This is a genomic window from Dethiobacter alkaliphilus AHT 1, assembly GCF_000174415.1.
In the GTDB taxonomy this organism is placed as follows: domain Bacteria; phylum Bacillota; class Dethiobacteria; order Dethiobacterales; family Dethiobacteraceae; genus Dethiobacter; species Dethiobacter alkaliphilus.
Map to the genome: position 1 here is coordinate 57,672 of NZ_ACJM01000005.1, position 114,915 is coordinate 172,586.

The following is a 114,915-nucleotide window of genomic DNA, read 5'->3' on the forward strand; positions in this document are numbered from 1 at the left end:
CCGATGAGCCGCTGGTTTCTGTGGATTACAAAGGGGATCCACGCTCCAGCGTAGTTGATGCTCTGTCCACCATGGTTATCCAGGATAATATGGTTAAAGTTGTTTCCTGGTATGATAACGAATGGGCTTATGCCTACCGCGTCATTGACCTTGCCGCATATCTGAGCCAAAAAGGCTTATAGACATTGCCGTCTACCTTAGTGGAGGTGTGCTTTCTTGACAAAAAAATCAATAAAAGATATCAAATTATCAGGAATGCGGGCTTTTACCCGTGTGGATTTTAATGTGCCCAGAAAAGAAGACGGGACAATTACAGATGATACCAAAATCCGCGCAGCGCTGCCTACCATCCGCTACCTTTTGGAGCAGGGAGCGGCGGTGATTCTGGCCAGCCATCTGGGACGCCCCAAGGGTAAAGTAAATGAGGCTCTGCGCTTGGACAGCGTGGCGCAAAAGCTCAGTGACCTTTTGGAGATGGAAGTGACCAAAACATCTGAAGTGGTGGGGGAGGAAGTAACACGCGCCGCCGGTGAACTGAAGCCGGGCAGCGTCCTGCTATTAGAAAATGTTCGTTTCCATCCCGGCGAAGAAAAAAATGATTCAGAATTGGCCAAAGCTTATGCAGAGTTGGCCGATGTTTTTGTGTCCGATGCCTTCGGCACGGCCCACCGGGCCCATGCTTCCAATTCCGGGGTAGCTCAATATATCCCCGCAGTAGCCGGCCTTTTGATGATTACTGAGATTGAAAACCTGACAAAAAGCCTGCATAGCCCCACGCGTCCCGTGGTGGCCATCGTAGGGGGCAGTAAAATTGCCGATAAAATCGGTGTGCTCAACACCTTTTTGAAAACGGCTGATTCTCTTCTTTTAGGGGGCGGTATGGCCAACACCTTTTTGCGGGCCAAAGACCATAACATGGGCCGGTCCCTGTTGGAAGAAGATAAATTAGCAGATGCCGCAGAAATTATGCGGGAGGCCGCAAACCACGATGTTAACCTTTGTTTGCCGGTGGACTTTATTGTGGCGGATAAAGTGGATGAGGCGGCGCAGGCAGAGACGGTAACGGTGGAATCTGTTCCCGCAGATAAAATGGCGCTGGATATCGGACCGCAGACAAGGAAAATATATAAAGACCTGATAAGTAAGGCCGGCACAGTAATCTGGAACGGGCCAATCGGTGTTTTTGAAATTGATAAGTTTGCCGAAGGGACCATAGATGTAGCCCGGGCCATAGCCGAGTCCGAAGCTTTCTCCATCATCGGCGGAGGAGATGTGGTGGCAGCGGTGGAAAAAGCCGGTGTGGCCCAGGATATTTCCCATCTTTCCACCGGCGGCGGAGCTACTCTGGAATTCTGGGAAGGCAAAGAACTGCCAGGGATTGCAGTGTTGCAGGATAAGTAGAATCAGGAAGGGGTTTGGTATGCGGATACCCATTATCGCAGCAAACTGGAAAATGCACAAAGACAGCCAAGAGGCAGTGGATTTTGTGGAAAGTTTGGGCGAACAGCTCAGAGCGGATTCAGTGGAGGCGGTGGTTTGCCCTCCGCACCCCCTGTTGGGCATTATTGCAGAACCATGCCGTACATACGGGCTAAAACTCGGTGCACAGAACATGTACTGGGAAGAAGCCGGCGCGTTTACCGGGGAGGTATCTCCCCTGCTTTTAAAAGATATTGGTGTGCATTATGTAATTGTGGGACACTCGGAGCGACGCCAGCTTTTTGGCGAGACCGACCAGCACGTGGCCCGGAAGGCAAAGGCGGCCTTTGCCCATGATCTTACCCCCATCATCTGCGTGGGTGAGACCCAGCAAGAGCGTCAGAGCGGCCAGACCATGTCGGTGATTAGCGAACAGGTAACCGTGGCTCTCACCGGTCTGGACCCGTCCCAGGCACGCAAAGCTGTCATTGCCTATGAACCGGTCTGGGCCATTGGTAGCGGACAGGCTGCCACCGGCACCGATGCGGCCCAGGTAGCTCAGCACATTCGTAAAGTTCTGGGAGAAATGTTTAGCCTGAAGCTGGCCCGTGATGTTCGCATTCAATACGGTGGCAGTGTCAAGCCGGATAATATCCAGGAATTTATGCGGGAGCCTGAAATCGACGGCGCCCTGGTAGGCGGTGCCAGCCTTGATGCGGATTTATTTGCCGGAATTGTTCACAACGCCCTGGGAGCGGCTGTATCATGAGCCGCCCCAGGCCTTTGGTTTTAATTGTTCTCGATGGTTGGGGCCTGGGACGCAAGCGCATCGGTAACGCCATTTATCAGGCTAAAACGCCTTTTTTCCATAGCCTGCAGGAGGACTATTCCGTAGCCCGCCTGAAAGCCAGCGGCGAAGCCGTGGGCCTGCCGGAAGGACAGATGGGCAACTCGGAGGTAGGCCATTTAAATATCGGAGCAGGCCGTATCGTCTATCAGGAGCTGACCCGCATCAGCAAATCCATCGAAGACGGCGATTTTTTTGAAAATAAGGAACTGCTGGCAGCCATCCGGCACGTAAAGAACAAAGGGTCTGCGCTGCACCTTTTAGGCCTGCTTTCCGACGGCGGTGTACACAGTCACAATACACACCTGTATGCCCTGCTGGAGCTGGCCAAAAGCCAGAATGTGGACAAGGTCTATGTTCACGCGGTGCTGGACGGCCGCGACGTAGGTCCCACCAGTGCCGAGGAATATCTGTCTGCACTGGAAGATAAAATAAGTGACATCGGTGTGGGTAAAGTGGCCACCGTATCAGGCCGCTATTTTACCATGGACAGAGATAAGCGGTGGGAACGGGTGGAGCGTGCCTACCGCTCCATGGTTTACGGCACTGGGGAAGCGGCAGCAACTTCGCTGCATGCCCTGGAAAATGCTTATGAACATGGGGAAACAGATGAATTTGTGGCACCCACGGTTATTCTCGAGGATGATGGCCAACCCGTGGCCACCATCGGTGACGACGATGCGGTGATTTTTTTTAACTTTCGCCCGGACCGGGCCAGGCAAATTACCCGCACTTTTACCGATTCAGACTTTGCAGGCTTTGAGCGTGGTGAATCTGCGCCTTATCCCTATTTTGTCTGCATGACCCAATACGATGAGCGCATTGATGCCCCGGTGGCCTTTCCGCCCGACCATCCCACAGACACCCTGGGTGAGGTCTTGGCCGCAGCGGGCCTGAAACAGCTGCGTATTGCAGAGACGGAAAAATACGCCCACGTCACTTTCTTTTTCAGCGGAGGGGAAGAAAAGTGCTTTGACGGGGAAGAGCGGATTCTTATTCCTTCACCCAAGGTACCTACATACAACCTGCAGCCGGAGATGAGTGCCCCGGAGGTTACCGACCGTCTGCTGGAGGAAATCGCCGCCGACAAGTTCGACGTGGTGATTATTAATTATGCCAATCCCGATATGGTAGGCCATACCGGTGTGTTGGAAGCGGCGGTTAAAGCGGTGGAAACGGTGGACAGCTGTCTGAGCAGAGTTGTTCCCGCCGTTTTGGAGAAAGGCGGAGTGGCCATTGTGACCGCAGACCACGGTAATGCGGAACAGATGACTTCAGGCCGCAATAACCGGACCTTTACTGCCCACACACCAAATCCGGTTCCCTTTATCCTGGCGGCAAAAGATTATCGCCTGAAGAAACAGGGAATTCTGGCTGATGTGGCTCCCACCGTTTTGGATATACTAAATCTGGAAACGCCAGCGGAAATGACCGGTTCTTCATTATTGATCCGGGCAGATAACAGGAAAAAGAAATAGGAGGCCAGTGAAGTGACCAATATTGTAGAGATTTTTGCACGTGAAATCCTGGATTCACGGGGAAACCCCACTGTGGAAGTGGACGTACTTTTAGCCGGCGGAGCCTTTGGCCGGGCGGCTGTACCCTCCGGTGCATCCACCGGAGCGTTTGAAGCGGTGGAACTGCGCGATAACGATGGCCACCGTTATATGGGCAAAGGTGTAAAGCAGGCCGTTACCAATGTTAACGAAATCATTGCCCCTAACCTGGGTGATATGGATGCCCTGGATCAAACCGCCATCGATAAAGCACTAATTGAGCTGGACGGCACACCCAATAAAGGGAAGCTGGGAGCAAATGCAATCCTGGGCGTTTCCATGGCGGTGGCCAATGCGGCGGCCAATGCACTTGGCCTTCCTTTATACCGCTACCTGGGCGGCGCCAATGCCAAAATGCTGCCGGTACCCATGATGAATATTTTAAACGGCGGCATGCATGCCGACAATAATGTGGATATTCAGGAATTTATGGTTATGCCTGTGGGCGCTCCCAACTTCGGTGAAGCGCTGCGCATGGGCACTGAGGTGTTTCATCACCTGAAAAAAGTACTGCAGAAACAGGGGCTGAATACTGCGGTGGGCGATGAAGGCGGCTTTGCCCCAAACCTGTCCTCCAATGAAGCAGCTCTGGAAGTCATCATGACTGCCATCGAAGCAGCGGGCTATGACCCCGGCACCGATATTGTGCTGGCGCTGGATGTGGCGGCAACGGAAATGTATCAGGACGGTATGTATCATCTGGCGGGAGAAGGTTTGCAGAAAACTGCGGATGAAATGGTGGACTTTTATCAAAAGCTGGTTAGCACCTATCCCATCGTATCTATTGAGGACGGCCTGTCTGAAGATGACTGGGAAGGCTGGAAGCTGCTTACCGACCGTCTCGGCGGGAACGTGCAGTTGGTGGGAGACGACCTGTTTGTCACCAATATGGAACGTCTGCAAAGGGGAATTGATACAGCCACCGGAAACGCCATCCTGATTAAACTAAACCAGATCGGCACTGTAACCGAAACGCTGGACTGCATTGCATTGGCTCAGAAAAATGGATATAATGCCGTTATATCCCATCGTTCCGGTGAGACCGACGACACTACCATTGCCGATCTGTCTGTGGCAACTTCTGCCGGACAAATTAAAACCGGCGCCCCTTCCCGTGTGGACCGGGTTGCCAAGTATAACCAACTACTGCGTATTCAGGAGCAGGTTGGCGAAAGCATGGGATTTGCAGGCAACCCGTTTGCCAAAAGAAAGGCATAAACGTTTGTTGTCTTTTCCAAATCGGTGTGTTAAAATATCTTTATGACTTGACCCCTTGTGGGTCAGGAATAATTATTTCCTTAATATTTTGACAATTTGTTTTGTAAAGCTCCATTAAAAGGAGGTGTCGTCGCATGGAAGTAGTATTGAATCTGGTTTATTTAGTAGCCGCCATCGGTATGATTGCATCTGTACTTATGCAATCCGGCAAGTCTGCAGGAATGTCAGGTGCTTTTGGTGGTGGAGGAGCACAGTCCGCATTTGGCAAGAAAAAGGGCGTTGATGATTTTCTGTCCAAACTAACCATTGTTTTTGCGGTCCTGTTTATGGTACTGGCCATCGTGCTGACATCATTGAGTGCTTAGCCCGGCTGCCGGGATAAGAGACACATATATTTTTAAACAGAAGGAGGAGTAAAAAGAATGGACAATCTGTTGTACTTAGCCCCTGTCGCTGGGATAGTGGGCCTGCTGTTCGCCTTTTACCTGACATCCAGAGTAAACAGTGCGGACCCCGGTAATGACCGGATGAAGGAAATCTCCGAAGCTATCCATGAAGGTGCCATGGCTTTCCTAAGCCGCGAATACCGCGCACTCTTCATCTTCGTCATTATCCTTTTCTTCGTTATCACATTTGCTATTGACCTTAGCACAGCCATCGCTTATGTGGTTGGTTCCGTAGCTTCAGGTCTGGCCGGCTTTATCGGCATGAGTATTGCCACCAGAGCCAACGTGCGCACAACTAATGCGGCGCAGACAGGTACCAACGAAGCACTGACCGTGGCTTTCTCCGGTGGTGCGGTTATGGGTCTTTCCGTAGTAGGCTTGGGTCTGCTGGGGTTAGGCGTTCTGTACATCATCTTTGGAGACGCTCAGGTTCTTACCGGTTACGCTCTGGGCGCCAGCTCCATTGCGCTGTTCGCCCGTGTTGGCGGCGGTATCTACACCAAAGCTGCCGACGTAGGTGCCGACCTGGTTGGTAAGGTTGAAGCGGGTATCCCGGAAGATGATCCCCGTAACCCCGCCGTTATCGCCGACAACGTAGGCGACAACGTAGGTGACGTGGCCGGTATGGGTGCCGACCTGTTCGAATCTTATGTGGGTTCCATCATTGCTGCCATGACCATCGGTATCGTGGCCTTTGGTATTGACGGTGTACTGTTACCCATGTTGGTAGCATCCACCGGTATTGTTGCCGCTATCATCGGTACGTTTTTTGTTAAGGCCAAGGAAGGCGCCAACCTTTCCGCAGCTCTGGAGCGCGGCACCTGGGTCGCAGGCGGCCTGGTTGTTATTGCAGCTTACTTCCTGACAGCCAGCTTGAGAGATTCCTTTGCCGGTCTTGAAGGTGTAATGTTTAACGGCATGGGGCCGTTTGCCGCTGTTATTTCCGGTCTGATTGCCGGCCTTTTGATCGCCCGTATTACCGAATACTATACTTCCGATCATTACGGACCAGTTAAAGGGATTGCCGAAGCTTCCAATACCGGCCCGGCCACCAACATCATCTCCGGCCTGGCTGTGGGTATGCGTTCTACCTTGCTGCCCATTCTGGTTATCGCCATAGCAATTCTCATTGCTTACACCACTTCCGGTCTGTACGGCATTGCCATCTCCGCTGTAGGTATGTTGGCCACCGCCGGTATGACCATTGCCGTTGACGCTTACGGTCCCATCGCCGATAACGCCGGTGGTATCGCGGAAATGGCTGAGTTGGACAAGTCCGTCCGTAAAATTACCGACGAACTGGATGCCATGGGTAACACCACTGCCGCCATCGGTAAAGGTTTTGCTATCGGCTCCGCCGCACTTACCGCGCTGGCCCTGTTCTCTGCCTACACTCAGGAAGCAGGTATTCCCAGCATCGACATCACCGACGCAACTGTTATCGCCGGTCTCTTGATCGGTGCTATGCTGCCCTTCTTCTTTGCCGCTTTGACCATGGAAGCGGTGGGTCGTGCAGCATTCGATATGATTGAAGAAGTACGCAGGCAGTTTAAAGAAATCCCCGGCCTGATGGAAGGTAAAGCCAAGCCTGACCATGCCCGCTGTGTAGACATTTCCACAGCAGCAGCACTGCGTCAGATGGTTCTCCCTGGTCTCCTGGCCGTAGTTGTCCCGCTGTTAACCGGCTTTATCCTCGGACCCGAAGCATTAGGCGGCCTGTTGGCCGGCGCTTTGGCAGCCGGTGTATTGATGGCTATTTTCATGGCCAACGCCGGCGGTGCATGGGATAACGCCAAAAAGTACATCGAAACCGGTGCACACGGCGGTAAAGGCTCCGAGCCTCATAAGGCTGCTGTTGTAGGTGACACCGTAGGTGACCCCTTCAAAGACACCTCCGGTCCTTCCCTCAACATCCTCATCAAGCTGATGAGCATCGTGGCTCTGGTTTTCGCCCCGGTATTCACACAGATCGTACCCCTTATCGAACGTCTCTTCTAAAACAAAACAATAACGCAACGTCAAAGAGCGGCCTTCACGGCCGCTCTTTTTTTCCTGCAAATCAGGGACGGACCTTTTTTCGCACAAAGTGTGCAAATTTGTGCAGACAACCTCATTTTCCTACACAAATCTTAAAAATCTCTAACGATTTGACAATCATTATCATCTGGCAGGTAAATTGCACCATTGCCAAGAATAAGTAAAATAATGATGCTAAACTCATGCAAATGACTAAATTTGACCATACTACTTTAGCAGAGGTGATTTTACAGTGGAGAGAACAGAAGCACTTACCCTGGTTAAAAAACATGTAAAAAACAAAAACTTAATTAAGCACATGATTGCAACGGAAGCGGTAATGGGTGCACTGGCACGACATTTCGGTAAAGATGAAACAACCTGGCGTTTAGCAGGGCTGATTCACGATCTGGACTATGATAAAACCTGCGACAGCCCTGAGCAGCATGGTCTGCTCACAGTACAGATGTTGCAGGAAATGGATTTTCCCCAGGAGATAATCCAGGCTGTTCGTGCCCATAATGAGGCATTAGGTTTTCCCCGGGAAAGCGAAATGGACAAGGCTTTGTACGCCGCCGATCCGGTCACCGGCCTGATTGTGGCCGCAGCCCTCATCCACCCGGATAAAAAATTGGCGTCCATTGATGCACAGTTTGTTTTAAACCGCTTTGGTGAGAAGCAGTTTGCCCGGGGCGCAAACCGTGAGCAAATTCAGGCCTGCAGTGAACTGGGAATGGACCTGGAGCAGTTTATCACGCTATCCCTGGAAGCTATGCAGCAAAATGCTAAGGAATTAGGACTTTAAAAGAAAAGAGGCCCGCTATGAGTTTTGAAGAAAAAGTATTAAACTATATGCGCGAAGGAGCATATAAACCGTTAAAAATCGAAGAGTTGACACAACAGTTAGGTGTGGAGGACAAGCGGGACATTAAGCGTTTCCATAAGCTCCTGGAAGAGATGGAGCAGGAAGGAAAGATTATCAAAACCCGCTATGCCCGCTATGGTGTTCCGGAAAAAATGAATCTGATGGTAGGCACCCTGCAGGGGAATCAGGCCGGTTTTGGCTTCATTATTCCCAACAACCGGGATTTTTCCGATGTCTTTGTCCCTGCCAACCAGATGAACGGTGCCATGCATGGTGACCATGTGGTAGCCCGTTTAATTAAAGGCGGCAGCGGCAGAAACACAGAGGGAGAAATTATCCGTATTCTCAAGCGGCGTTCCAATCTGATAGTAGGCCGCTATGAATCCGGCCGGCAGTATGGATTTGTTATTCCTGACGATCAGCGGATTTCCCAGGATATCTTTATCCCCAAAAGTGAAGCTAAACAGTTAAAAAACGGCATGAAGGTGCAGGTGGAGATAACTCGCTGGCCGGAAAAACGCCGTAATCCCGAAGGAATTGTGGTAGATGTCCTTGGCTACCCCGGCGATAAAGGGGTGGACACACTATCCATTATTAAAAAATACGAACTGCCTGAAGACTTTCCTTCCCAGGTAATGAAAGAAATTAAAGCCTTTAGACGTGATTTAGCCCCCGAAGACCTGGAAGGTCGTATGGATTTGCGCGATTTGCCCATGGTGACCATTGACGGCGCCGACGCCAAAGACCTGGACGATGCCGTTTCTCTCCACCAAAAAGACAACGGCAACTGGGAACTGGGTGTGCACATCGCCGATGTGGGCCATTATGTCAAAGAAGGAACCGCGCTGGATAAGGAAGCTTTCCACCGCGGCACCAGCATCTATCTGGTGGACCGGGTAATTCCCATGCTCCCGCCGGAACTGTCCAATGACCTCTGCAGCCTAAACCCCCAGGTAGACCGTCTGGCCATGAGTGTCTTCATGGAGTTAAACCATCAGGGAAAAGTGGTCTCCCATGATTTTGGTCCCAGCGTCATCCGTACCCAGGAGCGCATGACCTATGATGACGTACGCGATATCCTGGTAGATAAAGACGAAAACTTACGCAAGCGCTACCAGCCGCTGGTGCCTATGTTTGAAAAGATGGAAGAAATGGCCATGATCCTGCGTAAAAACCGTTTTGACCGCGGCGCTTTGGATTTTGCCGTGCCGGAGGTAAAGGTCAAACTGGATGAACAGGGTAAACCAATAGACATTGTACCGCGACCCCGCTCAATTGCGGAAATGATCATCGAAGAATTTATGCTGATCTGCAATGAAACGGTGGCAGAACACTTCTCCCGCATGGAAGTGCCTTTTGTCTATCGCGTCCATGAACAGCCCAGCGAAGCCAAGATGCAAAACTTCCGTGAATTTGTCCATAACCTGGGCCTGTCGCTAAAAGGTTCCCCGGATAAAATCCATTCCCGTGCTCTGCAAGCGCTGCTGGACGAGGTGGAAGGTAAACCGGAAGAACGGGTAGTTAACACACTACTGCTCCGTACCATGCAGCAGGCCCGCTACTCCGCACATCGCTCACCCCACTACGGTCTGGCTGCCGAATACTACTCTCACTTTACCTCACCCATCCGCCGCTATCCGGATCTGATGATTCACCGCCTGATGCGAGAGTACCTACAGGGCATGCCGCCCCAAAAGCGTCTGGGCAAAATCACCAAAAACAACGAAGCCGGCGCAGACCGGGCTTCCATGAGGGAACGGCTGGCCATGGAAGCGGAGCGGGAAAGCGTTGATATGAAGAAAGTAGAATTCATGGAAGGTAAAGAAGGTCAGGAATTCGACGCCGTTATTTCCGGAGTCACCTCCTTTGGACTCTTTGCCGAGCTGGAAAACCTGGTGGAAGGTCTCGTCCATGTCTCCAGTATGGACGACGATTACTACCATTTCCACGAAGACAAGCTGGCCCTGGTAGGCGAGCGCACCGGTAAAACCTACCGCATCGGCAAACCGGTCCGTGTTATCCTCAAACGCGCCAGCAAAGAAGACCGGCAAATTGACTTCGTCCTCACCGAAATAGAAAACGACTAAATCAAGTGCGGTTGACGAAAAATCCGACAAATGTTATAATGTGATAGACGGTGTAAAGAAAGAATGGTCGTAGCCCTATTTGTCTTTGGCAAATAGGGTTATTTATCGGAAGAGGTTGGTTATGGATGGATAAGGTTTTTGCTAAAAACCGCAAAGCGTTTCATGATTATCACATTGACGAGAAATACGAGGCAGGCATGGTCCTGACCGGTACCGAGGTTAAATCCATCCGGGCCGGCAAGGTAAACCTGAAAGACAGCTACGCCCGTATTGAAAACAATGAGATCTTCATCCATAATTTGCACATCAGCCCCTATGAACAGGGAAACCGCTTTAACCATGAACCTCTTCGCAAGCGAAAGCTTCTTATGCACCGCCGACAAATCAGCCGCCTTATCGGGCTGACCAAGGAAAAAGGTTACACCTTAATCCCACTCCAAATGTACGCAAGCAAAGGCTTCATTAAAATCGAGATTGCCTTGGCCCGAGGGAAAAAGCAGTACGATAAACGTCAGGCCCTGGCAGCCAAAGAAGCCAAGCGTGAAGTTGAGAGAGCCTTCAAGGAAAAACAGCAATACTAAACCTGGGGGCGTTTTGGATTCGACGGGGGTTGGATAGGTGAGAGTTGCGAGTCCGGGCCCATGCACCCGGTCAACAACGTGGAACGGCTATAAATGCCAACGATAATTACGCTCTCGCTGCTTAATTAAAGCAGCGTGTCCGCTGGATCCGAGCCTGTAGGAACCAGTCCGGGCATCAATTAATCAGGCTACCGACCCCACGGTAGGCACTGCCAAAGGGGAAGGGAATAACAACAGTGCTAGTGCAGTAGCATCCTGTCTCAGGGAGGCCGCTGCATGAAATTAAATCTGAGGCTACACTCGTAGACGCTTTCGCTAGTCTGCCTGCGGACAGGGGTTCGACTCCCCTCGCCTCCACCAAAATGGAGACAAAGTCAAGTCTTAGGACTTGGCTTTTTGTATTTTCCAGGTTCAGGTCCGATCTATAAAGAATGACAAATTAAGAAAAAAGAGTAAGGAATGGAGGTTACCCGTAGATGGGTCGATTATTTTAAAAACATATCCGAACCAGATATGATACTGAACGGTACGTCCGGTGGTGTGAGAGGACCTGGCATCACCGATAGCTTTGGATAAGCGCCTGTTTTTCATCATTCCCTTAGGGCTTAGCGTTTCCATGCATATCAATTGCTTTCATGAATCAGCCTGGTTGAGAGCTTATGCAGCAGGAAGTCTTTGCGGATATTAGTTGCTTTTTCATGCTGAATAGCCAGCTTAATTTTGGCTTTGTTCCTAAAAAAGAATCCAGGTCGGCCTGTGGCTTCCTAGATTCTTTTTAAGTATCTTTTGTATTTTGTTTTAACCATTCAGTCAGTTCTTCCTTTGTAAGATTGCCGGATGCCAATTTAATAATAATTTCATAGGCTTCTTTTTCTGATGCGCAGATTTCGTAACCATTTTTCTGCAGGAAGGTGTCCATGGCAACTAACGCAATTCGCTTATTTCCATCAATAAAAGGATGATTGTTGCACAGGTGAAAACCATACGCTGCAGCCATTTTGAATAATGAATCATGTAAATAAGAACCACCAAACATGGCCTTGGGTTGTTCAAGCGCGGAATCGAGCAATCCCTCATCGCGAATTCCAGAACTGCCCCCGTACAGATTAATTAATTGCTCATGAAAAAATATAATTATGTGTTTGGGAATAAAGATAATGGCTTTCATTTTGATAATTCCTTTAAAGCATTCTTATACTTTTTATTGGTTTTATCAAATGAAGTCGCCCATTCTTCAAAGTCAGGATCGTAAGGGGTTATGGTAAATCCATGGTTATTTTCTACCACATAAAGTTCTTCACCTTCTTTAAGGTTATACTTTTCAAGTAACTCCTTAGGAAGAGTAAGCCCATAGCTGTTTCCCACTTTTCTTAATTTTAGTTTTTTCAAAAATATCACCTCATTAATATTATAACATTTGTATTACATGGTATGCAATATGTGGACAATTTTATAAGCAAGCCCGGTCAACAACGTGGAACGACTATGCCAACGATAATTACGCTCTCGCTGCTTAATTAAAGCAGCGTGTCCGCTGGATCCGAGCCTGTAGGAACCAGTCCGGGCATCAACTAATCAGGCTACCGACCCCAAGGTAGGCACTGCCAAAGGGGAAGGGAATAACAACAGTACTAGTGCAGTAGCATCCTGTCTCAGGGAGGCCGCTGCATGAAACCAAATCTGAGGCTACACTCGTAGACGCTTTCGCTAGTCTGCCTGCTGACAGGGGTTCGACTCGCTCGCCTCCACCAAAATGGTGGCAACAGTCAAGTCTTAGGACTTGGCTTTTTTTATTATGTGGGTCAGACCTCGCAATTTCGTAAACATTTGGAGTCCGCGGGCTCTCAGAAAGAGATATGTGGAAAAAGGATTCTCGAGGCGTCAGGGCAGGCATAACTACCTAAATATAAAAGAGCAACCCGGTTAATATGCCAGGATTGCTCATAGGAGAGTTTATATAGTGACTATTGTTCATTCATGCAATGCTGTACAATTGCAGCGATAAACTTATCACAATCGGTTAGGTGATTCTGGATTATTTTATAAATCTCCTCTTCAGCAATTTCATCATATAAATGTACAGCTCTGTTACGGAATTTAACCATGTTAATAAATGTTGGTAGATGTTCTTTATCGATGATGCCATTCTGTTCCAGCAATTCTAATGTTTCACGATATGTTTTTGGCGTTCCCAAATGCTTTCTAGAGACTATATGATGGGAGATGTCTAACATGGCTTAGATAGATACTTGCAACATTCGTATAGAAGCGTCCGGCATTAAGGGGTTTTCAAGAAATTCATCTATATTATTTTCCCTGATTGCTTCGAGCTTACGGACATTATTCTTTATTATCTGGATTTTATCGCGAACTTTATCCCGATTGACCACTGAGGTACACCTCCCGCAGGGCTGAATCGTAATCTGCGTTAAATTGGTCCAAATCTATTTTGAAATCGGCATAACGTTTGCAGACATATTCATGGAAGTCTTCAAGATACAGCTCTTTTTTTACAAGAATCTTTCCTGTTTTCAACACTTCAAACTGAACCGTTAAGGGGGCTTTGTTCAGGACAACTACGTTAATATCTTCTTCCCCGGTGATGTCGGCCAAATCGCTCATTATTTCCAATTGGTTCTTTATATCTACTGGTGTGCCTGGAATATACAAAATAGCAATATCTACATCACTGAGTGGGGTTTGGTATTGAGTACCGTATGAACCAAACAGAAAAGCTGCAGCTATTTCAGCTCGGTTACTAAAATAGTTTTGAATGTCTTTAATGTGAGAATTTATATTGATTTTTTCAGGTATTCTACTTAAACGTACCATCAATAACCACCACCTAAAACTATTGTATTTCAATTTAAAGCTTAAAGTCAACTTTTCCCAATAGCGGAAGGTCGTGTGCCCAATTGGATCCGAGCCGGCTTTTCGTTTTGTATGTATTGAGAAAAAAGGATATGTGTAATATAATGTGTATAAGGAGGTGTATTGATGTGCGTACGAATATTGTAATCGATGACAAACTTTTGGAACAGGCGATGCATGTTTCTGGATTAACTACGAAAAAGGACGTAGTTAACAAAGCTTTGTCTGAGTTTGTGCAGCGTCATACACGTAAGGACTTGAGGGAACTGCAAGGTAAAATTCAATTCACGGATGATTATGATTACAAAATAATGAGAAAGAGGTGCTAACTAATGGTACTAGTTGACACCTCTGTGCTTATTAGTTTTTTAAAAGGACAAGCAGATGAAAAAGTAGAGCTTTTTAAAGATGTTCTTTCCCGAGATATCCCTTTTGGAATATCGTCCTACACCTATCAAGAAGTTTTACAAGGGGCGAGAAATGAGGCAGAGTTTAATACTTTAAAAGAATATCTTGCAACTCAACAAATCTATTATTTAAAGCCAGAAGTCTCTACTTATGAGAAGGCTGCCAGAATTTACTTTGATTTGAGACGTAAGGAAGTGACCACGCGAAGTACTATTGATATACTTATTGCCCTAACCGCTATTGAAAACAAGTTAGCACTGCTTCATAATGATAATGATTTTATGTCAGATTACATTCCGGACCTCATGGTGCTGAATTCGTTATGATTAATTGTGTTTGTTTTTCCTCACTTTACTCTAATAATCTCTGGAGAATGAGGAGTTCCGAGGCCGGGGCCATGCACACCCGAACAACAGGGGTTATCATGTGCGAGCAGGTTAAGGCGCTAGATGTTGTGGCCAGAGGTATTGCTTTTCGTGAAAAAGCACGATATTGTTGAAGAAGTAGTAGATATCATTATTTCTTTTGTAGAGATTGAAAGTGTTTAAGCTACTGACCCCACGGTAGGTACTGCCAAAGGGGAAGGGAATAACAACAGTGCTAGTGCAGTAGCATCCTGTCTCAGGGAGTTTTGATGACGCCTATTTTATTTATAATTTATTACCGCTTAGCACTGAAAGAAGAAAAGGTTTTGTTGTAAAAGTTTGGTTCAGAGTATGAAGAGTATATGAAGAAAACAAGTAGATTTAGACCCTAAGTTTTTTAATGGAGAGTGATACTTTGAATGAAAATAAAAGAGCTAGAACAAAGAATTTTTATAATATAATTGCCCGTTTATACGATCCTTTTAAAAATCTATGGAACAAAGTATTTTCACAAAAAGCAGAACAAAAATTCAGTAATTTTTTATTATCTAACGTTGATAAAAATAAAACAATACTGGAGTTAGGATGTGGAACAGCTGTTAACTTGGAAAAAATTCATGAACTAAACCTGTCTTTTAAAAGTTATGTAGGAGTTGATCTTACACCAAATATGCTAGAGGCAGCTAAAAATAAATTCCCTTCTGATTCTGCTATTGAGTTTCTACAAGAAGATTTATATGATTTTGTAAATAATGAAATTAAAAATAATAGAACTTATGATATTATTCTATGCACCTGGGTCTTATCTCATCTTGAACATCAAGGACAGTTAATTAATGAAATACAAAAACTCCTTAACGATAACGGTAAATTGTTTTTAATATTTACCACCAAACCCAAGTGGTATGTAAGTTTTTGGATGACTCCTTTATTTAAATGGATTTTTTCAGGTAATTATGTCCCTGAAACCGAGATAAAACAATTTAATAATGTTTTAAATTTTCAGCAGTTTTCTGCTAATATGGTCTCAGTGGTAGAAATTGGGGAGTAGGTGCTGCCACCAAGGGACAATTAACAGCCATGTGCCGGCAGCAATTTAAATATGGTATACTCGTTCTTAAGAGGAGTAGAGTTTCTCCTGTTTTCAGCGTCAAAAGGAGGAGGTGTAGTAAATGAAAAAGATAAAGAGCACTTGGCTCAAAAGGATTTCACCCTGAATGCTAATGTACATCCTACTGGCAGTGGGATTTGGGTTATATGCTATAATTCAATATTTTGTATAAGGACAGAACACCTCCGACAGCCAGGTAATCCTGGCTGTCGGAGGTGTTCTATTTTCAGACCCTACCCCCTAAAAATGGCTTGCCCCTTGCTTCTAAGGGATGGGTAGGAATAACAAGGATGATGAATAGTTCTGTTATATTAGATTTCTATTCCACTTATAAGCTGCAGAGATCTGAGCATTAAGGCCTTCCTGCCTCAAGTTGCTAAATCTGAGCATGCCGTTATCCGGACATCGCAAAGATGCTTGAAGTTAGTGGAAGATAAGAGGAGTTTTTTCTTCTACGGTTTTTATTTTATTGTCCGGAAACAGGGAGTCATCTCCCAATTTCCCCGCAATCATTCCAATGGTAGCCCCCGCTATTAGGTGGTCAGTGAAACCTAAGATAGAGGAGAGCGGCTTCTTGCTCTTTGGCAACAACCCCAGGCCTGTAGTCAGGCCATAAAGCGTAAACCAATACAGTGCCCCGACACCTGCTCCTTTTAGCGCTGCAAAATCACGTCCGGAAGCCGACAATGCATAGGCAATCATAACACCTATTGACGTATTTAGAGTTTCATTCGCTACAGGACCGAGAATAGTTCTTTCCTTAGGAGTGAAAAATCTTGCAGCCATATGGGCGTATTTTCTATCAGTAAGACCCATTCGATATTGAGCAGAGTTTAGTGCATCAACTGGTATGGTACCAAATAAGCCGGATATTACACCAAGAAGAAATCGGTCTTTTATTTTGATTTGTAACACCCCCTTTTCTATAGTTTATTATCAGTATCTTTTCTTTAAAAAATAGCTTTCATACTTGTATCATTGTAAATTCCAATGTTAAAAAGAGACAGTTTTTGCGGGCGCTTTTTGAATTGCGCACAGGCGCTCACTGCTAATTCTCCTACCCCAACACAGGGCAGATGCTGCCTGTAGCTTTTCTTAAGAAGAGCTATTTATAATGGGAGAAAACAAGGGTTTCGAGAGAAGCGGTATCGTTGAAAGATAGTCCAGGGAGTGTGCATTGTATCATTTTATAGTGATTTAACCAAGCCTAAAGCGAAAGAAGCTATCTTTGAGGAGGAGTACTCATTAAGTATGATTATACTTGACAAATCTTGTAGCAAAGGCTAAAATATCTACAAGTCCTATAGGAATACTGGATTATGGGCGGCGTAGTTTTTTTACATAGGAGGGTGGGAGCCCTGGTGACTAAAATATTGAAGTATGTTTATATTCCTGCCAATCTGGATTCTGTGGTTTCAGAAGAGATACAGGGTTGGGTTATGTCGTGAGTGCGTTAATAGCAGAGGAAATTTTGTTTGCTATTACATGGCTTGGAATCTAAATTAAGGAGGCAACAATAATGGTTCAATCAGTGCCGTTTGAGTTAACACACTTAGATCAGTTGGAAGCTGAAGCTATCTATATAATAAGAGAAGTTGTAGCAGAATGCGAAAATCCCGTCATGCTTTATTCCATAGGCAAAGATAGCTCGGTTATGCTGCATTTGGCAATGAAGGCTTTTTACCCCGACAAGCCTCCTTTTCCTTTCATGCATATAGACACTACCTGGAAGTTTAAAGAAATGATAGAGTTTCGGGAGAGAAAAGCCAAAGAGTTGGGTATTGAAATGCTTGTATATACCAATGAAGAGGCTGCAAAACAAGGGATTAATCCCTTTGACCATGGGGCGGCCTACACCGATATCATGAAAACCCAGGCTTTGAAGGATGCTCTTGACAAGTATGGGTTTACGGCAGCCTTTGGTGGTGGCAGACGGGATGAAGAAAAATCCCGCGCCAAAGAGAGAATTTTTTCTTTCCGTAATTCTTCCCATGCCTGGGATCCCAAAAATCAGCGTCCGGAAATGTGGAAGCTGTACAACACCAGGATAAATAAAGGTGAAAGCATCAGAGTTTTTCCTCTCTCAAACTGGACGGAAAAAGACATCTGGCAGTATATCAGCAGAGAAAGAATAGATATTGTGCCTTTGTATTTAGCCAAAGAAAGGCCTGTTGTTTATCGGGATGGTAATATCATTATGGTGGATGATGACAGAATAAAGCTTTTGCCTGGAGAAGAAGTGGTCAACAAAAAAGTACGCTTCAGAACGCTGGGTTGCTATCCCCTTACCGGCGGCTACGAATCTGATGCTGATACTCTGGATAAGGTTATTGAAGAAACGTTAGGTGCTATTTCCTCAGAGAGAACCAGCAGAGTTATAGACCACGAAGCTACCGGCAGCATGGAAAGGCGTAAGAGGGAGGGGTACTTTTAGATGAAAAGCTTACTTAAGTTTATCACCTGTGGTTCTGTCGATGATGGCAAATCTACTCTGATAGGGCACATGCTCTATGATGCCAAACTGCTTTTTGCCGACCAGGAAAAAGCCCTGGAGTTGGATAGCAGAATTGGCTGCCGTGATGGAAAAATCGACTACTCCCTTTTATTAGACGGTTTGATGGCGGAAAGAGAACAGGGAATCACTATAGATGTAGCTTATCGCTATTTTACCACCGAGAGTAGATCATTTATTGTGGCTGATTGTCCCGGACATGAGCAGTATACCAGAAATATGGCGGTGGGGGCATCTTTTGCCGACTTGGCAGTAATTCTGGTCGATGCTACCCAAGGTATCCTCGCTCAGACAAAAAGGCATACCAGGATTTGTGCTCTGATGGGGATCAAGCATATTGTTTTGGCAGTCAACAAAATGGACTTAATCAATTTCGACAGAAACAGATTTTTAGAAATTAAAGATGATTTTATCACTCTTGCAGCTAACTTGAATCTGGAAACAATCAAGGTTATCCCCGTTTCTGCAACAGAGGGGGACAATGTGACCAATGCTTCCAATCATACCCCCTGGTACGATGGCTTACCCCTGTTGTCATATTTAGAGGAAGTAGATGTGGCGACCGAAGCCGACAAAGATGGATTTATTATGCCTGTGCAAAGAGTTTCCAGACCAAACCACACCTTTAGAGGCTTTCAGGGGCAAATAGAATCCGGCAAAGTTAGTGTCGGTGATGAGATTGCCACCTTGCCCAGCAAAGAAAAAGCCAAAGTAAAAAGCATTCATATCACAGACAAGGAAAGTGATGTTGCTTTTTTGGGGCAACCTGTAACTATTCAACTGGACAGAGAAGTAGATGTTTCCAGAGGTTGTGTCCTGGTTAAAGACAAAACCCTGGAGCTTGCCGACATGTTTACGGCCAAAATCCTCTGGATGGACGATGAAGAATTGGTGCCCGGCAGGAATTATCTGCTCAAAAACGGGACAAAAACGCTGCCTGCCAATATAATGACCATTAAGTATAAAATTGATATTAATACAGGCGAGCAGATTGCTGCCGAAAGAATATTCAAAAATGAAATCGCGGTTTGTGATATTGCTTTATCGGAAAAAATGGTTTTTGACAAATTTGAAAACAATAATACCCTGGGAGAATTAATTCTGATAGATCGGGTAACCAACATGACCTCCGCATGTGGTGTTATAGAACATTCTCTGAGCAGATCAACCAACGTTGTTTGGCAAAATACCGATGTCACCCGGGAAATTCGTGCAGAGCAAAAAGGTCAAAAACCTTTAACTCTTTGGTTTACCGGATTGTCAGGCTCCGGCAAATCAACTCTTGCTAACGAGTTAGAAAAGAGATTGGTGGCCATGGGCAAGCATACCATGCTCCTTGACGGTGACAATGTGAGACATGGCCTAAATAAAGACTTGGGCTTTACAGAAGAGGGCAGAATTGAAAATATTCGCCGGATTGCCGAAGTGTCCAGGCTGATGAATGATGCCGGACTAATCACCATCACCTCATTTATCTCACCCTACAAAAAAGACAGGGAGAAGGCCAAAGAAATCATTGGTGAGGCCTTCATTGAGATATTTGTCAGCACATCACTTGAAGAATGTGAAAAAAGAGATGTAAAAGGTCTTTACAAAAAGGCCAGGGCGGGGGAAATCCCTGAGTTTACCGGGATCTCAAGCCCTTATGAACAGCCGGATAATCCCGATATCCAAATTGACAGTGAAAAATATTCAATAGAAGAAGCTACAGATTTTCTGATGAAACAATTGCAACAGCATATTGATTAATAAAAGAAGCTCTTCTTATAGATGATTTCGCTCATCTAACAAAGGTCTTCTCCACAAATGATAACACCTGGTCTAATTTGGCCAGGTGTTTTGTCTTATAATTATTGACCAGCCGGTCATTACATGCAACCCGACGATAAGAAGGGTTTGCTCTAGGAGAGTTTGGTTTTCCATAGGGGAAGACGTTCAACAAATTAAGAAAAACGGATGGTAGACATCGTAGAGGGAAAGAGTTTGAAAAAAACCGGTGTTTAGAAATTGTTCTATTATTGTACAGAAGGGTTAAATATACTAGAAATAGAATTGAAACAGTGTTGATTCACAGGCTAACAGGACGAGATGTCAATAGTAAGTTGCCTGGAAACTTTCAGGCTTGAAAAAGGAGGGAGAAGTTATGGAAAGGATGAAGGTTTTATTCTTTGGAGCCGGAGTTTTAGGAAGTTTATATGCTGCGAAATTACATGAGGCAGGTATTGACGTTACAATAGTAGCTCGGGGTTCAAGGCTTGCGGATATCAAAAAGCACGGTATCGTACTTGAAGAGTTTAAGTCCGGGAAGCGGACTTCAACACCAGTAAAAGTTCTTGACCATATGCCAAAAGAAGAGCATTTTGATGTCTGTATAGTATTGATTCAAAAGAATCAACTTGAATCTGCCTTGCCTACTTTAGCTACCAACCTCCATATCCCTACCTTCCTATTTATGAACAATACTGCTCAAGGCCCTAAGGCAATGATAGATGCTCTAGGAGAGGATCGGGTTATTATGGGCCATGTTAATGCAGGGGGAGAGCGTAGTGGCCATGTGGTTCACTATATGGTTGCTGAAAAAATGACACTGGGGGAACTTGATGGTAGAATGAGCCCCCGATTGGCGAAAATAGCCGATACCTTTAAAAAAGCAGGCTTTCCAGTAGCTATAAGCAAAAACATTGACTCCTGGAAGCGCTACCACGTTGCTATAGCGGTAGCAATGGCTGGTGCCATATATATGGCCGGTTCCTGTAACTATCAGTTAGCTAAAAATAAAGTGATGGTAAAGACATGCTGGCACGGTATGAAAGAAGGCTTTAAGGCCCTAAATGATCTGGGTTTTCCTATGGACCCTCCTAAGCTGCGCTGGGCAATACTAATACCTGACTTTATTATAGTCCCTTTGCTTCAGAAGGTCTTAGGTTCAGATCTTTTTGACATCGGCGGTGCCCGGCACTGTAGAAATGCCAGGGAAGAGATGACGGAGCTTAGCGAGGAGCTTTTTGCCCTTATAGAAAAGTCAGCAGTTAGTACCCCTGCGCTAATGGAGCTAAAGCGTTACTTTGATCCTTCTGTCCCTCCAGCTATTAAAGGACCTTGATTTATTATGTTCTATGGTACTCGGCCAAAGGGAACAACAGTGTTAGTGCAGTAGCATCCTGTCTCAGGGAGGCGCTGCATGAAGCACTATTTTGGGGAAACGGAGTGCCGGGGCACTTATAAGGGAGGAGTAATTCATACAAAAGAAGGAAAAAAAATTGATGAGAAGGGGGAAGGGAATAACAGAGCCAAATAGTTTAAGGGGCGGCAATTGCCGCCCCTTAAGGTTTCTATGGTTTGTGAATTTACATTAATTTACCTATTTATAGTGTTAGTGCCAAGGTCACCCTTTACGCAAGGTCGAAACGATCTGCGTTCATGACCTTGTTCCAGGCTGAAACGAAGTCACGTACGAATTTTTCTTGCGAGTCTTCACACGCATAAACTTCCGCAATGGCGCGAAGCTGGGAGTTTGAACCGAAGATGAGATCAGCACGGGTACCGGTCCACTTCAGTTCACCAGTGTCACGATCAAAACCCTCGAATACATCTCCATCTTGCTTAGTGGGTTTCCAGGTGGTGCCCATATCAAGCAGATTCACAAAGAAGTCATTGGTAAGAGACTCCGGCCTCTTCGTGAAGACGCCGTGCTGAGAATCACCGTAATTGGTACCCAGAACGCGCATGCCACCAAGCAGAACAGTCATTTCCGGAGCAGTCAGTGTCAGCAGTTGAGCGCGGTCAACTAAAAGTTCCTCTGCCGAGACAGCAAATTTGGCTTTCTGGTAGTTGCGGAACCCGTCTGCCTTTGGTTCAAGTGCCGAGAATGCCGTTACGTCGGTCTGCTCCTGTGTTGCATCTGTGCGGCCCGGGTAGAAGGGGACGGACACTTCGTGACCTGCGTTTTTTGCAGCCTGCTCTATCCCCGCGCAGCCGCCAAGTACGATCAGGTCGGCAAGGGAAACCTTTTTTGAACCTGTCTGTTCACTGTTGAATTCCTTCTGAATATTTTCCAGGGTCTGCAAAATTGTATGCAGCTGCTTTGGCTGGTTAACTTCCCAGTCTTTCTGTGGCATAAGACGGATGCGTGCCCCGTTTGCGCCGCCGCGTTTATCGGAGCCACGGAAGGTGGACGCCGACGCCCACGCTGTTGAAACCAGTTCTGAAACGGATAGGCCGGAGGATAGGATTTTATTTTTAAGATCGGCAATATCCTGTTCTTCAATCAATTCATGATCCACTGCCGGCACCGGATCCTGCCAGATCAGTTCCTCCTCAGGAACATCAGGGCCAAGATAGCGTGGCCGCGGCCCCATATCGCGGTGGGTCAGCTTGAACCAGGCACGGGCGAAAGCGTCCGCAAATTCCTCGGGATTTTCCAGGTAGCGGCGCGCAATGGTTTCATAGTTTGGGTCAAAGCGAAGGGACAGGTCTGCGGTGGTCATCATGGGCCGGTGTTTCTTAGACGGGTCATGTGCATCAACCACCATGTCCTCTTCATCCACATCTATAGCCAGCCACTGATGAGCGCCGGCCGGACTCTTTGTGAGCTCCCACTCGTATTTGAACAGCACCTTCAGATAGCCCATGTCCCATTTTGTCGGGTTCGGTTTCCAGGCGCCTTCGATACCGTTGCTAATCGTATCGCCACCTTTACCGCTGCCGAAACTACTTTTCCAGCCCAGTCCCTGTTCCTCAAGGCCGGCAGCCTCAGGTTCCGGGCCTACATGGGTTGCGGGACCGGCACCGTGGCTTTTTCCAAAGGTGTGCCCCCCTGCAACGAGAGCCACAGTCTCTTCATCGTTCATAGCCATACGGCTGAAAGTCTCCCGAACATCATGACCAGCGGCAACAGGGTCCGGGTTACCGTTTGGACCTTCCGGATTCACGTAAATCAGACCCATCTGTACGGCTGCCAGTGGGTTCTCAAGCTCTCGGTCACCGGAGTAACGATCGTCGCCAAGCCACTCGTCCTCAGATCCCCAATAAATATCTTCTTCCGGTTCCCAGAGGTCTTCCCGGCCACCGGCAAACCCAAATGGTTGTAACCCCATCGACTCAATGGCGCAGTTGCCGGCAAGTATCATCAGATCTGCCCAGGAAATTTTTCGCCCATATTTCTGCTTAATCGGCCAGAGCAGCCGGCGTGCTTTGTCCAGGTTAATGTTGTCGGGCCAACTGTTGAGGGGCGCCAGGCGTTGGGTGCCCGTTCCTGCACCACCACGGCCGTCACCCATGCGGTAGGTCCCTGCACTATGCCATGCCATCCGAATCATAAATGGCCCATAGTGCCCCCAATCGGCGGGCCACCAATCCTGTGAATCGGTCATCAATGCAAACAGGTCCTTTTTTACTTCTGCCAAGTCAAGCGTTTTAAATTCTTCCGCGTAGTTGAAATCGCGATCCATGGGGTTGCTTAAATCTGAGTGCTGATGAAGAATATTGAGGTTCAACTGGTTTGGCCACCAGTCCCGGTTGGACGTGCCACCACCAGAAACAGCTTTGCCTTTTTTGCCTGTTACCGGGCATTTCGATTCTCCCATGATTAATTGAAAACCTCCTTATGAATCATTTTTATTAAAAAGGCATTTTTGACAAATACCTTTAAAATACAGATTTCTGTCCCTAATCTTAAACCCTGACAATTCTTCTGACGTAAAGGATGTAAAGTCTACATCGAAATTAAATATTTTTCCACATACTTCACATTTGAAGTGCCCGTGATCTTCGGTAATAATGTCATAGCGGGTTTCATTGTCCTCTATATTTATGATTCTGACCAAACCCAAATCAATCAGAGTGTGAAGGGTATTATAGATTGTGGTTTTCGAAAGAGTGGGAATGTCCTTATGAAGATTGTTATAAATCTGGTCAACTGTGGGATGGTTCAGGTTGTTGCACAGATATTCCAGGACTTTCAGCCTGCGATGCGAAAGCCGAATATTATGCTTTTTTAGCTGGCTGATAATGAAGTCATACCTTGGGTTCATTGAATCACTGCCCGTCTAAAGAAATGAGAATTCATTTATGACTATATTGTAATGGTTACAATTTTTATTGTATCTCCCCGGTTGAGGGGTGACAATGAATGAATTATTAATACTTCTTCAATTCACTAAAATTGCTATTGTATGGTGTTTCTGTTCTGTATCTAAAGCCAGATGTAAAGGGAAACGTCTTGTGGTATTGGTACAGGGGTTATTATGTGCGAGCAGGTTAAGGCACCAGATCTTGCCGCGATAACGACTTCTAAAATATCTTCATTACCAAAAAAAAGAATCCAGGCGGCTTGAGGCTACCTAAATTCATTTTTAAATTTCTTTATGTTTTTGTTTTAACCATTCAGTCAGTTCTTCCCCTGCAAAATCGCCGGATACCAATTTAATAACTTCATAGGCTCCGTTTCTGTGCTCCACAGTTTTAAAACAATTTGTTTATGACATTGAACATCATATATCTGAGGCCTTTGCTTTGGTAGGACACATCATTAAAGCATCCTATCAAGTAAGCATCCTTCTCGGGATGGTAAAACATAAAAGCTCCTGTTACGCCATATACTCCCCAGGAATTCAGTTTCTTTGGCATCATTAAAGGTACTGTAGTAATCTGCCAAATCCCATAGCCATATTCTATCCCCATTTGAAACTTCGCACTGTCATTTTTCATTATTTCAAGGGTATCTTTTAATACCACCTGATATGAGGTCAAAGCTTTCATAAATTTCAGCAAATCCTCTGTTGGGGCTACTACCCCGCCACCGGCATAATCAAGGCCGGCGTAACCTATATGGTCATTCATTCTGATTCCATTGAACGTAAAGTCTGCAATTGGGTAAGGACTTTTTTCCATGGGCTCAGAATAATGAAGCATATATGAGTGTTTCATGCCCAAAGGCTTAAAGATATATTTACTTAAAGCAGCATGAAAGGGCTCTCCAGTAATATTTTCAACGATTAAGCCTAACAAATGATAGTTAGTGTCTGTATATTTATAGCCTTTTCCAGGAGGAAAGTGAGGTTTTAAATTATTTTTCCCCCATATTACAGCTTCCCTTGGGCTTATAGTAAAGTTTGGATCTTCAAGGACTTTTTCTAGTAAAGCCCAAAAGTAATCCGCTAATCCGGAGGTTTGGTTTAGAAGATGCCTGACTTTAATTTCTTTGGTATAATCCGTACCCTTATAAACATGAAGGTTATGCGATAGTTCTTTATCTAAATACTTAGTAATACTGTCATCAAAATCTATTTTCCCTTCTTCAAACAAAATGCCAACAATAGTTGCTGTAAATAATTTACCTACACTGGCCATATAAATAGGCTGCCTGGGGTTAGCAGGGGTATCCCCGGTTCTGCCCTCCGCAATATTTAAGTCAATACCCTCTTTTTCACTGTGAACTAGTAAGTAAGCGTTATTTACCTTTTTATCTTTTTGTACTTGCTTCCGAAATAAGCTTTCAATTTTTTTTGCCTTTTCGTTTTTCATTTTTCAACACTTCCTTTTATAAATTGTAATTAATTCTCATCCGGTTTCTTCGCTGACCTTAAATCATTCTTCCACCTCAAGTAACAGTACTTCTGTGCCTTTGTTGTCCAGCCAATCAGGCCACCATCACCGAGACTCCGGTTAAAAAAAACGCATCTTTTAGGGGACATCCTACCCTATATAACATATGTTATCTAACGTTAGTTATATAATATATAAAAAATAATTGCCTGTCAAGTCATTAGGCAAAAAAATATAACGCGTGTTATTTAAGCAACGGTTTGCATTCTGTGTCCCACTCACCGAAACATAGTCTGTACAATTTCATTATGAATATGGATAATAATTACAGAATATAGGTGAGGAAAAGGCAGATATTATAGAAAGAAGCTCTTCTAATAAAAGGAGTATTTATTTAAATGAAAATCAAGGATCGTCTATTATTAGGAGCGATAAGTGGCTCAGCAGCTTCATTTGCTGCGAGATTATTAAATAGATATAATTATGCAAAGGGTTATACTGACATTCGTTACAATCCCCTGGCCGCTCGTTTATTCCTCAAGGAGGGTGAAATTAAGAGTACGCCGGGCATTATCCTTGGAGAAATTGTAAACAGTGCAAATACCTCTGCTACAGGTGTATTGCTGACCTATCTTTTGTCTGCAACAGGTAAGGACAAAGCAGTTTTTAAAGGGATGGCGGTAGGAACATTCTTTTGGATTATAGTTGATGGCGTTATGTCCGGTTATGTGTTTAATGTAAAGAGTAAAAAACCGATTGGACCCTTGGCCCACTTAGCTGAACATCTGCTATATGGAGTATTGTGTTCAACATTTATTACACAGCTAGGTGATGAAAGCCTGTTCCCGTCAGATACCACAAAGCAAACTCCCTTGATTCATACCGGGGTTCGTTCAAGAAGAAGGAATGCGGCACGTCCAGCCCCGACATCACAAAGACATAGGCCTCATTCGAAGAGCAATAAGCATAGCCGTGGTTTCCAAAACCACAGTTCGCCTCCACCAAAATAGATGTAACACTCGGTCAATGGCCGGGTTTTTTTATTTTGATGCATAAAGGAAGCAGGTAGGCATGCCTCTGCTTCCTAAAGAGCAAAATTATTGTAATATCGCGGATGCGTCTCACTGCATGTTACCTCTTTTTCCAAATGCGAACGTAGTCTATATCAAAATACTGTGGGAAGCGCGTTGTATTATCCGGACTACCGGGCCAATCCCCTCCAATAGCAGTGTTCATATAGAGATAAAGAGGTGTGTCGGGGACATCTTCTGTTATGGAAAACCATTCCTCACCATCAACAAGCCAAACCAATTTGTCTTGATCCCATTCAATGCCAAATGTATGAAAATCCTCGGAAAAATCAGGCCCAACAAAATAACTATTGGGGTTTCTTTGTCGACCATATTTGTCTATATAATGATAGACCATCCAGATCTTGTTAGGTTCATGGCCAAGCATTTCCATAATGTCTATTTCCGGCAGGCTGGTGCGGTTGTCTGCCAGGAGCCAAAGAGCGGGGAATACACCTTGGCCCTTGGGAAGCCGAGCCCGGATTTCAACTTTACCATAGTGAAGGGCGAATTTATTTTTTGTTTCCACAGCACCGGAAGTATAATTGCGGTTCTTGTAGTTTTCTTTCTTGCTGACCAGTTGTAAATAGCCATCATTAACAATGACATTATCATAGCTGTAATACTGCAGCTCATTGTTCTTATCTGATGCCCACTCTACAACATTCCACTTAGTTAGATCTATGCTATCTCCTGTAAATTCGTCATGCCAAACAATTTCCCAATCATCTGTACTAAGGCTGGTATCAAGTTCCGCGGTTACTGTTTTTGACTTTGCGTTCTCGTATTTACCAATTCGTAAAAGGCGGTCAAGTGTTACAATTTCATATCCTTTAGCGTGCAGTCCTTCAATAATTTCGGGAAGAGCCTCCGCAGTGGCTTCGTTACCCGCGATGGAGTGCATTAAGACAATTCCTCCAGGTGTTATATTATCAAGGACGGTTCTGACTAGCGTATCTTTATCTTTTACGCGCCAATCCAAGGTATCAAGGGACCACGTAACAATTTTAAAATCACGTTCTTTAATACTGGTTAGCAAATTATGTGTTATTATTTCTTCCGGCGGACGAAAAAGCACCGGTATTTCACCGATAACTTCCTTAAATGCATCACTGGTTCGATCGATATCCCGGCCTATAAAGTCAGCACTTTTGCCGGTATAGTCATCATGGAAAAAACTGTGGTTTAAAACTAAATGACCGTCATAATAGGCATATCTCACCACATCAGGATTCATCAGGACATTTTCACCAATAAAGAAGAAGTTGCCTTTAACTCCGTAACTATTTAAAATGTTAATGATTTCTGGCGTAACAACTTTATCCGGGCCGTCATCAAAGGTAAGGCTTACCAAACGCTCTTGACCGCGACCCTTGTTGAAATAAATTGTATCAACATATTCAGCAGCTATTGATTCTACCCGTGCTGCACCCGGGTCTGCGAAATTCGGATTCTCAGCTGTTGTTATTAAGGAACCGGAGAAGATAACATAAGTGGTAACCAAGACACAACAAAGTATAATGAGAACAATTGCTTTTCCCATACATTCACCCCTGATTAAGCTAGTTTTGATTCATTTACTTCAACAGGCAACTCATTTAATGTATAAATTTTTCCGCATCTTTCAACTTTATCCCAATGTTGCTTTTTATAAAAGTACTGAATAGTACCTGCTGTGACCCAGAGCAACCCCAGCAGCCTATACGTTATTATTTCCAAGGGGATAAAGGAAAGAATTCTGGCATAATTGGATTTTGAGTATGAGTGACCAAACCTCTTACTGACCAGGAAAGCGACCAGGCTTTGACAAAGAGCCAAAATAAAGTAGATTGTCAGGAGCGTTAATACCAAAGTGTGGCCTGTTTTACTCAAAATCAAAACTAATGGAACTAAAAGGGTGTTAAAGGCTATAAGAGTGCCCAACATAAATCCCTCAATCAGGAAGAATACTGACAAACCAAAGCTAAACTGGCTAAAAAGGCAATGTCCATAAGTTATTATGCAGTCCACAAACGCTTTTTGCCATCGTATTCTTTGCTTAAAGAGATTTCGAAAATTTTCAGGACATTCGGTATAACAAACAGCCTCCGAGACAACCATCATCTTTTTGTCACGCTCTTTTGTATATATCAATCGTTGAATTTTTAGTGTAATATCCATGTCTTCCCCCACAGTATTTCTAAAGCCGTTTAATTCCAGTAGGGTAGACCTTCTAAAGGCACCAAAGGCACCGGCAATGACTGTCATGGCTTTAAACTTAGCCTGCACAAATTTATGCAGATAGAAAGATGTCAGGTACTGCATAATCTGGTATCTGATTATCCCTCTCACTGCAAAATTAGGGCTTGCCTTACCACCTTTAACTCCGGCTCCCTGTACGATGTGGACCATACCACCAGCGGCAATTACACTATCATCGTGGAAGCAAGAATTCATAGCTTGCAATGAGTTGCTGTCGAGAATAGAGTCTGCATCCAGGGTAACAACAATATCGTTATTTGCATAATCAATCCCAGCATTTAAAGCATCTGCTTTACCACCATTTGATTTATCAATAACATAAACGTTTGGATATATTGTAGAGTAATAAAAACCTCTAACCGTCTTGTAGGTGAGTGTCCGGTTTATACTTTCTTCAACTGCTTCCAGCCGTAAAAAGGATTCCAGAATTCCTAAGGTATCATCTGTAGACCCGTCATTGATGATAATAAGCTCATGGTTTTGATAATTTGCTCTAAGGGCTCCCAGAATGCACTGTTTAATTACATGTTGTTCATTGAAAGCAGGAACCAAAATAGTTAAACCCAGTTCGGGCAATTTTTCAGGTAATTCAGTACCCCGCTTATGATTTAATAATGGAATAGTTATGTATAAGATTTGAAACATGACAAAGATTGAGAAGATTACCAATGTAAGTACTAACATAAGGCACCCCCTGTGGCTTTAAATTAAAAAGCTTTTTTAAACACACGCACATAATCTATGTTTGAATCGTGTGATGATAAATATAAGAACTGGCGTGTATCGGGGATGTCTCTTGTGGTAGAAAATGTCTCTTTCCCATCAAATAACCAGACAATTTTTTCCTGGTCCCATTCTATCCCAAAGGTATGGTAGTCAGCTGATAGATTGGAGTGGTTCACACGATGAAAAATGTTAACTTTAGCCGAAATGTTTTCATTTTCTTCTATCAGCCAAGCACTGGGTAATGTTCCCGATTCCGAAAGGCGGGCCCGAATCTCAATCTTGCCATACAGTAAGCTAAAAACACTGCGAAAGCCATTGTCCTGGGGCTTCCATTTATATAAATCAAGCTCTCCTGCGCTAAGCTCATCATGCCAAATTACTGTCCAGTCATCGGTGTCAAGGCTTATATCAAAACCCGCATATACTCCTGCTGCAGTGGCACTGTTAGACGAAAGTGCCTGGTAGATGCTGTTTAGTTGGTTAAGGCCAATAATTAAACTGATTGTAAGTATAGCGACGAGTGGTATCCAACCAAAGCCCCTTTGCATTGCCAATAATCAAACGCCTCCCCCTAACGTTTAGTTATTATATCTATGCGGGGGACAAAGCTATGTTGACATTTATTGTAGAAATAATGTAGATCTGCTAGAACTGAAAATCGACCTTGTTGTTCTTCCTTGATTTTTTGACTTAGGCATAATAAAAAGCCTTCGATGAAGGCTGTACTTATTTATCATTAAAATTTTAGACAATGGCAGGAATGCTTTCTTTTGGCGGAGAATATATAAATACAAAGCCATATTTAGAAAATGCTGTATCGATCCGTGCTGAATTATGCAGCTTACTTCTAGCAAGCCTTCATTAAGGATTACTTTAGTTCTTGGGGGCTGTGATTTCAGGGCTTATATGGACGCTTTGCCCTGGGGGAGCCAGTAGCGTAACCGACCACTTATGGTCGGTTTTTGTGGTTTAAAGCCCCAGTAATTTAGGGATACCGATACTATAAAATGATAATAAATGAAAGGGTGAAAGGATTGGCCGAGCAAAATGAAAGAGTTGTGAAACAGCACTTTGCGTTTTTTGGCCAGGGAAATCTTCCCGACGCTCTCGAGTTGTTTGCAGAGGATGTAGATTTTCAATCTCCTGTTACAAAAAACCCTCCCGAAGAAATATCTTGGGCTAAGCCGCGATATAGTAAAAAAGATGTTGCCTTATTTTTTAAGGAGCTATCTGAAAAAATACAAGTAAAAAAGATGGAAGCAATGTTTTTTACATGCCAAAACGATAGAGTAATTGTGGAAGGAAGAAATGGCGGAGTAGTAAAAGCTACCGGCCGTGGTTATGAGCATGATTGGGTTATGGTGTTTACATTGCAGGACGAAAAAATTTGCCGAGCAAGACACTATTACGATACAGCTGATATTGTAGCCGCTTTCCGTGATTAAGTTAAGTTACTTGAAATCTGACATAAAAGAATAAGAACTTTGCATACAGAATAGGATTAATTAATTAAATATGTAAAAATATATATGAACTGCATGTATATTAATTCTGGCATACTACTCACTTTGCTTCCCACCCGTTTATGGGGGCTGTGATTTCAGGGCTTATATGGACGCTTTGCCCGGGAGGAGCCAGTAGCGTAACCGACCATATATTAAGGTCGGTTATTTTAATTTTATAAAAGGTTAGAACCTACTCATCAGTCATAGATTATTTCCGTGCACAGGAAATTAAAAAAGGAGGAAAAGAAATGATTAAGGTAAGTGTTTTGTACCCAAATTCAGAGGGCAAGAAATTTGACATTGATTATTACTGCAATAATCATATGTCACTGGTAAAGGAAAAGTTGGGGACTGCGCTAAAAGGCGGGGCTGTAGAGGTGGGGTTAAGTGGGGGAGAGCCGGGTGCGCCGGCGCCATTTCTCGCCATGGGTCATATGTATTTCGACTCGATGGAGGAATTTCAAGCAGCTTTTCTGCCTCATGTTGCAACGTTTATGGGTGATCTTCCCAATTACACTGATATCACACCCGTAATTCAGATCAGCGAGGTAAAACTCCAGCAATTTCCTTAATAGATTTGATTCATTGGGAATACACGATAAAAGGAGGAAAAACTATGTATGCAACGTTAGTAATGTTTAATATTGGGCCGGGGATGCAGGAGCAAGCAACAGGGATGGCCGATCAGTTTGCACAGCTTCATGCCACCTTGAAAGGATTTAAAAGCTCAACATTCTTCAGTGATGAAGCCAAAGGCGATTACGGTGCATTTTCTCTCTGGGAAACAAATGAAGATGCCGAAGCGGCCTTGGGTACCGCAGGACCCAAGCTTCAGGAAGCTTTAAAAGACATTGTGCAAGAGCCGCCGACGGTTCGTATTTTTGAAGTGTACCTGCCTAACATGTAGATCAATGAGTCCACATGGAATGAAGGATACTATATCAACTTGTTCCGGCAATAAGTGCTGAAGACTGCATTGGGTTAAATAAGTATTGCTAAAACAGCTTATGCCCCAAAACCTTGGGGCTTTTTCTTTGTCGTATTCAGGAACTTCTCAAGTCTAGGGGGACCGGGAAGTAACGTTTGCTCACTATACCTCATAGGATATATCAGTATTGATATAAAGGAGGTTATATCGTGAGTGCAGAACGTTTTATAAATCCAGGTGACTTGTTTTTGCCTTGGAGCACTCGTAATACGACTAATACTACCAGAGCGCTAGGTAGTGACTTTAGTCAAACTCAATATCCAGTTGCTGAAATGGCGTTTGCCGGTATCAGCCCTGTAACAGTATATCTGGCGTCCTCGGAAAATTTCTCAGAAGCGATTATCGGTACTCCTCTTATGCACCATCCCATCGATGGGCCGTTATTTCTAACTGATCCTAACCGAATAGACCCATTTGTCTTAGCAGCTATCAGGCGATTGGCCCCAACCGGCATGGGTGAAGCTCAAGTAGTATTAATCGGTGAGTTTTCGGATCTTGTGATGCGAGCAATCCAATTCATGGGATTCACTGTACGGAGAATTTTAGGACCGGATGATGTGTTTCACACTGCTCACCGTATTCTAAACGAGTTATGTGTGCCTCAAGATGTGTTTCTCATTTCTACTGATCCCAATCATGGCGGGCATATTACCGGTGCATATTCCGCCCACTCCGGAGTGCCAATATTATTGACTGAGGGGCCAACTTTACCGCGGCATACCCGCATGGCATTAGAGCAGATAAATAACCCACGAGTTTATATTGTTGGTACTACTAATGCCATTCCTCAAAGCGTGATTAATGAGGTGCAAGGCTTGGCTGGTTTTGTAGACGTCATTAGTGCCGATGATATTTTTACCTTGGCCGTAAGATTCAGTCGGTACAGAAGCCCCGTTGCTGAGGTGGGCTGGGATAGAAATGAGCCTGACGGGCATGCGTTTACGTTTGTCCTTCCTCAGCCTTGGCAGTACTTGGTTTCTTCCGCTTCCTTGGCGCATTTGGGAAAACACACGCCGTTTTTGTTTGTAAACAGAGACAGTGTGCCGGAAGCTACTATGCAATATATCATGCAGGTTAACCCGCAAAGTGGTGACAGACCGCCGTTTATGCACGGATTTATTATAGGCAACAAAAATGTAATCAGTATACCCGTTCAAAACGAATTGCATCTGGGATTGTCTGTAGATTTAGAGCACCACATGCCCCATGATTTATAACCACTGACTTCACAAAGACTGCCTGAGGGCAGTCTTTATTTTATCCATATTGTTTTTCGGGGCAGAGAATTTATGTCTCTGCTTAGTAGAATTTTTGGTGCTAATGGTCTGGCAATGGGTGTGGTGTGCGGTGCATGCTTTGCTGCAGAGCAATGCTGGTTTTGCTTGCTTGACAGGATAAAGAGATATGTAATATAATGCGCAAAAAGGAGTTCGATGCGGATTAGTTAAGAAAATCCCATTGCATCTCCATTTAATCAGCATAAATTTAAAATAATTTAATATTATGGAAAGCGTATAATGTTTTTCAGGCAATGGTGCCTCTGAGACTGTTTTTGTCTTAGAGGCGTTTTTCTTTTGGCGGGGGACTAATATGGAAAATATCATCGCTTTGCAGCATGAATGTTGTGTATGCCAGTAGGAAAGCCATATTAAAAATTCAAGGAAGGTGACTATTTTATGTGTGGTATTGCCGGGTGTTTGGGAGTCAATGATATTAGCACTGTGAACAGGATGCTGGATGCCATGCCCCATCGGGGTCCCGATGACCGTGATATCCATACTTTCAATAAGATTGTTTTTGGTCATACCAGGCTTTCCATAGTTGATGTTAAGAAAGGCCGCCAGCCCATCTTGGCTAACGACGGGCAGGCAGGTATAATCTGCAATGGTGAAATTTATAATTTTATGAAAATAAGAGAAAGATTGGGTAATAAATATCATTTTATGACGGATTCCGATTCGGAGGTTATTCTGCATCTGTATCAGGAAAAGGGCCCTGATTGCGTAAAAGAGCTGGATGGGATGTTTGCATTTGCAATCTACAGCAACGATAGTTTTATGCTGGCCCGGGATCCCGTTGGCATTAAACCTCTGTATTACGGGTATGTTCGCGGCAATCTATATTTCGCCTCGGAACTGGGCGCCATGAGCCTGGCCGGCGTGGACGAGGTTCACGAATTTCCTGCCGGAACCTACTATACTCCGGAAAAAGGGTTTGTGCAGTATTATCAGGTGCCGGAGATTCAAGACCATCTACTTACCGATGTGGAAGAAGTGTGCGAAAAGATCAGGGAAAATTTCATCGTCGCCGTCAAAAAAAGGCTGTTAGCCGATAAAGAAATCCACGTCGGTTCTTTCTGCAGCGGCGGCCTGGACAGCAGTCTGGTGGCTGCCATTGCCGCCGAGGAAATTCCGAATCTGCATACCTTTGTTGTAGGCATGAAGGACAAATTCGGTGTAGAAAGCGATGACCTTAAGGCATCTCGAATTGCCGCCAAACACATTGGCTCTACACACCACGAATTAATCTTTAAAGAAGACGATTACTATGAAGCCCTGCCTACGGTTATCAATAAACTGGAAACATATGACCCTTCACTGGTACGCTGTGCTGTTCCTTGTTACTTTACCTGCAAGCTTGCTGCCGATTACGTGACGGTGGTTTTAACCGGAGAGGGAGCCGACGAGCTGTTTAACGGGTATCATTACATGAAGAATTTTCCTGTGCAGGAGCAAAATAAGGAAGGCAGGCGTGGCATTGGGACTTTGCACAATATTAACCTGCAGCGTGCCGATCGCATGGGTATGTATTTTAGCCTGGAATTAAGAGTGCCATTCTTGGACGTGTCCATGATTGACTTGGCCATGAAGATACCACCCGAGCTGAAAATCCGCCAATCCGAAGAAGACGGCAGTAAAATTGAAAAATGGATTTTAAGGAAGGCATTCCAAAGCACCAATTATTTGCCTGAAGACATTTTGTGGCGCTACAAGGTGCAGTACACACAGGGGGCAGGTTGTGAAAGCTTGGGCGAAAGATTGGCGGAGAGCGAGATAAGTGAAGGAGAATATGAACGTATTAAGGCCGAAAACCCCAAAGCAACAATTAACAGCCGTGAGGCGGCTTACTATTTTAAGATCTTCCGTAAGTATCATCCCCAGGACTCTGTGCTGGGCTCCATAGGTATCTGGACGGGCTTTGATTTCGCCGAGGAAAGGGAAAACGTGAGCGGTACAATGGACGGCAACCTTAAACATGCCAGGTGAAACACCGTCTCCGGGAACGAAGGTGTCTTTGCTTTGCATTTGCTTTGAAAAATATTTGAAAAAGGTGGCTGAAAATGAACAAGGCACTAATGGTTCTGGCCGACGGGACAGTTTTTGAGGGGACAGGTTTCGGGGCTGAAGGAGAAGTAATTGGAGAGGTTGTCTTTAACACCTCTATGACCGGTTACCAGGAGATACTTACGGACCCTTCCTATAAAGGCCAGATTGTCACAATGACTTGCCCGCAGATAGGTAATTACGGTGTAAACGATGAAGATGCGGAATCATCCGGCAGGCCTAAGGTGGAAGGTTTTGTCGTTAAAGAATACCTGGATTTCCCGAGCAACTGGCGTGCTGCTGATTCCTCAGGCAGGTGCAAATCGCTTGGTAACTACCTTAAGGAAAACAAGATTGTCGGCATAGAAGGGATAGATACCAGAGCACTTACCGCTCATCTGCGCAATAACGGCTCGCAGATGGGCATCATCTCCACTTTTGATTTCAGTGTGGAAAGCCTGCTTCACAAAGTACGCTCGCATCCCGGGATTGCGGAGCTTGATCTGGTAGAGGAAGTGTCTGCAGCGCAAACTTTTTCCTGGAACAAGGGCTGCGCTCCCTGGTGCAGGTCTGTAGGGAAAGAAGACAAACCGCTTAATGTGGCGGTTTACGACTTTGGGGTCAAGCATAATATCTTAAGGAATCTGGCGGAGGCAGGTTTTGCCGTCACAGTGGTGCCGGCGACAACGCCTGCGGAGCAATTGCTTGAGAAAAACTTTGACGGCGTATTACTCTCCAATGGCCCCGGCAACCCTGAAACAGTGACCTATGCGATAGAAAATACCAAAAAACTGCTTGGTAAAATACCGATTTTCGGCATCTGCCTTGGTCACCAGATTCTTGGTTTGGCCATGGGAGGCAGGACATACAAACTGAAGTTTGGCCACCATGGTGGTAACCATCCCGTCATGGATCTGGAAACAGAAAGGGTGGAGATTACCGCACAAAACCATAATTACTGTGTGGATATCAAAAGCCTGGGAGGGCAGGTGCGGCTGACGCATCGCAACCTGTACGACGGGACGGAAGAGGGTATGCAGCATGTGGAACTGCCTGTTTTTTCCGTCCAGCACCACCCGGAGGCCGGTCCCGGCCCAAACGACTCCACCCATATCTTCAAAAAATTCAGGGCAATGATTGGGGGCAAAGCGTAATGCCGAAACGGACGGATATCGAAAAAATACTGGTGATCGGCTCAGGCCCCATTGTAATCGGCCAAGCCTGCGAATTTGACTACTCCGGCACACAGGCCTGCAAAGCTCTGCGTGAAGAAGGGTATAAAATTGTCCTGGTAAATTCCAATCCGGCCACCATCATGACAGATCCGGAGATGGCCGATGCTGTCTATATTGAACCATTGAACACCGATATTCTGGAGATGATTATCGATAAAGAAAAGCCCGACGCCATCCTGCCGACCATCGGCGGTCAGACGGCCTTAAACCTTACTGTGGAGCTGGCCGAAAAAGGCATCCTCGATAAATACAGAGTTGAACTGATTGGTGCCGGTATAGACGCCATTAAGAAAGCTGAAGACAGAGAACTGTTTCGGGCAGCTATCCAAAAAGTGGGTCTGGATGTTCCGCAGAGCTTTGCTGTGTCTTCACTTGCTGAAGGCCTTGATGTTATCGGGGAAATCGGGTTCCCGGCTATTTTGCGTCCCGCATTCACACTGGGGGGTACCGGGGGCGGCATTGCTTATAACATTCAGGAATACCGGGAAATCCTTGAAAAAGGCTTGGATCTGAGCCCGACAAAACAGGTCCTGGTAGAAGAATCTGTCCTGGGATGGAAGGAATTCGAGCTGGAAGTCATGCGGGACAAAAAAGACAATGTGGTCATTATCTGCTCCATTGAAAACTTTGATCCCATGGGAATCCACACAGGAGACAGCATCACCGTAGCTCCGGCGCAGACCCTCACAGACAAGGAATACCAGCGCATGAGAGATGCGGCAATAGCGATTATCAGGGAGATCGGTGTGGACACCGGCGGCTCCAACATCCAGTTTGGTATCAGCCCGCAGGACGGCCGCCTGGTAGTAATTGAAATGAACCCCAGAGTGTCGAGAAGCTCGGCATTGGCATCCAAAGCCACCGGCTTCCCCATTGCCAAAATCGCCGCCAAACTGGCTGTGGGCCTGACCTTGGATGAAATACCCAACGATATCACCAGGGAAACACCGGCCAGTTTCGAACCTGTTATCGACTATGTTGTCGTAAAGGCTCCCCGCTTCGCCTTTGAAAAATTTCCGGAAGCCGACGCCACCCTGACGACACAGATGAAGTCTGTGGGCGAGGCGATGGCTATCGGCAGAACATTTAAGGAAGCCTTAAATAAGGCAATCAGAAGCCTGGAACTGGATTGCTTCGGCTTTGAGCGCCAGGAGGCGGATATGATGAATATCCGCTCAAAACTGCATATTCCCAACAGTGAAAGACTGCTCTATATTGGCGAAGCATTCAGGCGTGGGCTGACAATTGAAGAAATTCATGAAATCACTCAAATAGATCCCTGGTTTCTCTATAATATCAGACAAATTGTGGCCCTGGAAGACAAAGTGGCCTGCTTTGCCGATGCCGGCAAGACGGAAGCCCTGCCCCCGGAATTGCTGCGCAAAGCGAAGGAATACGGCCTCTCCGACAAAAGAATCGGCCACCTCCTTGGCGATAGTGAAAACGCAGTCCGCAGTCGGCGCAAAGAGCTAGGCGTTTTACCCGTTTATAAGATGGTGGACACCTGCGCCGCCGAGTTTAGAGCGTACACGCCCTATTTCTACTCCACCTACGAAAAGCCATACCGGTCGGCTGGTGCACAGAAAGACGTTACGGTCTGCGAAGCGGCACCCGGTGAGCGTGAAAAAATAATTATCCTGGGATCGGGGCCAAACCGCATCGGTCAGGGCATCGAATTTGACTATTGCTGTGTCCATGCCGTTATGGCCTGCCGTGATCTTGGTTATGAAGCGGTTATGGTCAACTGCAACCCCGAAACGGTAAGTACCGACTATGATACTGCCGATAGGCTTTATTTTGAGCCGCTGACTGCTGAAGATGTGATGAACATTATTGAGCTGGAAAAACCCAGAGGCGTTATTCTCCAATTCGGTGGACAGACACCGCTTAAGCTGGCCATGACTCTTTGGCAGGCTGGAGTTAAGATTCTTGGCACATCACCGGACTCTGTTGACCGTGCTGAGGACAGGAAGCGTTTTAAGGAACTGTTGGATAAACTAGAGCTGAAACAACCGGAAAGTGTAACCGCCGTTTCGGTGGAGGAGGCGCTGGCCGCGGTGCAAAACATCGGCTACCCTGTTATTGTCCGTCCTTCCTATGTCCTCGGCGGCAGGGCCATGGAAATCATCTACAGTGACGACAATCTGCTGGATTATATGAATCGGGCGATGGTCGCTTCCCCGGAACATCCGGTCCTGATTGACAAATACCTGGAAGGCGCCATTGAGGTGGATGTTGATGCCGTCTCCGACGGGACAAACACTCTAATCGCAGGTATTATGGAGCATATCGAGGAGGCGGGTATCCATTCCGGCGATTCGGCCTGCTCGCTGCCCCCTTATTCCATTAGCAGTGATATCATCGAAGAAATCAGGGTTCAAACAAAAGCATTGGCCACAGAACTAGGCGTTTGCGGTCTGATGAATATCCAGTATGCCGTAAAAAATGGGGACATCTACATCCTGGAGGTAAATCCGCGTGCTTCAAGGACCATTCCTTTTGTCAGTAAAGTTACCGGGATACCTTTTGCCAAACTTGCGACACGAGTTATCAGCGGCCACAGTCTGGCAGGGCAGGGAATAACCGATGAAGTGCAAATTCCTCACGTCGCCGTCAAAGAAGCAGTCTTCCCTTTTAACAAGTTTTCCGGCGTCGATGTTCTCCTGGGACCGGAAATGAAGTCCACCGGTGAAGTAATGGGAATAGATGATGATTTCGGCCTTGCCTACGCCAAATCACAGGCTGCCAGTAACAACATCATCCCCATTTCCGGCAGGATCTTTATCAGTGTCAAAGATCAGGATAAGCAGCCCATCGCGGCAATAGCCGCCAGGCTGCAGGCACTGGGTATGAAAATTGTCTCCACCAGGGGGACTGCTAAATACCTGAATGAACTCGGCATCACCACAGATGTAATCAACAAGGTAGCAGAAGGTAGGCCCCATGTTGTTGATATGATCAAAAACAGGGAAGTGGACTTTGTTATCAACACCGTTGCCGGCGCCCGAGCACGTAAAGACTCCTTATCCATAAGAAGGAGCGCGCTGCAGTACAGAGTTCCCTACACCACCACTGTAACCGGCGCCAGAGCCGCAGTTACAGCCATGGAAATGCTCAGTCAGAAAAATATTAATATCAAACCAATCCAGGAATATCACGCATCAATTAGAGAATCTTAAATTCATTAGGGAAGGGGATAAAGTCAAGTCTTAGGACTTGGCTTTATTATACTACTAGAGAAAATTATAACGCTTCGCAGATAGCGAAGCTGCTAAGATAAACAGTACAAAAGCGCGCGCCTTTCTAGTATTCTCAGGGAGCAGGTCCGGTATAACAACCCAACTGCAAGTAAAAGACTTGTTAACCCGGTAGGCACTGCCGAAGGGTGAGGGAATATAGAGGCATGACAGAAAAAAAACAAGCACTTCACACTGAAGTGCTTATTACACATGATAATTTTCTAATCAAGTATTAATCAGCTCGTTGAGAACATTGGCCATTTCTTCTATCTGGTATGGTTTGGAAATAGCTTTCTTAAAACCATACCTGGAATGATGGGCCATGATTGGATCATCTGAATAACCGCTGGAGACAATACCTTTAATCTCAGGATCTATTTTTATGAGCTCGTCGAAAGCTTCTTTGCCTCCCATACCGCCACGTACGGTTAAATCCATGATTACGACATCGTAGGGTTTTCCTGCGTTCAGGGCGCTTTGGTATTTTCTGATGGCTTCGGCTCCATCACTGGCAAAGCCCACGTCATAACCCAAATATTTTAACATTTCATCGGCAAAAGCACGAATCATTTGGTCGTCATCCATAACTAAAACTTTTCCTTTGCTCTTAATTGGAATGTTTGTAACAGGCAGCTCCTCGGGAAGGCACGCCTCCGATACCGGCAGGTGAATTGTAAACACAGTACCTGCGTCAATTTCTGATGTGACTTCAATCGTGCCATTATGGTGTTTTATTATAGAATACGCTGTAAAGAGACCCAAGCCGCTGCCCTCTGGTTTAGTTGTGAAGAATGGGTCGAAAACACGGTCTATGATAGTGGGCGGTATTCCCTTGCCCTGGTCCTGGAACGAAATGCGGAGATATTTTCCTTCAGCTAACTTTTTACTGTGAATTCCTTCTCCGGAAAAAGTAACATTGCAAGCCTTTACGGATATAGAGCCGCCATTTGGCATGGCTTCTTTCGCATTGAGAAGCAAATTGTTAATTGCCTGGTTTAATTGCCCCTGGTCAATTTCAACGGGGTGTAGATCATGCGGCAGATCATAATCACAAGCTACGTTGGAACCGCTTAGTACAAACTCCGCCCATTCGCGAATTAATGGACCAAGGTTAGTAACTTTTTTTATGGGAGCGCCGCCTTTTGAGATAGTTAATAATCGTTTGGTTAAACCTTGTGCATTTTTAGCCGCTTTTTCAATTTCACAGATTTTTGCCATAACCTTGTTGTTTTCGTCGGCATATAACTTAGCCAGTGATAAGTTGCCCAGTATAACAGTTAGAAGATTATTAAAATCATGGGCAATGCCCCCTGCCAAAGTGGAAACCGATTCAAGTTTATTCGACCTAAGCATTTCTTCTTGAATTCTTCTGTCTTCAGTCACATCGCGGAAGACGAGAACAATACCCAGAACATTATCGCTTTTATCAAGAATGGGTGCTGCGCTTTTTACAATATGCCTTTCTGTACCGGTCTTAGCTACAAGTACGGCCTTATCCCTGAGTTTGATGTGACGGCTTGTTTCTAAAACCTTAGTAACGGGGTTTTCACATTCATCGCCTGAGATTTCATTTATTATCTGCAAAACATCTTCTAGGGATTTGCCATATGCCTCATTCTGTTTCCAACCAGTGAGCTCGGCAGCAACAGGATTGATTAACTGAATAATTCCTGCCGCATCGGTTGTAATAACACCGTCTGCGATACTGTGCAAGGTAACTAGCAAGCGCTCCTTTTCTTCGGCAATGGCCTCTTCTGTTTGTTTAATCTTTTTATATTGCCGGGCATTTGAGATGGCCAATCCGCATACGCCAGTAATATTTAGCGCCACATTTAAATAACGGTTTTTATGCTCGCTGAAAGTAATGCCCGCAACGTCCAAAACGCCCCAGCAATCCTGGCCCTGTCCCAACCTAAGCAGAAATCCTTGACGGTTTGTATGCCAACGATACGGCGCCTTCATTAATAGGGCGATTTCACGGAGCTTATCCAAGCAGGGCTTTTTGTCTCCTCTGTAAACAGGGCTTGCGGTTTTACCATCGATTATAGGAATGTAGGAGAGCTGTTGAGGAGCAAAAAGCATGGTAAAAAGGTCTAAGATATTTGAAATGATTTCTTCTTCATTGGTGGCTTTGTATAACTTGCTCATTATATCTAAAATCATCGCATAGTCGGCGAGCTGACTATTGGCATAATCCCGGGTGTCCCGTACTTGTTCTTTTTCCTTGGATAGCTTCCATTCAAGAATCAGTGAATTGATTATCAGAATTAAGTGGTCAAGCCCTACTGGTATTACCTCATAGGGTATTTGCAGATACTCTGATAAATCCTCAATGTTCTTTATCGGTTCAGTTTCATTTAGCCTGCTATCCAGAAGAACTAATTTTTTTGCAAAATCGCGGAAAAACTCACTGGCATCGTCTCTTTTAAATCCCCACTGCTCTAAATAATCTTGCCAGTTTTTTAACCAACCGGGAGTTAAAAGGTAGGCACCTTCGTTAAGATATTTTTGTGTAAGAGACTTGGATACAAGTAAATGAAAGCACTGTTCCAAATTGTATATACGAGGGTTGTTTGTCATAGCAAGTGCTTCTTTTTCAGGCAGGCAACTATCGGTGCCGATGAATATAGTTTGCTCACAGTCCGGAGGAATGAGGGAGAGTGCTTGGGTGACTGCATCCTTCCAGCCTTTGCGCTGGATACAAAGGGCAGGATAATGGATCACTTCGACAGATTCATTTCCTGAAGCGTTTAATGCACTTTGTATTTCAGGGGCAATATTACTACAAGCCGCAATGCAGAGCTTATTTTTCATAGCCGTTCACCCAATCCAGAGGATATTGACCCCATGTCCTGACAGATTCTGATATTGCCATCAGCACCTGATCACTAACTTGGTAAGGAATTTCTCCATGGTTATCGGCTAAGATAAATCCGCCACCTTTGCCTGCTTTGCAAATAGCATTTTTGACAGCTTCTTCCGCCTGTTGGGTCGTCCATTTGGTCATTGCAATCCCATTTAGATTGCCCAATATGGAAAGCCGGTCCTTGCAGTGTTCCTTTACTTCAGATAGTTCATCTAATGCACTTATTCCTATGGCGGCTGTTCCAGTTTGGCTAACCAGATTAGAAATTGGCAAAGCTCTCCCTGATGCCAGGTGTGTTGCAGTAGGTCCTTTGATTTGGCTTAACGCTTGCTTAGCAACTTTGTAGCCGGTTTTGATATATAAGTCTCTTGGTATGATGTCAGATGAGGAGAGCGGGTCAAAATAACAGATTGCTGTTGCTCCGGCTGCTAACTGGGCATTAGCCCAGTCTACACAGTGCTGGCTATTTACTCGCATAAGCTGCCAGAAAAGATCTCCTTGTTCGTACAGCAGCTCAATATATTTGTCGAAGCCAAGCTGCATAGCGGGAAGAGAAAACGGCGACATCACTACCCCAATTATTGGCAGGTTATTGCCAACCCTTAACTTTAGCTGCGTTGTAGCTTCCAATACCTTTACCAGGCAGTTTACTTTGTCTGGCCTCGGCGGTTCAAGGGATTTAATTGCATCCAGAGAGCGAATAAAAGGTCTGCCTGAGTTTGGTGACCCGTCTTCAGTGTATACAATTTCTCCACCCCAGGCTTCAACCTCTATTGCTGCATAAAAAAAAGTGTAGATACAGTCATGACCGTATTTTCTTTGCATTAAAAGTTGCCCATTGACAACATGCTCTGCTTTTGAAAAGTAATCTTCAATTGAGATGCTAAGCTCTTTGGCACCATGCATGGTTAGTAAGAGAAAAAAAGGCACTCGGTCTGGTTCCTGATGACTCAGAGCAGTCATTACACGTTGAAATGGTGTCATTTTTGGAATCAGCATCGGTTTACACTCATCCCTTCGATAAGCTCCAACGCGTCATAGGGGTTTTTTCCCATTGCATAGGCATCAACCTCTTGCCACAACTGCTCATCTAGTACAAATGGAGCGCCGCCTACGATGACCATTACATCTGTACCCTTGGCCCGGAGTTTTTCTATAAGGGGTTTAATTTTTAAAGCGGAAGGGAGCATTAATGTAGAAATAAGCAAAATGTCTAAGCGATCCTTCAACACCAAATCAACCAGTTCATCTACACCCAGTCCATAACCGTAATCCAAGATTTTATATCCCCGGGCACGCAGAAAAGACAGGATAATTCGCTTACCCAAGGCATGGTGGTCAATTAACGTTGCAATAGCAATTTTAGCCTGGTTAGGTACTTGTGTTTCATAATCCGCAAGCAGTAGGTCAGTCAGTTCTTCACAGATTTTACCACTCATATAGACCTGGGAAAGAGTAATAGAGCCTTCTTCCCAGCCCTCTCCGATTATTTCCAGAGCGGGAGCAACCACTTCATCAAAAAAGTCATAAATACTTTTTCCAGTGCTGCGGAATTCAGCTAAAATCTCTTTAGCTTTTATACGGTCAATGTGAAGCAGGGCTTCCATGAATCTGCCACAGAATTTTTCCATAGTAAATGCTCCCCCGGGATAAATTAACTGTATATTATCTTCAACAAAACTTGTCAAATTCCTCTAAGTTTGCCATTTATTTGACGTTAGGAGCAGCGTTTATCCTTAGCTACCGTTGCCGGCGCCAGAGCACGTAAAGACTCCTTATCCATAAGAAGGAGCGCGCTGCAGTACAGAGTTCCCTACACCACCACTGTAACCGGCGCCAGAGCCGCAGTTACAGCCATGGAAATGCTCAGAGAGAAAAATATTAATATCAAACCAATCCAGGAATATCACGCATCAATAGAAAGGACGTCCTGAAAAATCTTAGGCCTTTTGGCCATATAAATCGGTTGCGTCGACACCTGATAAGCGCGTTTTTTCAACCGTCATGTGGAAATGTATAGAAGAAATTCTCAGAACAGTCATTGACCGGGTGGTCAATATTAGTTATAATAATATTGAATTGACCATTAGGTCAAAAGGGAGGGGTTATAATGGAACGTTTTTTTGAACTTAGAACGCACAAACTAGCCTATCGGTTACAGGAAACACCAGGTAAGGATCGCGTCCTTTTCCTCCATGGCTTGGGAGCGAATCTTAGTCAGTTTGACCGGGAGTTTACTCGCCTGGCAAAGGATTACTCAGTAGCAGCACTTTCTTTACGTGGTCAGGGTAACTCCACTCGCCCTCCTGGCGATAACCCTGATGATATGAAGATTTCAGCTCTGGCGTTCGATGTGATTCAATGGATGCATGCCCATAAATGGGAGCAACCTCACGTCATCGCCTGTTCTATGGGAGGAGTAGTTGCCTTAGAAATCTTACAGCAGCAAAGCCAATTGTTTAAGAGCCTCATTACCTTTGGCACCACCCCGAAGCTTAAGCTCCCCAAAATGGCTATTAAAGCCGGGGCTTGGCTATCTGATATTTTTTTGCCTGGACTTTTCCCCAATTGGATGGCTAAGACTCTGCCGAAGACTACCACCGATAAGCCAGAAGCTCAACAACGTTTCGCTGCAGACCTGAAAGTAGCCTATGGTCAGCGAAAAACCATCTACCAGCTTCGCTGTGAATTAGCCAACTATGATTACACCCAAGTGCTATACGAATCTATCATTCCTGTACTACTTCTCCAGGGCGAAAAAGATACTGCTATAAATAAGGAAATTGAAAAACTATGGCCGAAGCTTAAGGAAAACCCTTTTGTGAAACGGGAATTTATAAAAGATGCAGGCCATATTGCCAATTACGATCAGCCCCAGGCTTTTTATAATAGTGTAATCCATTTTTTTGAGGAGCTAGAGTCATGAGGGAAGAACTGAGCAAGGCAGAACAGACCAGAGAGAGAATTCTTAATGTTGCTATTCGGGAGTTTGCTCTGCAAGGGTACAATAAAGCCTCCACCAACCATATTATGGAGCAGGTAGGCATGGCCAAAGGACTGCTCTTTCACTACTATTCGAATAAACAAAAGCTATACCTGGCGTGCTTGCAGAAAGTACTGGCTGAAGTCCAGAAGGAACTAGATCAGTTTATGCAACAGATGCCTCAGGACCTTTTTGAACGCCTGGCCAGTTTTCTTAGATGGAAGAACCAACTGGCCATAGACCAGCCACTAACCTTTCGCTTTCTGTTGGGCATATCCAAACTGCCCTCCGGGGTGCGTTCAAATGCAGATGGAATGCTTGTTTCCTTGAGGAAAAAGAATAGCCAACTGTTAGCGGACTACGATCAAACCCTATGGGACCCTAAAGTTAACCAAAAGGATGCTTTGGAAGTGGTGGTGCTGCTCTTTGATTCCATGGACCACAAATGGGTGCAGCAAATGGACGCTGATACACCGCAAGACCAGAAAGAGCTGCTGTGTTATGCACTACGACTATTAGACGTACTTAAGGTTGGTTTCTATCGGACCAATTAATCTCTACTTAGCAAGTGCCGTCTGTTTCCGTAAATCCCCACCAGCCACCGGAGAAGAGTAGCAGGAAATTTTTAACACATGCCGAATTATAGAATTAAAGCCAGTAAAGGGGATGATACCAGATGAAAATTTTGGTGTGCGTAGATGGGTCGGAACAAAGCAAGCGGGCTTTAGAAGAAACGGTATATATTGCCGGGGGATATAATGTAGAAGAAGTCAGTGTAATACATGTTCTTAATTACAGGCCAGAGAGCCATGGAGAAGTGGCATTTCCGGCAAATGAGCATTTAGAGTATTACAATCAGTTAAAACATAAAGCAAAAAGCGATAGCCAGCATATTTTATCAGAAGCGGTGGAACTTTTGGAAAGCAAAAAATTAAAAGTAACCCCAATCTTTGAAGAAGGCCATCCGGCTACAATCATAAATAAATTGGCTGAAGCTGAAGGGTACGATATTATCATATTAGGGAGTAAAGGTTTAAGTGGTTTGAAAAAAGTTCTCTTCGGCAGTGTAAGTAATGCAGTGCTGCAGGGAGCACAATGTAATGTCTACATTGTAAAATAATTCTTAACTCCACAAAAAATAGCAACCCGGCGACATGCCGGGTTATTTTTGTGTTAGTAGTTTGGTCATTATAGAGGAAGTAAAACTATTGGTATTCTTGCTTTACTTTCTTTTTTCTCTGGCTTTTGCCTCATCTTCAATCTCCAGGCGCATACCACCTAATGCATGCTCCCTGCGGTCGTTCTTTTCTTTGAGGGTTTTCTTCATGTTGGGGTCATCTGTTTTCTCGATCATTTCATCTGCACGGTGCATGTTTTCGATGGTCATGTCAATGTTTTTCTGAATACGTTCTACATTATCGCTACGATCATCCGGATTGTGTTTCATTTAGGTCAGCTCCTTTCATCTATATCTTCATTTTTTATCAAAACCTCACTTTTGATGAATGGAAAATTAGACCGAATTTTAAAAATGGAAAACCTTCGGTCAGGAGGATTTTTTGAATAGCCTGCATTAAGCAGGCTAAACTATTACAAATTAACCATGATATTAGCATAAAATCGGTTACCGGAAGGGTGGAGAGAGGCCTTGTTTAAGGTTAAAAAGGCCGGTAAACAGTCCCGGCCGAAGTCCCCACTCCTCTGGCTGGGTACCAATACTTGTGGCGGAGACGCTCTTTCGTTTATGAATTCACTGGACCCGGGTTACTGGGATGTGCTCACGGATCTGATTGACTTCCGGTATTTTTATTTAAATATGACGGCAGAAGGAGATATGGCCACCGGAATCCTGGATGATGCCATGGTTAGATGGCCCGGCAAATATATTTTAGTGGTTGAAGGAACCGTACCCGTCAAGTCTAACGGGCTTTATTCGGTAGTTGGCTGGCGCAACGGGGAACCTCTGACCGCCCTGCAGGCAGTACAGGAACTGGGGGCAAAGGCCCGGCATGTAATAGCGGTGGGCACCTGCGCCTCATTTGGCGGACCTTTTGCCGCCTCGCCCAACCCCACCGGTTCGCTGCCGGTGCAGTCCGTATTGGACAACAGGGTGATAAACGTGCCGGGCTGTCCTGTCAATCCTGACTGGATGATGGGGACGCTGGTTCACCTGATACGTTTTGGCGAGCCCAAGCTGGATAGTTTTGGCCGGCCTCTGTTGTTCTACAAAGAGACCATCCACAACCAATGCCAACGGCGCCATTACTTTGACAACAGTATTTTTGCCAAACAGCCAGGAGAGCCTTGGTGCCTCTACAAGGTTGGATGCAAAGGGCCGGACACCTTTGCCGACTGCCCTAATCGTCAATGGAGTGGAGAACATTTAAGCTGGCCGGTGAAAGCTAATGCCCCGTGTATTGGTTGTGTTAATCCTGAGTTTCCCGATGGCAACGCGCCGTTTTTTGAGCATCTCTCAGATGTGTACCTGCCGGGGACCCGGGTAACCGCTAACCGGGTAGGCGCCATAACTGCAGCGGCCACCGCCCTTGGTATTGGTGCGCACTTAACAGGTACTATCCTGACCGGCAGGCTTGCCAGTACATATAAAAAGGGATTTTCAGGCACAAAGAAAGGGTTAAAGACCATAGGCAAATTAATGCAAGGCCTGGGCAAAAAGCGGTAAGGACGGAGAAGCTATGCCATCAAAAATCACACTGGGGCCAATTACCCGGGCCCAGAATTCCTGTTCTGTGGAAGTTTCCATCGAAAACGGCGCAGTGGTAGATGCCCGCTGCGGCGTAGATTTTTTCCGGGGATTTGAGCTAATCCTTAAAGGCAGAGACCCGCGGGATGCCGGTTATTTATCACAAAGGATCTGCGGTATTTGCTCTGCTGCGCACGGAACGGCGGCTGCAATGGCCCTGGAAGATGCTGCGCAAATACGGCCGCCCCGTAACGGTGCACTATTGCGCAATTTAATCCTGGGTGCGGACTTTATGCAGGACCATTTCCGGCATTTCTACATCTATGGCTTGCCCGACTATGTAGAGGGACCCGACATGGGTCCGTTTGCCCCCGGATATACCAAGGGGTTTCGTTTATCAAAAAAGAAGAATGACCTGTTGATGAAGCACTATCAACAAGCTTTGGATATAGCCCGGTTAAACCATGAGATGGTAACGCTTCTGGCAGGCAAAGCTCCCCACAATCAAGGATTGTTGGCAGGTGGGTGTACTGTGCCTCCGGCAGCGGATATTCTTGCTGATTTCCAATCAAAATTAAAAAAAGTAAGAGCCTTCATTAAAGATGTGATGATGACCGATATGATGATTTTGGCTGAAACCTACTCCGACTATTATCATATCGGTACCAGAGCTGCCGATTTTCTGGAGTTTGGACTATTTACCCACCCTGAGAATAACCAAAAACGATATTTTCCCTCCGGAGCGTTAATTCACGGACAGAACAAAGAAGTAAACAGCAACCTTATTGCAGAGCATCTGCGAAATTCCTGGTATGACGAAGAAGCGGGAGCACAACATCCCGCTCAGGGCAAAACCATACCAAACCGGGAGAAATCAGGCGCTTATTCCTGGGTAAAAGCACCTCGCTATGACGGCAAATCCGTAGAAGGTGGGCCGCTGGCGCGACTGTGGATTAAAGGTGATTATCAAAGAGGGGTCTCTGTTATGGACAGGAATATGGCCCGTGTGCTGGAAACGGAGAAGATAGCCGATTTAATGGTGCAATGGTTGGCTGAGCTTGAACCGGGCAAGCCGGTTTTTAAAAGCTTTAAGATGCCGTCAAAAGCAGAGGGTATTGGCCTTACCGGCGCGATGCGCGGACCTTTGGGTCACTGGTTGAAAATAGAAAAGGGAAGAATTGCTCATTACCAGATTATCACGCCAACGGCCTGGAATTTCTCACCACGGGATGCTTCCGGGCAATTAGGCCCGGTGGAGGAAGCCCTTATCGGGACAACCATCGAAGATGAAAAGGAACCTGTGGAAATAGGCAGAGTGATTCGTTCTTTTGATATATGTTCAGCATGTGCCAGCCATTAAACTGTAAACTTCAGGTGGGAACATAACATTAATTAACGGAGGTAACAGAGTGAAGGCATTGTTGTCGTTTCTTACTGGAAAAAAGCGCAGACATTCCTTGGCCGCCAGGGTTTTGCACTGGATATATGCCCCGTCCATCTTGGCCAGCATCCTAAGCGGGTTTTATCTGAGCTTTCCTTCTCCTCGCCGTGGTTTTCGCAATGTGGCGTCTGCCCAGAAAACCCATTTTATAGCTCAGTTTTTGCTGATAGGCTCCTACATATCCCGGATTTACAAAAGCTATGCCGTTAAGGATTATAAAGAATTAGTACCCGACGCAAAAGATATTGCCGGGTTGCCGGCATTTTTGCAGCATGAGTTCTTTCTAACCTCTAAAGAGCGGAAATACAAAAAATATAATCCTGGACAAAAGCTCCTCTTTACCGCTTTTGGATTACTGGTACCTTTGCAAATTTTTACAGGTCTGCATCTATATTCACCCCGGGTTTTACAGAAAGCTTCCGTTCCCCAAAAAGGGCTAGGCCCAATGCGCAAATGGCACTACCTGTCCGCCTTAAGCATTTTCACACTTACTGCAGGACACCTTTACTTTGTCTTTACACATGATCCAAAGAAGCTAAAATCAATATTTACAGGTTCTGAATAAGCCAGTGTGATCTACAAGTAGCCTGAGGGTGTATTGACTATATAATTAATTATCAGTATAATTTTTTTAAATAATTGATTTCAAAATGGGAGTCTCTTGGCAAAGGCTAAGGGGCTTTTGGTTTTTCTTTACGAAAGGATGGGAATGATGATAAAAAAAAAACAACAGGCATCACAGGGAAACGAATACTGGCGAGGAACAGAATACGCCTTTATTAATCACAAGAAATGCGAATCTTTCCCCTGTCATGCTACAGATGATCCGGACAACTTTAACTGCCTGTTTTGCTATTGCCCGCTTTACGCTCTGGGCGATGCTTGTGGCGGTTGTTTTCAGTACACAGAAGGTGGCATCAAAGACTGCAGCGGCTGCACCATTCCGCACGATAAAGATAATTACGGTTATATAACAGAGCGTTTTAACGAAATCGTTGAATTAACCAAATGGGTAAAAGCTAACAAACCTTCAAAATAGCTTGCCTCCCCGTAGCAACGCGAGGTCCCCGTAGCAACGGAAAAATTATGGTAAAAACAGTTGACGGCTTTCAGTTATTCTGCTATAGTACTTAATAATCAAATAAATAAAAGCAATGAAAGAGAAAAGTAAGCTGGCTTTAAGCTTTTCAGGGAGGAAGTGTCATCGACTGAAAGCACTTCCAAAGCTATGTTGGCCGAAGTTCGCTCTTGAGCTGTAGGTTGAACCCAGTTGTCTGGATAGTAGGCCGTACCGGAGACTTCTACCGTTAAAAGGAAGAGGGTATCGGATGAATTCCTGTACCTTTGTCAAGATGGCCTTTATTGAGGCCAACTAGGGTGGTACCGCGAAAGTATATACTTCTCGCCCCTAAGAGGGTGGAGAAGTATTTTTATTTGGTGGTATATATGACAAAGGATGGTTGGAATAAGTAAATCCCGTACCTTGTTGAGAGGAATAAACTTGTTGTTTATTCAATTAGGGTGGTATCGCGGAAGTCTGTAGCTTTCGTCCCTTTAGGGGATGGCTATAGGCTTTTTTCTTATACTGGTAGAAATTATAACGCTTCGCAGTTTGCGAAGCTGCTAAGGTAACCAGTATTGAAAAGCACGCGTTAAGGGAGCTGAATAAGCGTGCCTTTCTTATTCCGGTTTGGGGGTGAAGTAGTGACGATTAATGATGCAAGAAGAAAAATAGACGAAATAGATCAAGACATTATTAGCTTGTTAGGGAAAAGAAGGCGTTGTGTAACAGAGATAGGTGAATTAAAGGCCAATAAAGTAAAGGTCAGGGATATTGGCCGGGAGCAGCTAATTCTTAAGAATTTGAAGCAACAAGCAATAAAAGATGGGTTGGACCCTGAATTCATAGAGAAAGTTTATAAGGAAATTTTTGCTTACTTTATACAGTGCCAAAATGATATGCTTGAAACCTAAGCTGTGAGCGAATCTGGATCATTGATTCCGGGCAAAAAAGTAACCTGCGAAAAAAAAGGAGAGACATATTATGACAATGAAGTTCATTAAGCGAATTCCCACAGCGGATGAAATTATGGAAATGATACCCGTACCGAGCCACATTAAAGATATCAAAGAAAAAAGGGATGGGGAGATAAGAAATATCCTGGAGAATAAGGATGAAAGATTTCTTTTAATAATAGGCCCCTGTTCAGCGGATAATGAAGATTCTGTTTGCGAATATATTGGAAGGCTTGCACAGGTTCAGGAAAAGGTTAAAGATAAAGTTTTAATTATCCCCAGGATCTACACCAATAAGCCTCGTACAAATGGTGTGGGCTATAAGGGGATGGCGCATCAACCGGATCCCCGCAAAAAGCCAAATTTATGTGAGGGTATAAAAGCCATCAGGAAAATGCATTTAAGGGCAATAAGCGAATCTTACATGCCTGCAGCAGATGAAATGCTTTACCCGGAAAACTATATCTACCTTTCAGACGTCTTAGGCTATGTTGCCATTGGTGCCCGTTCAGTGGAAAATCAGCAGCACAGACTAACTGTAAGTGGAGTTGAAGCACCGGTTGGCATGAAAAATCCCACAAGCGGCGACCGGTCTGTAATGTTTAATTCCATTATTGCAGCACAACAGAGCCATTCTTTTGCCTTTGCCGGATGGGAGGTGGAAACTACCGGCAATCCCCTCACTCATGCAATTTTAAGAGGTGCTGTGGACTGTACCGGTAGAAATATCCCTAATTATCACTATGAGGATCTAATTCTGGTTGCTGAGGACTATGAAAAGCTGGGACTTCTAAATCCGGCCATCATTGTTGATACTAACCACTCAAATTCAATGAAATGCTTCTCTGAACAGCCCAGGATTGCAAAAGAGGTCTTAATGAGTAGAAAATATGATATTTTGCTGAACAAAATGATTAAAGGTCTGATGATTGAAAGCTACATGGTGGAAGGAAAACAGGGCGTCGGTGAAAATATATATGGTAAATCAATTACAGACGCATGCCTGGGATGGGATGGTACTGAAAAGTTAATTTATGATATTGCTGAAAGTATCTAAACAATCAAAAGAATCCGGGTGGCCATTTTTGTGGCTGCCTGGATTCTTTTTGATTAAGCGATGATGATAGGTAGGTGGGGATAAATTTAGCTTGGGAGCATGTTTAGTTTGCGGGCCATGGCTATTGCCTGAGTTCTTCCCTTTACCCCCAACTTGCCGTATATATTGCTGGTATGCCATTTTACCGTTCCCACCGACAGAAATAGTTTTTCAGATATCTCCTGGTTGGAGAGGCCGCGGTTGATTAAATCAAGAATCTCCAGTTCCCGGGTACTGAGCTCTTCCACCAGACCCGGAATAGGGCTTGAAGCAAGTTTAAGTGGCTCTTCTTTAAAGCTTTCCTGACCTGCATCAGGTGATATTGCCTGATAGACCCGCCGGGCATATTGTAACAGTTCTCCGGACAGGGTAATTTCTGTGCTTTTGTCTTTCTGGTCTAACAGACGATAAAAAACGGGAGCCGTATCTTTGCCTTCATCTAAAAACACCTGAAAATATCCACATTCAAACCCTGTTTCAAGGGCAGTACACAGGCATTGTTCGGCAGCCGCGGAGTTGCCGGTCTTTTCTTCTAAACAGGCTTTGAGTAGAAGTAGCTCAATATGTGTTTTTTGATCCTGACCATTTAAGGCCAGTTCGGCTGCCCGGTTTAATAATTTACGCGCTTTGTCATCCTTGTTTTCTTTCATTAAAATGCCGGTATATGTCAAAACGCCTTTTCCCTGTACGATTTGCACAAGGTTATCTTCATTTAATTGGGCGCAAGAGAACAGTTCCCGTGCCTTTTCCCATTCTTCCAAAACCACAAGAATGCGAGCCTGCCAGGTAGTGGCGGCAAGCATTATAATATACGGCAGATTAGTTTCCCGATTTATGGTTTCGATTTCTCGTATGCAAATAAGGGCGTCGTCGAATTTTTGCTGTGAAAATAACAGAGCAATCTTATATAGATTATTCCATCCCAACATGGGCTTATGAACCTTACCCACGGCCAGGCCGCGTTCCAGGCAGCGTTCAGCCTCACCTAAACTGCCCCGCTCTCTCATCAGTTCTCCAAGCAATACCCAAAGGCCGCCTATCTGGGGTGCCCACAAAAAATCTTTTTCCTTTGCCGTTTTCAGAGTAGCATGGATCAGTTCTTCCGCCTCAGTAAGTCTACCCATGTTATGTAGGCATACAGCCAACTTAAATGAGGTGGAGCTTGCGTAGTAATATCTGTTCATCTTGCTGCTGGTTTGGTGGGCTTCAAGATAAAAGGGGTAGGCAATTTAGGATCGCCCAAAAACAGCTGAGTGTCACCGGAAATTATGGCTATATTGATTCTTAAAAAATAGTTGTCGGCAGGTAACAGCCGCAATGCTTCTTGTGCATGCTCCAGTGCCTGGGGAATTTTATGGGAGAAAAGGTTATGATAAGCCTTTACCAAAGCTACGATACTGCTGTATTCCCGGTGATTTTTTAGCTTTTCATCCGCATTTTCTTCAGCCAATGCCAGTAAGGCGCCCACTTCCTCCCTGCCTTTCCTCATAAGGTGATAAAGTGCCTTATATACGGCTAAAAGGGGATACTTTCGTAATATCTCATCCGGGAAGCTATCCAGGCAGCGGACAATAAGGTTCGGGCCTTCCGACTCAACTATTTCTTTACTGTTAGCATGAAGTATTTCAGCTACTTTATCTAAGTTTTTAACAGTTAAAAAATGATAAACCGCTTCGCTGAGTTCGTTTGCCTCAAAAAACCATTTTCCTGCCTTATTATGTAATTCAGTTATCATTTCCGGCTGCCTGCTTGATAGCTGGTGGCGTAGCAGGTCGGAAAAGAGGTGATGATACCGGTACCATATTCCCTGGTTATCCAGGGGAATTACAAACAGGTTTGCAGCCTCCAGGGCAGAAAGGACTTCCGCACTGTCGTTGCTGCCGGTAATCGCATCGCATAATGGTGCGCAAAAGCGGTTTAGAATTGATGTCTGCATCAAAAATTCACGCACAGCCTCCGGTTGTCTGGTAAAAACCTCCTCGCTGAGAAAGTTAAATACGTTGCGTTGGTTGCCGGCAAACTCGTGAATAAATCTATCCTTATTGTTATTTGATGTAAGCGAGTAGGCGGCCAACTGTAAACCTGCAATCCAGCCTTCTGTTTTTTCATGCAGGGTATTAAGCTGCGCTTCACTTAGCGCCAGGCCTTTTGTTTCTGTAAGTAATCTGCCGGTTTCCTCTTCATTGAACCTGAGTTGATCAAGACGCAATTCGGCCATTTTCCTCTTGGCGCGCCAGCGGGATAAAGGCCAGGGAGGGTCGGAACGGGTAGTGATGGCCAGATGTAATGTGGGAGGGAGGTTTTCTATGAAAAAGGCCATATTCTTATGAATCCGGACATTCTCAATCAGGTGGTAATCATCGAGAACCAGAATGTATGGTTTATCCAGCGCAAATAACTCGTTTAACAGAGTAACCAGGAACGATTCAATATCTTCAGATTCTGCGGACAAAGCATTGGAGCGCAGCATCTCCATTGGCCCTTCTCCCAAATCCGCTTTTAACGTTTGCAGTGAGGATATCAGATACAGCCAGAACCGATCTTCCTTATTGTCAGCTTCATCCAAGGCATACCAGGCGGCCCGGTCTTCACGGCCGGTCAGCCAGCTTCGGATAAGGGTGGTTTTGCCAAACCCTGCCGGGGCAGAAACCAGCGTCAATGGGTAGGTAAAGCCTTCCGCCGCCCAAAGACCATGATCCAGTGATTCCAGTATGCAGGGGCGGGGCAAAATATTGGCCCCCTGCGGAGGAACGCTGGTTTTTATTTTTAAAATGTTTCCAACCATAAAGACACCTCCCGTTGTCTATATTTTCCTTGTGGGCTGCGAGGAATCCTCTTTTTACCTTAAGCAGAAGTTGGGGGGTTGGTATTGACCCAACCTAACTTTGGTCAGGTCTCACCTCTGAGAGTTTGCGTTATGATTGAGGTAACAAAAATAAACGGAGGTGCCTTAAATGACTGTACTGGAAACAAGAGAACTAACCAAGTATTACGGAAAGTTTTTGGCTCTAAATAAAGTAAACCTTAATTTAGAGCGCGGTGAAGTGTTGGGGTTTATCGGTCCTAACGGAGCCGGTAAGACCACGGCGATTCGTATCTTACTGGGACTTTTGCGCAAAAGTAGCGGGGAGGCAAAATTATTTGGTCAGGATGCCTGGAAGGATGCGGTGGAAATTCATCGAAGACTGGCGTATGTGCCCGGGGATGTGCACCTGTGGCCCAATCTTACCGGTGGAGAGGTTATTGACCTCTACAGTAAACTGCGTGGCGACATCAATCAGCAGCGCCGCGCTGAAATGTTAAAGCGTTTTGATTTGGATCCCACCAAAAAATGCAGCACTTACTCCAAAGGAAATAGGCAAAAGGTGGCACTGGTGGCGGCGTTTGCATCAGATGCGGAACTCTTTATTCTGGATGAACCCACTTCCGGCCTGGATCCGTTGATGGCCAGCGTTTTTCAGGACTGTGTTGCCGAAAAGAAGCAAGAAGGCAGAACAGTACTGATGTCCAGCCATATCCTGGCCGATGTGGAGAAGCTGTGTGACCGGGTAAGCATTATCAGGCATGGTGAAATAGTGGAGACAGGAACACTGACGGAACTTCGTCACCTGACCCGCACAATGATTGCTGTGGAAACGGCTCACCCCCTTGCCAACCTGGAAAAAATGGGCGGCGTTTATAACGTCAATAAAGACGGAAACCGTGCCAACTTCCATGTGGAAAGTAATCGGTTAGATGAGATTATGCAGTATCTTGTACAGTTTGGCATTCGCTCTCTTACCAGTACCCCTCCCACCTTGGAGGAACTGTTCATGCGCCATTACAGTGAAGAGCTGGATAGCCTGAATGGTAAAGCAGAAAGGAGTGCATAATGAATGAACAATTTCATCGGAACCAAAACTCTTGTTCAACTGGCCCTGCGGCGTGACAGGGTAAGGCTGCCTGCCTGGCTCTTGGGTATAGCCATCATGGTGGGAGCATTAACCCTTGGCAACGCGGAATTTTCCGCCCAGGAAATGAAGGAAATGATAATCATGGCCTCGTCAAGTCCGGGAATGCGTTTATTTATTGCGCCCATCATGGAAGGAAACATCGGTGAGTTAGGTCCCTTTATCCTGTTGCGCACGTCTTTTATTATCGCTATCCTGGTGGCTATGATGAATATTCAGGCAGTGGTGCGGCATACCCGTGAAAATGAAGAAACGGGCTGCGCAGAAATGTTGGGGTCTATGGTGGTGGGACGCTATGCCAGCCTTGCCTCGGCCCTAATCGTAGCTATCGGCGCAAATGTTTTGATGGCCCTTCTGATTGCTTTGGCTCTAATGGCAAACGACCAGCCGGCGGTTGGCTCCTTTGCAGCCGGCGCTTCTTTCGCTGCCTTTGGGTTAGTCTTTGCCGGCGTGGCAGCAGTTACAACCCAGCTTTCGGAAAGTACCCGGGGATCCAGCGGGTTGGCCTCAGTGACCCTGGCCTTCGCCTTTTTGCTTAATGCTCTGGGGAATGTATTAGGAGAAGTAAGAGAAGGGGGGCTGGGTTTTGAAAGTGCCTGGGTAGTCTGGCTGTCACCCTTGGGCTGGGTTCAGCAAGTCTATGCCTACGGTGAAAACAACTGGTGGATTCTGATTCTGTTTGCTATCCTGTTTGCTTTCCTGACTTATGGTTCTTTTATCCTGGTTAACCGCAGGGATGTGGGCAGAGGCATCCTGCCCGCCCGTCCCGGACCCGCTGCTGCATCACCCTGGCTCCTTTCCCCGCTGGGCCTGGCCTGGCGGCTGCAGCGCGGCACGCTTTTGGGCTGGGTTATCCCCATCGCAGTTTTTGGGATCATATTTGGCGCTGCCAGTCAGGAATATGCCTCCACCATTGAGGGGATAGAGCTTTTCCAGAACATTGCCCTTTCAGCGGAGTATTTCCTCTTCTCACTTATAAGCATTATAGCTGCCATTATCGCCTTCTATACCATGCAGGCAATAATGCGGTTGCGGGCAGAGGAAGCGGGTGGCCCGCTGGAATCGGTTCTGGCCACTGCAGTTAGCCGCTTTCATGTCTTCTCCAGCCATATTGCGGTCAGCGTTTTTGGCACCGTCGCCCTCTTGTCATTATTTGCGCTAAGCTCTGCCCTGGCGGCAGGATTATCTGCCGGGGAAACTCTAGACCTGTTAAAAGCAGCCTTGTTCCAAGGCGCGGCGGTTATGACGCTGGCAGGTTTTGTAATTGCAGCATACGGACTGCTGCCCCGCGTGGCAGGTACCTTGTCAATGTTAGTTGTCCTGGTTAGCCTTTTGGCAGGAGCGTTTGGCGACCTGCTCAACTTACCGGAAGTGCTGCAGGAGATGTCCCCGTTTAGCCATGTGGCTCCTTTTCCCGCCGATGTAACAACAGGCTCCATAGCCGCTTTACTTGGCATAGGGTTGGTGTTGGCCTCAATTGGTCTGGTGGCTTTCAGGCGCCGTGATCTTAGCCTGTAGTTTTGAAGCCGGTAGGAGGAGGAAAGAAAATGGTAAACAAAAGGGAGTCTGAGCAAAAGCGCATCTGGCGAATCCGGGCAAAAACACTATCCCACCTGGATTGCTGGCTGGTGGATTGCTTCGAAGGGTTGGAGATTAGCCATGAACCCGGCGCCACTTCCACCATCGCAGGAGAATTGCCTGACATGTCAGCGGTATACGGCTTGATTTTACTGCTTCGCGATTCGGCAATCTCTTTAATCTCTCTGCATGTGGAACAAATAGAAAGGGATGTTGGTTAATACCATGCTGACCAGATAAATAAACAGGAGCTATTAGCCCCAGATTCAAAGGACCCAGCCTTTAATGTCAGGCTGGGTCTGAATTTATGGCCGCGCCACAGCCTGGAGGCTGCCATAGTAGCTCATGCTTTTGCCCATGTTGGTTTCTTTATCTTCAGGCTATTAGCATTGGCTTTCAACCTGGCTTAGCTCATACTTTGGATTGGCGCTGAAAAAATGATATATCTTCGCTACAGATGATAATCCTCTTTTCTTTGAAAAGGGGAGTTCTTCTTTCTGGCAAGCGAAATAAAGCCTTAGACTGAGTTCTTGCAATTTTACTTTGAAAATATGCGAAAAAAATTATATAATATAAGGCATATATATTTAAAACCAGTGCAAATTATATAATTTGTGACAAAACGAAACAAGGGAGAAGAGTAATGGGTAGAACAATAGCTGAAAAGATATTTGATGCACACAGGGTGGATATGCCGTTTTCTGATACACATGTTCTGAAGCTGGACAGGGTGTTCTGTCATGAAATCACCACACCTATTGCCATTACCGACCTGATGGCAAGGGGTATGGACAGAGTTTTTGATCCCACAAAAATTAAAGCTGTTATAGACCATGTAACCCCTGCAAAAGATTCTAAAACAGCCGAACAGGGAAAGATCCTGCGTGATTGGGCTAAAAGGCATGGTATCAAAGACTTTTTTGATATCGGAAGAAATGGGGTCTGCCATGCGCTGTTTCCTGAGAAAGGATTTGTAAGGCCCGGATACACAGTAATCATGGGGGACTCCCACACCTGTACACACGGGGCTTTTGGCGCTTTTGCCGCCGGGGTCGGCACCACCGACCTTGAGGTGGGTATCCTAAAGGGCGTGTGTGCCTTCCATGCTCCCAAAACAATAAAATTTGTGTTAAACGGCGCTTTAAAACCAGGCGTATATGCCAAAGATTTGATCCTCTTTATTATTAAAGAACTGACTGTAAACGGTGCCACCAATAAAGTTATCGAGTTTAGTGGCCCGGTTGTTGATGAAATGTCAATGGAATCACGCATGACGCTGTGCAACATGGCCATTGAAGCCGGTGGTACATGCGGAGTTTGCTATCCTGATATGACAACCGTTGAGTACCTTTGGGAATTTATCAAAGATGAGTTTAACTCAAAGGAAGAGGCTCTAAAGGAATACTCAAAATGGATGTCCGATGATGATGCCACGTACGAAAAGGTATATGAATATGATGTTTCCGAATTAGAACCCATGGTAACCTTCGGGTTTAAGCCGGATCAGGTAAAGCCGGTTAGAGAAATGGCCGGAACAAAGATTGACCAGATTTATATCGGCAGCTGCACCAACGGCCGGATAGAGGATCTGAGAATTGCCGCCAGCATCCTCAAAGATAAAAAAATAAGCGATGACGTGCGTGGAATTGTAAGCCCTGCAACTCCGGCAGTTTATTCCATGGCTTTAAAAGAAGGCATCATCGAGATTTTCCAGGATTCCGGCTTTTGTGTTACAAACCCCACATGCGGAGCCTGTCTTGGTATGAGTAACGGTGTACTGGCCGAGGGTGAATCCTGCGCTGCCACCACAAACCGGAACTTTAACGGCAGGATGGGTAAAGGCGGAACAGTTCATCTGATGAGCCCTGCAACTGCTGCAGCTTCTGCCATTGAAGGAAAAATTACAAATTCACCACTATATAAAGGTTAAGTTGTGGAGGAAAAAATGAAAACATTCAGCGGAAAAGTTTTGTTTTTAGACCGAAGTGATATCAATACCGATGAAATTATCCCGGCCAAGTACCTCACCGAAATCACCAAAGAGGCTCTGAAGCCTTATTTGCTGGAGGATTTGACCCTTCCCGGTTTTAACAACACAGAAGATATCAACGATAAAGCAGTGATTGTCACCAGAGCCAACTTTGGTTGCGGCTCTTCCAGAGAACATGCTCCGTGGGCCCTGGAAGTAAACGGCATTAATGTGGTTATCGCAGAAAGTTTCGCACGAATCTTCAGGCAGAATATGTATAATTGCGGAATGCTGGCCATTGAGCTGCCAGAGGATAAGATTGATTATCTTTTTGAGAATTACTCAGGTAAAGATACTTCAATAACCATCGACATCGAAAACGATAAGATCATTGTAACTTCAGCAGACAAATCAGAAGAAATTCCTTTCAAAGTCGGCGAATTTGCCAAGACCCTTGTCAAAGAAGGCGGTTGGGTAGGGTACGCTGATAAAAACTATTAATTTAATAAAAAAATCCTGCAGAATTGGTTCTGCAGGATTTTTTTTGACCTGTTAAATATATTGCTGTAACCACTGGGAGATTATTCTTTGAAGTTCCGGGTGCAGTGGCTTGTTCTCGTTCTTTTTATAATCTTTGATGACATTAAGAACAGATGCCGCCACCGAAACCTCTTTAAGAATATGATCCATATTTTCAATAACATAACTTTCTGTGGGACCTTGGACATAGTTTGGCAAATCATATACTTTTTCCGGAGTAACCTGGATATCTTTTGATCCGGTAATAGCTAAAGAAGGGCAGGTCACTTTTTTTAGATCTTCAAAGACATTATAGGTGAAATGCTCCCTGAACCATTTAGCATTCATCTTTTGCAGCTGAAACCTCACCACCGTTTCACTGGAGTTCATTATTTTATCATTAAACTTTTGGGCCTGTTTTTCTATCTTTTGCTCTGCCTTTAAAAGACGGACCAGCTTCCCCTTGAAGCCTTTCATATTTAAGAGTTCTTCTGCTGCCAGTTTCCTTTGTCTTTTCAGTGCGTCGTTTGTAGGCTCCGCTGCTCCGGACAAAAAGATCAGACCGTCCACAGGGCGTCGGGCATTGGCGGCTGTAATGAGGGTGCATCCTTCGCTATGTCCCAGTAAAACTATTTTGCTAACTTGGGGGTGTTTCTCCAGAAACGCAATGTTACTTTCAATGTCATCTACTAAGTCCATCATCCCTGTCTCTAAAAAGTTTCCGCCGCTTTCTCCAGCCCCCCGTTTGTCAACGCGAAGGGTTATAAAGCCTAAGCCGCTGATTAGCTCCGCCAAGTCTTTATACATGTTGGGGAAAAATTTACCTGCCTTAACGTTTCCATCCCGATCTCCAGTTCCGGAACCTGCAACCAATAGCACTGCGGGGAAGGGCCCCGGGCCTTCGGGGATTGCAAGTGTTCCGGCCAGCGGATATTTACCCTCAACAGTTACCTTTTCTTCCTGAAATTTTTTCATCTATATCGTTCCTTTCTCTAATAAACTATAACTTCATCATCAAGTTCTACTTATCTGTACTCTGGGGTAAAACTATGGTGGAAATGGTCCTTAACTTTCTTTCAGGAGTAGGATCATTATCCAGTGCTTTTGCCACAACTTTTCGCATCTCCGTCAGTAATTCTGTTAATTCTTCATTACTTAAGTATAGGCTGGCCTGCCTGTAGCTTACTCCGTCCTTTTCCAGGTCAATGTTTTCTTGCTGCAGGTACTTTTCATAGTCTCCCAATAAGTTAGTGAGGAAGCTAAAAAAGAAGTTTAGATGGTCCTGGCGGGAAGCCTTTTTTATTTCCTCAGCTGTGACACTCTGCAGTTGATCAGACAAAGCGTAAACCTTTTCCACAGTACCTCTGACCCTGTTTTCTTTAACTACTTCCAGAATTTCCGCTTCCACCAATTTGTTTAAGTGTCTGTAGAGGGTGGCCTGAGGAACGTCACTGACCTTTTGTGAGATTTCCTGGGCCGTATGTTCTTTCCCTCCCAGCAGGCTTTGCATTATTCTCATGCGAATGGGGTGCAGTAGAAAATTCACCTTAGACTGCATATCATCACTCCCGTTATTATCATTCTCAATAATGATAATAATATATAAGATGATAAAAGTCAAGCCAGTTTTTTAGTTTTTTTTCGTTTGTTTAGAAATTGTCCAGTTTTTGTTTAGTGTACAACCTTATAATACAATCAAGCACAATAGTTAAACGGAGGTGCACAAGATGCAAAAGAACTATAACCGGCTTACAGAGGGTCAGAAAAATAATCTCGAGCTTCTCCTCTTAAAGCTGGAATTCAAACGGCTTAAAAAAGCAAAATAGCCGGTTTGCTTGTTAAGTTATAAAAATAAGCAGGTTATATGCGCAGGTGGTAGAAGTATATGCGGTGGTAAAGTTAAACTAAGGACAGATTTTAGAGGAGGCCTGTTTATATGCAGCAAGAAGCCTTGGTTATAAACAACTTAAGTAAAAGTTACGGAAATTTTAAGGCCGTAAATAATATATCTTTCACCGTAAATAAAGGGGAAATAATGGGATTGCTTGGTCCAAATGGGGCGGGAAAAAGCACTGCCATCCGCATCATAATGGGCATTCTGTCCGCAAGCAGCGGTGAAGTGAAGTTTTTGTTCAACGGGGATTCCTCCGTACTGGATAAGAGTAAGATAGGTTATTTGCCTGAAGAGAGAGGCCTGTACGATGATGTTAAAGTTTTGGATAACCTTCTTTATCTGGCCTCTCTAAAGGGTGTGCCCCAAAATGAAGCTAAGGAAGAAGCCATGAACTGGTTGGAGAGGCTGAATCTTGCTAATTATGCCAACAGTAAGCTGGAAAAACTGTCCAAGGGAATGCAGCAGAAGGTCCAGTTTATTGGGGCGATACTGCATAAACCGGCCTTGGTTGTATTGGATGAGCCTTTCTCAGGACTGGATCCTGTAAACCAGGATGTTTTTAAGGAAATCATCCTGGAGTTGGGGCGGCAGGGCACCACAGTTTTACTCTCTGCTCATCAAATGAATGTGGTTGAAGAGTTGTGTGACAGAATCTTTATGATTAATAAAGGTAAGCAGGTTCTCTTTGGCAGTTTAAAAGAGATTAAGCAAGGCTTTAAAGAGTATATGGTAAAGATTACTTATCAAGGCGATGGCGATGTTTCTTTCTTGCAGCATAAATCCGGAGTTAGCAGGTTACATCAAGGGCGGCACAGTGTAACGTTTAGTTACGAGGCGGATTTGGGAATAAGTGAGTTGCTGCAGGAGATTACTGAAAAGGTAGCGGTGGAGGAGATCCGCGCCGAAAAGCCGCCACTGCATGATATATTTATCCAGACTGTTCAGCAGAGGGGCGAAGAAATTGAATAATACCAGATGGTCTAATATAAAAAGAGTTGCGCGCTGGGAGTTTATTAAAGCGCTGAAAAGCCCTACTTTCTTAGTGCTGACATTTGTTGTTCCTCTGCTGATGGTTGCCGTAGGTGGGATTAGTTACCTTACCCAAACAATTGGCAGTGATCAGACGGTAACCGTTGCGCTGGTTGACGAAACGGAGGACTTTTATACTTTTTGGCAAGATCAGCAGCACCAAAGCAATCTTAACCTGACACTATATCCAACCAGTGAACAACACCTGCTGGAAGACTTGGTTCTGGAGGGTGAGTATGAAGGCTATATGATATTTTCCGAAGAAACCCTCAGTACTGGACATCTTCCTTTTTATGCTGAAGATATTCGCTCCGTAAATCATGACGTGATTTACAGGGAGCTTGAGTCTGTTATATCGCTTCACAGAATGCAGAGAATGGGCCTGGCGCCGGAACAGATTGCCGCGGTAGGCACACCGCTAAGGATTGATGTCCGGGAGCTTTCCGGCGAAGAAATTAATATTGCCGGCTTAATTTTACCCATTATCTCCGGCGTGGCGTTGATTATTGCCACAGTTTTCTCAGGGCAGGTCTTAATGTACGGTGTTATTAAGGAAAAGCAGAACAGAATTGTGGAGATCCTGTTATCATCCATATCTTCATTTGAACTGATGGTAGGTAAAATATTGGGCTTTGGTTTGTTAAGTCTGACCCAGATGGCTATCTGGGCCACAGTTGGCATAATTGTTGCCGGTAGTTTCTTTGATGTGGATATTTTGCAGTTTGAAGCGCACCAATTTGTCTTGCCCCTGCTCTTCTTCATCTTTGGTTATTTCATGCTGGCATCGCTTTTTGCCGCAGTGGGAGCAACCATGAAGGAGGCGGAAGGGAGCAGCCAAATTCATGGCCTGGTGATTATGATTCCCATGCTACCCATGTTTATCTCCGGTCAGCTTTTTATGTCACCAAATGCTTTGTGGGTTAGAATCCTCAGCCATATACCTCCGTTTATTCCGGCTACGGTATTGCTTCGCATGGGTGCTACCAATCTTCCCGTCTGGGAGGTGGCATCAACCCTTGTTGCTTTAACAATTTCCACAATAGTTATCACAATTTTCGGTGCCCGCGTGTTCAAGGGGGGAATTATGCAGTATGACCGGGCTGTAAACTTAAGGGACCTAAAGGCCATTTTGGCAAAAGATAAATAAAAAAGGGTGACATTATGAAACAATTTAGCGGCATCTTGATAATGTTGATATTGGCCATAACACTGGTTGGTTGTGTTTCAGGTCAGGCAGGCGATATTTCCATAATTAATAGCTGGGAAATGGAATTTGCCACAGATGCAGTTGGGAATCTGTTGGCGGCAAGTACAAATAATGAAGATTTTACAGGCGAAAAGATGGATGTGGTAGTTCGGTTTAGCGAAGACGGCACATTTATTTTAACGAACCTGTCCAGCAATGAAAGCTGGGATGGTACCTTTGAGAAAAAGACATCTGCTGATAATGCAACATTATTTGAGGTGACTTTTGCAGACGGCGCTGTGGCGGATGCAGTCGTTGGAAAACGCGAGTATGAAAGTGGTAACCAGGTTGGATCTTTAACCCTGAGCTTAGAAGACCGCATCGTTTCGTTTATAGAGAAAGAAGACTAATAACCGTTATAGAATGCCCGGCGCTGGGATTGGAGAAATCCGCTCTGGGCATTCCTACTTTAAGAGAGGTTTGCGGAATATAAGTAGTAATTTAATAATATTAATTAAATCAGCTTTGCCCCAATTTACGGCAGGGTAGTTATTAAAGCTTTTGTGGAGGGACTTGGATGGATTTTATAAACAAAGTAAAAGAATTTATAGAGCTAAATTTAGTTGACACCATGTACTTTCCCGATGAAGATATGAAAAAGCATACCACCTTTAAAACAGGCGGAACAGCGGATCTGCTGGTGGAACCACAAAGTATAGATGAGCTGCACAAACTAATGAAGTTTGTCCTGAATGAAGAAGTGCCCTATATCATTATTGGTCGCGGCAGTAATTTACTGGTCAGTGATCAGGGTGTGAGGGAACTGGTTATAAGAATTGACAAAAACCTTAGCAAGTATGAGACAAAAAACGAAACACTTGAGGTTGAAGCGGGAGCGGCAATAATAGATGTGGCACACTTTGCCCAGCGAAATTCTTTATCAGGTTTGGAATTTGCCAGTGGAATCCCCGGCACAGTGGGCGGGGCAGTTTTTATGAATGCCGGCGCATACGGCGGAGAGGTTAAGGATGTGCTGGAAGAAGTACTGGTTTTAACTACGGATGGCCATTTGGTAGTTAAAAGTGTAGATGAGCTGGGACTGGGTTACAGGACCAGTGTTATGCAAAGGAACGGAGATATTGTTTTAAAAGCGAAATTTAAGCTGCAAAAAGGAAATCAAGAAGTTATACAAAATGAGATTAACGAGCTGAAGCGTAAAAGGGAGGAGAGCCAACCTCTGGAACTGCCCAGCGCAGGGAGCACATTTAAAAGGCCAACGGGCTATTTTGCCGGGAAGTTAATTCAGGATGCAGGTTTGAAGGGATATCGGATTGGCGGAGCGCAGGTTTCTTTGAAACACGCAGGTTTTGTTGTTAACAGTGGCAACGCTTCCAGCAGTGATATCTATAACCTGATAAGGCATATCCAAGCTGAGGTCAAGAAGCAGTTTGGTGTCACATTGGAAACAGAGGTAAAATTGATTGGAGAATTTAATCATTGAGATAATAAAGCCAAGTCTGTGACTTGGCTTTATTAAAATATATGGATTTATCCTCAATGCCCAGGAGGCAGGGATTATCGGGCTAACTATAATAAATTGGCGTCTAACAGCATAGGGGTTAACAATGCTTATATGAAAGGAACAGGTAGTATGAGACGGAGATCTGTTATCTTATATAACATTGTGATTTTATTTTTCCTGTACTTTTTAATTGCCTGTCTTTTCTCCGTTGTTTATATCATGCTGGAAATCCTGCAATGGGGATATGTGATTGATCATTATTCCACTTCTTTTCACCAGGCACAGCCCCTGGATCTCATCACCCGCTCCTTATATTTCAGCGTTATTACTATGTTGGCCGTTGGGTACGGGGATGTGACGCCCTTTGGGCTTTCAAAAGGTGTGGCAATGATTCAGGCGTTTGTTGGTTATATTCTGCCATACGCCATGATTTTAAATTATCTCATCTTTAATCCTGGCAACATCAAGGCTTCTAAAAGAAAGTATCGCCGGGAAAACCGTCCTTTTAAGTGAAGTTACAGCATACAATTAATGAAATGATTTTCAATTTTGAAAAAAGGTGCTGTTAAATGATAATCAGTACGTTTTTTTCAACGAAAAAAATAGTGTTAATTAGGAAAAGTACATTTAAATTGCTGTGTACTGCCCTTCTTCTAACAGCGCTATTTTGGCTGTTTAACTTTTATAAAACAACCGCAGCTACATATGTGAGAATGGAAGGACTTAGGGAAATTCGGGTTTTTTCCACCGAATTTCCTTATTTCTCGTATTCTGTGGACGATTCGGCTTTTTCTGTTTTAACTGAAAAGAAGCTGTTATACAAAACCACTTCACCCTTAACCGGGATGTCTGATTATGACCAGTATTCATTTGCATTCTTATATGATGAAGAGGAGCAGATTGTTTTTTATTACAGTCCTACCCTAAATAAGGTATATAACAAGGAGCATCTGCTTGAGCCTTCCCATGACTTAAAAGAAGTACTGCTGGACCTGGCAGCGTTATATGAGCAGGAAGTAAAAATAAAGTACGGTGCCCTGCTGGTGTGGGAGGAAGTGGACAAAGTATTTCCCATGTTTGCCGTTGCCAAAATAACCGACATCTATACCGGTGCCACTTTTTACGTTCAGCGCAGGGAAGGTTGCAGCCATGTGGATGCCCAGCCGCTGACCGCAGAAGATACGGCCATCATGAAACAAATATTTGACGGACGGTGGACTTGGGATCGTAAAGGAATTGTTGTTGAAGTTGGCGGTCACCGGATTGCCGCATCAATGAACGGCATGCCGCACGGGGCCGGTAAGATAGATGATAATAACTTCCCCGGCCACTTCTGTATTCATTTCTTAGGTAGTTCAATCCACTCCGGGAACATGGATATCCGCCATCACCGGGAAATCCTAAAAGCCGCCGGCAAGCTCCCCCTGGGTGATTCCGACTCTTTACCCAACACTACAAATTTAAATGAAGAAGACTGCATCCATTAATGCGGGAATTCCTCAATTCCTGGTAACAAAATGCAGGAAAAAGTTGGTTATTAGAGAATTTATGACAATAATAAGTTTTTGGCAAGTCATCTTCAGGGAGGGATTGCTGTGCTGAACACAATTTTAAAGCCGAATAGTCCCTGTTTTATCGTTGATAAGATGGACAAGCACCTTTGTTTTATTGGGGGAGTTAAGGAGCCGGTCTTTACAATTTATCAACATGTAAATGCGCAATATAAGAATCTTGGTCTTAAAAACGGAGACCTTATAACGGTGGAAGTCCCTACCAATGATTGTGTCTATACTTTAAGGTGCGTTTTAGATTCTGATTACCGTTACCATGTACATCGATACAACCTAATTTACTCAGAAACGGAAGTTAATAAGATACAACGAAGAAAGTTCTTTCGCGTTCCCTGTAGCATTGAGTGTGGCTTTGCCCTGCTTTCTGACAATGCAGCTACAGTTGAAGAACCCATTATGTATTCTGCCATGATGGTGGATATCAGTGGTGGCGGTGCACAAATTGAATATGAGCATGACATTCCATTAAACATTGATGTGATTCTCAGGTTTGCTCTGCCCTTACCTTTCGAGGAGGGAAACTATAATTTCACAGTGTTCGGGAAAATTAAGAGACACAATAAGCAGAATAATAAGCATTATATAGGTGTAGAATTTATCAGTCTAAATGAGTATGAAAGCAATATTATCATGGGCTTTGCTTTTTATAAAAAGCTGCAACAAAATAGGTGACTTGGAATAAGTTTGGGAAATCTTAATTAATATAATATGAATTTTGCTGAAGCTTTAAGTGAACAATCTTATATTATGGTATAATTTTCTCAGCTTAACTATAACAGAAGGAGTGGTTAGATGAAAACTTTAGAAAACCTGATGAATGCCTTTGCCGGAGAATCCCAGGCTAACCGGAAGTATTTAGCTTTTGCCATTAAAGCGGAGAAAGAGGGCTACAACAATATTGGCAGGATTTTCAGAGCAATTGCAGAGGCAGAAACCATCCATGCTCTTAAGCATCTGGAAGTGGCAGGTAAGGTAGGCAGCACTCTGGAGAACCTGGAAGAGGCAGTGCAGGGAGAGCACTACGAGTATAGCACAATGTACCCGGAATTTATTGAGACTGCCAAAGAAGAAAACCAGCAGAAGGCACTGAAATCTTTTGAATATGCAAACGAGGCGGAAAAGGTGCATGGGAAAACATTCAGCAACTTAAAAGCTGAAGTTTCCGAAGGCAAGGATATCGCTGAGCAGGAAGTTTCTCTTTGCCCCATATGCGGTTGGGTTGGTATGGGGACTCCCCCTGAGCGCTGCCCCATCTGTAACACACCTGCAAAAATGTTTAAAGAATTTTAAGATATTAGATAAAAAACAGGGCAGAACATTAAGTTCGGCCCTGTTTTTTGGTTAACTCCAGGTACGCACGTTATCATTAATATCTGAGAGGGAAATTCCCTGAATGCCAATTATAATAATTGCAATGTTGTCGCCTTCTATAAATGCAGACATGTCCGGGTGATTCATGAGATGTATTTTGCGGTATATCCTGCTTTGTTCCGGTCCTGCCATTTCAGCGGTGCCATAGATGGTACAACTAAAAGGTTCCTTATCTTTAAAACTGTACACCAAAAGCGAGACCTCAGGGTTTTTTTGTATATAATTAATTTTTGTTGTGTCTTCCCTGCTGCTTAAAATAATCACTTGTTCCTCTGGCAGAAAGGTGAAGTTCATTAGGGAAAGATGTGGCTTGTTCTGAAAACAAGTGGCCAGGGAACAGAACTTCTCATTGTGTAAGAGCGATAAAACTTTCTTGGGCAGCCTCATCATTACATCTCCGATCACTATGTATTTTGTGAAACTACAGTGCTTCTAAAAATAAAACTACGTTTTCCACTATCTTTTGTTGCTGTTCTTCCCTTGTGATATCTGCTTCCCGGTCTCCTCTTTGAAACCCATAGTCGCCAAAGTAGGAATGGTTTCCTCCTGTTATGGAAACAAAGGACGTATCCTTTGGCAGGTATGGCTTTGTATTTTCGAATCTCCGCTGATTAATAATGCCATCATTTGTGGCATAAATGCTCATAACCTTGATTCCTGATGCAGACAGATCTACGTCCGGATATGAAGCCCATAAAATCAGGCCGTCCAATAAAGTGTTGTTTTCCCGGGCATATCTGGCGGCCATGGCCCCACCAAGAGAATGCCCGGCAATAACCCACTTTTGGATGTGAGAATTGCTGTCTATTATTCCATCTGCATGTCGTTGATCAAGAACAGCCAGGCTCAAAGGCATCCTGGCAATTACCGTGTAATAGCCGTGTTTGCTAATTTCCAATGCTAGCCGGGAATAAGCACGAAAATCGACATTACCCCCGGGATAAATTATTAATCCTATTTCCGACTCCTGATGTGGCGGCCAAAATTCAAGTGCTTTATCGGTTTCTTCTGCCAGATAATGAGCATCTATCAGAGCCAGGACTTCAGTAGTTGCTCGATAATGGGTAAAATACAGAAAGCTTAACGCTCCTGCAAGTACAAGAAAAATTACTCCCGCTGTCAGCTTTAATATTTTAAACTTTTTCATCGGGGCACTCACTCTTTCTCAATTATTCTTGCAATCTGAGATCAGCAAAGACTGTGGAATGTAACAGATATAAACGCTGATACTTTTCTGCCAGTTCGAAGAGATAAAGAATCTGTTCTGCGGCTCCTTTAGCCGCCAGACTTAAATATATTCCTCTCTCCACTTCGGCAGCTTCTTTTTTAAAGTAACCCCATAAATGGTCGGTAACATTCCGCAAACCCCCTGGTGTGGGGGGATAATTCATGAGAGTAGAAATTCTGTCTATTAATTCAGTTTCTTTGATTATCGGTAGGTCTTTCTTGGTTATTAATCTGCCTTGAATTTCTTTATAGAATTGATATCCTCTGGCCATGATTGAATATTTATGGTGAGCCCAGAATTGAGAACCGTTTTGCGGCAGGGGAATACGGCCTTGCTGACTATTATTTGCATACTTATTCTGCAAGAGTTGAAATTGCTCTGCAGGAGAATCAAGGTAAACCAGCGCTTGTTTACCTTTATCCACTTCAGTTACAGCGGCCGGGCTGGCGTGTTTGAATTTGCGCAGCCTCATTTCTTTTACCGTTAGATCATGCCGGGCTACCAAGGGCACGAGATTTTCTTTCCATCGTTTTGTCTCCGGGTGTGCGGCATACCCGCGCTTCTTATTTACAATAATATTGATTATTGCGTGAATTTCTGCATGCTGACCCAACAGGCTCTGCCTGGAAAGATACCCGGGATGTATATCCCATACTCTCATACGTAACACCCGTTCCTAAGATAAAATGTTTGCTTCTATTCTTGTTATATATTACCTGGCATGAAGAATGGTTAACAGAGTCTTAAAGCAAAACCATACGGCGCTTTAAAGAATACAGCCAAGTCACGGGACTTGGCTGTATTCATGGAATATAGAGTTTATAATTATTCTGCGCACTGCTGCTGTAGTCTTTCCCACTGTTCATCAACAAATTCCTGTAGGAGGTCAAGCACACCCTCGTTGCCCGGTTTAAACAGATGGGCAAAGCGACCTTGCGGTTTCATGTAATCCCGTAGGGGTGTTTTCTCTTTGATTTTTGCAGTAAGTCGCCAGGTGCCGTTTTCAACTTCATAGAGCGGCCAGATGCAGCTTTGTGTGGCTAGCTTGCTCATCTCTATTGTTTGTTCCATGGGGTAGCGCCAGCCGCGGTGGCAAGGCGCCAGAATGTTTAGTACTGCCGGCCCGTCTGCCTGGAACGCTTTTCTTGCTTTGGTTATTGTATCACGCCAGTTATGAACGGCGGCCTGTGCTACGTAGGGAATGTTGTGCGCCGCGGCTATGGCTGTGAGATCTTTGCGGTTTTGCCCTTTGCCTGCGCTGCTGTCCCCATGGGGCGAAGTGGTGGTCCAGGCACCAAATTGTGTGGCGCCGGAGCGTTGAATGCCGGTGTTCATGTACGCTTCATTGTTGTAGCACACATATACTGCCCGGTGACCACGCTCAAGCAGGCCGGAAAAGGCCTGAAAGCCGATATCGTAGGTGCCGCCGTCCCCGCCAAAGACGATAAAACGAAAATCTTCGCTGATTTTACCTTTCTTTTTCAGTGCCCGGTAAGCCGTCTCCACGCCGCTAATGGTGGCGGCGGCGTTTTCAAATGCAGAATGTATAAAGGAAATCCTCCAGGCATTATAAGGATAAATAGTGGTGGAAACCTCAAGGCATCCTGTCGGGCTGCATGTCACTGCATGTACATTCTCCGGTAAGGCATGCAGCACCTGGCGCACTGCGACGGAGGCACCGCATCCTGCACAGAGGCGATGGCCGCCGGTTAGCAATTCTTTTTGCCGGACCAGTTCTTTTAATTTTATGGCCACTGGATAACCCTCCTAATCCCGTAATCCCAGATAGACGATACGCTTTTTCTGCTCCGCTGAGCCAGCGTCTTTGAACATTTCAATAGCCTGATTGACCAAACTCATAGGTAAATCACGGCCGCCCAACCCGTAGATAAAGTTCATCAACTGCGGGCGTTTTTCTGCTTCATAGAATGCTGAGCGTGTTTCAACAAAGATAGGTCCACCCAGGTCTCCGGCAAAGGTATCCGAGCGGTCAAAAACCGCCACAGCCTTGGCATGGGAGAGAGCCTCCACCAATTCCTGCTGGGGGAAAGGCCTGAACATCCGCAGTTTCAAAAGGCCCACACGTAAACCTTTTTCGCGGAATATGTCCACTGCGGTACGGATTGTGCCGGCGGCTGAACCAGCTGCTACAATGACGAATTCAGCATCTTCCATTCTGTAGGACGCAAAGTAATCATACCGGCGTCCCGAAATTTCAGCGTACTCTTTGCCAACTTCCCGGATAACCGCGGGAGCTTTTAACATTCCTTCCGCCTGGGCACGTTTAAACTCAAAGAAATAACCGCCCAATCCGTCAAAGGCACCCCAGCAGGACGGATTAGCCGCATCGAGCAGTGAATTTCGCGGTGTATACTGGCCTACAAAGGCTTTAGCCACATCATCATCAATCAGGTCAAAGCGGTCTATGGAATGACTGATAATAAAGCCGTCCAACAGCACCATTACCGGAGTGAGGACATCGGGATGCTCCGCAATGCGAATTGCCTGCAGAACGTTATCGTATGTTTCCTGCGCATTCTCCGAAAACAGCTGAATCCAGCCGGAATCCCGGGCCCCCATGCTATCGCTATGGTCGCAGTGAATATTAATGGGCGCAGATAAGGAACGGTTTACATTGGCCATTACCACAGGAAGCCGCATTCCAGAGGCAATGTAGAGCATTTCCCACATTAGCGCCAGCCCCTGAGAAGATGTGGCCGTCATTACACGGGCACCTCCTGCGGCAGCACCGATGGCGGCACTCATGGCACTATGTTCGCTTTCTGCGTTAATCATTTCTGAATCAACAATACCGTCGGCAACCATCTGAGCGTATTTTTCCACCACTGCTGTCTGCGGTGTAATGGGATACGCCGGCACCACATCGGGGTTAATCTGGCGCATGGCCTCAGCCACTGCGTCAGTTCCCACCATGGCTACAGTTTTTGCCATTTCATTCATCCTCCCTTCAGCGGCTAAGCGCCATCCTTATTATCCGCCGCGCATGTTTCCAGCCCTTTGGCCTCTGCTTCATTGATCATTGTTATTGCCTCTTTGGGGCACTCATGTGCGCAGATACCACAACCTTTACAGTGCTGCAGCTTAAAGCCCGTCATTTTATCTTCCTGCACCATCACTGAACTGTCAGGGCAGTAAATAAAGCAGAAAAAGCAGTCAATGCATTTTTCCCTGTCCAAAACCGGCCTGAGAGAGCGCCAGCCACCGGTTTCATAATGGTCTGCTGTAGCGGCCTCAGGTATTACAGCCCCCAGCGGATGCTCCCGCCAGGTCCATTGCCGTATTTTGGAATAATCCCAGTTCTTACTCAACTGTTTGCACCTCCTCAAAGGCCTTCTGCAAAGCAGTCACGTTGCCTTTGACCACTTTAGCCGAAAACTTATGCCCAAAAGAGTCCTCAATAAAAGAGAGAGCTTCTTTTTCCGACAGCAGCCCGGTCAACTTCAGCAGTGCCCCAAGCATGGGAACATTGGGCATGGCCCTGCCCAACGCATCCATGGAGATACGGGTGGCATCCACGGTAGACACTTTATAATCATGTAAATTATACTTTTCTGTCACCGTTGCCGGGCATTCCCCGGTGTTAATGGCAATTTGGCTGCCCTTTGGCAGTCCTGCAGTAAAATCAACCACATCGCACAGAGATGGATCCACAACAATGACAATTTCCGGTGACGCCACACCGCAATACATATGGATAGGCTCCTTACTTAAGCGATTAAAGCACTGAATTGGTGCTCCCATCCGTTCCGGGCCGTACTCAGGGAATGCCTGAAAGTACAGGTCTTTGCTCAGAGCCATTTCCGCCAGCATTTTGGCGGCGGTAACTGCCCCCTGCCCTCCCCGGGCATGCCAGCGGATCTCAGTCACTTTACTGCCCATGTCGTCTTCCTCCTTTTTTAATCTACAAGGCCCATAGAGTTAGGACAAGCCCGGGCCTGTGAAGATACTGGTATAGTTTGTCTGTAAAATTCTATGCAAAGCAGGGACAGGGTTTGCCCGGAAACTACGTAAATATTAGAAAATTTTCAAATGATTAAAAACATTAAACCTGACCCCAAGATTTTTTTTACCAATAAAAGTTACTATTGCGAAAATATCAATATAATGCTATATTTAATGTACAAATAATGAGACGTATTTTGATAAAGGGGAGTCCTTATGCCTAAGATTAGACCGATTTCCGATTTGAGAAACAGTGCAAATGAAATTTCTGCGTACTGTCGTAGTGAATGTGAGCCTGTTTTTATTACAAAGAATGGTGTTGGAGATATGGTTGTGATGAGTATCGAAGTCTTCGAACAGCAGCAGGCTTTAATAAAGATGTACGAACAATTATTGGCGACGGAAACGGAAATTAAGAGCATTGAGGATTTCAGAAGCCTGGCAAAAAAGCTTAAGGCAGGGGTACAGGAAAAGGTCCAGTTGAAATAAGGTTAAAGTTTTGAATACTTATTTTAGTTTCTTTGTCTTATATTTCCAGAGAGGAGCCAGGAGAAATGGACCGCTTTTTTTTATTGATTTTTTTCTTTGTAACGTTTAGGTATTTCTATTTTAAAAGATTAAAAAAGCCCTTAAATCAGGAGACTCCCCAAGCTGTTTTTTCAGGCGCTCCTCATTATATTGCCGGAAGAACCAATGGCTCGCCTTTAAGTGAGTTGGGAAGCCATTGTGGTTATAAAGCGATAATTGAGGAGAACAAAGCTGCCTACAGTGCCATGTTTACCACCATTACTTCCTGTGCCGCCGGTCGTTTGCAGGAATTTGCCGTTTCTTTAAAGGCAGAAAACGGGAAGACCTATTTTTCTCCTGCGGCACAAAGAAATATCCACTTTAACCCCTACTCCATTGAAGAAGAAGCTGAGGACCGGGGCTGGAAGCTGTTGTCCAAAATGTTTTTCTTAAAAACCAATCTAGCCGTGCTGCAGTTAAGAATTCAGTCAGGCAGCAATGAGGGCACGGTACAGCCGGAGTTTCACCTTCTTGCTCCCCGCGGCAAAAATAAAGAAAACCCTTATCCCCGCCTGTCCGGTGGGCGTCGCTGCCGGCCGCAGGAGGAAGGCATGCTGCTTACAACCCGAACTCGTTTGCCCGGGCAGGTTCTCCATACCTTTTTTCTGCCTTCTGATGGTGAGAGCAAAAATAAATGTACGCTGACAGGGCAAGGGGTAAAACTGTTACCCGGCGAAGAGCTTACCTGGTCGGTAATCGTATCCTTTTCTGCAGACTGTCAACAAAAGGCGGTGGAGAAGGCCCATCAAGCCCGGGAAAAGTTGACTCTTTTAACCCAAAAAGCTAAGCGGCGCTGGGATCGTTTTGAAAAGCGACTCCCTTCCCCACATACCGCTGTGGAAGGGGAAAAAGAAGTTTTTGGGCTTTCGGCCTGGGCTCTAAACAATAACCTTTATGCTTCCCGCAATGGTTTGAGCCGTTGGGCATCACTGCCCTGCAAAGTGTATTTCCCCTTTATCTGGGGCTGGGACACACCGCAGCAGGCCATAGGCATCAGCGAATGGAGCCCTTTTAAGGCCTCTCACAGCCTGCTTAATCAGCTGGAAGCAAATAGTTTGCACAAGAAAGAGAGCCTCAGGGGGCAGGTGCCCAGTAAGCTCTCAGATTCGTTGTGCGGTGTCTTAAGTTTTTATTCTCAGTCTCCCTTGCAATCCTGGTCTGCGGTGACCGTTGCACAGCGCATGCAGAATGAAAAGCAGTCCGGGCTGTTTCTGAGAAAAATAATGCCTTTGTTAAAGTCCAATCTGAATTGGTGGGAAAATAACAGGCAGCACTCCACAGGCTTGTTTTATTATCTTAACGGCATGGAGTCGGGGTTAGACGATAGCCCCCGTTTTTATCCCCGCCGTTTCTTGCCCAGCTTTATTGCCGGACTGCTTCCCTGCAATATCCGGGCAGTTGATCTTAACTGCTGGCTTTTCCAGTCGTATATGAATTCCGCTTATATCAGCCAGGTAGCAGGCCAGGCAAGTTGGGCAAGTCAGTTGTATTCCCGCGGCGTGGAACTGGCAGAGAAAATTGACCGCGACTTATGGTGTGAAGAGGAGCAGGCCTGGCTGGATAGACATCCCGACGGGAGGTTTCTCAGGGAGCTGACACCGGTTGCCTGGTGGCCCGCTTTTGTCGGAGCAACCAATAATCTGGGCCGCATTAAATCAGTTATTGAAAACCATTTGCTTGATGAAGAGAAGTTTTGGGGAAAGCACGGTATTCCCAGCGTTTCTTTTTCCTCTCCCAGCTACAATCATGAAGAAGACGGTTATTACTGGAGGGGGCAGATCTGGTTAATTAACACGTATTCCGCCCTTGAGGTTCTTTTCCGTTACGGATATACAAAAGAAGCCGAAAAGCTGCGAAGCCGTATCCTGAAAACCTTATCCGGAGCAGGTGGAATTTTTGAAACTTATAACGCCCTGACCGGAGAGAGGGGCTGGAGTTCGCGGGGTCCGGGAGACCCTGCCGCCTTTCAGTTTGGAATGTCCAGTGCCTGGGCCATGCAGATTCTGATGTCCCGTTATCAGCAGTTTAGCTACCTTTTTGAAGACACAACGCAAATTACAGGCTATATCAGAAGTGCCGATACCTTTGGTGATTATCAGAGTACATCTCCGCCAAGTGCTGCTCCACTGAATAACAACGCGGTGTTTTATGTGGAAACTCCCGGCCATGAACTGCCGCATATGAGTTTACAGAGTGCCGACGGCAAACCGCTTATTCAGTCTTCTCTGGTGGATGTACAATTTACAGATCCGCACAATAACCTTCTTACAGAACAAATAGATCTGTACTGGCAGGGCGAGCGGTTCCGCCTGCCCATTGGCCGGAGCCATCGCTTAAGCTTATCAGCTGCTGTTGCAAACTATTAACAGGCAAAGTAAAACCCCGACCAAACTTGGTCGGGGTTGCTTTTTAGTATCTGAACCTGTTTACAAATTGCTGATGTTTTAATCTTCTTTTTCTCCATCTTTGGATTATGGTCAGGGGCAAAAAGGCAGCGGGGAAAATAGCTCCCACTAAAAAATAGTTGGTGGTATTTTCGGCAGCTACAATATATTCTTCCTCTTCTTCCAGTTGGAAAGCCAGGGTAATCTCACCTAAGCTTTCATGGATGGGGTTGCCGGTTTCCCGCAAATTCAGGGAATAGCCCACCTCCACAAGTTCATTGTCATGGTTATCCTTAATTTGATGGCTAATAATTATGTCGTCAACAGACAGGCTTTTGTGTAAGAGCCTGTCCATTTTTTGATCAGCTTCGATATTTAAGATTTCCGCTTCTTCAAAAGAGACGCTTGGCATAATTAATGCCGTTAGCTCCTCCATACTAAAAGATACTTCAGAGAATTGGTTGAAACCATAGTCTAAGAGCTTTATTGTGTCGTCATATCTGCTCCTTCGATCCTGGCTATTTAATACTACTGCAATAAGCTCCCTGTTTTCCTGTCTGGCTGCTGTAACCAGGGTATGGCCGGCTAAAGTGGTCCATCCCGTTTTGCTGGCCAGAATTTCGGCATCCTCATATCGGCCGGATAACAGGGAATTTCTGTTTCTAAAGTGCCTGCTTTCCGGTTGTTTATTGGTGGGGGGCATTTCATAATTTCTTGCACTAAAAATCTCCCTGAAGGCAGGGTTCTTCACCGCTTGTTTCAAAATTAGCGCCATGTCATAAGCGGTGGTATAGTGGTCTGAGTCCGGCAGCCCATGTGCGTTGGTGAAATTTGTGTTCTTAGCGCCGTATTCTGCTGCCCTTTTATTCATCAGTTGGGCAAAGCTTTCAACATCTCCGGAAATGTGCTCGGCAATACCATTTGCCGCATCATTACCCGATTCGATTGCCAGGGCATATAGTGCCTGTTCCAGCGTCAGCTCTTCATCCACGTCAAGGGCGACATGAGAAGTGTTTCTACCAATGGAAAAAACCGCTTCACGACTCATGGTGATGGTGTCGTCCAGGTTGCCTTCTTCCAGGGCGATTATTCCGGTCATTATTTTGGTAATGGAAGCGGGGTAGAGGACCTGATGCATGTTTTTCTCAAACAGAACCTGTCCTGTTTGGGCATCAATTAAAACAGCAGCTTGAGAATTCAGCTCAGGGAAAGCGGTTGTTTCTGCCCAGGTGGCAACTGGGTTTATTAAAAGATAAATCAGCGATACTACTAAAAGAATAACGCTGTAGGCTGGTTTTTTGTTCATAATATAGGCTCCCATTTGTTATACGTAATAATGGCAATAAAAAATAGCGGCAGAAAACTACCCTCATAACATTTCTGCAAAAAGCAGTGAATTCCTACAGAAAATAAGTGGTAAACAATACCAATAGGGAACTATTTTTCCTGGTTATGCATAATAATAACCGGGGGGGTATATGAATGGAATCCATTGGACTTTTTCTTATCATCGCAGTGCTTGCCGGATCAGTGTGGGAATGCCTAAAGGGAGTCTTGCCTTGGAATGTACCGGACCATGTGGACAGACTGGCGGTTATTATCATAGCAGTGTTTATAACAGTGGCAGCGGGAACTAAGGGAGCAGAAACCGATTTGTTTAAAGAATATGGATTACCCATGCCGTACTACACCGGCTATATGTTTACCGGTGTTATTTGCTCCAAAGGCGCTAACTATTTGCATGATCTTGTGACAAACAGGTTTCGGGGGAGAGTTATTGATGGCTAACAGTCAAGCCTTAGGGCTTGGCTGTTTGTTTTAAAAGAGCCAGTTTCTCAAATAAATGTTATAATGTAAAATAAGTCATAAAAACTCTGCGAGGTGCAGGTCTTTGATTTTATTAACAGCAGAAAAAATCAGTAAAAGCTATACCGAAAGAAAGCTCCTTGACGAGGTAAGCTTATCAATAAATAAAGGAGATAAAGTGGGTGTGATCGGTATCAACGGTACCGGCAAATCCACTCTTTTGAAGATTATTGCAGAACTTGAGACGGCAGACAGTGGAAGCATTAGCAAATCTGCCGAAGTGAAGATAGGTTATTTACCCCAAAACCCCCACTACGACGAAACACTCACAGTTTTGGAGCAGGTTTTTGAAGGGGCTACCGCTGAGGCCAAAGAACTAAAAGAATATGAAGCTAAAGCCATTTTAACCAGGCTGGGCCTTGTGGATTTTTCCGCCGATGTAAGCAGGCTGTCGGGAGGAGAAAAGAAAAAGGTGGCCATGGCCAGTGCTTTGATTAACCCCAGCGAAATCCTTATTCTCGATGAGCCCACCAACCACTTGGATAATGACATGGTCTTATGGCTGGAAAATTATCTGCAAAAGTATACAGGCGCTATCTTAATGGTTACCCATGACCGTTATTTTCTTGACAGGGTGACTAACAGGATTGTGGAAATCAGCAAGGGAAATCTCTACAATTACCAGGCAAACTATTCACAATATCTGGAGCAAAAAGCCCAGCGGGAGGAAATGGAACTCAGTACCGAACGGAAGAAGCAAAGCCTCTACAAAAAAGAGCTGGCCTGGATCAGGCAGGGTCCCCGGGGCCGTGGTACTAAGAGTAAAGAACGAATAGAGAGGTTTGAAAAGTTAGCTGACAGGGAAAAGCCTCAGGCCGCTGATAAACTAAACCTTAGTTCAATGAGCACACGCCTTGGTAAAAAGACGGTGGAAATCAACAATATTTCCAAAAGCTTCGGTGATAAACAATTGATCCGGGATTTTGACCATATTATCCTGCGGGATGCCAGAATAGGTATCATCGGCAAAAATGGGTGCGGTAAGTCCACGCTACTGAAGATTATTGCCGGTGAGATTACCCCTGACCAGGGTGAGGTAGTAATTGGAGATACGGTAAAAATAGGTTATTTTTCGCAGGAATGCGAGGAAATGGATACTTCTTTAAGGGTTATCGATTACATCCGCGGCATCGCCGAAAACATTAAGACTCCGGAGGGCACTCTCACAGCAGCGCAGATGCTGGAAAAGTTTCTTTTTCCCGGAGAGTTGCAGTGGAATCGTATCGAAAAGCTTTCCGGCGGGGAGAAGAGGCGATTGTTTTTGCTGAGGGTGCTGATGGATGCCCCTAACATTTTACTTTTGGACGAGCCCTCCAATAATCTTGATATTGAAACACTGGTTATTCTGGAGGATTATCTGGAAAACTTTAACGGGGCAGTGGTGGTTGTCTCCCATGACCGCTATTTCCTGGATAAAGTTGTGGACCAGATTTTTGAGTTTCAGGGAGACGGAAAAATAAAGCAGTATGTGGGCAATTACACCGATTATCTGGAGTACTCCACAGCACAGGCCAGGCAGGATAAGCCGGCAAAGAGCCAACGCAAGGAAAACGGGAAGGCTCATGTGTCTCCAGCGAAAACCTCCCCCAGGAAACTCAAATTTTCCTATAAAGAAAAACTGGAATTTGAAGAGATAGATGATGTTATTGTGGGTCTGGAAGAACAACTTCAAAAACTGGAAGAGGATATACAGCGGGAAGCCAGCAATTATACCAAGCTAAACGAATTGCTGCAGCAAAAAGAAGAACTTGAAAAAGAGCTGGCCCAAAAGATGGAGCGCTGGGTCTATCTCAATGAACTGGCAGAAAAAATAGCAGAGTCTAAGTGACTCTGCTATTTTTTTTATCCCGGCAAGTGAAAAAGTTATGTGGGAATGTCGGATCTGCCCCCCTGCAGGGCATTGATAAGGTTTTCAAGGGTGGTGGAGGCGTTGCCAAGGAGGATGGAAACATGGGGCATGGTGTAGAGCGTATTTTCCACGCCGGAGTAGCCGGGTTTTGTGTCCAGGTTGCAGATAATTACCTGCTGGGCTTGGTCCACGTTTAGAACCGGCATGCCATAGATTGGTGTGCCTTCTGCGGTGTTGGCGGCGGGGTTAATTACATCGGAGGCACCCACCACCAGCACCGCATCGGTATCCTTAAAGCCGGGGTTTATTTCTTTCAGTTCATAAAGCTTTTCGTAGGGTACATCGGCTTCGGCCAAAAGAACATTCATGTGTCCCGGCATACGTCCGGCCACCGGGTGAATGGCAAACTTTATGTCCACGCCTCTTTGTTCCAACAAATCCATAACTTTCTTTACATGCATCTGGGCTTGGGCCACAGCCATACCATAGCCGGGGACAATGATAACGGATCGGGCTTCTTTTAGAACGCCGGCAGAAGTTTGTACCTGAGCATTTGTAATGCCGTTTTCTAAACAGGAAGGATCACTTATCTCTGAGGCCAGCTTAGCCAGGGTAGCGGCGGCATTGCCGGGGAGGAGGGAGACATGGGACATGGAGTAGAGGGTGTTTTCCACGCCGGAGTACCCAGGTTTTGTGTCCAGATTGCAGATAATTACATGACCGGCTTCGGCAACGTTTAGAACCGGCATACCATAGATTGGTGTGCCTTCTGCGGTGTTGGCAGCGGGGTTAATTACATCGGAGGCGCCCACTACCAGCACCACATCGGTGTCTTTAAAGCAGGGGTTTATCTCCTTCATTTCATAAAGCTTTTCGTAGGGCACATCGGCTTCGGCCAAAAGAACATTCATGTGTCCCGGCATACGCCCCGCCACCGGGTGAATGGCAAACTTTACGTCCACGCCTTTTTCTTCCAATAAGTCTGCGATCTTTTTTACCTGCATCTGGGCCTGAGCCACAGCCATGCCGTAGCCCGGAACAATAATTACGCTGTTGGCATTCCTGATAAGTTCAGCCGGTGATTGTCCCTGGCCCGGTGTGCTTCTGTGCTCCACAGTGGGAGTTATGGTTTGTGAATCGGTACAGACAATTGTGTTTCCCTGCAGAATACTGATAAGAGAGCGGTTCATGGCAGAGCACATGATCTTTGTGAGAATCAGCCCGGAAGCTCCGATGATTGCCCCCACAGCCACCAGCAGTGGCTCAGAAATTGTAAAACCGCTAATAGCTGCTGCCAGGCCGGAACAGGCATTTAACAGGGAAATGGTCACGGGCATATCGGCACCGCCAACTCTGATGGCAAAGAGGATGCCTAAAACCAAAGACAGGGTTATTACCAACGACGACGTCAGTACCACTGTTTCCGGGACAAGGTTTGTGGCGGCTACAAAGGCCAAAACCCCTGCGGTTAAAAGCAGTATCAGTGAAATAAATTTTGCCTGCGGTATTACAACGGGTTTTTGTGGGAGACGCAGGTCTAATTTGGCTGCCGCAATAAGGCTGCCGCTGAGCGTTATACCGCCCACCAGAAATGCCAGTTGGCTGGAAGTTCGTGTAAAAATATCCATTTGACCGGACCGTTCAATAATTTCAATTAGTGCCACAAGGGCCGATGCTCCGCCACCACAGCCGTTTAGCAAAGCCACCATTTGCGGCATTTTAATCATAGAAACTCTTATTGCCAACAGGTACCCAATTGATCCGCCGGTGGCAATTGCCGCCCATAGCAAAAGAGAGCTAAGAATTTGGTTACTATAAAGAACAAAGAATATTGCCATTAACAGACTGGCTGCAGCCAGACGGTTTCCCTGTCTGGCTGTTTTGGGAGAACCCATTAACCTGATTCCCAGCAGGATTAGGGCGGACAGACCAACAGAAACAAGATATGTTCCACTCATGGCATCTACCTCAACTATTCCTAAACATTTTTAGCATCCTGTCTGTCACAACAAAGCCGCCAACAAGATTAATGGTGGCCAGGGCAATGGCTATGAACCCAAAAACCTTGCTGCCAAGTGAGAGCGCAAATGCCGTTGAGACCAGTGAGCCGAGAATTGTTACTCCGGAAATAGCATTGGTGCCGGACATTAAAGGTGTATGCAGCAGTTGCGGCACACTGCTGATTACTTTATAACCAAGCAGTGCCGCCACAATAAAGATAAGTAGTAAAGATAAGAAATTCATAACTTAGCTCCTTTCTTAATCAAGGCCCATAGCTTCCCTTGCTCCGGCATGAAGTATTTCCCCATCTTTTGTAACAATGGATGAAGAAATAATCTCATCCTCTAAATTTATCTGCAGTTTGCCGTCCTTGAGCAGATTGGATACGAAATTATAGATATTCCTGGCAAACATCCAGGTTGATGTGGTGGGAACCATGCCGGGGATATTTTTTGTGCCGTCGATGGTTACATCATAGCGCCTCACTATTTCTCCACCCACAGTTAAGTCACAGTTTCCTCCCTGATCGATGGAGATGTCAATAATTACAGAGCCGGGCTTCATTTGTTTTACCATCTCTTCAGTAATTAAGATGGGGGCAACTTTACCGGGCACCAAGGCGGAGCCTATAACTATATCGGCGTTTACCACCGTCTCCCGGATAATAGCCCGCTCTTTAAGCAGCCATTCCTCGGGCAGGTTTTTGGCATAGCCCCCCTGGCCTGTGGTAAGTTCATGGGGAATCCCCGTTTCTATTACTTTTACCCCCAGGCTTTTGGCATGCTCCAGGGCATCAGGGCGAATATCTGTGGCATACACAACTGCTCCCAGCCGTTTAGCGGTAGCTGCTGCCTGCAGTCCTGCCACGCCTGCGCCGATGATCAATGCGGTGGCAGGTTTTATCATTCCTACAGCAGTGCCGGTCATGGGGACGAATTTTGTCAGCGTGTTGGCGGCAAATAAAACACTTTTGTACCCTGCCACAGTACTCATAGACGTAAGCGCGTCCATTTCCTGAGCCCGTGAGATTCTCGGGATACTGTCCAGCGTTAAACTTAAAATGCCTTTTTCCGCCAGTGTCTTAACCAGGTTATGATTCGCCGGGGCAGCAGGGTGTAAGAATGTCACTAAGGCTTGACCGGCATGCATCATGTCTGCCTCGTGCATTTTTTGTATTTCATTAAAGGCCGGTTCTTTAACTTTGAGGATAATATCTGCATTTCCAAAAACCTGCATTGGCTCCCTGCAGATTTCTGCACCAACTTTTACATACTCCTCATCCCTGATAAAAGAGCCCTCACCTGCACCTTGTTCTACTAACACTTTTGCCCCACCGGCGATAAACTGTTCAATGGTGTCCGGATTTGCTGAGACACGTCTTTCGCCACTCATTATTTCTTTGGGAATTCCAAAGACCAGTCCGGAAAACTGCAGATTAGCCATGTTATTGTTACCTCCTCAGGATAACCTTTTGTCCCTGTTAAAACATTCACTATCTAAATCATAACACAGTTGTGAAGGGGTTGTTAGCCCTGTACAGCAAAAAGAAACTGAGTTTCAGTTTCTTTTTGCTGTATCTGTCAAATAAATATATTTTGCGTATTGCAATGGGTTGAGAAAAGCCTTAATAATTGTGTCTTTGTCAGCGGCATTGGATAAAGACACTTTGCCTGATTTAGCGTTGCACTCTATGAACCATAATTTGCCGCGGGTATCGAGGCCAAGGTCGATACCCAGCTCACCAAATGTGCCGTAACGGTCCTCCACGCATTTGTAAACGGCTTTTAAAAACTGTTCGACCTGCTTTTTAAAGACAGCAACACTTCCTGCTTCAAGGTTGAGGGTTTCTCTGCAGAATTGCTCAAAAGGATAGCTGGTGCCCCTTGTTGTTACCGGCGCTCCCTTTCTGCCAACCCTGAAGGGAATGGCCGTAAGTTCCAGATCCCCGCAGCCGTTTCTTTGGACCTCTCCACGCAAATCAATCAAGCTTTCATCTATACATAATAAATCGATGGCCTCTTGGATAATCAAATCCTTGTTTAAGAAAAACGATTCTATTTTTTTACCTACGGCGTCCAAGCTTTGTATCGTTTTTGTAACTACCTGGTTGCGATAAAAATTGTATTCATATTTTCCGTCGGGGAGCTTTCTGACCGACATTATATCCCTGCCGCCATATCCACTACGTGCTTTGATATAGACTTTATTGCTTGCCAGCAGCATTTCTTTCAGGTCGAATTTATTGAGATAGCGCCTGGTATACGGCAGGTGCCGACGCAATAGAGGTTCCGTAGTTAGTAACTCATATAGTTCCCACTTATCAAAGTCATGGCGGGGATTGATTTTTTTGATGCCCAGTGCATCAAACTTTTTTCTCACATAATTTAAATGTTTTTTTCGGACCCGCGTAGTCATATTAAAGCGATCCATAAACACATCAGGAAATGGGAACTTTCTCAAAACCCAATTTGTACCATCATGAAAAATGCCGGTGATTAGGTAGTTTTCAAAATCCACACCGCCATAAGAAAAAAAGTATAGTGTTGTTTGTGCTATTTCGTTGGCTTTAGCCAGTTCCCTTATTGCTAAATACTTCTTATCTTGCTGCTTAACTAAATTATTAAAAACCTTATTGCTAACATACACTGCAACTACAGGTTTTCTAAGATTCTCCATATCTCTCCTCATTATTGTAGCTATAAGTTGAAAGCAAATACGCTATATCATATGTGGTGTGTTTTTGCTGTGTTACTGCTGCATATCCACCTGGGGTTGGCGGTGCTTGTTTTTTTGCAGAAACTTAACCTGATTTCAAGGGAAGAACGACAATTAGCACTAGCGGATGGCTTTTGTTCAGAAGTTGTTTCATTTCTGTTCAGAATGCCTTATTATAATGTTATTATAAATATAACTAAACCGAAGGGATTGTTTTGATGAGAGTAAAACTAGATGTAAAGAGCGCCTTAATCCTGATATGTGTTGTTTATACCCTGCTTACCATTACCAGTTCCGGGTTTGCCATGCTGGCAGGCAGAACCACAGATACCCATGCGCACCTATTAATGCGTTTTGTGGTTACTGCCATTGGTATCGGCAGCATCCTGATTTTTAACCTGTTTCCCAAATGGTCTCTACCGGCCATTTATGCTTTTCATTATGGGGTGACCATGGGCGTTATTTTATTACTGATGTGGATAAGCGGTTTCTTTATTGAATTACATCCCGATGCTTATCGCGATATCTTTTTTAACTTTACGCCCATTTATATATTGATTAGTGCCGGTCTTATACTCTTCGGGCGGATGCGGAGACCCCAAAAGGTTTAACAGAGCACTCTTGTTAACTGGTGCGCTGCTACCCTATCTGACTTCTAAGGATTTGTTAATTTATCGCTCTGCTATGAGTATTAGAATATAATTATTAGCGGAGGTGATTTTAATGACGGAATTAATGCAGGTTTTTAAATGTAATGTCTGCGGGAATATTACTGAAGTGGTGCATGCCGCAGAGGGTGAATTGGTTTGCTGCAACGAACCCATGGAGCTCATGCACGAAAATACCGTGGATGCTTCCAAGGAAAAGCATGTACCGGTAGTGGAAAAAACAGAAGACGGCTATAAAGTGACAATCGGTAGCGTTCCCCACCCAATGGAAAGTGAGCATTATATTGAATGGATTGAGGTTATCGCAGACGGAACACTGTTGCGTAAATGGCTTAAGCCCGGAGATGCGCCGGAAGCATACTTTGTGACTGATGCCAAAGACGTGACGGTGAGGGAGTACTGCAACATCCATGGTTTATGGAAAAGTTAAAACTGTCATTTCTATAACCTTGCCGGCCCTTGGTCTTAAAATAGACCAGGGGTTAATTTTTTTGTTGTTCTGAAAACAAGGCTATAGTAGAATTATGAAAGAATGGAGTGGTGATGAATGTGGCATATAACTGAGCCTGCATATAGAGAAACATTAAAATGTCTAAAAGACGAACCGGTTAAAAACCTTAATATTATTAATTTCATGGAAAACTACCGTATCGCCGGTATTTTAAAAGCCGGGGAATCGGTGGCGGTGCGTGGCTGCAGTGATAATAACTGGCTTTATTTCAGCAGCTCAGATATGGCAGAACTAACATCGCTAACGGAGCAAATCAGCAGTACAGATAAAAACTTTGCTTGCCTGGAAAGCTGGATGCTGCCGTTATTTACAGAGCACAGGAAGGTTGCCTGGAAGATGTCCACTACCCAGTTTTTGCTTCGGGAAGATGTGGAGCTTTCCGCAGAATCTTCTGCCGTCGCTCTTTCCCCGGAGGATGCTCCCTACATCTATCAGCACTTACCCTATAAGGACATAACGTCAGTTAAATATATTGAAGAAAGAATAACACAGGGCGAAAGCGCCGGCATCTATGAACAGGGCAGGTTAGTGGCCTGGGCTGCCACCCATGATGACGGAGCCATGGGCCTTCTGCATGTACTGCCCCAATACCGCAACAGAGGCTACGCCACAGAGGTAATGATCGGATTAATTGGGAAAATACGCAGCGCAGGAAAAATACCATTTGGCCAGATAGAAGGATGGAATGTAAAATCCCTAAACCTGACGGCAAAACTGGGGTTTGTTCCCCATAGAGATGTGCATTGGCTAATGACCAAATGATAACAGGCGTTCAAATATTCTGGTTAGTTCTGTTAGCAGGCCTCAGGGCCTGCTTTTTTTTACTGAGGAAATCGCAGTTTGCGAAGCTGCTAAATTAGTATGAGATATTAAGGAAGCTTAATCACCATTGTTTATGTCATAGGAAGGAATAATTAACAATAAATTGAATTATGAAGAAAAGATATAAACATAAATTTCCATTAAGCTGTTGAGCCGGGGGGCGAGATGATTGAATTTTTTTAAACGTGCACTTACAAGTATCACAAGAAGAAAGCTGAAATCCCTGATTTTTGCTTTAATTGTTCTTATTCTGGGTAATATCATGCTTTCATCATTGTTGATTGTGCAGTCTGTGGACGGTACCAAAGATGCAATACTGAGGGAATTGCCACCGGTTGTGTCTTTGGATATAAATCATGAAAGGTTAAGGGAGATATTTGAGAGCCAAAGTGACCCCGGGGGTATTGAAATAGACTTTATCACCTTTGATGATTTGGAACGAATCGAGGCGGCAAGCGGTACATATATAAAATCCTTTGATTATTCCTCCATGGCAAGCTTTAGCACTAAATCACTGGAGCCTTATAGCGGAGAAAATGATGATTACATGTTTTTCGGGGGTGACACCCCCTACTTTGAAGTGATGGGAGTAGCAAACCCTAACTTTACATTATTGGAAATCGGCGATGCCAAGATAGCTGAAGGTCGGACTTTTACTCAGGAAGAAATAGATAAGGGAAGCCCCGTTTTAATTATGACTCAGCAACTGGCGAAAGCAAATGATTACGTGGTGGGGGAAACCATATCAATTGATAACCTGGTAGTGGATTATACAGAAAGCGGCGAAGAGGTTGTCATAGAGACAATGTCAACGGACTTTCAGTTAGTGGGTCTCATTGAGTATACAGAACTGCCCCAGACAGGCAATCAAGGGGATATGATGCGGGATGATTGGGAAGCGACAATGCGTAATAACAGACTTATCACCAGCAATAATTTTGTGGCTGCCCATAATCAGGAAATGATGGAGACCATGCGTCCAATCATAGAAGAACGGTCGGGGCAAAGGATGGACTCACTTTATGAATACAACCCTTTAAGCGGGGTGCAATTTACCTATATCCTAAACTCGTCGGAAGAAGTAGACCGGTTTGTGGGGGCTGCTGCGTCAGCACTTGACAATGATTTTTATCGCTTTGCAACTCAGGAAGACAGTTTTAAAAATGTTGCCCAACCTCTGGAATCAATGAAAGGCATCTTAACCTACGCTTTTTATATTACCTTGGGCTCTGCCGTGGTTGTCCTTGCGCTGGTGCTGTTTGCTTTTATGCGTGACCGACAAAAAGAGATAGGTATTTATCTGGCTTTAGGCGAGAAACGGTCCAGGATAACATCACAGATGGTGGTGGAAAGTGTGGCGGTGGGCTTGGTAGGAGCAACTCTTGCCTTAATTAGTGGTGTCTTTGTAGCTTCGTTTATCTCCGATATGCTGCTAAGTACACCCCAGGTGGATCCCAATGAGGTAATGATGTTTGGGTCACGTATGGGAAACTACCTGACAACCATAGATTATGACAGTGTTTTGCAGAACTACCGTGTAGCTTTGACACCTGTCTCAATTATCTCGTTTTACGCTGCTGTTACAACTACCATTGTTTTGGCCCAGCTTATCGCTTCAATTTACATTCTCAGATTTGATCCCAAGAAGATCATGCTGTAGGGGGGATGAAATGTCTATTTTGACGGTACGAAACTTAAGTCACTACTATCCTGATGGTGATTACCGTAGATATGTGTTAAAAGATATAAACTTCGACTTTGAAAAGGGAAAGTTCTATACAATTCTTGGTCAGTCGGGTTCAGGAAAGACTACTTTCCTCTCCTTGCTTGCGGCCATGGATTCAGTCCAGGAAGGAGCTATTGAGTATGAAGGTAAGTCTTTTAACAAGTATGATTTGAACACAATCAGAAGGAATCTGATTGGTATGGTGTTTCAGGGCTATAATCTTATCCCTTATATGACTGCTGTGGAAAATGTGATGGTTGCCATGACAATCACTGAGAATGAGATTCCCGACGACAAACAAGACATTGCCTATAATTTGCTGGATTATCTGGGTATTACCAAAACCAAGGCAGACCGGCTGGTTACAAAGCTGTCCGGTGGAGAACAACAGCGTGTTGCCATTGCCAGGGCACTGGCCACCAATGTGGAAGTGATTCTGGCCGATGAGCCCACCGGCAATGTGGATGAGGATACCGAAACGGAAATAATATCTATCTTTAAGAAATTGGCTCATGATCATAACAAATGTGTAATCGTAGTTACTCATTCACCGCTGATTGCCGCAGAAGCTGACGTAGTATTAACTCTCAGGAAAGGAAATTTTATTTTAGATGAGTGATTTTCTTAACGGCTTTAGTAAAGATAACTATAAAAACGGCAAGCGGATTGTTGAGGACAGGCACCCTGAGCAAGGGGCAGGTGAGGGCAAAACGGAGTACCAACAAAGCAGTGCAAAAGCAGCTATTCCTGATAATGCCAGAGAAGAGATATATGAAAAAGATCCAAACAGTGACAAAAGAAATCGCCAAAAGCGGTTGTTAATTATCTCCGGCATAGTAACAGGATGTTTAATTATCGGTTTGTTTATTTATAATTCAAGGCTGGTGAGGTTGCCGGATTTCGTAGGTGATTATGCTGAAAAGGCACATGTCTGGGCCTTGCAAAATAATATTTTTATTGAACTGGAAGAAGAGTACAACATGGATTACGACCGTGGTGTGGTAATTTCTCAAACACCCAGTGTTCAGGAAACAATCTTTAAAGGCGGTTCAGTAACCATGACTGTTTCCAAAGGCACTAACCCCCAGGAGCGTATCCCGTTACCTGATTTTTCCGAGATGAGTGCCTTTGAAATTGAACAATGGATTGCAGATAACAGGGCGGACAATGTTATCATTAACAGGGAATATGATGATACGATACCGCAAAACAGGTTTATTAAAAAAGAGTTTCGAAACCCGGATATTACCGCAGAAAACTATAAACGCGAAGACAGAATGACCATAATTGTTTCCAGGGGACCGGAGGAGTTTGAACAAAATATTGAAGTGCCAGATTTCTCAGGCAAAGCAGAACCGGAAGTCCTGGAGTGGACAAACCAGACAGGCATCAAGCTAAATATTGAACATGATTATTCCGATACAGTACCGGAAAACCAAATCATTAAGCAAAGCATTTTACCGGAAAGCAAAATTGCCAAAAATGAAGAGCTTACTATAACGTTGTCTCAGGGCAGGGCAATTTACGCCCCTTCTTTCTCCGGCCTTTCCAAAGAAGAAGCGGCGGTTAAAGCTTCGACTGCTAATGTAGTAGCTTCAATAATTGAGCATTATGATGATAAAATCCCGGCGGGCCGGCTTATAAGTCAATCGGTAAAACCGGGGACCCTGCTAAATGAGGGTGAATCCACAATTATCCTCTATTATTCTTTGGGGTCACCTTATATACCTAGCTTCAGCGGTCATAATGAAAATGATGTTGCACAAATGTTTACAGAAATGAATAGTAAAAAGGCAAAAGTTTCATATAAGGTAGATTACGTGTATGACGGCATGACACCAAAAGGTACTGTGATAATTAACTCCAATGCTAATTCCACTGTGCCCACAGGTTCTTCCGTGACCCTCACCGTCAGTAAGGGTGGCAGGGTAATTGTCGGTGATTACGTTAAAAAGGATTTCCGATCGGAAGAAATGGGGGCAGAGATAACAAAGCTGGAAGAACAGGGCTTAAAAGTTATCTATGAATATGTGGAATCCTCCAGGGAAAGCGGAACTATCGTCAAACAATCCATTAAATCCGGTACGCAGGTTAATACAGCGGACCATATTCTTATCCTGGAGGTTGCCAATTAAAAGTAAAATAACAACCGTTTAGGTTAATTGTATAGCAGTGATTGAGAGGATGGCCAGTTCATCCTCTCTTTCTTTAGGGCGGGGAAAACCTACATGGTCATCAGGAAAAAATGCAGTTGTAAAGGACTATGGTAATAAATGTTGAATTTCAACATGTACATAATATTCCAACCGGGAGGCGTACATAAATGATAAAACGCATGAACGTGGGAGATATTTTAGACCATACTTTCTCAATCTACAGAAATGACTTCAAATCATATTGGACCCTGGTGGCCCTGGGGATTGTCCCTGCCGCCCTGCTCAACATCCTGTCCCTGCTTTTATTTCCCGTGGCAGCGATTGACCCCTTAGACGGAGTTGGGGTTATGATTAATTCCGGCTTTTTTGCCGGCAGTATTATCTTTGCCATTGTGGGGGGGATTTTGCAGGCCATCGCCTATGGCGGCCTGATAAAAAAATCAGCGGAACAAATAGCGGGAGGGGATATTGAAGCCAACGACGCTTTTAAGTTTGGCGTACGGAAAATCGTACCTGCCTTAGTGGGGGGCCTGCTTGTGGCCGTTGCCGTTTTTCTTGGATTTCTGGCACTGATCATTCCGGGAATTTATCTAATAGTCAGCTTTGCCATGTATTTTCACACCATAATCATTGAAGATGAGGGGCCGTTAGGGGGAATAAGGAGAAGCAGGCGCCTCATCAAAGGGTACTGGTGGCGCTCTCTGGGCGTTTTTATTCTAATTGGAATTTTAACCGGCATTATTGCCTCCATCGTTGCCATCCCGTTTGGTTTACTGTCAGGATTCTTTTTTGTTGGTAATCCCACTACATATGCAATTGTAAATACCTTGGTAAACATCCCCGTCCACATCTTGATCACCCCGCTGACGGCCATTGCATATACGCTCTACTATTATGATTTGCGGGTGCGTCAGGAAAATCTTGATCTGGACATGGCAATTGACGGAATTACTACTTCCAATGAAACTACGGGGGGAGCATGATACAGCTTTACAGCTTCAGCTTGGTCGCCAATGCACAAATTAATAACGACGATGCCCGTCAGCTACTGGAGAAAATCTTAAACACTGCAGAGTTTGCACATGCCCGTGAGGGCATTAGCATCAGTGAATATCTTAGCCATCTGCTGTTACGTGTCCTGTCATACATAAACCTGGATCGCGTAAACGATGTCTTGATTATTGCCATCGTTGTCGCAGGTATTTTGCTGACGTTTTGGCTTGTTCGGCTTACAGCACCTTTCTTGAAAGGTATGAGCTCTAATGTAGAAAGTATCGCTGTTACCGAGGCTGCCACTGTACGCCCTTCACCGCCCAGCCTGCTGCAGGAAGCAGAGAAAAAAGCATCTGCCGGCCATTTTAGATTGGCGCTTCGCGACCTGTATCTTTCTCTCCTGTTTGAAATGGACAACCGACGAGTGATCTCTTACCGACCGGCAAAGACAAACCATGAGTATCTGGCTGAAATCAGAAGCAATGCAGCTACGTTGGAAGCACGCTTTAAATCCATGGTCAATCTGTTTGACTATAAATGGTATGGATTAGAGCACTGTAACATGGAAGATTTCCAAAAGGGACGGGACCTTTATTTTTCCCTTATCCGGGAGGCTTCCCATGACTAAAAAGAAAATAATAGTTTTGTTTGTCGTTGCCCTTTTGGTAATTAGTTTGCTGATTTTCAGGACAGCCGGACCATATCAGCCTTATTCTTCATACAGTCCCATGGCCGACGGAACCAAAGCGATATATTTATTGCTGGAAGAGGTGGGCATTAGCTCTGCTCAGCTTTTAGATGCAGTCCCCTCTGATCCCGGTTTAATGATTCTTATTGAGCCAGGAGATACACTGCTGGTAAACCATTGGCATGATTTGGCAGAGTGGGTGAGTCAGGGTAATACAATATTTATTGCAGCACAGCATGCGTCACCCCTTTATGAGCAGCTGGAGTTAGACACAGAGCTGGTTTTTCATGAACCGGAGACACACCGGATTTCCACAGAACAGGACATAAAACACCATTTGCTGCAAGACGTTGAGACCCTCACGCTTAACTGGGGTACAAGGTTAGTGCAGCACGATAAAATGGGTTTTGCCTACGGCGATCAGCGAGGAATTTTCCTGGCTGAAAAAACCCTCGGTGAGGGACAGATAATCATCTTAACCCAATCATACCTACTGACCAATAGATTTATCAGTCAAGCAGATAATCTGATTTTGTTTTTGAATGTGGTCCGCAATTACGGTCAGGAAGGTGTCTGGTTTAACGAACTGGCGCATGGTTTTTCCTGGACTGACGAACCAACAACAGCATTTATCTGGCCTCTGCGATTTGCTGCCGCACAGCTGGCGCTTGGCATCGCATTGCTCTTTTTCTTCTGGGGTAAGCGCTTTGGACGCCCGATTCCCCTGACGGCAGATCATTTGCCGGAGGCAGGAGAATATATAACGTCTCTGGCTAACATATATCGCCAGGGTAAAGCACAGAAACTGGCACTTGAGAGCTTTCACCAAGCTTTTCTCGACAACCTGGCAAAATATCTAGGTGCCGGTGCCAACATCCCCGCACACAAACTGGTGCAGATTTTTTCTAAAAGGCCTTGGGTTAATGTTGCTGAGCTGGAAGAACTGCTGACCCAGTGTGAAACATTAAAGGCAAAAACAGACATAACGGAACAAGAACTTTTTACACTGGCCCGCAACATCGATATGTGGCAGGAAAATAATCTATTGCGCCGTCCTGAAAGGAGAAATATGAATGGAAGACAAAGCGATTAATACTCAGGCAGAAGACCTTTTTTCTGCTATGGGCAACATCATTTCGGGGCAAAGGAACGTTATGGAGGACGTTCTGGTGGCCGTTATTGCTCAGGGACATGTTCTGCTGGAAGGCCCTCCCGGCGTAGGAAAAACCACCATTGTAAATACTCTGGCTTCATTGGTAAACTGCAGTTTCAGACGCATCCAGTTCACTCCGGATCTAATGCCTTCTGATGTTATCGGCAACAACGTCTTTAATTTCCAAACCAGCCGGTTTGTGTTAAAAAAAGGCCCGGTTTTCACCCACTTCTTATTGGCTGATGAAATAAACCGCACACCGCCTAAAACCCAGGCTGCACTGCTGGAAGCCATGGAAGAAAGACAGGTTACGCTGGATGGTGAAACTATTGCTTTAGAAGAACCTTTCATCGTGGTAGCCACCGAAAACCCCATTGAACATGAGGGGACTTATCCGCTGCCGGAAGCACAATTGGACCGCTTTATGATGAAAGTGCTGGTATCATACCCTGAGGCAAGTGAAGAAAAACAAATGCTGGAGCGTCTACAAAACGGAAAAGCTCCGGTGTTAAATGAGCTTCGCCCCGTGCTGGAACAAAAAGACCTGATTGCTTTAAGCCGGAAAACAGACGAAATAACGGTGGAAGAATCAGTGATGGAATATATTTTAAGCATTGTCAGAGCAACCCGAAATGACCATAACCTGTTTTTGGGAGGAAGTCCACGGGCTTCCCTTGCACTGCTCAGATGTGGCAAAGCGCTGGCAGCTTTAAACGGGCGAACATTTGTCACTCCGGATGATATCAAAAGAGTTTGTTTTCCTGTTTTGCGGCACAGAATTATCCTCAAACCTGAAGCAGAGATTGAAGGCTTAACCCAGGACGATGTTATTCAGCTCATTTTAAACGGTGTGGAGGTTCCCAGATAATCAAAAAGGCCAAACGGAGGTTACATATGGTTTCTTCGCCCAGACTGATCGCCATTGTCTTCAGTGGTGCTGCAGCCTTGTTTTTCCTCATCCTTGCTGCATCAATAAGCACAACCCAGGCAATGGCCTTATTTATCCTCTATAATGCAGTCACCGGCGTGCTGCTGCTTGCCGACCGGCGCCTAACACCAACGCCCGGGATGCTGCAAATTGACCGCACTTTTGAACATCGTTTCTCCCTTGGCGCTGATAATCCGGTGACTATTACCGCAGCTAACAGAAGCTCCGCCGACCTTACTTTAACCATCAAAGATGAGCCGCCGTTTAGCTTCCAGGCCAGCGCAAAAACTATCACAGGCAAACTTCCGGCTTCATCCCAGGCTACATTTAGATATACACTGAACCCTCCCAAGCGGGGCGACTATCTGTTTGGCAGCATTAATTTACGCTATCCAAGCAGGCTGGGATTATTTATTTGGCAAAGCAGCTTGCCTTTAGAGAATAACATGATTCGTGTTTATCCCAATATCCGGGAAATCAGAAAATATCAGATTCTGACCCAGCGAAGCCATCTGGTGGAGGCGGGACTAAAACGCTCACGTGCCACAGGGTTGGGGACCGATTTTGAAAGCCTGCGCGACTATCAGATTGATGATACGTACCGACGCATTAACTGGGGAGCTACAGCAAGGCGAGGCCGCCTTACCGTCAATCAGTACACAGTGGATCGCAGTCAAAATATTTTGCTTGTTCTGGATGCAGGACGTCTGATGAGTGGCACAATCACCACTCTATCTAAACTGGATCATGCCGTAAATACCAGCCTTCTATTGGGGTATGTGGGCGTAACCCATGATGACAATGTGGGGATGATTTCATTTGCAGATGAGGTGAAAACATACCTGCCGCCCCGTAAAGGACAACCTCAACTGCAAAAAATTTTGGCAGGACTGTACAACTTGCAGCCTCAAATAGTGGAAAGTGACTACCAGGCGGTCTGCAGGTATATCGGCTTCAGAAACAGAAAGCGCAGCTTAATCTGTTTCTTTACCGACCTGATTGATGATGAATCATCACGTCGCCTGATTACACATCTGTCTTCATTGACCGGCAAACACTTGGTACTCTGCATTACCATGCTGGATCAGCAGATAGTAAAGCAGGCCGAAAAAACACCTGAGGATTCATTGGAGCTATATCAAAAAGCTGTGGCTCAGACAGTACTGCGCAACCGTCGGGAAGCGATTTCCATTTTAAAAAGCAACGGTGTGGTGGTAGTAGACGTGCCCCCCGACGAACTTTCAGTTGCCACCATAAATAAATACCTGGAACTTAAATCGCAATCAAGATTGTAGGAGGTACAGTAGTGAATTCCGAAGTTTTTCTGGCTTCCAACCGCAAAACGTGGGAACGGCTTAATCTCATTCTCGATAAGATAGCACAAAACGGTCCGGCCGCTCTTTCACAGGAGGACATAAAAGCGCTGGGGCCGCTTTTTCGCCGTGTTACTGCTCACCTTGCCTACGCCAATACCCATTTCCCCGGCCACGAGATGAATGAGTATCTAAACAAATTGGTGGTAAAAGCTCATGCACATATTTATAAAAAAGAAACCATGGGTATGTACCGACTGATGAGATTTTTTTCCACTGAGTTCCCCTCACTTGTGGCCATTCATTGGCAAATGATTACGGCAGCAGGCATCATCCTAATCTTTGGGCTGCTCTCAGGCTACCTGTTAAATTATTACCAGCCGTCTTTAAATTCACTTATTGTTCCGGAGCAGATGCAAACCTTAATCGGCGAAGACCTGGCACGCGGCAATGTGGGCGCCGACTGGCCGGTAGCAGAGAGGCCCGCAATTTCATCGATGATAATGGTTAACAACATTCAAGTCGGTTTCTTATCTTTTGCCCTGGGGTTTACCTGGGGCCTGGGGACGGTTTATGTTATGCTCTACAATGGGTTACTGGTCGGCGTCCTCGGCGCCATCTTCACCTCTGCAGGTTTTGGACTTGAATTTTGGACTTTGATTTTACCGCATGGGGCACTTGAATTGGCTGCCATCTTTATTTGTGGAGGAGCAGGTCTCGTTTTGGCCAAAGCGCTGGTCAAACCGGGTGATTACCTTCGCAAAGACGCTTTGCTCATTCAAGGGAAAATAGCCATGAAGCTTGTTTTAGGTACAATTCCCATGTTTGTCATTGCGGCACTAATCGAGGGCTTTATCACTCCCAGCAACCTCCCGGGCGCTGCCAAGCTTCTGGTGGCGGTATTATCAATGCTGCTCTTCTTTCTTTACCTCTACACAGGAATTCGCAAAAACAGAAACATTATAAAACAGGAGGCAACAAGTGCAACAAGAATATAAATGGCTTAGCCCTGAAAAAGTTTACCTGAATTTAGAATTAGCCGGTCTTGGCTCCCGGTTTGCTGCCCGTTTTATCGACGGTGTTATTCAGGTTATCCTAATTATTTTTGTGGGGGTTATAAGCTTCTATGCCCCTTGGGATACCACTCTGAATATTGCTCTGCTGTTTATTTTAGTATTTGCCGTAATGACCGGATACTTTATCTTTTTTGAAACTTTTTGGAACGGTCAGACCCCTGGCAAACGAATAATTCGCATTCGTGTGGTGCAATCAGACGGTTCGGCAGTAACCTTTGTCAAAGTTCTCATCCGTAATATTATCCGTATCATCGATCAGCTCCCGTTCTCATATGCCATTGGCATGATTTCCGTATTCGTTACCAAGAGCAGTCAAAGGCTAGGCGATATGGCAGCCGGAACGATTGTGGTTAAAGAAAACATAGAAGAAGTACCTAAGCCCCTTGAACTACATGTTGAGGAAATGCCCTGGACCGGAGCAGCACGGCTAAATATTCACAAAATAAGCGAAAATGAATTTGCAGTCTTGAAAAAATACCTGCTGCGCCGCAGCTCACTTAGCACCATTGAAAAACAGGAATGGGACCATAAACTCACCCTGTTTTTCCGTGAACAACTGGGATTATCATCACTCGATACAGGACCTCCACTACAGTTTCTGCAGCAGGTTGCAGCCCTTTACCAAAACCAATGATTTGATCTGACGCAACTTAAACCTCAAGCTCTAACTGTCAAAAAGAACTATCAGTGTTTTTTCGGATAGCTTCCGTGATGTAAAAGCCTATGTTGATGCCCCGTGTCACTAGGGGGAGCAATAGAGGCATAAAACAAGCGACACGGGTTGGAGCCCGTGTCGCTTGTTTTATGGGAACCGAATAAGCGTGCCGTTCTTACATTGTTACTTTCTGATTCTCAGAGAACTGCCGGGCCAGGTTCACAAAGGTGGGTGGCAGTGAGGTCCGTATGCCGGTGGCATGGTTAACAAAGAAGATAATCTGATGGCCTTCTGCCAGCAACCGTCCGTTTTTGTTGACGTAACGGAAGATGAGGCGGGCCCGGCCCTGTTCTTCAGAATAATCTCCGATGCTTACCCTGACTTCCACACTTTCGTTGAGGAAGACCGGATATAGGTAGCGGATTGAGACCTCACCGGTCAAAAAGGCGGGCCACTCAATTTGGTTTAAGTCCCCGTTTTCCACAATCATCCGTTCCCGGGCAATACAGGCCCAGTCCAGGTATCTGGCATCATAGGCAATTCCCAGTACCGTGGCATCCTGTGGCGTCACAACATGATGATAAGCATAGTAATTACCAGCCATAATACACCTCCATAAAAGTTGTGTGAAAATTCTGTATATTTGAATCATACCATTTTTTCCCCCATATTGCAAAGCTAAATTCCATTTTATTCAATGCAGGCTAATTCAGGTATTTCAAGAGTTTCATTACCAGTCAATTTTCTTAGGGAGTTCCAACTGGAGTTCAAAGCTTTCCCTGGGGTATCCTTGTTCTCTGGCCGCGCTTTCCAGTTCATCTTCCAGATCTATGTAGTCTTTATCGCGTTGAGCAATCCGTTTTGCCATAATGGAAATGTTTTTAAGGCGTTTTTCCGGGGACATTTTGACAAAGCGGTAGTTAAGAAGGTCTATATATTGAGTGAGATAGTCCCGAAAAGTAAGATATTCGGAATTCATAATGTTTAGCATGCGGGAAAATGTGGGGGCAGTAACGGTTTCACTGAGGCAGTGCATAATTGCCGCCTGAAATTGACGTACTGTAACAAGGGGAAGATTCCAGATCGTTTTGCTGTCTGTGAATCTGATGTGATGTTTTTTGGCCAAACTTTCAGCGTGGAGGTCCAATAGTTCGTTGAGAACCATAATGATAAACAATGTTTCCGGCCAAAACATTTTGATTTTCATATAGACATTCTTGTCGGAGCAGATAACAGACTGAAATCGTTTCACGTCCTCATTAATGCCATTGTCCACAAAAAGAATTTCCCGGTCCCCCATAAAAGCATGGCGCAGATCGTAGCAGAGGCCCAGCACACGGAGGCGGGACTGTTCAAGGGCCGGGTGCTCTTCCTCATTGCCTACCACTGTATGCAGTGATCCATATAAATTGTTAAAATCATTATAGTCGCCACAGATGGCAACGCCGGTGTTGTTTGTAGTATTTTGAGCATAAATCATTTTAGTTTGTGCTCCTCATTTTAGGCTAATTATACTCCTTGCCGCTGGTAAACGGCAAGTTTTAGGTGCTATTGTTCAGTTTCTCTTAATTATTAATATTTCTTTTATTGCTATGTAAAATGTTTGTTTGTAAGTTGTTGTGGCTGCATAATTGTGGTAGAAAAAATGACTATGTTTCTTTGCCGCCATTCTAAAAAAACGATATAATTAGCATAAATACAGGCAGAGCTTAGGAGGGACGTAATGAAATTTGTATGGTGTACAATTACGGTGAAGAATATGGAAGAATCGTTAAAGTTCTATCAGGAAATTGTAGGTCTTTCTGTGAATAAAAGATTTACAGCAGGGCCGGAGATGGAATTAGTGTTTTTGGGAGATGGTGAAACACAGGTAGAGCTGATTTGCAATCCTAGCCAAAAAGCACCGCGGCAGGTTGAGGGAATCTCCATTGGGTTTGAGGTGAAGTCCGTAGATGAAATGATTCAGTACATAAAAGAAAAAGGGTTGGAAGTAGACAGTGGCCCTTTCCAGCCCAATCCACACGTGAGGTTCTTCTTTGTTAAAGATCCTAACGGTGTGAGTGTTCAGTTTGTAGAGAACGTGTAGACAGCCTTTTCTCTCTGATTTCATTGCTAATATAGGAATATTTATCAATAGCATGGGTTGACAGGAAGAGAATCTGCAGTTATTATGTTTATATACCCTATTAGGGTATTGTGAGATAAGGCTCAAGATAGGTGGTGAGCAAGATGATAAAGGTAACGGAAAAAGCCGTAGAAAAGCTTGAGGAGATTCTGGCAGAAGAAGATAACCGCGAAAACAAGGCTCTGAGAGTCTCTTTTGGTGGCTTTGGTTGAGGCGGTCCCAAGCTAAAAGTAGCTCTGGATGAGCTGCACGAAGAAGATGACGTAGTTGTGGAATCAAAAGGTGTGAAGGTAGTTTATGATGAAACAATAGAAAACTTCATTGCCAATTCTGTCATTGATTATTCCACTAATATGTTCTACCGTGGTTTTTATGTTAGAGGAGCGGGAATGTCTACCTGTTAATAGAATAGGCTGCAGTAAAGTAAAAGCTACCGCAAATGCGGTAGCTTTTGTAGTAGCGGTGGTTTACCAGGAAAAAGTCCGTTTGGGAACATTGCGGAGGCCTTTTATCAATAACTCCATATTCTCAGTGTCTTCAATGCGGCTTTTTTCAAACTTAAGCAGCATTCTGGGATGATGACTGTCTCTGCTTATAACAGTAATGTTTCGAGGGGATATTTCTCCGTTGTCGGTACTGAGCACAACGTTATCTTCGTATGAAAAATCCATTAAGTCGCCGGAGTGTGTTGATAACCACAAATCGAAAATAATATTTTCTTCAAGCTCGTTTTCGGTAACCAGTTCCTCCTCCACGGCGAGTTCATAAAGTTCAGGGGCAATCCACAATGCCTGTGCCGTTACGCCTTCCTGGGAATCCGTGCTGGAATACTGCTCAATGATGTCCTCCTGCCCGGCATCTTCCTCATAGTTATAATCTGCCGCATTATTATCGGCTTCGCCGGGATCGTTGCTGCAACCGGCAAGCAAGAGTCCCGCTGCAAATAAAATGGTCAGGGTTAAGAAATAGATTTTTTTATTCATTCAAGCTCCTTTCAGGTATTAGTTACCTCTAACTATACTAATCTCGTGGGGAGATTGCCCCAACGGGATTTCAGCCAGTTTTTCATAAGTTGCCGAATCCAGAACAGTAAGTGAGTTGCTACTTGTATCAGTAATATAGACTTCATTGCCGGCGGGATGAAACTTTATATGATTGGGCCTGCCAAAGGTAACTGTATCAACAATGCTATACTCATTTTCAACGTCAAAGATGATAATCTCTCCGGTTTTGCTGGCAGCAACCCACACAAATTGACCGTCGGGAGAAACATCTACGGCGTGGGTTTCTTCTCCGGCCGGTAAGGAATAGAGGACTTGCCCGTCAGTTGTATCCAGAACCGTTAACATATTGCCCTCATAATTTGCTACATACAGCAAATCGCCCTGGGGTGAAGTTCTGGCTTCCTGGGCACCTTCTGCCCCTGTCTGCCAGACAGTTTCAGTAACTAAGTTAACCATATCCACTACAACAACGGCACTCTGTTCAGGATCCGCCACATATGCCCGTTTCCCGTCCGGACTGAAAGTAATGTGAGTAGGGCCCACCAGGTCATCCTGAATCACAGTTACTACTTCCTGAAGCTCCACATTAATTACCACCAGCGACGGCCCGGAGTTTCTGCCGGCGGCAACCAAAACATAATTTCCGTCCGGACTCATGTCTATCCCGTGAACCCGCTCCCCCACAGAAATTGTGTTTTTAATTTGATCGGTTGCAGTATCCACTACATAAATATTGCCGCCATCCAAATCACCTGTAAACAGAAGACTGTTATCCGGCGTGACTCCCAGACCATGAGAGACAGATTCGCCAACATTTATGGTGGCAGTTGTTTGGCGGGTTAGTGAATCAAGCACTGAAACTGTTCCTTCACCGGCATTGGGGACATAAAGTTTATATGCTTCTTCAGTCTGACTTACCCCGGCGCACCCGGTAACAGTCAGGATTATCCCCATTATCAATACTACAATAATAAGGATGACTCGGTTTTTCATGCCATCACTCCAATTTTTTCAGCTAAATAGTAGTTAAAGGGTCCTTCTCTTTAACATTGTAAGAAGTAAATTTTACAATGTTGTGATAAGCGAGTGAAGATGGTGTGGATTTAAGAGGGACGGGCCTCTTCCGACAAATAGTGCTTTAAGAAATATTCTTCCCCCAGAAAAATTAAGCTGATTGATATAGCGGCAACAATCAAAATTAACATGTCGGTAGTAGCTTTTAGCCAGATAAATGCACTTAAAGCAATTATGTCCAGTATAAGGGCGACAATTACGACAGAGGGTTTTGCATCAATTTTTTCTCTGATTCTTCGCAGAACACCCCACTGAAAAATTATATCCATCACCAGGTAATATATTGCTCCAAGCGATGCTATTCGGCTCAAATCAAAGAAGATAGTCAGAGCTATGCCGATAACAAGAAGATAAACCAGCATATGCCTTTGCACGGTCCCCTTCATGCCAAAATGGCTGTGAGGGATTAATTTCATTTCCGACAACATGGCGGTCATCCGTGATACTGCAAAAACACTGCCGATGCATACGGTGACAGTAGCCAGTATGGCTATCCCCACTGTAAACCACAGGCCGTATGTTCCCAGGGTGGGGCGTGCAGCTTCGGCAAGGGAATAATCCCTGGCCGCCACGATTTCCGGTATGGAAAGGCTGCTTGCTACCGCCACAGCCATGAACAAATAGAGTACTGACAAAATAGCGATAGAAAGGGTAATGGCTCGTCCTATGTTTTTATGGGGGTTAATAATTTCTGATCCGCTGTTTGTGATGGTGGTGAAACCTTTAAAACTAAGAAGGCTCAGAGCCAAAGAGGCTAAAAAACCCAGTGCCGGCTGGTCAGGTACAGGTCCCATTACACCTTCCAGGGAAAGGCCGGTTGCCGTTAAAGCGGCATAAGAAAAGACAGCGATTCCAACAATTTTTATCAGCGAAACTATGGAAGTAAAGGTCTGGATAAATTCATTGCGGGAAATATTGACCAAAAAGGTGAAAACAAGGAGCCCCACTCCAAGGGCGGGAACAAGCCAACTTTCCGGCCCTATATTAAAAAGCTGCAGCGTATAAGTACCAAAGGTTCTGGCCACCAGGCTCTGGGCAATCACCATTGAAAAGGCCATTAACAGCGCTGAAGATGCGGTAATAGTTCCTTTGTCATAGACCTTCACAAAAAACATGCCTATGCCACCGGCTGATGGGTAAGTATTGGCCATCTTTACATAGGCATGAGCGCTGCAGGCGGCAATGATTGCTCCACCGATGTAGGAGAGTGGAAACAGCGCTCCCGCCAGTTCAGCCACCTGACCCAATACAGCAAAGATTGCAGCACCAAACATTACACCGGTTCCCATGCCTACTGCACCCCATAAGGTAATGGTGTTTTCTTTATATTTTTTCTGTTCCATTGTTTTCCCTCCCCGGAACCTTTTCTCCTATCGGTATACTTATAGTTTAAAGGAAAATAAGGAGCGGGTTATTAATATGCAGTTAATATCAAAGATTAAACGGTCCTGGTAATTTCTGCAGCAAAATAAAGAGGAAACCGTTTTGGCGGTTTCCTCTGTGCGTTACTACATATTAACCATATTTCTGCATTCCTGTGCGCATTGACGGCAAATATCTGCGCATTGCTTACAATGATTATCCTGGAACATGTCACACTCGGTAGCACATGCTTCACAGATTTCTGCACAAAGGCCACAAATCTGCTTGGCAAAAGCACTGCCTCGGGCCATAAACTGTGCAGCAAGTGAGCAAATATCTGCACAGTCACGTAATGTCTGAATGCATTTCATGCGGGCCTGTGCATCAGGTTCTTTCAGGCATGATGTCAGGCATTCCTCACATACTTGCATGCAGCGGTTGCAAAGATCAATACACTTTTGCATCTTTTTTACATCTGTTTCTATAACAGCGGGCATATTGGACACCTCCTTTGGAGTGTTTGCAGTTATTGTCTGCAAATAACTGCCCATTATGCGGTGGATTTTGTCCGATTGCCGGGGCAGAAATTATAGATAAAAGTGTGTATTTTCACCTGCTCTAACAGGTGAATGAAGAACTTTGTCGAATAAATATAAGTGAAAATTTTCTTAGGGAGCAGCCATGAAAAATAAAAAGCTGATTCATATCTACATGTTCTATATTATCCTGGCGATGTCTGCCCTGATGCTTATTAATCTGGGCTGGAGTATTCGTACGAAGCGTGCCGTGGCCACGGAAAACATGTTGGGCCAGGCCAGGCTGATTACGGATCAGTTTATATCTGTCCGCACTTTTATGGCGGCCAAGCAGGACATTATCAATTATGATTCAGAGGGCAGTTTTGAATTTAAGTACCTAAACCCGGCTGCGGTGGGCCGGGGAGTTGGTGAGATTTTTAATGAAAAGTCTGAGTATGCCTTTAAGCAGACCCGGCTTGAGCCTCGTAATGCGGCTAATACGCCGGATTCATTTGAGATAGAACAGATTAAAAAACTACAGGAGGAGCCGGGGCAGGAATATCTCTGGGCCGAAGATGAGTTGGACGGTACCAGGGTGTTTCGCTATCTGGTGCCGCTGTACGCGGAAAAAGAATGCCTGGACTGCCACGGTACGCCGGCGGGCGAGCCGGACATATCCGGACACTTGAGGGAAGGTTTGGAGGAAGGTGACTTTGCCGGTGCACTTTCGGTGGTTATAAACGCCCAGCCTTATTACGAGGAGCTGTACAGGAGCATTGGTCAGCAGGTTATTTTTGTTCTGGCCCTGCTGGTTGTAATTATCGGCATTTTGTACGTTTTGCAGCGGAAGCTGGTTACTGCGCCGCTGGAAGGTTTGGCTGCCATGACGGTGAGTTTGGGGCAGGGTGATTTTAGCTCCACAGATTCTCCCGTAAACGGACAGGGGGAAATTCGGATACTAGAAGAGCGTTTCCGCACCATGTCCAGAGAGCTGGCAGGTATATATCAGGGGTTGGAACAGAAAGTAAAAGAGCGTACCGTTGAGCTGGAAGAGGAAAAGGAAAAGCTGGCTCGGATAAACCATGATCTGGAGAAGATGAACCGGCTGCAAAGTGAATTTTTGGCCAGTGTAAGCCATGAACTGCGCACCCCGCTTTCCTGCATACTGGCCTTTATCGAACTTTTGGAAGCGCCGGCCTTTGCCCATCAGCGCCAGCAGAATCTGGCTGATTTAAAATCCAGTTCCGAAAAGCTTCTGAACATGGTTAACAATCTGCTGGATACGGCCAAGCTGGAGGCGGGAGCCATCGAGCCTGACATTCAGGAGCACAGAGCGGATGAAATCGTCCAGGGGACCATAAAGGCTTTCATGCCCTTGGCCCGTGAAAAGAGCCTGACGGTTACCTCAGATATTGAGCCCGGCTTGCCCAGGGTAAAATGCGATGTGGAAAGAGTGAGGCAGGTATTGGTGAATCTGTTGGGCAATGCGGTGAAGTTTACGGATCCGGGAGGCAGGATAACAGTTCGTGTAAACAGTGAGGGTAAAACACAGCAGTATGTGGTCTTTAGAGTGGAAGATACTGGGGCAGGAATAAGTCGGGAGGAAAAAGAAGTGATTTTTCAGCGATTCCGCCAGGGAGCCGTGCCGGTTAACAAGAAGCAGGCCGGTTCAGGCCTGGGGCTGTACCTGTCCAAAGGGTTAATTGAGATGCAGGGCGGAGAAATTGGCTTGGAAAGTGAACCGGGGCAGGGAACCGCCTTTTGGTTCCGACTGCCGGCGGCAGGAGGGGAAAGCCTTGACTGAGAAAATACTGGTTGTGGATGATGAGGAGAAAATCCGACGTATTCTACGACAGGTCCTGGAAAATGAGGGTTTTACGGTATTGGAGGCAGAAAACGGCAGCGAAGCTCTCAGTGTCTTTTTAAATAAGAATCCAGTGTTGGTGATTCTTGACGTAATGATGCCGGAAATGGATGGTATTGAGTTTTTAAAAAAAATCCGGCCTCAATTTGATACCCCGGTTATCATTCTCTCTGCCAAAGATGCATTGGTAGATAAAGCTGTTGGTTTTACTCTGGATATAGATGATTACGTGTCCAAGCCTTTTAGCGCTCTGGAAATGGCCATGCGGGTTAAAGCGGTGTTAAAGCGCTATCGCAAAGTAGAAAAAAGCAGTGCTGCACAAGATATAGTAAAAATCGGCGAGCTGGAAATTAACTTTGATTCGTACCAGCTATTTGCCGGGGGCGAGGAAATAGATCTCACCCCGAGAGAATTTAAGCTGCTGGGTATTCTCATGCGCAATGCCGGCATGGTACTTAGCCGGGAGCAATTATTGGAGCTTGCCGATGACCGGGAGTATTTCGGCGATTTAAACGTTATTAATGTCTTTGTGCGCAGGCTGCGGCAAAAAATAGAAAAGGACCCGGCTAACCCCAAATATTTGCAGACGGTCTGGGGTGTGGGGTATAAATTCAGTAAAATTTAATTGGGATTATGCAGGGGGTGTTTGCTTGAGTGACAATAACATGGAACAAACCATTAAGGATATTAAAGCAAAGTTTAATAAGGATTACTTCCCCTTTAATCTGGGGATAGAAATTGTGGAGCTGGCTGCGGGTTTCGCACAGGTAAAGTTTACCGTAACAAAAGAGATGCAAAACCTCCATGGCATGGCCCACGGAGGGGCCATCTTTACCTTAGCCGATACCGCCCTGGGCCTTGCTGCCAATACAAGGGGTAAAGCGGTGGGGCTGCAGGTCAGCATAAATTATATCCGCCCGGCAAAACCGCAAACCGTATTAATTGCCACCGCAGAAGAAGAACAATTAACCAGAAGCACCGGTATTTATAATGTTACCGTAGCAACAGAAGCAGGAAAAAAAGTAGCTTTGTTCAGGGGCGTTGTTTTCAGAAGTAATTAAGTGTCGGCACAAAACCCAAGCCAATGGCTTGGGTTTTTCATTAGAAACACCGGTCTTTAAGAATGTAGTAGCGCCCTTTTTTTAATACATAGTTCCGTTCAGAAAGAGTTTTTAAGGCTCTGGCCACCATGACCCGGGACGCACCTACAAAGTCGGCTATTTCCTGCTGGGTTAAAGATACAGGGATACGGGTGCCGTCGGAGCAGTTTTCACCATGCTCATTAGCCAGTCGGATAAACAGATTCAATACTTTTTCCTGTGTGGATCCCGCCCTGATTTCCACAGCCTGCTCCCAGGAGTTATATAACCGGCTGCCCAGGCTGTAAATGACCTGCAGCGCCAAGTCCGGGTTGTTCTGAATCACTTCTTCCATCCGTTCCCGGCTTAAAGCGCAAACCCTGGCATCTTCCAGGGCAACTGCTGAGACCGGGTGGATGCCCTCTCTGAACAAGGCTGCCTCAGCCAACACTTCACCGCAGCCTGCCAGATGTAAAATTACTTCCCGCCCTTCCTCGGTGATGCGGACTAGCTTAAAACTACCTTCTTTAATTAGATAGAGGGTGTCGGAAGGGTCGCCCTGATGAAATAAAGTTTCGCCCCGCCGGATATGTCTTTTAATGGCTGCATGGCGGCACACTGTGCTAAAAGCCGACCGCTCCAGGTTATCAAACAGCGGCAGGTCGTGCAGGCAGAAACGTTTGTCTGTTTCCATGCCGGCCCTCCTCTCAGATCAGTTCACTTAGATTGTACCATAGGACCTAATAACTTCTGTAAATTATTTTACTTTTTAGTTTTTTGTATACTATTTTACAGCTTTCTTATCCGTGGCCGATTACAATTAAAGAAACGGTTAGAAAAACCCAAGGAGGAGTTAAGATGAAAATAGTTGCCATCAGTGGCAGTCCGGTTAAAGGCGGAAATCTGGATAAAACAGTCCAGGCGGTGGCGGAAGCCAGCGGCTTGGATTATGAAATGCTTAATCTGTCTAAGTACAGGGTAAACCCTTGCCTGGGGTGTCTGAAATGTGTGGAAACAAATCACTGTATCCAAAAAGATGATTACAGTGATATTTTAGAAGCGAAAATTAAAAACGCTGATGCAGTTATCATTGCCGGCTACCCTACGTTCGCATCCACCGATGCCCGGACCAAAACATTCTGTGAAAGAACATATTCACTGCGTCACAGAAAGGTACTTTTGAAAGGTAAACCGGCCATTGTGGTTGCCGGTGGCTATAAAGCTAACCAGGCAGTGGAAGAATGGCTAAAGCTGTTTTGCAAGGCCCAGGGCATGGAGGTGGTAGGCTCCATGCAAACATGCGGCCACCCCACCTGTCTTGCCTGTGGCTATGGTGAAGAGTGCGAGATCTCCAATGTAAAGCTGCTTTACGGAGAAGGAGCAAAGATTGAACCCCACATGTTTAAGAACTTTGATAATGATCCAGAGCTTGTGGCAAAGTCCAAGCAGCTGGGAGAGGCGCTACGGGACAGATTGAAATAAATTGAACAGATCAGGGCGGTATTCTTAGCGAATACCGCCCTGATTATTATTCCTTGGTATGGTCATCATGGCAGGATGTGCAGCTCATTTTACCCTGCTGATTATCGAAAACGCTGTCCTTGCCGGTGTGGCAATCCATGCAATGGGAGTATTCATCGGATACAGTGAATGCGGGGGCAAAATTGTTCTCCAGCGCATCATTTAACAACTGAGCGGCATAGGCGGCGGTGTCCCCAGACAGTTTTGCGCAGCGGTCAGCTTTCTCATCAGAATTAACGGTGGCGCCGGCGGCATTAGCCCAGGTGCTTACAGAGATGTGGCACAGCGGGGATTTGGCAACGGTTGTAATCTGATCCGGAATATTGCAGTATGATTCATGCTTATCTGTGGGAAACGGAAATTCGGTGTACCAGCCCACTAATTCATTGCCCAGTTCAGGATGGTTTTCTCTGGCGAGATTAATAACAGCCAAAGAGCCGTTTAGTGCTCCACACAGTGTCCCCCAGCTGTATGCACCCCCGGCACCATAGCGGAACATGTCCTGGGGGATGGTGTCCCAGGGAGAGCCGTTATCCTCCCGCAGTGTTTCCAGAAGTGCAGTGGCTGCGGCGTAGCAGCAGCCACCTTCAAAATATCCTTCATAACCTCTTTTTCGAACCTTCTCCACATCAAGTTTTTTGTAAGTCCAGGGCAGGGCCTGTGCCGAAGCAACATTTCCGTTACCTGTCACAGTATCTGCACAGCCAACCACTCCCATGGCCATTACTCCTGTGGCCAGTGCACCGGCCCCCATTAAAAACTTCCTCCGTGAAACTGATGTCCCTTTCTGACTCATAACAACGCCTCCTCAAGTTAGTAGGTTAGTATTAGCGAACGTTGTTGGAAACAACTTCCGCGCGCAAAGGTGGTGCGCCCTTGTTAATTTCGACACTAGAATGCAAATTCCTACTATACTAAACAAAAAAAATATGATAAATTGTATATACGAGGTTGTTTAGCAAGTGTGTGGCATGTATTTCGCAGATAATGAGGAGATGATTTGTTTTGGCAGGGTCTGCGTGCGCAAGGGGTCCATCATGGATTGAGCATTTGGAAGAGCTTAGGAGGAGACTTATTATATGTGTAATGTTTATTTCCGTTGCTGCTGTGGTCTCCTATCTGTATATCGATTTTATCCGTGATTTGTTTTCCCATCCCGTAGATAAGCTATTTTATTTAACATTAACGGAAGCTTTTCTGACAAACATTCGGTTGGCCCTGATTTCTGCAGTTTTTCTCAGCCTTCCGGTAATTTTTTATCAGGTATGGTGTTTTGTTCTTCCTGCTCTGTATCAGAACGAACGACGCCTGACCTTGCTGATTTCTGCTTTGTCGCTGTTCTTCTTTATGTTGGGAGCGCTATTTGCCTTCCTGGTGGTAATGCCTTTTACCATTCGGTTTTTCCTGGGATTCTCTTCCGACCAACTGGAGCCCATGCTCTCTTTCAGCAGTTATATTTCCTACACTTTAGGGCTGGTAATCGGGTTTGGGTTGGTATTTGAGATGCCGGTGGCTGTTATGATACTGACCAGGCTGGGAGTAATTTCTGCAGGTTTTCTGGCAGCAAACCGCATGTATGCTGCGGCTGTTATTTTTGTTGCGGCGGCGATTTTTACGCCACCGGATGTTATTTCCCAACTTATGATGGCAATTCCCATGCTGGGCTTATATGAGGTTTCCATTCTTTTTGCCCGGGTTGTGTCCAGAAACAAAAAACCGCTTTCCGTTAAATAAAGCGGTTCAGGAGGTGAGGAAGTGTTAGGTAAAATCGGTTTATCAGAGCTTTTGCTGGCCGGTGGGTTGATATTATTGATTTTCGGCCCCAAAAAACTCCCGGAGATTGGCCGCTCCTTCGGTAAAGGGTTGCGGGAATTTAAGCAGGCAACCAAAGAATTAACGGATTCAGTCCAGCTTGATGAAGAGACAAATGAATAGACCCCCTATTTAAAAGCACTCAGACTATAATGGTTTGAGTGCTTTTTGCTTCCTGCTTTGTTCAGAAACTGTTTGTTTTTTGTTTAGAACGACCTGTTAATCTAATAATAGGGCACAGATTAAGTGCGTTGAGAGGGGGAATGTTAAAATGACAAAGATTCTGGCTGTAGTAACATTTGTGCTGCTGATAATCACGTTCGGATGTGGTATGATGATCCGTTATGGAGGGGAGGCCTTTAAGGATGCGGTGGGCGGCCATATGGTGTTGGGTATTATAACTTTAATCAGTATGGCAGGACTATTAGTTACTGTGTTTAGGCAATAATCTCTGTAGCGTTCTTCTTGAGCCATTGAAGGTGTCGTGCTATAGTTATGGCAACAGTCTGCAGTCTTGTAAGGAGGCTTTGCCATTGAAGATATGCACTTTTAACGTTAATTCCGTAAGAGCCAGGGAAGAGTTGTTGCTGAAATGGCTGGAAAAACGGGGCACGGATATAGATGTTTTGTGCCTGCAGGAGATTAAGGTTACTGATGATAAGTTTCCACGGCAAGCTTTTGAGAGTCTGGGGTACCAGTGTACGGTTTTTGGCCAGCAGAGATATAACGGCGTAGCGGTATGCAGCAAAGAAGGTGCACAGCAAGTTGTGACCGGTTTTGGTGATGAAAACTGGGACCAACAAAAGAGGATTATGCATTGTCGGATCGGGGAGGTGACGGTGGTTAATGTTTATGCGCCCCACGGTGACCTGCGTGGCAGTGAAAAGTATATATATAAGCAGAAATGGTACCGGTATTTTTTAGAGTATCTGCAGAGGAACTTTTCGCCCTCTGATCCTCTGGTGGTGGTGGGTGATTTAAATGTGGCCCTGGAGGATTTGGATGTACATGACCCTAAATTGTTAGAGGATACGGTCTGTACCATGCCGGAGGAGCGCCGCTGGTTGCAGGACGTCTTGGACTGGGGCCTGGTTGATTCATTTCGGCACCTGAATCCCGATGCACAGTCCTTTACCTGGTGGGATTATGTAGGCGGCGCAATCTGGCAGGATAAGGGAATGAGGATTGATTATATCCTCTGCAGCAAACCTCTGGCAGAAAAAATGGCGGAAGTGGAGGTGGATTTGTGGCCCCGCCGGCGGCGAACGCCCAAACCCTCTGATCACGCCCCGGTTATTCTGTCGCTAAATCTTTAGATAAAAAATAAACCGGATACTCTCCGGTTTATTTTGATCCTGTAACAGAGGTTCATTTAAGTGGACAATCCTGCGGAGTTAATCGCTTCGGAGAGGGTGGGATGGATGTGTATCATCTCTTGTAAGTCTGTCACAGTAGCGTTGAAACGCATGGCCATAACCAGCTCATGGATTATTTCGGCGGCTTCCGGGCCTATGATATGGGCGCCGATAATCTTACCGTTGTTTTGGTCGGTAATTAGCTTCACCAGGCCTTCAAGGCGGCCGGTGGCCCGGGCACGGCCCACATGTTTAAAGGGATACTGCTGAACTTTAACGTCTATGCCTTGGTCTTTGGCCTGCTTTTCCCCAAGGCCTACACCGGCTATTTCCGGGTCGGTAAACACGGCATAGGGAATCAGGCGGTCCGTGTTGTCAATACTTTTTCCCTGAAGCAGGCTTTTTGCCAAAAGCATTCCGTCATGCCATGCTTTATGGGTAAACATGGCGCCGCCCACCACATCGCCTGCGGCCCAGATGCCGGGCACATTGGTGGCAAAAGAACTATCGATCTTAATGAAGCCTTTTTTATCCGTTTCCACGCCGGCTTTGTCCAGCTCCAGGTGGTCTGTATTGGGTTTTCTGCCGGTTGCCACCAGAACATCGTCCGCTGTAAGGGTCTGTTTTTTCCCTTCACGCTCCACCGAGAGGGCTATCCGCCCGTTCTGACGGCGGATGCCGAGAATATCGGTGCCTGTAAGAATTTCCACACCTTCATTCTTCAGTATTGTTTGCAGGGCTGAAGCAATTTCGTCCTCCAGTTTTTTACCCACCTGTTTGCTGCGCTGCACAATGGTTACCTGCACGCCAAAGCGGGCAAACATCTGGGCAAACTCCACCGCAATCATGCCTCCGCCAAGAATAAGCAGGCTCCCCGGCAAACTTTCCATTTCCATGGCAGTGGTTGAAGTAAGGTAACCCGCTTCCTCAAGCCCTGGGATAGGCGCAATGGCCGGACCGGCTCCGGTGGCGATGAGAATTTTGTCTGCCTCCAGTTCTCTTTCACCCACGGCAACAGTCTGAGGGCCGCTAAATTTAGCCGGCTCTTCATAGAGAGTAATATTATCGTTTTTTTCTACGGACCTGTAGCTACCTTGTCGCATTTCCTGCACCACATTGTTTTTGCGCTCTACAACTTTTTTCCACTCAGCCTGGGGGGCGGGGGTGCGTATGCCGTATTCTCCTGCCGTGCGGACCAGATGCATCAACTTTGCGGAGTAAATCAAGGCCTTGGAAGGGGTGCACCCGATGTTAATGCAGCTGCCACCCAGGTAGCGGGACTCTGCCGCCGCCACCTGCCATCCCTTTGCTGCGGCTGAACGAGCCAGAGTCATGCCGGCGGTTCCACCGCCAAGAACGATGAGGTCGTATTTTTTCATAATTAGCCTCCTTTAGCTCCCGATTGTATGTTTCAGGGGGTTGTCCCCTTGATCCGTACTTATGGTAGCCGCAATATTCCTGATCATTTTCTGGCTGACTTGGCCTAAGGTGTTACCTTGCCCATCTAAAACATCAATTTCCGGTATGTTTTTCTGAAACATCAGCTGTAGCGCATCTGCCAGCGAGGTTCCTGAGGGCAGGGAAGCTTTGGCACTTAGCCGTTTTTCCCTGGTTATAATTTCGTCCACCGTAATAAAAGTCAGTAGCCTGAAAAAATCGCTGCCGCCGATGAACTGGGTAACAAAGGGTTCTTTGGGGCGAATAAAAAAATCAGCAGGCTTTCCGGCCTGTATCAGTTGGCCGTGGCGCATCAGCACAATTTTATCTCCCATTTTCATCGCTTCCTGGATATCGTGGGTAACAAAAATCACAGTCTTTTTTAATTCATTTTGGAGACTCAATAGCTCATCCTGCAGCTGCAGGCGGGTTATCTGGTCCAGGGCACCAAAGGGCTCGTCCATGAGGATAATGGACGGATTTCCGGCCAGAGCACGGGCAAAACCCACACGTTGTGCCTGGCCTCCCGACAATTGGGCAGGGTAGCGGCGCAGGTATGAAGGATCCATGCCCACCAGTGATATTAGCTCAGCGGCCCGTTCCCGCTGCTTTTTTTTGCCGGTTCCCATGATG

The 114,915-nt window shown here is 45.3% G+C and carries 113 protein-coding genes, 1 other RNA gene, 2 riboswitches and 1 other annotated feature (2 of these 117 running past the window's edge); of the genes, 73 read left to right on the plus strand and 41 right to left on the minus strand.

Annotation, left to right across the window (positions count from 1 at the left end; genetic code table 11):
- The 11 genes from gap to ssrA all read left to right on the plus strand — a co-directional run.
- Positions 1-182 carry the 3' portion of a type I glyceraldehyde-3-phosphate dehydrogenase gene (gene gap / locus DEALDRAFT_RS05805; protein WP_008515743.1) on the plus strand. 826 nt of this gene lie to the left of the window's left edge, so 182 of the gene's 1,008 nt are visible here — the last part of the coding sequence; the start codon falls outside the window, past its left edge; the stop codon is at positions 180-182.
- Positions 183-216: 34 nt separating this feature from the next.
- Entirely contained in the window at positions 217-1,401 is a 1,185-nt protein-coding gene (locus DEALDRAFT_RS05810) for a phosphoglycerate kinase (protein ID WP_008515744.1), read from the plus strand.
- A 19-nt stretch (positions 1,402-1,420) separates the two neighbouring features.
- Complete coding sequence (gene tpiA, locus DEALDRAFT_RS05815) at positions 1,421-2,188, plus strand: triose-phosphate isomerase (RefSeq protein WP_008515746.1); 768 nt, start codon at positions 1,421-1,423, stop codon at positions 2,186-2,188.
- The gene (gene gpmI, locus DEALDRAFT_RS05820; protein ID WP_008515747.1) at positions 2,185-3,744 is read left to right on the plus strand and encodes a 2,3-bisphosphoglycerate-independent phosphoglycerate mutase; all 1,560 of its coding nucleotides are present in this window, start codon (positions 2,185-2,187) and stop codon (positions 3,742-3,744) included. The genes tpiA and gpmI overlap by 4 nt, the downstream gene beginning before the upstream one ends.
- Positions 3,745-3,756: 12 nt before the next feature.
- Entirely contained in the window at positions 3,757-5,040 is a 1,284-nt protein-coding gene (gene eno, locus DEALDRAFT_RS05825; protein ID WP_008515748.1) for a phosphopyruvate hydratase, read from the plus strand.
- Positions 5,041-5,174: 134 nt separating this feature from the next.
- Positions 5,175-5,405 (plus strand): preprotein translocase subunit SecG, encoded by a 231-nt coding sequence (secG, locus tag DEALDRAFT_RS05830; RefSeq protein ID WP_008515749.1) that lies wholly within the window; start codon positions 5,175-5,177, stop codon positions 5,403-5,405.
- Positions 5,406-5,462: 57 nt separating this feature from the next.
- A complete protein-coding gene (locus DEALDRAFT_RS05835; protein WP_008515750.1) occupies positions 5,463-7,484 on the plus strand; it encodes a sodium-translocating pyrophosphatase in 2,022 nt (673 codons plus the stop codon).
- A 271-nt stretch (positions 7,485-7,755) separates the two neighbouring features.
- The gene (locus DEALDRAFT_RS05840) at positions 7,756-8,307 is read left to right on the plus strand and encodes an HDIG domain-containing metalloprotein (RefSeq protein ID WP_008515751.1); all 552 of its coding nucleotides are present in this window, start codon (positions 7,756-7,758) and stop codon (positions 8,305-8,307) included.
- A 17-nt stretch (positions 8,308-8,324) separates the two neighbouring features.
- Positions 8,325-10,454: a ribonuclease R gene (gene rnr, locus DEALDRAFT_RS05845; RefSeq protein ID WP_008515752.1), complete on the plus strand. Its 2,130-nt coding sequence runs from the start codon at positions 8,325-8,327 to the stop codon at positions 10,452-10,454.
- A 125-nt stretch (positions 10,455-10,579) separates the two neighbouring features.
- Entirely contained in the window at positions 10,580-11,035 is a 456-nt protein-coding gene (gene smpB / locus DEALDRAFT_RS05850; protein ID WP_008515753.1) for an SsrA-binding protein SmpB, read from the plus strand.
- A 4-nt stretch (positions 11,036-11,039) separates the two neighbouring features.
- Positions 11,040-11,395, plus strand: a transfer-messenger RNA (tmRNA) gene (ssrA, locus tag DEALDRAFT_RS16430).
- Between the two features lie 415 nt (positions 11,396-11,810).
- Here the strand turns inward: ssrA and DEALDRAFT_RS05855 are convergent.
- The 4 genes from DEALDRAFT_RS05855 to mntA form a co-directional block, all read right to left on the minus strand.
- On the minus strand, positions 11,811-12,203 hold the full coding sequence (locus DEALDRAFT_RS05855) for a type II toxin-antitoxin system death-on-curing family toxin (RefSeq protein WP_008515754.1): 393 nt from the start codon (positions 12,201-12,203) through the stop codon (positions 11,811-11,813).
- Positions 12,200-12,424 carry an AbrB/MazE/SpoVT family DNA-binding domain-containing protein gene (locus DEALDRAFT_RS05860; RefSeq protein WP_008515755.1) on the minus strand — a complete coding sequence of 75 codons (225 nt, stop codon included), beginning with the start codon at positions 12,422-12,424 and terminating at the stop codon, positions 12,200-12,202. Before DEALDRAFT_RS05860 ends, DEALDRAFT_RS05855 begins: the two co-directional genes overlap by 4 nt.
- 575 nt (positions 12,425-12,999) lie before the next feature.
- Positions 13,000-13,269, minus strand: a complete 270-nt coding sequence (gene hepT / locus DEALDRAFT_RS17545) for a type VII toxin-antitoxin system HepT family RNase toxin (protein ID WP_008515757.1) — start codon at positions 13,267-13,269, stop codon at positions 13,000-13,002.
- 139 nt (positions 13,270-13,408) lie between these two features.
- Positions 13,409-13,867, minus strand: a complete 459-nt coding sequence (gene mntA, locus DEALDRAFT_RS05870) for a type VII toxin-antitoxin system MntA family adenylyltransferase antitoxin (protein WP_008515760.1) — start codon at positions 13,865-13,867, stop codon at positions 13,409-13,411.
- Between the two features lie 167 nt (positions 13,868-14,034).
- Between mntA and DEALDRAFT_RS05875 the strand changes: the two genes are divergently transcribed.
- From DEALDRAFT_RS05875 to DEALDRAFT_RS05885, 3 genes are all read left to right on the plus strand, one after another.
- The gene (locus tag DEALDRAFT_RS05875) at positions 14,035-14,235 is read left to right on the plus strand and encodes a type II toxin-antitoxin system VapB family antitoxin (protein WP_008515761.1); all 201 of its coding nucleotides are present in this window, start codon (positions 14,035-14,037) and stop codon (positions 14,233-14,235) included.
- Between the two features lie 3 nt (positions 14,236-14,238).
- Positions 14,239-14,640 (plus strand): type II toxin-antitoxin system VapC family toxin, encoded by a 402-nt coding sequence (gene vapC, locus DEALDRAFT_RS05880; protein WP_008515762.1) that lies wholly within the window; start codon positions 14,239-14,241, stop codon positions 14,638-14,640.
- A 454-nt stretch (positions 14,641-15,094) separates the two neighbouring features.
- The gene (locus DEALDRAFT_RS05885) at positions 15,095-15,730 is read left to right on the plus strand and encodes a class I SAM-dependent DNA methyltransferase (RefSeq protein ID WP_008515772.1); all 636 of its coding nucleotides are present in this window, start codon (positions 15,095-15,097) and stop codon (positions 15,728-15,730) included.
- A gap of 483 nt (positions 15,731-16,213) precedes the next feature.
- Here the strand turns inward: DEALDRAFT_RS05885 and DEALDRAFT_RS05890 are convergent, their stop codons facing one another.
- Positions 16,214-16,705, minus strand: coding sequence for a hypothetical protein (locus DEALDRAFT_RS05890; RefSeq protein WP_050780776.1), 492 nt, complete (start codon positions 16,703-16,705; stop codon positions 16,214-16,216).
- 604 nt (positions 16,706-17,309) lie between these two features.
- Between DEALDRAFT_RS05890 and cysD the strand changes: the two genes are divergently transcribed.
- The 3 genes from cysD (at position 17,310) to DEALDRAFT_RS05905 (ending at position 21,405) form a co-directional block, all read left to right on the plus strand.
- Complete coding sequence (gene cysD, locus DEALDRAFT_RS05895) at positions 17,310-18,224, plus strand: sulfate adenylyltransferase subunit CysD (protein WP_008515775.1); 915 nt, start codon at positions 17,310-17,312, stop codon at positions 18,222-18,224.
- On the plus strand, positions 18,225-20,051 hold the full coding sequence (gene cysC / locus DEALDRAFT_RS05900; protein ID WP_008515776.1) for an adenylyl-sulfate kinase: 1,827 nt from the start codon (positions 18,225-18,227) through the stop codon (positions 20,049-20,051). It begins immediately after the preceding gene.
- A 394-nt stretch (positions 20,052-20,445) separates the two neighbouring features.
- On the plus strand, positions 20,446-21,405 hold the full coding sequence (locus DEALDRAFT_RS05905; RefSeq protein WP_008515778.1) for a ketopantoate reductase family protein: 960 nt from the start codon (positions 20,446-20,448) through the stop codon (positions 21,403-21,405).
- A gap of 289 nt (positions 21,406-21,694) precedes the next feature.
- Here DEALDRAFT_RS05905 and katG read toward each other — a convergent pair whose 3' ends face one another.
- The 3 genes from katG to DEALDRAFT_RS05920 all read right to left on the minus strand — a co-directional run bounded on the left by katG (position 21,695) and on the right by DEALDRAFT_RS05920 (position 25,826).
- Positions 21,695-23,887, minus strand: coding sequence for a catalase/peroxidase HPI (katG, locus tag DEALDRAFT_RS05910; RefSeq protein ID WP_008515782.1), 2,193 nt, complete (start codon positions 23,885-23,887; stop codon positions 21,695-21,697).
- A gap of 18 nt (positions 23,888-23,905) precedes the next feature.
- Positions 23,906-24,334 (minus strand): Fur family transcriptional regulator, encoded by a 429-nt coding sequence (locus DEALDRAFT_RS05915; protein WP_008515783.1) that lies wholly within the window; start codon positions 24,332-24,334, stop codon positions 23,906-23,908.
- 430 nt (positions 24,335-24,764) lie between these two features.
- Positions 24,765-25,826 (minus strand): serine hydrolase domain-containing protein, encoded by a 1,062-nt coding sequence (locus tag DEALDRAFT_RS05920; protein ID WP_008515785.1) that lies wholly within the window; start codon positions 25,824-25,826, stop codon positions 24,765-24,767.
- Positions 25,827-26,245: 419 nt separating this feature from the next.
- Here DEALDRAFT_RS05920 and DEALDRAFT_RS05925 point away from each other — a divergent pair, with 419 nt between their 5' ends.
- The gene (locus DEALDRAFT_RS05925; protein ID WP_008515787.1) at positions 26,246-26,857 is read left to right on the plus strand and encodes a hypothetical protein; all 612 of its coding nucleotides are present in this window, start codon (positions 26,246-26,248) and stop codon (positions 26,855-26,857) included.
- A gap of 121 nt (positions 26,858-26,978) precedes the next feature.
- Here the strand turns inward: DEALDRAFT_RS05925 and DEALDRAFT_RS15920 are convergent, their stop codons facing one another.
- The 3 genes from DEALDRAFT_RS15920 to DEALDRAFT_RS05945 are packed head-to-tail and all read right to left on the minus strand — an operon-like array spanning position 26,979 to position 30,432.
- The gene (locus DEALDRAFT_RS15920; protein WP_008515789.1) at positions 26,979-28,460 is read right to left on the minus strand and encodes a polysaccharide deacetylase family protein; all 1,482 of its coding nucleotides are present in this window, start codon (positions 28,458-28,460) and stop codon (positions 26,979-26,981) included.
- Positions 28,461-28,474: 14 nt separating this feature from the next.
- Entirely contained in the window at positions 28,475-29,842 is a 1,368-nt protein-coding gene (locus tag DEALDRAFT_RS05940; RefSeq protein ID WP_008515790.1) for a glycosyltransferase family 2 protein, read from the minus strand.
- A 23-nt stretch (positions 29,843-29,865) separates the two neighbouring features.
- Entirely contained in the window at positions 29,866-30,432 is a 567-nt protein-coding gene (locus DEALDRAFT_RS05945; protein ID WP_276324447.1) for a glycoside hydrolase family 16 protein, read from the minus strand.
- A gap of 325 nt (positions 30,433-30,757) precedes the next feature.
- A riboswitch (cyclic di-GMP riboswitch) is annotated at positions 30,758-30,840 on the plus strand.
- Positions 30,841-30,918: 78 nt separating this feature from the next.
- Between DEALDRAFT_RS05945 and DEALDRAFT_RS05950 the strand changes: the two genes are divergently transcribed.
- The 7 genes from DEALDRAFT_RS05950 (at position 30,919) to carB (ending at position 40,114) form a co-directional block, all read left to right on the plus strand.
- Positions 30,919-31,329, plus strand: coding sequence for a nuclear transport factor 2 family protein (locus tag DEALDRAFT_RS05950; RefSeq protein ID WP_040378568.1), 411 nt, complete (start codon positions 30,919-30,921; stop codon positions 31,327-31,329).
- A 133-nt stretch (positions 31,330-31,462) separates the two neighbouring features.
- A riboswitch (cyclic di-GMP riboswitch) is annotated at positions 31,463-31,545 on the plus strand.
- 92 nt (positions 31,546-31,637) lie between these two features.
- Positions 31,638-31,961 carry an EthD family reductase gene (locus DEALDRAFT_RS05955; protein ID WP_008515795.1) on the plus strand — a complete coding sequence of 108 codons (324 nt, stop codon included), beginning with the start codon at positions 31,638-31,640 and terminating at the stop codon, positions 31,959-31,961.
- A gap of 44 nt (positions 31,962-32,005) precedes the next feature.
- Positions 32,006-32,296 (plus strand): antibiotic biosynthesis monooxygenase family protein, encoded by a 291-nt coding sequence (locus tag DEALDRAFT_RS05960; protein WP_008515799.1) that lies wholly within the window; start codon positions 32,006-32,008, stop codon positions 32,294-32,296.
- Positions 32,297-32,526: 230 nt separating this feature from the next.
- Positions 32,527-33,594 carry a cell wall-binding repeat-containing protein gene (locus DEALDRAFT_RS05965; protein WP_008515800.1) on the plus strand — a complete coding sequence of 356 codons (1,068 nt, stop codon included), beginning with the start codon at positions 32,527-32,529 and terminating at the stop codon, positions 33,592-33,594.
- 459 nt (positions 33,595-34,053) lie between these two features.
- Positions 34,054-35,643: an asparagine synthase B gene (asnB, locus tag DEALDRAFT_RS05970; protein ID WP_008515802.1), complete on the plus strand. Its 1,590-nt coding sequence runs from the start codon at positions 34,054-34,056 to the stop codon at positions 35,641-35,643.
- Between the two features lie 74 nt (positions 35,644-35,717).
- Positions 35,718-36,854: a glutamine-hydrolyzing carbamoyl-phosphate synthase small subunit gene (gene carA, locus DEALDRAFT_RS05975; RefSeq protein WP_008515804.1), complete on the plus strand. Its 1,137-nt coding sequence runs from the start codon at positions 35,718-35,720 to the stop codon at positions 36,852-36,854.
- A complete protein-coding gene (gene carB, locus DEALDRAFT_RS05980) occupies positions 36,854-40,114 on the plus strand; it encodes a carbamoyl-phosphate synthase large subunit (protein ID WP_008515806.1) in 3,261 nt (1,086 codons plus the stop codon). The genes carA and carB overlap by 1 nt, the downstream gene beginning before the upstream one ends.
- A gap of 285 nt (positions 40,115-40,399) precedes the next feature.
- On the opposite strand, the gene DEALDRAFT_RS15925 is transcribed toward carB, so the two are convergent.
- The 3 genes from DEALDRAFT_RS15925 to DEALDRAFT_RS05995 are packed head-to-tail and all read right to left on the minus strand — an operon-like array spanning position 40,400 to position 44,671.
- A complete protein-coding gene (locus DEALDRAFT_RS15925; protein WP_008515808.1) occupies positions 40,400-42,988 on the minus strand; it encodes an ATP-binding protein in 2,589 nt (862 codons plus the stop codon).
- A complete protein-coding gene (locus DEALDRAFT_RS05990) occupies positions 42,978-44,039 on the minus strand; it encodes a uroporphyrinogen decarboxylase family protein (protein WP_008515809.1) in 1,062 nt (353 codons plus the stop codon). Before DEALDRAFT_RS05990 ends, DEALDRAFT_RS15925 begins: the two co-directional genes overlap by 11 nt.
- Positions 44,033-44,671 carry a cobalamin B12-binding domain-containing protein gene (locus tag DEALDRAFT_RS05995; protein ID WP_008515811.1) on the minus strand — a complete coding sequence of 213 codons (639 nt, stop codon included), beginning with the start codon at positions 44,669-44,671 and terminating at the stop codon, positions 44,033-44,035. The genes DEALDRAFT_RS05990 and DEALDRAFT_RS05995 overlap by 7 nt, the downstream gene beginning before the upstream one ends.
- Positions 44,672-45,150: 479 nt before the next feature.
- Between DEALDRAFT_RS05995 and DEALDRAFT_RS06000 the strand changes: the two genes are divergently transcribed.
- The 3 genes from DEALDRAFT_RS06000 to DEALDRAFT_RS06010 all read left to right on the plus strand — a co-directional run bounded on the left by DEALDRAFT_RS06000 (position 45,151) and on the right by DEALDRAFT_RS06010 (position 47,143).
- Positions 45,151-45,966: an alpha/beta fold hydrolase gene (locus DEALDRAFT_RS06000; protein ID WP_008515813.1), complete on the plus strand. Its 816-nt coding sequence runs from the start codon at positions 45,151-45,153 to the stop codon at positions 45,964-45,966.
- Positions 45,963-46,577, plus strand: a complete 615-nt coding sequence (locus DEALDRAFT_RS06005) for a TetR/AcrR family transcriptional regulator (protein WP_008515815.1) — start codon at positions 45,963-45,965, stop codon at positions 46,575-46,577. The genes DEALDRAFT_RS06000 and DEALDRAFT_RS06005 overlap by 4 nt, the downstream gene beginning before the upstream one ends.
- Before the next feature lie 122 nt (positions 46,578-46,699).
- Positions 46,700-47,143, plus strand: coding sequence for a universal stress protein (locus DEALDRAFT_RS06010; RefSeq protein ID WP_008515817.1), 444 nt, complete (start codon positions 46,700-46,702; stop codon positions 47,141-47,143).
- A gap of 102 nt (positions 47,144-47,245) precedes the next feature.
- On the opposite strand, the gene tlp is transcribed toward DEALDRAFT_RS06010, so the two are convergent.
- Entirely contained in the window at positions 47,246-47,470 is a 225-nt protein-coding gene (gene tlp / locus DEALDRAFT_RS06015; protein ID WP_008515819.1) for a small acid-soluble spore protein Tlp, read from the minus strand.
- A gap of 201 nt (positions 47,471-47,671) precedes the next feature.
- Here tlp and DEALDRAFT_RS06020 point away from each other — a divergent pair, with 201 nt between their 5' ends.
- The 6 genes from DEALDRAFT_RS06020 (at position 47,672) to DEALDRAFT_RS06045 (ending at position 53,241) form a co-directional block, all read left to right on the plus strand.
- On the plus strand, positions 47,672-48,706 hold the full coding sequence (locus tag DEALDRAFT_RS06020) for a hydrogenase small subunit (protein ID WP_008515822.1): 1,035 nt from the start codon (positions 47,672-47,674) through the stop codon (positions 48,704-48,706).
- Positions 48,707-48,719: 13 nt separating this feature from the next.
- Positions 48,720-50,087 carry a nickel-dependent hydrogenase large subunit gene (locus DEALDRAFT_RS06025; protein ID WP_008515824.1) on the plus strand — a complete coding sequence of 456 codons (1,368 nt, stop codon included), beginning with the start codon at positions 48,720-48,722 and terminating at the stop codon, positions 50,085-50,087.
- A 49-nt stretch (positions 50,088-50,136) separates the two neighbouring features.
- The gene (locus tag DEALDRAFT_RS06030) at positions 50,137-50,733 is read left to right on the plus strand and encodes a cytochrome b/b6 domain-containing protein (RefSeq protein ID WP_008515825.1); all 597 of its coding nucleotides are present in this window, start codon (positions 50,137-50,139) and stop codon (positions 50,731-50,733) included.
- Positions 50,734-50,877: 144 nt separating this feature from the next.
- Entirely contained in the window at positions 50,878-51,207 is a 330-nt protein-coding gene (locus DEALDRAFT_RS06035) for a cysteine-rich small domain-containing protein (RefSeq protein WP_008515827.1), read from the plus strand.
- Positions 51,208-51,313: 106 nt separating this feature from the next.
- Positions 51,314-51,581, plus strand: a binding site (T-box leader).
- A 291-nt stretch (positions 51,582-51,872) separates the two neighbouring features.
- On the plus strand, positions 51,873-52,142 hold the full coding sequence (locus DEALDRAFT_RS06040) for a chorismate mutase (RefSeq protein ID WP_050780778.1): 270 nt from the start codon (positions 51,873-51,875) through the stop codon (positions 52,140-52,142).
- 70 nt (positions 52,143-52,212) lie between these two features.
- Complete coding sequence (locus DEALDRAFT_RS06045; RefSeq protein WP_008515831.1) at positions 52,213-53,241, plus strand: 3-deoxy-7-phosphoheptulonate synthase; 1,029 nt, start codon at positions 52,213-52,215, stop codon at positions 53,239-53,241.
- A gap of 86 nt (positions 53,242-53,327) precedes the next feature.
- Here the strand turns inward: DEALDRAFT_RS06045 and DEALDRAFT_RS06050 are convergent, their stop codons facing one another.
- Positions 53,328-54,464, minus strand: a complete 1,137-nt coding sequence (locus DEALDRAFT_RS06050; RefSeq protein WP_008515833.1) for a helix-turn-helix transcriptional regulator — start codon at positions 54,462-54,464, stop codon at positions 53,328-53,330.
- Positions 54,461-56,065, minus strand: a complete 1,605-nt coding sequence (locus tag DEALDRAFT_RS06055; protein WP_008515835.1) for a MalT transcriptional regulator family protein — start codon at positions 56,063-56,065, stop codon at positions 54,461-54,463. The genes DEALDRAFT_RS06050 and DEALDRAFT_RS06055 overlap by 4 nt, the downstream gene beginning before the upstream one ends.
- Before the next feature lie 169 nt (positions 56,066-56,234).
- Here DEALDRAFT_RS06055 and DEALDRAFT_RS06060 point away from each other — a divergent pair, with 169 nt between their 5' ends.
- From DEALDRAFT_RS06060 to leuD, 5 genes are all read left to right on the plus strand, one after another.
- Positions 56,235-57,152 (plus strand): ABC transporter ATP-binding protein, encoded by a 918-nt coding sequence (locus DEALDRAFT_RS06060; RefSeq protein WP_008515836.1) that lies wholly within the window; start codon positions 56,235-56,237, stop codon positions 57,150-57,152.
- A 3-nt stretch (positions 57,153-57,155) separates the two neighbouring features.
- Positions 57,156-58,748 carry an ABC transporter permease gene (locus DEALDRAFT_RS06065; protein ID WP_008515837.1) on the plus strand — a complete coding sequence of 531 codons (1,593 nt, stop codon included), beginning with the start codon at positions 57,156-57,158 and terminating at the stop codon, positions 58,746-58,748.
- 29 nt (positions 58,749-58,777) lie between these two features.
- Positions 58,778-59,029: a hypothetical protein gene (locus DEALDRAFT_RS06070; protein ID WP_008515838.1), complete on the plus strand. Its 252-nt coding sequence runs from the start codon at positions 58,778-58,780 to the stop codon at positions 59,027-59,029.
- A gap of 422 nt (positions 59,030-59,451) precedes the next feature.
- Positions 59,452-60,738, plus strand: coding sequence for a 3-isopropylmalate dehydratase large subunit (locus DEALDRAFT_RS06075; RefSeq protein WP_008515839.1), 1,287 nt, complete (start codon positions 59,452-59,454; stop codon positions 60,736-60,738).
- 15 nt (positions 60,739-60,753) lie between these two features.
- A complete protein-coding gene (gene leuD / locus DEALDRAFT_RS06080; protein ID WP_008515840.1) occupies positions 60,754-61,278 on the plus strand; it encodes a 3-isopropylmalate dehydratase small subunit in 525 nt (174 codons plus the stop codon).
- A 51-nt stretch (positions 61,279-61,329) separates the two neighbouring features.
- Here the strand turns inward: leuD and DEALDRAFT_RS06085 are convergent, their stop codons facing one another.
- Positions 61,330-62,271, minus strand: a complete 942-nt coding sequence (locus DEALDRAFT_RS06085) for an alpha/beta hydrolase (protein ID WP_008515841.1) — start codon at positions 62,269-62,271, stop codon at positions 61,330-61,332.
- Between the two features lie 46 nt (positions 62,272-62,317).
- Complete coding sequence (locus DEALDRAFT_RS06090) at positions 62,318-62,854, minus strand: helix-turn-helix domain-containing protein (protein WP_008515842.1); 537 nt, start codon at positions 62,852-62,854, stop codon at positions 62,318-62,320.
- Positions 62,855-63,232: 378 nt separating this feature from the next.
- Here DEALDRAFT_RS06090 and DEALDRAFT_RS06095 point away from each other — a divergent pair, with 378 nt between their 5' ends.
- From DEALDRAFT_RS06095 to DEALDRAFT_RS06130, 8 genes are all read left to right on the plus strand, one after another.
- A complete protein-coding gene (locus DEALDRAFT_RS06095; protein WP_008515844.1) occupies positions 63,233-64,159 on the plus strand; it encodes an ABC transporter ATP-binding protein in 927 nt (308 codons plus the stop codon).
- On the plus strand, positions 64,152-65,366 hold the full coding sequence (locus DEALDRAFT_RS06100) for an ABC transporter permease (RefSeq protein ID WP_008515846.1): 1,215 nt from the start codon (positions 64,152-64,154) through the stop codon (positions 65,364-65,366). The genes DEALDRAFT_RS06095 and DEALDRAFT_RS06100 overlap by 8 nt, the downstream gene beginning before the upstream one ends.
- 14 nt (positions 65,367-65,380) lie before the next feature.
- On the plus strand, positions 65,381-65,815 hold the full coding sequence (locus DEALDRAFT_RS06105) for a hypothetical protein (RefSeq protein ID WP_008515847.1): 435 nt from the start codon (positions 65,381-65,383) through the stop codon (positions 65,813-65,815).
- 167 nt (positions 65,816-65,982) lie between these two features.
- Positions 65,983-66,906: a UDP-N-acetylmuramate dehydrogenase gene (gene murB / locus DEALDRAFT_RS06110; RefSeq protein WP_008515849.1), complete on the plus strand. Its 924-nt coding sequence runs from the start codon at positions 65,983-65,985 to the stop codon at positions 66,904-66,906.
- 150 nt (positions 66,907-67,056) lie between these two features.
- A complete protein-coding gene (locus tag DEALDRAFT_RS06115; protein ID WP_008515851.1) occupies positions 67,057-67,440 on the plus strand; it encodes an ion channel in 384 nt (127 codons plus the stop codon).
- A gap of 194 nt (positions 67,441-67,634) precedes the next feature.
- Positions 67,635-68,414 carry a hypothetical protein gene (locus DEALDRAFT_RS15930; RefSeq protein ID WP_143753393.1) on the plus strand — a complete coding sequence of 260 codons (780 nt, stop codon included), beginning with the start codon at positions 67,635-67,637 and terminating at the stop codon, positions 68,412-68,414.
- A gap of 108 nt (positions 68,415-68,522) precedes the next feature.
- The gene (locus DEALDRAFT_RS06125; protein WP_008515855.1) at positions 68,523-69,170 is read left to right on the plus strand and encodes a flagellar brake protein; all 648 of its coding nucleotides are present in this window, start codon (positions 68,523-68,525) and stop codon (positions 69,168-69,170) included.
- Positions 69,171-69,290: 120 nt separating this feature from the next.
- Positions 69,291-69,788: a rubrerythrin family protein gene (locus DEALDRAFT_RS06130; protein ID WP_008515857.1), complete on the plus strand. Its 498-nt coding sequence runs from the start codon at positions 69,291-69,293 to the stop codon at positions 69,786-69,788.
- A gap of 51 nt (positions 69,789-69,839) precedes the next feature.
- Here the strand turns inward: DEALDRAFT_RS06130 and DEALDRAFT_RS06135 are convergent, their stop codons facing one another.
- From DEALDRAFT_RS06135 to DEALDRAFT_RS06165, 7 genes are all read right to left on the minus strand, one after another.
- The gene (locus DEALDRAFT_RS06135) at positions 69,840-70,259 is read right to left on the minus strand and encodes a pyridoxamine 5'-phosphate oxidase family protein (RefSeq protein WP_008515860.1); all 420 of its coding nucleotides are present in this window, start codon (positions 70,257-70,259) and stop codon (positions 69,840-69,842) included.
- Positions 70,260-70,290: 31 nt separating this feature from the next.
- Positions 70,291-71,016: an alpha/beta hydrolase gene (locus DEALDRAFT_RS06140; protein WP_008515862.1), complete on the minus strand. Its 726-nt coding sequence runs from the start codon at positions 71,014-71,016 to the stop codon at positions 70,291-70,293.
- A gap of 22 nt (positions 71,017-71,038) precedes the next feature.
- Complete coding sequence (locus DEALDRAFT_RS15935) at positions 71,039-71,758, minus strand: DUF1722 domain-containing protein (protein ID WP_008515865.1); 720 nt, start codon at positions 71,756-71,758, stop codon at positions 71,039-71,041.
- A 164-nt stretch (positions 71,759-71,922) separates the two neighbouring features.
- Complete coding sequence (locus DEALDRAFT_RS06150; protein WP_008515866.1) at positions 71,923-72,852, minus strand: thiamine pyrophosphate-dependent enzyme; 930 nt, start codon at positions 72,850-72,852, stop codon at positions 71,923-71,925.
- A 12-nt stretch (positions 72,853-72,864) separates the two neighbouring features.
- On the minus strand, positions 72,865-74,049 hold the full coding sequence (porA, locus tag DEALDRAFT_RS06155; protein ID WP_008515868.1) for a 2-ketoisovalerate ferredoxin oxidoreductase subunit alpha: 1,185 nt from the start codon (positions 74,047-74,049) through the stop codon (positions 72,865-72,867).
- 23 nt (positions 74,050-74,072) lie between these two features.
- Positions 74,073-74,399: a 4Fe-4S dicluster-binding protein gene (locus DEALDRAFT_RS06160; RefSeq protein WP_040378615.1), complete on the minus strand. Its 327-nt coding sequence runs from the start codon at positions 74,397-74,399 to the stop codon at positions 74,073-74,075.
- A 19-nt stretch (positions 74,400-74,418) separates the two neighbouring features.
- Entirely contained in the window at positions 74,419-74,997 is a 579-nt protein-coding gene (locus tag DEALDRAFT_RS06165) for a 2-oxoacid:acceptor oxidoreductase family protein (protein WP_008515873.1), read from the minus strand.
- Positions 74,998-75,276: 279 nt separating this feature from the next.
- Here DEALDRAFT_RS06165 and DEALDRAFT_RS06170 point away from each other — a divergent pair, with 279 nt between their 5' ends.
- Entirely contained in the window at positions 75,277-75,549 is a 273-nt protein-coding gene (locus DEALDRAFT_RS06170) for a type II toxin-antitoxin system prevent-host-death family antitoxin (protein WP_008515875.1), read from the plus strand.
- Positions 75,550-75,614: 65 nt separating this feature from the next.
- Entirely contained in the window at positions 75,615-77,993 is a 2,379-nt protein-coding gene (locus DEALDRAFT_RS06175) for an MGH1-like glycoside hydrolase domain-containing protein (protein ID WP_008515876.1), read from the plus strand.
- Positions 77,994-78,036: 43 nt separating this feature from the next.
- On the opposite strand, the gene DEALDRAFT_RS06180 is transcribed toward DEALDRAFT_RS06175, so the two are convergent.
- Positions 78,037-79,317 (minus strand): D-alanyl-D-alanine carboxypeptidase family protein, encoded by a 1,281-nt coding sequence (locus tag DEALDRAFT_RS06180; protein ID WP_008515877.1) that lies wholly within the window; start codon positions 79,315-79,317, stop codon positions 78,037-78,039.
- A 176-nt stretch (positions 79,318-79,493) separates the two neighbouring features.
- Between DEALDRAFT_RS06180 and DEALDRAFT_RS06185 the strand changes: the two genes are divergently transcribed.
- Positions 79,494-79,799, plus strand: coding sequence for a hypothetical protein (locus DEALDRAFT_RS06185; protein WP_008515878.1), 306 nt, complete (start codon positions 79,494-79,496; stop codon positions 79,797-79,799).
- 103 nt (positions 79,800-79,902) lie between these two features.
- Positions 79,903-81,705 (plus strand): ABC-F family ATP-binding cassette domain-containing protein, encoded by a 1,803-nt coding sequence (locus tag DEALDRAFT_RS06190; protein ID WP_008515879.1) that lies wholly within the window; start codon positions 79,903-79,905, stop codon positions 81,703-81,705.
- Positions 81,706-81,740: 35 nt separating this feature from the next.
- Here the strand turns inward: DEALDRAFT_RS06190 and DEALDRAFT_RS06195 are convergent, their stop codons facing one another.
- The 4 genes from DEALDRAFT_RS06195 to DEALDRAFT_RS06210 form a co-directional block, all read right to left on the minus strand.
- Positions 81,741-83,684, minus strand: a complete 1,944-nt coding sequence (locus tag DEALDRAFT_RS06195; RefSeq protein ID WP_008515880.1) for an NAD(P)(+) transhydrogenase (Re/Si-specific) subunit beta — start codon at positions 83,682-83,684, stop codon at positions 81,741-81,743.
- A gap of 10 nt (positions 83,685-83,694) precedes the next feature.
- Positions 83,695-83,970: an NAD(P) transhydrogenase subunit alpha gene (locus DEALDRAFT_RS06200; RefSeq protein ID WP_008515881.1), complete on the minus strand. Its 276-nt coding sequence runs from the start codon at positions 83,968-83,970 to the stop codon at positions 83,695-83,697.
- 15 nt (positions 83,971-83,985) lie between these two features.
- Entirely contained in the window at positions 83,986-85,170 is a 1,185-nt protein-coding gene (locus tag DEALDRAFT_RS06205; RefSeq protein ID WP_008515882.1) for an NAD(P) transhydrogenase subunit alpha, read from the minus strand.
- A gap of 114 nt (positions 85,171-85,284) precedes the next feature.
- Positions 85,285-86,403, minus strand: a complete 1,119-nt coding sequence (locus DEALDRAFT_RS06210; RefSeq protein WP_008515883.1) for a YheC/YheD family endospore coat-associated protein — start codon at positions 86,401-86,403, stop codon at positions 85,285-85,287.
- A 257-nt stretch (positions 86,404-86,660) separates the two neighbouring features.
- Here DEALDRAFT_RS06210 and DEALDRAFT_RS06215 point away from each other — a divergent pair, with 257 nt between their 5' ends.
- The 13 genes from DEALDRAFT_RS06215 to DEALDRAFT_RS06275 all read left to right on the plus strand — a co-directional run bounded on the left by DEALDRAFT_RS06215 (position 86,661) and on the right by DEALDRAFT_RS06275 (position 99,110).
- Positions 86,661-87,053, plus strand: coding sequence for a DUF6608 family protein (locus DEALDRAFT_RS06215; RefSeq protein WP_008515884.1), 393 nt, complete (start codon positions 86,661-86,663; stop codon positions 87,051-87,053).
- Positions 87,054-87,165: 112 nt separating this feature from the next.
- A complete protein-coding gene (locus DEALDRAFT_RS06220) occupies positions 87,166-87,540 on the plus strand; it encodes a desulfoferrodoxin (RefSeq protein ID WP_008515886.1) in 375 nt (124 codons plus the stop codon).
- 117 nt (positions 87,541-87,657) lie between these two features.
- A complete protein-coding gene (locus DEALDRAFT_RS06225; protein WP_008515889.1) occupies positions 87,658-88,383 on the plus strand; it encodes a GNAT family N-acetyltransferase in 726 nt (241 codons plus the stop codon).
- A 229-nt stretch (positions 88,384-88,612) separates the two neighbouring features.
- Positions 88,613-90,103, plus strand: coding sequence for an ABC transporter permease (locus DEALDRAFT_RS06230; RefSeq protein ID WP_008515891.1), 1,491 nt, complete (start codon positions 88,613-88,615; stop codon positions 90,101-90,103).
- 10 nt (positions 90,104-90,113) lie between these two features.
- Positions 90,114-90,788, plus strand: a complete 675-nt coding sequence (locus tag DEALDRAFT_RS06235) for an ABC transporter ATP-binding protein (protein ID WP_008515892.1) — start codon at positions 90,114-90,116, stop codon at positions 90,786-90,788.
- On the plus strand, positions 90,781-92,304 hold the full coding sequence (locus DEALDRAFT_RS06240) for a PASTA domain-containing protein (RefSeq protein ID WP_008515893.1): 1,524 nt from the start codon (positions 90,781-90,783) through the stop codon (positions 92,302-92,304). Before DEALDRAFT_RS06235 ends, DEALDRAFT_RS06240 begins: the two co-directional genes overlap by 8 nt.
- 188 nt (positions 92,305-92,492) lie before the next feature.
- Positions 92,493-93,308, plus strand: coding sequence for a hypothetical protein (locus DEALDRAFT_RS06245; RefSeq protein WP_008515894.1), 816 nt, complete (start codon positions 92,493-92,495; stop codon positions 93,306-93,308).
- Positions 93,305-93,946: a DUF4129 domain-containing protein gene (locus tag DEALDRAFT_RS06250; protein ID WP_008515895.1), complete on the plus strand. Its 642-nt coding sequence runs from the start codon at positions 93,305-93,307 to the stop codon at positions 93,944-93,946. Before DEALDRAFT_RS06245 ends, DEALDRAFT_RS06250 begins: the two co-directional genes overlap by 4 nt.
- Complete coding sequence (locus tag DEALDRAFT_RS06255) at positions 93,939-95,099, plus strand: DUF4350 domain-containing protein (RefSeq protein ID WP_008515896.1); 1,161 nt, start codon at positions 93,939-93,941, stop codon at positions 95,097-95,099. Before DEALDRAFT_RS06250 ends, DEALDRAFT_RS06255 begins: the two co-directional genes overlap by 8 nt.
- A complete protein-coding gene (locus tag DEALDRAFT_RS06260; RefSeq protein WP_008515897.1) occupies positions 95,080-96,027 on the plus strand; it encodes an AAA family ATPase in 948 nt (315 codons plus the stop codon). Before DEALDRAFT_RS06255 ends, DEALDRAFT_RS06260 begins: the two co-directional genes overlap by 20 nt.
- A gap of 26 nt (positions 96,028-96,053) precedes the next feature.
- Positions 96,054-97,382, plus strand: a complete 1,329-nt coding sequence (locus DEALDRAFT_RS06265) for a DUF58 domain-containing protein (protein ID WP_008515898.1) — start codon at positions 96,054-96,056, stop codon at positions 97,380-97,382.
- Between the two features lie 11 nt (positions 97,383-97,393).
- A complete protein-coding gene (locus DEALDRAFT_RS06270; RefSeq protein WP_008515899.1) occupies positions 97,394-98,398 on the plus strand; it encodes a stage II sporulation protein M in 1,005 nt (334 codons plus the stop codon).
- Positions 98,382-99,110, plus strand: coding sequence for an RDD family protein (locus DEALDRAFT_RS06275; RefSeq protein WP_008515900.1), 729 nt, complete (start codon positions 98,382-98,384; stop codon positions 99,108-99,110). Before DEALDRAFT_RS06270 ends, DEALDRAFT_RS06275 begins: the two co-directional genes overlap by 17 nt.
- 196 nt (positions 99,111-99,306) lie before the next feature.
- Here the strand turns inward: DEALDRAFT_RS06275 and DEALDRAFT_RS06280 are convergent, their stop codons facing one another.
- Both DEALDRAFT_RS06280 and DEALDRAFT_RS06285 read right to left on the minus strand, forming a co-directional pair.
- On the minus strand, positions 99,307-99,735 hold the full coding sequence (locus tag DEALDRAFT_RS06280; protein WP_008515902.1) for an acyl-CoA thioesterase: 429 nt from the start codon (positions 99,733-99,735) through the stop codon (positions 99,307-99,309).
- Positions 99,736-99,861: 126 nt separating this feature from the next.
- The gene (locus tag DEALDRAFT_RS06285) at positions 99,862-100,611 is read right to left on the minus strand and encodes a DUF6904 family protein (protein WP_008515903.1); all 750 of its coding nucleotides are present in this window, start codon (positions 100,609-100,611) and stop codon (positions 99,862-99,864) included.
- A 243-nt stretch (positions 100,612-100,854) separates the two neighbouring features.
- Here DEALDRAFT_RS06285 and DEALDRAFT_RS06290 point away from each other — a divergent pair, with 243 nt between their 5' ends.
- Positions 100,855-101,217: a VOC family protein gene (locus tag DEALDRAFT_RS06290; protein ID WP_008515905.1), complete on the plus strand. Its 363-nt coding sequence runs from the start codon at positions 100,855-100,857 to the stop codon at positions 101,215-101,217.
- A gap of 506 nt (positions 101,218-101,723) precedes the next feature.
- On the opposite strand, the gene DEALDRAFT_RS06295 is transcribed toward DEALDRAFT_RS06290, so the two are convergent.
- The 4 genes from DEALDRAFT_RS06295 to DEALDRAFT_RS06310 form a co-directional block, all read right to left on the minus strand.
- Positions 101,724-102,239, minus strand: a complete 516-nt coding sequence (locus tag DEALDRAFT_RS06295; protein ID WP_008515907.1) for a hypothetical protein — start codon at positions 102,237-102,239, stop codon at positions 101,724-101,726.
- 18 nt (positions 102,240-102,257) lie between these two features.
- Entirely contained in the window at positions 102,258-103,253 is a 996-nt protein-coding gene (locus tag DEALDRAFT_RS06300) for a YncE family protein (RefSeq protein ID WP_008515908.1), read from the minus strand.
- 110 nt (positions 103,254-103,363) lie between these two features.
- Positions 103,364-104,677: an APC family permease gene (locus tag DEALDRAFT_RS06305; RefSeq protein WP_008515909.1), complete on the minus strand. Its 1,314-nt coding sequence runs from the start codon at positions 104,675-104,677 to the stop codon at positions 103,364-103,366.
- Between the two features lie 165 nt (positions 104,678-104,842).
- Entirely contained in the window at positions 104,843-105,193 is a 351-nt protein-coding gene (locus DEALDRAFT_RS06310; RefSeq protein ID WP_008515910.1) for a four-helix bundle copper-binding protein, read from the minus strand.
- A 184-nt stretch (positions 105,194-105,377) separates the two neighbouring features.
- Here DEALDRAFT_RS06310 and DEALDRAFT_RS06315 point away from each other — a divergent pair, with 184 nt between their 5' ends.
- Genes DEALDRAFT_RS06315 through paaI form a run of 3 tightly spaced genes read left to right on the plus strand, consistent with a single transcriptional unit; the run spans position 105,378 to position 108,139 of the window.
- A complete protein-coding gene (locus DEALDRAFT_RS06315; protein WP_008515911.1) occupies positions 105,378-107,018 on the plus strand; it encodes an ATP-binding protein in 1,641 nt (546 codons plus the stop codon).
- On the plus strand, positions 107,011-107,703 hold the full coding sequence (locus DEALDRAFT_RS06320; RefSeq protein WP_008515912.1) for a response regulator transcription factor: 693 nt from the start codon (positions 107,011-107,013) through the stop codon (positions 107,701-107,703). Before DEALDRAFT_RS06315 ends, DEALDRAFT_RS06320 begins: the two co-directional genes overlap by 8 nt.
- A 25-nt stretch (positions 107,704-107,728) precedes the next feature.
- Entirely contained in the window at positions 107,729-108,139 is a 411-nt protein-coding gene (gene paaI / locus DEALDRAFT_RS06325; RefSeq protein ID WP_008515913.1) for a hydroxyphenylacetyl-CoA thioesterase PaaI, read from the plus strand.
- Positions 108,140-108,179: 40 nt separating this feature from the next.
- On the opposite strand, the gene DEALDRAFT_RS06330 is transcribed toward paaI, so the two are convergent.
- Positions 108,180-108,851: a Crp/Fnr family transcriptional regulator gene (locus tag DEALDRAFT_RS06330; RefSeq protein WP_008515915.1), complete on the minus strand. Its 672-nt coding sequence runs from the start codon at positions 108,849-108,851 to the stop codon at positions 108,180-108,182.
- 164 nt (positions 108,852-109,015) lie between these two features.
- Between DEALDRAFT_RS06330 and DEALDRAFT_RS06335 the strand changes: the two genes are divergently transcribed.
- Complete coding sequence (locus DEALDRAFT_RS06335) at positions 109,016-109,639, plus strand: flavodoxin family protein (protein WP_008515917.1); 624 nt, start codon at positions 109,016-109,018, stop codon at positions 109,637-109,639.
- A 46-nt stretch (positions 109,640-109,685) separates the two neighbouring features.
- Here DEALDRAFT_RS06335 and DEALDRAFT_RS06340 read toward each other — a convergent pair whose 3' ends face one another.
- The gene (locus tag DEALDRAFT_RS06340; protein ID WP_040378578.1) at positions 109,686-110,474 is read right to left on the minus strand and encodes a C-GCAxxG-C-C family protein; all 789 of its coding nucleotides are present in this window, start codon (positions 110,472-110,474) and stop codon (positions 109,686-109,688) included.
- Positions 110,475-110,728: 254 nt separating this feature from the next.
- Between DEALDRAFT_RS06340 and tatC the strand changes: the two genes are divergently transcribed.
- The 4 genes from tatC to xth all read left to right on the plus strand — a co-directional run bounded on the left by tatC (position 110,729) and on the right by xth (position 112,806).
- On the plus strand, positions 110,729-111,412 hold the full coding sequence (tatC, locus tag DEALDRAFT_RS06345) for a twin-arginine translocase subunit TatC (protein WP_143753395.1): 684 nt from the start codon (positions 110,729-110,731) through the stop codon (positions 111,410-111,412).
- 21 nt (positions 111,413-111,433) lie between these two features.
- Positions 111,434-111,613, plus strand: coding sequence for a twin-arginine translocase TatA/TatE family subunit (tatA, locus tag DEALDRAFT_RS06350; RefSeq protein WP_008515923.1), 180 nt, complete (start codon positions 111,434-111,436; stop codon positions 111,611-111,613).
- 148 nt (positions 111,614-111,761) lie between these two features.
- Entirely contained in the window at positions 111,762-111,938 is a 177-nt protein-coding gene (locus DEALDRAFT_RS16845; RefSeq protein ID WP_008515925.1) for a hypothetical protein, read from the plus strand.
- Positions 111,939-112,023: 85 nt separating this feature from the next.
- Positions 112,024-112,806 carry an exodeoxyribonuclease III gene (gene xth, locus DEALDRAFT_RS06355; protein ID WP_008515927.1) on the plus strand — a complete coding sequence of 261 codons (783 nt, stop codon included), beginning with the start codon at positions 112,024-112,026 and terminating at the stop codon, positions 112,804-112,806.
- Positions 112,807-112,862: 56 nt separating this feature from the next.
- Here the strand turns inward: xth and lpdA are convergent, their stop codons facing one another.
- Together lpdA and DEALDRAFT_RS06365 are read right to left on the minus strand one after the other, a co-directional pair.
- The gene (lpdA, locus tag DEALDRAFT_RS06360) at positions 112,863-114,224 is read right to left on the minus strand and encodes a dihydrolipoyl dehydrogenase (RefSeq protein WP_008515929.1); all 1,362 of its coding nucleotides are present in this window, start codon (positions 114,222-114,224) and stop codon (positions 112,863-112,865) included.
- Positions 114,225-114,236: 12 nt separating this feature from the next.
- On the minus strand, positions 114,237-114,915 hold the 3' portion of the coding sequence (locus DEALDRAFT_RS06365; protein WP_008515931.1) for an ABC transporter ATP-binding protein. The gene runs 305 nt beyond the window's last position; 679 of the gene's 984 nt are visible here — the last part of the coding sequence; its start codon lies off the right edge, out of view; the stop codon is at positions 114,237-114,239.

Excerpts from the sequence above, each read along its gene's own strand:
- DEALDRAFT_RS06340 (WP_040378578.1), bottom strand. The coding sequence starts at position 110,474 with ATGAGTCAGAAAGGGACATCAGTTTCACGGAGGAAGTTTTTAATGGGG.
- DEALDRAFT_RS06170 (WP_008515875.1), top strand. The coding sequence starts at position 75,277 with ATGCCTAAGATTAGACCGATTTCCGATTTGAGAAACAGTGCAAATGAA.
- DEALDRAFT_RS06330 (WP_008515915.1), bottom strand. The coding sequence starts at position 108,851 with ATGGAAACAGACAAACGTTTCTGCCTGCACGACCTGCCGCTGTTTGAT.
- DEALDRAFT_RS06210 (WP_008515883.1), bottom strand. The coding sequence starts at position 86,403 with ATGGAGAATCTTAGAAAACCTGTAGTTGCAGTGTATGTTAGCAATAAG.
- DEALDRAFT_RS06335 (WP_008515917.1), top strand. The coding sequence starts at position 109,016 with ATGAAAATAGTTGCCATCAGTGGCAGTCCGGTTAAAGGCGGAAATCTG.
- DEALDRAFT_RS06305 (WP_008515909.1), bottom strand. The coding sequence starts at position 104,677 with ATGGAACAGAAAAAATATAAAGAAAACACCATTACCTTATGGGGTGCA.
- DEALDRAFT_RS06165 (WP_008515873.1), bottom strand. The coding sequence starts at position 74,997 with ATGGGCAGTAAAGTGACTGAGATCCGCTGGCATGCCCGGGGAGGGCAG.
- DEALDRAFT_RS06090 (WP_008515842.1), bottom strand. The coding sequence starts at position 62,854 with ATGCAGTCTAAGGTGAATTTTCTACTGCACCCCATTCGCATGAGAATA.
- tpiA (WP_008515746.1), top strand. The coding sequence starts at position 1,421 with ATGCGGATACCCATTATCGCAGCAAACTGGAAAATGCACAAAGACAGC.
- DEALDRAFT_RS05960 (WP_008515799.1), top strand. The coding sequence starts at position 32,006 with ATGTATGCAACGTTAGTAATGTTTAATATTGGGCCGGGGATGCAGGAG.
- DEALDRAFT_RS06000 (WP_008515813.1), top strand. The coding sequence starts at position 45,151 with ATGGAACGTTTTTTTGAACTTAGAACGCACAAACTAGCCTATCGGTTA.
- cysC (WP_008515776.1), top strand. The coding sequence starts at position 18,225 with ATGAAAAGCTTACTTAAGTTTATCACCTGTGGTTCTGTCGATGATGGC.
- DEALDRAFT_RS06195 (WP_008515880.1), bottom strand. The coding sequence starts at position 83,684 with ATGAGTGGAACATATCTTGTTTCTGTTGGTCTGTCCGCCCTAATCCTG.
- porA (WP_008515868.1), bottom strand. The coding sequence starts at position 74,049 with ATGGCAAAAACTGTAGCCATGGTGGGAACTGACGCAGTGGCTGAGGCC.
- DEALDRAFT_RS06005 (WP_008515815.1), top strand. The coding sequence starts at position 45,963 with ATGAGGGAAGAACTGAGCAAGGCAGAACAGACCAGAGAGAGAATTCTT.
- DEALDRAFT_RS05915 (WP_008515783.1), bottom strand. The coding sequence starts at position 24,334 with ATGAACCCAAGGTATGACTTCATTATCAGCCAGCTAAAAAAGCATAAT.
- DEALDRAFT_RS06035 (WP_008515827.1), top strand. The coding sequence starts at position 50,878 with ATGATGATAAAAAAAAAACAACAGGCATCACAGGGAAACGAATACTGG.
- leuD (WP_008515840.1), top strand. The coding sequence starts at position 60,754 with ATGAAAACATTCAGCGGAAAAGTTTTGTTTTTAGACCGAAGTGATATC.
- DEALDRAFT_RS06010 (WP_008515817.1), top strand. The coding sequence starts at position 46,700 with ATGAAAATTTTGGTGTGCGTAGATGGGTCGGAACAAAGCAAGCGGGCT.
- DEALDRAFT_RS06050 (WP_008515833.1), bottom strand. The coding sequence starts at position 54,464 with ATGAACAGATATTACTACGCAAGCTCCACCTCATTTAAGTTGGCTGTA.
- DEALDRAFT_RS06045 (WP_008515831.1), top strand. The coding sequence starts at position 52,213 with ATGACAATGAAGTTCATTAAGCGAATTCCCACAGCGGATGAAATTATG.
- secG (WP_008515749.1), top strand. The coding sequence starts at position 5,175 with ATGGAAGTAGTATTGAATCTGGTTTATTTAGTAGCCGCCATCGGTATG.
- DEALDRAFT_RS06070 (WP_008515838.1), top strand. The coding sequence starts at position 58,778 with ATGGTAAACAAAAGGGAGTCTGAGCAAAAGCGCATCTGGCGAATCCGG.
- DEALDRAFT_RS15920 (WP_008515789.1), bottom strand. The coding sequence starts at position 28,460 with ATGGGAAAAGCAATTGTTCTCATTATACTTTGTTGTGTCTTGGTTACC.
- DEALDRAFT_RS05925 (WP_008515787.1), top strand. The coding sequence starts at position 26,246 with ATGAAAATCAAGGATCGTCTATTATTAGGAGCGATAAGTGGCTCAGCA.
- DEALDRAFT_RS06140 (WP_008515862.1), bottom strand. The coding sequence starts at position 71,016 with ATGAAAAAGTTTAAAATATTAAAGCTGACAGCGGGAGTAATTTTTCTT.
- DEALDRAFT_RS06215 (WP_008515884.1), top strand. The coding sequence starts at position 86,661 with ATGAGAGTAAAACTAGATGTAAAGAGCGCCTTAATCCTGATATGTGTT.
- DEALDRAFT_RS06240 (WP_008515893.1), top strand. The coding sequence starts at position 90,781 with ATGAGTGATTTTCTTAACGGCTTTAGTAAAGATAACTATAAAAACGGC.
- DEALDRAFT_RS16845 (WP_008515925.1), top strand. The coding sequence starts at position 111,762 with ATGACAAAGATTCTGGCTGTAGTAACATTTGTGCTGCTGATAATCACG.
- lpdA (WP_008515929.1), bottom strand. The coding sequence starts at position 114,224 with ATGAAAAAATACGACCTCATCGTTCTTGGCGGTGGAACCGCCGGCATG.
- DEALDRAFT_RS06250 (WP_008515895.1), top strand. The coding sequence starts at position 93,305 with ATGATACAGCTTTACAGCTTCAGCTTGGTCGCCAATGCACAAATTAAT.
- cysD (WP_008515775.1), top strand. The coding sequence starts at position 17,310 with ATGGTTCAATCAGTGCCGTTTGAGTTAACACACTTAGATCAGTTGGAA.
- DEALDRAFT_RS06310 (WP_008515910.1), bottom strand. The coding sequence starts at position 105,193 with ATGCCCGCTGTTATAGAAACAGATGTAAAAAAGATGCAAAAGTGTATT.
- DEALDRAFT_RS06105 (WP_008515847.1), top strand. The coding sequence starts at position 65,381 with ATGAAACAATTTAGCGGCATCTTGATAATGTTGATATTGGCCATAACA.
- DEALDRAFT_RS06185 (WP_008515878.1), top strand. The coding sequence starts at position 79,494 with ATGGAATCCATTGGACTTTTTCTTATCATCGCAGTGCTTGCCGGATCA.
- DEALDRAFT_RS06135 (WP_008515860.1), bottom strand. The coding sequence starts at position 70,259 with ATGATGAGGCTGCCCAAGAAAGTTTTATCGCTCTTACACAATGAGAAG.
- hepT (WP_008515757.1), bottom strand. The coding sequence starts at position 13,269 with ATGTTAGACATCTCCCATCATATAGTCTCTAGAAAGCATTTGGGAACG.
- DEALDRAFT_RS05920 (WP_008515785.1), bottom strand. The coding sequence starts at position 25,826 with ATGAAAAACGAAAAGGCAAAAAAAATTGAAAGCTTATTTCGGAAGCAA.
- DEALDRAFT_RS06085 (WP_008515841.1), bottom strand. The coding sequence starts at position 62,271 with ATGAAAAAATTTCAGGAAGAAAAGGTAACTGTTGAGGGTAAATATCCG.
- DEALDRAFT_RS06280 (WP_008515902.1), bottom strand. The coding sequence starts at position 99,735 with ATGGCTGGTAATTACTATGCTTATCATCATGTTGTGACGCCACAGGAT.
- DEALDRAFT_RS06315 (WP_008515911.1), top strand. The coding sequence starts at position 105,378 with ATGAAAAATAAAAAGCTGATTCATATCTACATGTTCTATATTATCCTG.
- DEALDRAFT_RS06225 (WP_008515889.1), top strand. The coding sequence starts at position 87,658 with ATGTGGCATATAACTGAGCCTGCATATAGAGAAACATTAAAATGTCTA.
- mntA (WP_008515760.1), bottom strand. The coding sequence starts at position 13,867 with ATGGTACGTTTAAGTAGAATACCTGAAAAAATCAATATAAATTCTCAC.
- DEALDRAFT_RS05835 (WP_008515750.1), top strand. The coding sequence starts at position 5,463 with ATGGACAATCTGTTGTACTTAGCCCCTGTCGCTGGGATAGTGGGCCTG.
- katG (WP_008515782.1), bottom strand. The coding sequence starts at position 23,887 with ATGGGAGAATCGAAATGCCCGGTAACAGGCAAAAAAGGCAAAGCTGTT.
- DEALDRAFT_RS06300 (WP_008515908.1), bottom strand. The coding sequence starts at position 103,253 with ATGAAAAACCGAGTCATCCTTATTATTGTAGTATTGATAATGGGGATA.
- DEALDRAFT_RS06060 (WP_008515836.1), top strand. The coding sequence starts at position 56,235 with ATGACTGTACTGGAAACAAGAGAACTAACCAAGTATTACGGAAAGTTT.
- gpmI (WP_008515747.1), top strand. The coding sequence starts at position 2,185 with ATGAGCCGCCCCAGGCCTTTGGTTTTAATTGTTCTCGATGGTTGGGGC.
- DEALDRAFT_RS06205 (WP_008515882.1), bottom strand. The coding sequence starts at position 85,170 with ATGGCTAATCTGCAGTTTTCCGGACTGGTCTTTGGAATTCCCAAAGAA.
- DEALDRAFT_RS05940 (WP_008515790.1), bottom strand. The coding sequence starts at position 29,842 with ATGTTAGTACTTACATTGGTAATCTTCTCAATCTTTGTCATGTTTCAA.
- DEALDRAFT_RS06025 (WP_008515824.1), top strand. The coding sequence starts at position 48,720 with ATGCCATCAAAAATCACACTGGGGCCAATTACCCGGGCCCAGAATTCC.
- DEALDRAFT_RS05995 (WP_008515811.1), bottom strand. The coding sequence starts at position 44,671 with ATGGAAAAATTCTGTGGCAGATTCATGGAAGCCCTGCTTCACATTGAC.
- DEALDRAFT_RS06115 (WP_008515851.1), top strand. The coding sequence starts at position 67,057 with ATGAGACGGAGATCTGTTATCTTATATAACATTGTGATTTTATTTTTC.
- carB (WP_008515806.1), top strand. The coding sequence starts at position 36,854 with ATGCCGAAACGGACGGATATCGAAAAAATACTGGTGATCGGCTCAGGC.
- DEALDRAFT_RS06255 (WP_008515896.1), top strand. The coding sequence starts at position 93,939 with ATGACTAAAAAGAAAATAATAGTTTTGTTTGTCGTTGCCCTTTTGGTA.
- asnB (WP_008515802.1), top strand. The coding sequence starts at position 34,054 with ATGTGTGGTATTGCCGGGTGTTTGGGAGTCAATGATATTAGCACTGTG.
- DEALDRAFT_RS06130 (WP_008515857.1), top strand. The coding sequence starts at position 69,291 with ATGAAAACTTTAGAAAACCTGATGAATGCCTTTGCCGGAGAATCCCAG.
- DEALDRAFT_RS15925 (WP_008515808.1), bottom strand. The coding sequence starts at position 42,988 with ATGAAAAATAAGCTCTGCATTGCGGCTTGTAGTAATATTGCCCCTGAA.
- carA (WP_008515804.1), top strand. The coding sequence starts at position 35,718 with ATGAACAAGGCACTAATGGTTCTGGCCGACGGGACAGTTTTTGAGGGG.
- DEALDRAFT_RS05990 (WP_008515809.1), bottom strand. The coding sequence starts at position 44,039 with ATGCTGATTCCAAAAATGACACCATTTCAACGTGTAATGACTGCTCTG.
- DEALDRAFT_RS06180 (WP_008515877.1), bottom strand. The coding sequence starts at position 79,317 with ATGAACAAAAAACCAGCCTACAGCGTTATTCTTTTAGTAGTATCGCTG.
- DEALDRAFT_RS06290 (WP_008515905.1), top strand. The coding sequence starts at position 100,855 with ATGAAATTTGTATGGTGTACAATTACGGTGAAGAATATGGAAGAATCG.
- DEALDRAFT_RS06065 (WP_008515837.1), top strand. The coding sequence starts at position 57,156 with ATGAACAATTTCATCGGAACCAAAACTCTTGTTCAACTGGCCCTGCGG.
- tlp (WP_008515819.1), bottom strand. The coding sequence starts at position 47,470 with ATGAAACACAATCCGGATGATCGTAGCGATAATGTAGAACGTATTCAG.
- DEALDRAFT_RS06220 (WP_008515886.1), top strand. The coding sequence starts at position 87,166 with ATGACGGAATTAATGCAGGTTTTTAAATGTAATGTCTGCGGGAATATT.
- DEALDRAFT_RS06245 (WP_008515894.1), top strand. The coding sequence starts at position 92,493 with ATGATAAAACGCATGAACGTGGGAGATATTTTAGACCATACTTTCTCA.
- vapC (WP_008515762.1), top strand. The coding sequence starts at position 14,239 with ATGGTACTAGTTGACACCTCTGTGCTTATTAGTTTTTTAAAAGGACAA.
- DEALDRAFT_RS05955 (WP_008515795.1), top strand. The coding sequence starts at position 31,638 with ATGATTAAGGTAAGTGTTTTGTACCCAAATTCAGAGGGCAAGAAATTT.
- smpB (WP_008515753.1), top strand. The coding sequence starts at position 10,580 with ATGGATAAGGTTTTTGCTAAAAACCGCAAAGCGTTTCATGATTATCAC.
- DEALDRAFT_RS06285 (WP_008515903.1), bottom strand. The coding sequence starts at position 100,611 with ATGATTTATGCTCAAAATACTACAAACAACACCGGCGTTGCCATCTGT.
- DEALDRAFT_RS06200 (WP_008515881.1), bottom strand. The coding sequence starts at position 83,970 with ATGAATTTCTTATCTTTACTACTTATCTTTATTGTGGCGGCACTGCTT.
- DEALDRAFT_RS05855 (WP_008515754.1), bottom strand. The coding sequence starts at position 12,203 with ATGAAAGCCATTATCTTTATTCCCAAACACATAATTATATTTTTTCAT.
- DEALDRAFT_RS06055 (WP_008515835.1), bottom strand. The coding sequence starts at position 56,065 with ATGGTTGGAAACATTTTAAAAATAAAAACCAGCGTTCCTCCGCAGGGG.
- rnr (WP_008515752.1), top strand. The coding sequence starts at position 8,325 with ATGAGTTTTGAAGAAAAAGTATTAAACTATATGCGCGAAGGAGCATAT.
- DEALDRAFT_RS06265 (WP_008515898.1), top strand. The coding sequence starts at position 96,054 with ATGGTTTCTTCGCCCAGACTGATCGCCATTGTCTTCAGTGGTGCTGCA.
- DEALDRAFT_RS06260 (WP_008515897.1), top strand. The coding sequence starts at position 95,080 with ATGGAAGACAAAGCGATTAATACTCAGGCAGAAGACCTTTTTTCTGCT.
- DEALDRAFT_RS06095 (WP_008515844.1), top strand. The coding sequence starts at position 63,233 with ATGCAGCAAGAAGCCTTGGTTATAAACAACTTAAGTAAAAGTTACGGA.
- DEALDRAFT_RS06175 (WP_008515876.1), top strand. The coding sequence starts at position 75,615 with ATGGACCGCTTTTTTTTATTGATTTTTTTCTTTGTAACGTTTAGGTAT.
- DEALDRAFT_RS05945 (WP_276324447.1), bottom strand. The coding sequence starts at position 30,432 with ATGCAAAGGGGCTTTGGTTGGATACCACTCGTCGCTATACTTACAATC.
- DEALDRAFT_RS06075 (WP_008515839.1), top strand. The coding sequence starts at position 59,452 with ATGGGTAGAACAATAGCTGAAAAGATATTTGATGCACACAGGGTGGAT.
- DEALDRAFT_RS06235 (WP_008515892.1), top strand. The coding sequence starts at position 90,114 with ATGTCTATTTTGACGGTACGAAACTTAAGTCACTACTATCCTGATGGT.
- murB (WP_008515849.1), top strand. The coding sequence starts at position 65,983 with ATGGATTTTATAAACAAAGTAAAAGAATTTATAGAGCTAAATTTAGTT.
- DEALDRAFT_RS15935 (WP_008515865.1), bottom strand. The coding sequence starts at position 71,758 with ATGAGAGTATGGGATATACATCCCGGGTATCTTTCCAGGCAGAGCCTG.
- DEALDRAFT_RS06295 (WP_008515907.1), bottom strand. The coding sequence starts at position 102,239 with ATGAATAAAAAAATCTATTTCTTAACCCTGACCATTTTATTTGCAGCG.
- DEALDRAFT_RS05905 (WP_008515778.1), top strand. The coding sequence starts at position 20,446 with ATGGAAAGGATGAAGGTTTTATTCTTTGGAGCCGGAGTTTTAGGAAGT.